The sequence below is a fragment of the Streptomyces sp. NBC_00490 genome (assembly GCF_036013645.1).
In the GTDB taxonomy this organism is placed as follows: Bacteria; Actinomycetota; Actinomycetes; order Streptomycetales; family Streptomycetaceae; genus Streptomyces; species Streptomyces canus_F.
Window position 1 is genome coordinate 2,442,828 of sequence record NZ_CP107869.1, and the last position, 115,343, is coordinate 2,558,170.

Here is a 115,343-nt window from a genome sequence, read left to right on the forward strand (position 1 = left end):
GGAGACCGTCGAGTGGGTGTTCGCCCGCGACCTTCTCGCGGAGGGCCTCCACCGGCCCACCGGAACCGGCGACGTCCGTGTCTGGCCGTCGCGCAGTCACGGTCAGGGCGTCGTGTGCATCGCCCTGAGCTCCCCTGAAGGCGAAGCATTGCTCGAGGCCCCGGCCCGGGCCCTGGAGTCGTTCCTGAAGCGAACAGACGCCGCCGTGCCCCCTGGCACGGAACACCGGCACTTCGACCTCGATCAGGAGCTCTCGCACATCCTGGCGGAGAGCTAGGACGAGAGGTCCCACCAAGCCGCCCGGCGCCGTCGACTCGGGGTGACGGCTCGGGCCAAGACAACCGCATATGGGTACGCACACCGGCGCCGTCACCGCGGATTCTCGCGGGGCGGCGCCGGTGCGTGTGCGCTTTACCACCGGTTCGCGAGGTCCGGGGCCGGTACGGGCGCTCGTGGAGCCACTACCATCGGCCAGCATCGGCGGGCGCCCGCCCGACCCCCCAGGCCAGGGAGCGAAACGTGCTGATCACCCACGACACCCGGTGCGCCCTCGATGCCGTGGTGGATCTGGTGAACACCGCACCGGAGGACACCACGACCCCGGACGCGCTGCCGGACGTCGCGGCTCTCGAGGATTTCGTACAAAAGCACGAGATCAGCGATGTCGGGGTGCTCTCGGAGTTCGATCTCTCCGCGGTGCGCAAGATCCGCGGCCGGTTCGCCTCGATCTTCTCCGCCTCGGACCCCCGGGCCGCGGCGGGACTGATCAACGACCTGGTGGCCGCGGCGGGCACCACTCCCCGGCTCACCGACCACGACGGCTACGACTGGCATGTGCACTACTTCGCGCCCGGTGCGTCCATCGCCGACCACCTCGCGGCGGACTGCGGCATGGCACTGGCCTTCTTCGTGGTCGCCGGGGAGCAGGAGCGGCTGCGGCGCTGCGAGGCCCCCGACTGCCGGCACGCCTTCGTCGACCTCTCCCGCAACCGGTCCCGGCGCTACTGCGACAGCCGTACGTGCGGGAACCGGCTGCATGTCGCCGCGTACCGGGCGCGTCGCAAGGAGGCGGCGGGCTGAGCTCCGGCCCGGGAGTGTGGACGCGGTACCCGGCGGGTGACGCCGGGCACCGCGGGTACGGCTCAGAGCAGCAGCAGATCGTGCAGCGCAGCCATGAGCAGTAGACACCCGATCACCGCAAGAAAGATCATCAGCGGTGGCTGGGAAAGGGCGAAAAGGCACCCGCGCGGCTCGTCCTGCGGCGGCGCGGCGTCGCTCTGTGTCGTGTCCAGCATCTCGCGGGCGATGATGACGCAGTCCGCACCGGTCGGGTGACCAACACGCCAGGACGGAACGGCAGTTCGCCGGATCCCGTGACGAACGGTTCAAGGCGTGGACGGCTCCGGGACGGATACGGGCCGACTGTGTCGTTTCAGTCCGCCTGCACCTGTCATATGCCGTGCTTCTTCAGGATGGCCTCGATGTCGCTGAAGTCGTCCCCGGCACCGGCGCGGGGTGCGGCGGCGGGCCGGGGCGCCGGACGGGAGGCCTGGCCCAGCGAGGGTGCCGAGGCCGCCGGGGCGATCGCCTCGCTCTGCGCGGCCCGGGTCGCCCTGCGCTCCTTGCGGGTACCGCCGCGCCTGCGCTCCACCGCGCGCGTGCTCATGAAGAGCAGCCAGGAGACACCGAGCACACCGAAGCCGGCCCAGGCCGCCGGGCTGAACGCGGTGTCCGCCACCCACTCGACGACACCGGTCATCACCAGGCCGAGAGGCACGAGCGAGTAGGCGGCGAGACGGGCGGCGGCGAGGAAGCGCTTGCGGTACGCCGTCACCGCCGCGATGCCCAGGCCGGCCGCGGCGGCGGCGGAACAGACGGTCTCGGCAATCATCCGGTCCTCCAGGCAGGGCTCGACAGGGCAGTTCGTCCCTTCCATCCTGCACCGCCCCCACCCCGCGGGGCCATGGTCCGACCCGACATCAGGGACATCTCCGGGTCGGATCCTCCGTAGGTGCCGGTCGCGGTGTGGATCCCCCGCGGCGTTCCGGGGCCGATTGGGTCGTCCGGGGTGCGGCTGGGAGACTGGGGACATGAGCGACTCCTCCCCCGTGCGTCCCGTCGTCCCCGTGCTCGACGTCTGGTGCGACCTTCAGTGCCCGGACTGCCGCAGCGCCCTGGAGGACGTCCGGGCCCTGCGTGCGCGCTACGGCGACCGGCTGGAGCTGCGGCTGCGGCACTTCCCGCTGGAGAAGCACAAGCACGCCTTCGCCGCCGCGCAGGCCGCCGAGGAGGCCGAGGAGCAGGGGAAGGGCTGGGACTACGTCGAGGCCGTGCTCGGCCGGGTCGAGGAACTGGACCGCAGGGGAGAACCCTTCCTGGTCGAGGCGGCCGGCGAACTGGGGCTGGACGCCGAGGAGTTCGACACCGCGCTGATCGACGGCCGGCACATCCTGATCGTGGACGCCGACCAGGCCGAGGGCAAGGCGATCGGCGTGACCGGCACCCCGACGTACGTCATCGACGGCGAGCGCCTCGACGGCGGCAAGAGCCAGGAGGGGCTGCGCGAGCGCGTCGAGGAGATCGCGGACCGGCTGCTCGCCGCGCCGGGTGCCTGAGCCGTCGTACGCCTACAACAGCGGCTTGTAGAAGGTGTACTGAGTCGTCTCGTAGCCGAGTGACTCGTACAGCCGCTCGGCCGGGGTGTTGCCCGCGAAGACGTTCAGACCCAGGGTCCGCTTGCCGAGGGCGTGTGCCTGGGTCTCCGCCAGCAGCATGAGGGTGCGGCCGTGTCCGCGGCCGCGGTGGGCCTCGTCCACTTCGACGTCGAAGATGAAGGGCTTGCCGTCGCGCAGGGCGAGCCAGAGGACGCCCACGCGGGTGCCCTCGTGCTCCAGGATGCTGAACCGCATGTTCTCGGTGGCGAGACCCTGCGGCAGGAGCGTGTCGTGGTCGCGCTGCGACTTGGCGCGCGCCTCGGGCTCCGGCACGCCCCGTTCCATCCAGGTGCGCACGTAGTCCTCCGACTCGTGCGCCAGCCAGGCGTCGAAGTCGGCCTCCGTCATGGGGCGGGCCAGGCTGCCGGCGGGCAGTTCCGGCGGGGTGTCGCCGAGTTGCTTCATCATGCCGCGATTGCGCAGGACGTAGTTCAGCGCCTTGACCAGCCGCAGGGCCGCCTCGGCGTCCGCCGGTACGCCGGCCTCGATCTGGCGGCAGCCCCAGCCGCGCGCGACCTCCTCGGCGGCGAGCGCGGCCACCGTGCCCCGGCCGCGCCGCCGGTCGGGCTCCTCGATCCGCAGATCGTGGATGCGAGCCGCCGAGTCGCCGAACGAGGGGGACGTGCCGAGGTGTATCGCCCCGACGGGGCGGCTGTTCACGCATACCTGGTAGCGGCGTGAACGCGTGCCGTCGGCATGATGCTGGAGCGGCTCGGTCGGCCGCAGGGTCGTGGTCATCACGGGTGTTCTACCCGCCGCGCCCCGCCGCGTCAGCCCAATTTCGAGGGGTTTTACGGATCGAGGTCGTTCCCGGCCCGCTCGTCGAAGATCCGCATGGCCTTGGCGGTGACCGGACCCGGGGTGCCCGGCAGCTCCCGGTCGTCGACCAGGTGGACGGCCTGTACGTCCCGCAGTGTGGAGGTGAGGAAGACCTCGTCGGCCCGCTCCAGGACGTCCAGCGGCAGGTCGGTCTCCTTGGCGCCGGTCCATTCGACCGTCAGCGCGCGTGTGATGCCCGCGAGACAGCCGGAGGAGACCGGCGGGGTGTGGAGCTCACCGTCGAGGACGACGAAGACGTTCGACCCGGTGCCCTCGCACAGCTGCCCGACCGTGTTGGCGAACAGTGCCTCGGAGGCGCCGTGCTCGCGGGCCCGGGCGAGGGCCACGACGTTCTCGGCGTACGAGGTGGTCTTGAGTCCGGCGAGGGCGCCGCGTTCGTTGCGGGTCCAGGGGACCGTGATCACGGAGGTGGAGTCGGGGCGGCGGGTGGTCTCGCCGAGGGCGACGACCAGGGTGGGGCCGTGCTCGCCGCGGTCGGAGCCGAGGGGGCCGTGGCCACCGGTGTAGGTGATGCGGAGCCGGCCGAGCGGCATCGGGTTGGCCTCGATGACGGCCGCGCAGCCGCGGCGCACCTCGTCGAGGTCGGGGTCGGGCAGGCCGAGGCCGCGTGCGGAGCGGGTCAGCCGGTCGAGGTGCCGGGTGAGCGCGAACGGCTCGCCGTCCACCGCCTTCACCGTCTCGAAGATGCCGTCGCCCACGGTCAGCCCGTGGTCGAAGACGGAGACACGGGCGGACTCGATGTCCTGCAGCCCGCCGTCGAGCCAGATCTTCACCTGATGGTCCCTTCGCTCACCTCGTACGTACCCGACGCTACCGCGAGCAGCCGGGCCGCCTTCAGCTCGGTCTCCCGCCACTCCCCCTCGGGGTCCGACCCCCAGGTGATGCCGGCGCCGGTGCCGAACCGCAGCACGCCTTCCGCGCGGTCGATCCAGAAGGTGCGGATGCCGACGGCCAGCTCGCCGGTGCCCCGGTCGGCGTCGACCCAGCCGATGCCTCCGCAGTACGGGCCGCGCGGTGCCGTCTCCAGGGCGTCGATGATCCGCAGGGCACTGGACTTGGGGGCGCCGGTGACGGAGCCGGGCGGGAAGGCGGCGTCGAGCAGTTCGGGCCAGCCGGCGCCCTCGCGCAGTTCGCCGCGGACCGTGGAGACGAGGTGGACGAGGCCCGGGTGCTTCTCGACCGCGCACAGGTCGGGGACGCTGACACTGCCGGTGGCGCAGACCCGCCCGATGTCGTTGCGGACCAGGTCCACGATCATGACGTTCTCGGCGTAGTCCTTCTCCAGGAGGTCCGCCTCGGTGCGCCCGGTGCCCTTGATCGGGCCGGACTCGACGATCCGGCCGTCGCGGCGCAGGAACAGCTCGGGGGAGGCGGTGGCTATCTCCACGCCGTGCTCGGGCAGCCGGATCGTTCCTGCGTACGGTGCCGGGTTGCCGCGGGCCAGCAGCGCGGTCAGCGCGTCCACGTCGGCGTCGGGCGCGGCCGGCGCGCTCAGCACCCGGCAGAGGTTGGCCTGGTAGACCTCGCCGGCCGCGATGTGCTCGCGGATCCGGCGGACGCCCGCCGTGTATCCGGCGCGGTCCAGGGAGGACGTCCAGTCGCCGGCCGCCGGTCCGTGCCACGCCCCCGGCACCGGGGCGGGCACCTGCTCCTGTCGTACGTCCTGGAAGCGGGCGCAGGTCAGACGGCCCTCGAAGTCGGCGCAGACGGCCCAGAAGCCGCTGGAGTCCAGGGCCGCGGGGTCACTGGTGACATCGAGGAGTCCGGTGGCCGTGCGGCCGCCGAAGCGGGCGAGAGGGGCGAGGTCGAGCACGCGTCGAGTCTATGGCGGGTGTCCTGCGGGTGACCTGGTCATGTCCCTTCGGAGCCTGTGACCAGGTGCGCGAGCGGGTGCAGCGCAGCACGCTGCACAAACGCGTTTTTGTGCTGGCCCCGGAATCCGCTAGAGTTCAACACGTCGCCGGGACGCGTGAGCGGATCGGAAAGACAGGCGAACGTAGCTCAGTTGGTAGAGCGCAACCTTGCCAAGGTTGAGGTCGCGAGTTCGAACCTCGTCGTTCGCTCGAAAGAGCAAGGGGATCTTCCCGACCCCCTACACTCCTGGTGGAGTGGCCGAGAGGCGAGGCAACGGCCTGCAAAGCCGTCTACACGGGTTCAAATCCCGTCTCCACCTCCAAGGACGATTAGCTCAGCGGGAGAGCGCTTCCCTGACACGGAAGAGGTCACTGGTTCAATCCCAGTATCGTCCACTGGATCTTCCAGCTCCTACGGCAAGGTCCGAACCCGCGCGATTAGCTCAGCGGGAGAGCGCTTCCCTGACACGGAAGAGGTCACTGGTTCAATCCCAGTATCGCGCACGCAGCCCCTCTCACGGGGTGGCTGACCTGGACGATTAGCTCAGCGGGAGAGCGCTTCCCTGACACGGAAGAGGTCACTGGTTCAATCCCAGTATCGTCCACGCACCGAAGCCCCCGGCCCTGCGGCCGGGGGCTTCTTCGTGTCTGCCGGCTGTCAGCTGGAGAACAGCATGTGCCCGAAGCTCTTGTGACGCTTGTGGCCGTAGTGGCCACCGTGACCGCCGTGCTGCGGGGCGCCCCAGGCGGGAGCCATGGGGGCCGCGGGCGCCGCCGGGTAGGCCTGCGGGGCGGCCGGGGGCGGCGGCGGGGCGGGCTGGGTCCACTGGGTCTCCAGACGGGTCAGCGCCTCCAGCTCGCCGTAGTCGAGAAAGATCCCGCGGCAGCCGCTGCACTGCTCGATCTGAACACCGTTGCGGTTGTACGTGTGCATGGGCGCGTGACACTTCGGACACTGCATCGTCGGCTCAACTCCTCGCCGGTTGGTCCTGCTTCGCGTTACGCCAGGACAGACACTGTCCGGCTCCGGTCGGTTGCACCCTACTTCGCGTCGGTGCGGGTCAACTCGGGTGGGGCGGAACCCATTCGTGCGCAGGCGTCGACAACGAGCTGCTCGACCTCGTCCAGGCAGCGGTTCGCCGCGGCGGCCTTCGCCAGGGCGCGGGCCGCGGTCTGCACGGTGAGGGCGCGGGCCGCGACGTCCAGGGCGGGCCAGGGGTCGCCGTCCGCGGGGACGGCCGGGCCGCCCGCCGCGCGATAGGCGTCGAGGAAGCGGTTCCACTCGTCGGGGTGGAGGAGGCCGCAGGCGTACCAGGCGGCCGGGCGGGCGAGGTCCCAGGCGGGGACGCCCCGTCCTAGGTCGTCCACGTCGATGAGGCGCCAGGGGCCGTCGGAGGCGGGGTGGCGGACGAGCTGGCCGAGGTGGAGGTCGCCGTGGCACAGGGTGTGGGTGTCCGGCATGGGGGTCTCGGCGCGGGCCCAGGCGGGGAGGGCGGACCAGGCGGCGAGGACGGGGCGTACGAGGGGTTCGGGGGCGGCGGGTGCGGCGCGGAGGCGGGCGATGGACTGGGCCGCCTTGGCGGGGCCGCGCATGAGGGGGGTGCCGGGTGGGGCGGGGGTGCGGTGGAGGTGGGCGAGGAGGGTTGCCGCCTCCTCCCAGGGGGCCTTGTCCGGGGTGTCCGGGTCCACGGGGGTGCCGTAGGGCCAGAACGTGACCAGGCGGCCGTGCAGGGGGACCGGAGTCGGGGTGAGTGGGGGGAGGAGGACGTCGGGGAGGGTGGTCGCCGTGGTGAGGCGGGAGGTCAGTTCGGTGGGGGGTGTGTTCGGGGCGTGGGCCTTGGCGACGGTGTCGGCGTGGCGGACGACTGTGGCGTCGGGGCGGTCGGCCAGTACGCGGGTTGCTCCGCAGGGGCAGGGGGTGGTGTGGGAGTGGGCCCTGGCCTTGACTCGGGCGGTGAGCTCGGAGAGCAAGGGGGTGGTGGTCACGGGGCTCCCTGCGGTGCGTTGTCTGGTCGTGAGGGTACGGGGAGAGTGGCCGTCAGGTGCTCGGTGTTGTGGCTGGGCTCGGGCTGTTCTCGCCCCCGCCGCCCCTGCCCGTCCCATCCTCCAGGGGCGCTGCCCCTTCGACCCCGGCCCCTGGGGGCTCCGCCCCCAGACCCCCATCGGCCCTGAAGGGGCCTCGTCCTCAAACGCCGGACGGGCTGAGATTGCCTGGACCGGCGTCGAGAGACGGAGCCCTCTCCGGGTGGGTGGGGGCTCGGGACGGCAGACCCTCGGCCTCCAACACCGGACTGCTGAGATTGCCTGCGCCGACCTCGAGAGGCGCAGCCCCTCCGGGTGGGAGGGGGCTCGGGACGGCAGACCCTCGGCCTCCAACTCCGGACTGCTGACATTGCCTGCACCGACCTCGAGAGGCGCAGCCCCCTCCGGGTGGGAGGGGGCTCGGGACGGCAGACCCTCGGCCTCCAACTCCGGACTGCTGACATTGCCTGCGCCGGCCTCGAGAGGCGCAGCCCCCTCCGGGTGGGTGGGGGATCGGGACGGCAGGCTCACGTCCTCGAACACCGGACGGGCTGTAAGACACGCACCGGCGGCTCGGGACGGCAGGTCATCGTCCGCAGATGCCGGACGGGCTGAAAGACGGCAGACCCCGGCCTCGGACGGCCAAAGGTGCGGGCACAGCAATGCCGGCGCAGCTCCCCAGCTGCGCCGGCATTTTTGCCGTCCGCCGCACCCCCGTCCCCACGGGGTTTCATGGGTGGATGTCCCCGCCCGGACCGCTCTTCCGGGCCTGGGGTCGCCGCTCAGCGCCCCAGCATCACTCCCACGGACGACGCTTGTGTGGCCACTGTCTCCCAGCCGTCGAAGACGAGGAGGAGCAGGGCCGCCAGGGGAAGGGCCATGAGTGTCGCCACCAAGGGGTGGCGACGGCCCTGTCGGCGGGGGTGGAGCGCGGTGCGCTCCTTGGTGCGGATCATCGTCCGCGGTGCCGTGTGGGCCATGGTCCCTCTCCTGACCTGTCTGTGTTGTCTTTGGCAGCGGCGGGTGTCTGACCTCGGGGGACGAGTGCTGCACCCGCCGCTTGACCTCAAATCTAGGCGGGCGGCGCCCGCCGCACGTCATGCCCTCGTACCGATTGGCGGGCCTCCCGGAGGATGAGCCGTGACCTGGGGAGTACTCCCCTGGGTGGAGACGAGGGCCTAGGTCTCCGGGTCTTCCCGGAGGGGGTGACCGGTCTATCCCGCTTTCTCCGAGCCGTCCTCACGCGGCACCGGCTGCTCGACCAGCGCCAGGACCCGGGTCGCCATGAAGCGGGCCGTGCGGACGACGGAGCCGTTGCGGGTGACTTCGCTCACTTCCACCACACCTCGGCGTACCGCTGTCTCCACCCGGCGGCCCGCCCTGCTCGCCACCACCTCGTATGTGCGCGTCGTGTCCCCTGCGTCCACCACTATCTCCACGCGATCACCCTTCACGGGTTCAATCCCCCTTCGACGAGAGGTGGTTGGGATCACCGGCAGAGCGAACCCACCCCGCCCTGCCGCTCCCTGACCACCCCTCAATTCTCCCACCCAGCACTGACAATCCATCGGGACGAGAGGGCGCGGCCTCTGCGCGCGGGCGGCCGTGGAAACGTAAGCTGTGGCTCGTCACACGGACCGGGCAGCGGGGATGAACATGGCGATGATGCGCCTGAGGCGCGAGGACCCGCGCGTCGTCGGCTCGTTCAGGCTTCACAGACGGCTCGGCGCGGGCGGGATGGGCGTCGTCTATCTGGGCTCCGACAAGAAGGGGCAGCGGGTCGCGCTGAAGGTGATCCGGCCCGATCTGGCGGAGGACCAGGAGTTCCGTTCGCGGTTCGCGCGTGAGGTCTCGGCGGCCCGGCGGATTCGCGGCGGGTGCACGGCACGGCTCGTGGCCGCCGATCTCGACGCGGAACGGCCGTGGTTCGCCACGCAGTACGTGCCCGGCCCCTCCCTGCACGACAAGGTCGCCGACGAGGGCTCGCTGGGCGCGGCCGAGGTCGCCGCCATCGGGGCCGCCCTGTCGGAGGGGCTCGTCGCGGTGCATGAGGCGGGGGTCGTGCACCGGGATCTCAAGCCGTCCAACATCCTGCTGTCCCCCAAGGGGCCGCGGATCATCGACTTCGGCATCGCCTGGGCGACCGGGGCCTCCACGCTCACTCATGTGGGTACGGCCGTCGGGTCGCCCGGCTTCCTCGCGCCCGAGCAGGTGCGCGGGGCCGCCGTCACCCCGGCCACGGACGTGTTCTCGCTGGGGGCGACCCTGGCGTACGCCGCCATGGGTGACTCGCCCTTCGGGCACGGCAGTTCCGAGGTGATGCTGTACCGCGTGGTGCACGAGGAGGCGCACCTGGGCGGGGTGCCCGACGCGCTGGCCCCGCTCGTGCGGGCCTGTCTCGCCAAGGATCCGGAGGAACGGCCCAGCACGCTCCAACTGTCGCTGCGGCTCAAGGAGATCGCCTCACGGGAGGCTCAGGGGCTCGCTGACGTCCGGCCGCCCGCGCCGCGGGCCGGCGAGAGCGACCGGCCCACGGGACGGCTCGCCGAGCCGAGCTATCCGGAGCAGCAGCGCGCCCAGCGCCGTCCGCAGGGGCAGCCGCCGGGTCCCACGCAGCGCACTCCCCCGCCCCGCGGCACGTCCTCGCGCGGGCCCGCCCCGTCGCGCAACGGGTCTGCGTCCCGGAGCGGTGGGCGGCCCACGCCGGCCTCGCGGAACACGACGCGCTCCGGCAACCGTCCGGCGCCCCGCAGCGGCGCCGGCCGTCCGGGTCCCAGGACCACGGGGACGGGGCGTCGGCCCGCCAATCCCCGGCTGCTGCGCCAGCGGCTGTTCGTGTTCGTCGTGGTGACGGTGCTGGCGGCGCTCGGTATCGCCGCGGCCCAGGGATGTCAGGGTCCGGCGCGGGGGCTCGACGGCGACCGTGGTGTCGTACGCCATGAGCAGCCGCACGTGACGCCGCCCGACCGGTCGACGGACTAGCGGGTCACAGGCTCGGCAGGATCCGGTCGAAGAACTCCAGGTCCCCTTCGAAGACCGGGTCCAGGGCCGGAAACTCCTGCGGGGTGATCCAGCGGGCCTCGGCCACCTCCACGGGGTCGGGAACCACCTCGCCTTCGTCGGCGCGGGCGGTCCACCAGTGGAGGCGGTAGCGGCCGTCGTCGGTCTCGGACTCCCAGACCTTCGCGAGCGGTACGACGGTGAGGCCGACCTCCTCGCGTACCTCGCGGAGCAGCGCCTCCCGTTGGGTCTCGCCCGGTTCGACGCGGCCGCTGAGGGGTTGCCAGTAGCCGGGGCGGGAGACGGTGGGGCCGCGGCGGATGACCAGCAGTCGTTCGGCTCGGAGCAGGACCGCGACGATCGCCTCGCCCTGGGGCATCGGGCTCCTAGAGCTCGGGGCGGCCGGTGGCCACCGCGTAGAAGGCGACCGCGGCCGCCGCGCCGACGTTGAGCGAGTCGACGCCGTGGGCCATGGGGATGCGGACCCATTCGTCGGCGGCGACCAGGGCCTGGGTGGAGAGGCCGTCGCCCTCAGCGCCGAGCATCAGGGCGACCCGGTCCATCTTGTGAGGGGCGGCCTCGTCGAGGGTCTTGGCCTTCTCGTCCGGGGTGAGGGCGAGGAGGGAGAAGCCGGCCTCGCGGACGGACTCCAGGCTCTTGGGCCAGGTGTCGAGACGGGCGTAGGGGACCGAGAAGACGGCGCCCATGGAGACCTTGACGCTACGGCGGTACAGCGGGTCGGCGCAGTCCGGGGAGAGCAGGACCGCGTCCATGCCGAGCGCCGCCGCCGAACGGAAGATCGCGCCGATGTTGGTGTGGTCGTTGACCGACTCCATGACCACCACGCGGCGGGCGGTCTGGAGGAGGTCGGTCGCCGTCGGGAGCGGCTTGCGCTGCATGGAGGCGAGCGCGCCGCGGTGCACGTGATAGCCCGTGACCTGCTCGGCAAGCTCCGGGCTGACCGCGTAGACCGGGGCCGGGAGCTCGTCGATGACGTCGCGCATGACGTCGACCCACTTGGCGGACAGCAGCATCGAACGCATCTCGTACCCGGCGTCCTTGGCCCTTCTGATGACCTTCTCGCCCTCGGCGATGAACAGGCCCTCGGCGGGTTCTCGTTTGCGGCGCAGTTCGACGTCGGTCAGGCCTGTGTAGTCGCGCAGGCGCGGGTCGTCGGGATCCTCGACGGTGATGAGATCGGCCACAGGGTGATACTGCCTTGCTCTGGGTGCGGTGCCAACGGCTGGGGACGAGTTGGGTTACCCGGGGTTACTCGGTTGCCGCGGGGCCGACGTTCACGACCGCGCCGATGACGATGACGGCCGGGGGCCTGACCTCCTGCGTACGCACCGTCTCGGCGACCGTCGCGAGGGTGGCGTCCACGCGGCGCTGGGCCGCCGTCGTGCCCTCCTGGACCAGGGCCACCGGAGTGTCCGCCGGCTTGCCGTGGGCGACGAGGGTCTCGGCGATCTTCCCGATCTTGTCGACGCCCATCAGGATCACCAGCGTGCCCGTGAGCCTGGCGAGCGCGGGCCAGTCGACCAGGGAGCGCTCGTCGTCAGGGGCGACATGGCCGCTGACCACCGTGAACTCGTGTGCGACACCGCGGTGGGTGACGGGGATGCCGGCCGCGCCCGGGACCGAGATCGAGCTGGAGATGCCGGGGACGACGGTGCAGGGGATGCCGGCCTCGGCGACGGCGTGCAGCTCCTCCATGCCGCGGCCGAAGACGTAGGGGTCGCCGCCCTTCAGCCGTACGACGGACTTGCCCTGCTTGGCGTGCTCGATGAGGGCGTTGTTGATGGCCTCCTGGGCCATGAAACGGCCGTACGGGATCTTCGCCGCGTCGATCACCTCGACGTGCGGCGGGAGTTCGGCGAGGAGGTCGCGCGGGCCGAGGCGGTCGGCGATGACGACGTCGGCCTCGGCCAGGAGGCGGCGGCCGCGGACCGTGATGAGGTCCGGGTCGCCGGGGCCGCCGCCGACGAGGGCGACGCCGGAGGTGCGGGTGCGGTGGTGGGGCGCCACCAGGGTTCCGTCGCGCAGGCCCTCCACCACCGCGTCGCGGATGGCGGCGGTGTGGCGGGGGTCGCGGCCCTTGGCGTTCGTGGTGAGGACGGCGACCGTGACGCCCTCGCTGTGGCCGGTGGCCGGGGTCCAGGCCGTCGCCTGGTCCGCGTCGTCCGAGCGGACGCACCAGACGCGGTGCCGCTCCGCTTCGGCGGAGGCCGCGGTGTTGGCCTCGGGGTCGCTGGTGGCGATGAGGGCGTACCAGGCGTCGGCGAGGTCGCCTTCGGTGTACGGCCGCTTCGCCCAGGTGATCTCACCCGCGTCCGCCATCGCCTCGACCGAGGGGGTCGCTCCGGGGGATACGAGGAGAATGTCCGCGCCCGCTGCGATCAGTGCCGGGAGGCGGCGCTGGGCGACCTGGCCGCCGCCGAGGACGACGACCTTGCGGCCGGTGAGGCGGAGGCCTACGGGGTAGGCGGGGTTTTCGGCCATGAGGGTGCGGCTCCTCGTACGGGCGATGCGATGGGCGCTACGGCTCTGGAGCTGCCCTGACGTGCGGATTTTAAGCTGCGGATTCAGCGTACGGCGGGGGTGGGGGGCCCGCAGGAACGCCTGCCCCGACCACCCCCGGATCCGGCCTACTTCTCGGTGACCCCCGCCGAGTCGAAGGTCGCGACCTCGTGCATCGCGCGCGCGGTGCTCTGCACCAGGGGCAGGGCCAGCAGGGCGCCCGTGCCCTCGCCCAGGCGGAGGTCGAGGTCGACCAGGGGGCGCAGGCCGAGCTTGTTCAGGGCGGCCACGTGCCCCGGCTCCGCGCTGCGGTGGCCCGCGATGCAGGCCGCGAGGACCTCGGGGGCGATGGCACGCGCGACCAGGGCGGCGGCGCCGGCGCTGACGCCGTCCAGGATCACCGGGGTGCGCAGGGACGCGCCGCCCAGCAGGAGGCCGACCATCGCCGCGTGCTCGAAGCCGCCGATCGCGGCGAGTACGCCGATGGGGTCGGCCGGGTCCGGCTGGTGGACCTCGAGGGCGCGGCGGACGACCTCGGTCTTGCGGGCGAGGGTCTCGTCGTTGATGCCGGTGCCGCGGCCGGTCACCTCGGCCGGGTCGGTGTCCGTGAAGACCGAGATCAGCGCGGCGGACGCGGTGGTGTTCGCGATGCCCATCTCGCCGGTGAGCAGCGCCTTGTTGCCGGCCGCCACCAGGTCGCGGGCGGTCTCGATGCCGACCTCGATGGCCTGCTTGGCCTCCTCGCGGGTCATCGCGGGACCGGTGGTCATGTCGGAGGTGCCCGCGCGGACCTTGCGGGGCAGCAGGCCGGGGGTGGCGGGCAGGTCGGCCGCCACACCGACGTCCACCACGCACACCTCGGCGCCGACCTGGGCGGCGAAGGCGTTGCAGACCGCGCCGCCGCCGAGGAAGTTGGCGACCATCTGGGCCGTCACCTCCTGCGGCCAGGGGGTGACGCCCTGGGCGTGGACGCCGTGGTCACCGGCGAAGATCGCGACCGCTGCGGGCTCCGGGATCGGCGGCGGGCACTGCCGGGACAGGCCCGACAGCTGCGCGGAGATGATCTCCAGCATGCCGAGCGAGCCCGGCGGCTTGGTCATGCGCTTCTGTCGCTCCCAGGCCTCGCCGAGCGCCTTGGCGTCCAGCGGGCGGATCTGGGAGACGGTCTCGGCGAGCAGGTCGTGCGGCTCCTCGCCGGGCAGCGCGCGACGGCCGTACGTCTCCTCGTGGACGACCCATGACAGCGGGCGCCGCTTGGACCAGCCGGCCTGGAGCAGCTCGGGCTCGTCCGGGAACTCGTCGACATAGCCGACGCAGAGGTAGGCGACGACCTCCAGGTGCTCGGGCAGGCCGAGCGAACGGACCATCTCGCGCTCGTCGAAGAAGCTGACCCACCCGACGCCGAGGCCCTCGGCGCGGGCGGCGAGCCAGAGGTTCTCCACGGCGAGAGCGGAGGAGTACGGGGCCATCTGCGGCTGGGTGTGCCGGCCCAGGGTGTGACGCCCGCCGCGCGTGGGGTCCGCGGTGACGACGATGTTCACCGGGGTGTCGAGGATGGCCTCGATCTTCAGTTCCTTGAACTGCTTGGCCCGGCCCTTGGGGAGGGACTTGGCGTACGCGTCGCGCTGGCGCATGGCCAGTTCGTGCATGGTGCGGCGCGTCTCGGCCGAGCGGATGACGACGAAGTCCCACGGCTGGGAGTGGCCCACGGACGGTGCGGTGTGGGCCGCTTCCAGGACGCGGAGCAGGACCTCGTGCGGGATGGGGTCGCTGCGGAAGCCGTTGCGGATGTCACGGCGCTCGCGCATGACCTTGAGGACGGCCTCGCGCTCGGCGTCGTCGTAGGCGGGCGCGGCCGGGCCGGTGGACTGACGTACTTCTTCCACGGGGGCCGTGCTCTCTTCCTGCTCCGCGCCCCGGGTGTCCAGGTCGTCGGCGTGCTGTACGAGTTCGGGGTCGCCCTCACGGGGAGCGGGGACGGCGGTGTGGTCCTCCGGCGGGAGGACGAGGGCCTGGGGCGGGGTCGGGGCGAGGTGCGGGGTCGTCGGCACCGAGCCCTCGACCGGGACGAACTGGCCCACGGGCTGCGAAGCCTCCGCGATCGGCTGGTGCTGGTCCACGAACAGGACCTGGGGGCCCGCGGGTTCGGCGACGAGCGACGGGGCGGGGGCGGCCTGGAGGTCTTCGGCGGGTGCCTCTTCCGGGGCGGTCACCGGCTGAGGTGCCTCCGGGGCCGGCACGGGGCCGGGGGCGTCGGCGAACTGCGTGACGGCGTCGACGGGGGCGGGCTGCTCGGTCTGCTCCTGCGTGACGTCCGCGGGGGTGGGGGTGTCCTCCGGCTGTGCGAACTGTTCCGCCGCCGCGGCGAGCGGCTCCGGCTGTGCGACGGCCTCCGGGTCCACGGGGCGCGGCAGGTGCTCCCCGTCGGTGGCCTCGGGGGACGGCACAGGAGCGGGGGTCTGCACGGCAGGGAGTTCGGGGGCCGGCGGGGCCACGGCTTCGGCGGGCTCGGGAGCGGGCGCCGGAACGATGGCTTCGGGGGCCGGCACGGGCTCGGGGGCCGGTACGGGCTCCGGTTCGGCGGGCTCGGCGACGACAGGGATGGGCACTGCGGTCTGGTCGGCCTCGGGGCCGGGGGCCTCCGGGACCGGCACGGCCTGCAGTTCGGCGGGCTCGGCGACCTCGGCCACGACCACGGCGGGCTCGGCGACCTGAGCGAACTCCGGACCGGGTGCTTCCGGTTCCGGTACGGCCTGGGGCTCGGCGGGTTCGGGCGCGAGCGGCGCCTCGGGGGTCTGCGCAAGGTCCGGCAGGGGCACGGAAGTCGGGGTCTGATCGGCGTCGGGCACCGCGGCGGGAGCCGGGACCTGCGCGAAGTCCGCCACCTGCACGGCGTCCGGCACGGGAGCGGCCTGCGGTGCCTCGACGGCACCCGGCACCTGTCCGGCACCGGCCGGGTCCTCGGCAACAACGCCCTGAGCAGCGTCCACGGCATCCACGGCATCCGGGACCGGCACGGCCTCCGGAGCCGGAGCGACACCGGCGTACTGTCCGGCCTCACCGGCGAACTCGGGACCATCGGTCTGCCCGGCCGCGGGAGCTTCCCCGCCCTCCGGAGCGAACACCACGGCGGGGCCCTCGGCGGCCTCCGACGTGATTCCGTCCGGCGTGTGTGCGGCGACCGGGACGCCGTTCGCCTCGGGCGCGTTCGCGGCCGCGGCCTCCGGGAACGCCACGGGACCCGGCACGTTCACATCGCCGTGAACAGTCTCGGCCCCCGGCGCGTAAGAATCTCCGGTGACATCCTCAGCACCCGGGAACCCGTCGGCGCCCGGAACCCCGGCCACGGGAAGCCCCTCGGAACCGGGGACGCCCCCGGCTTCCGGCACATGCTCGGCGACGACGGGCTCGCCGTACGCCTCCCCGGCGGCCGGCACCGCGTCGGCGCCCGCCATGTCCTGCTCGGCGTACGCGTCCTCCTGGGGCTGCGGTACGCCGGTGGCCTCGACCGCCTCCGTCGCGAGACGGGACACCGCGGCCTGGGCCGCGCCCGCCGGTTCGGTGTCCTGTTCCGGTACCGGGACAACCGTTTCGGCAGCCGGGCTCATGGTGCCCATGGGAGCGGGGGCGCCCCAAGGGGCCGCGCCCTGCGGGGACATCTCACGCAGCGGCTGCGGGGCATCGAGGTACTCGGGGCCCGCGGTGGGCGGGCCCGACTGGCGGACCGGCGCACCCGCGGGGCCGCGGTCGGCGAGGGAGCGGACCGGGCTGGCGGAGGCGTCGGGGATGGGCGGGCCGAGGTGCAGGGGCCGGCGCGGGGTGATCGGCGGGATCGGCAGCGACGGGGCCGCCGGGCCGGGCGCGCGGACCGCACTGAGGTCGTGCGCGCCGCTGTCGCGGCCGGACATCTCGTGCGGGCCCGGAGCGTGGACCGTCTCGACGACCGGCTCGGGCGCGGGTGGGGCGACCTCGTTGCCCCATGCGCCCTGGGCGCCCGGCAGCAGCAACAGGTCTTCGTCCTCGGCGGTGGTCTCGGAGAGGTAGGTGTACGCACCGTGCGCGGGAACGCCCGGCTGTTCCACCATGCCTGCGTTCTCCGGCAGTCCCTCGCCCGGGACCTGGCCGGTGTCGGTCATGCGTACCCCTCGCCCATCGGTTAGTGCTTCTACGACCAGCTCACCGGGGACGGCGCACCGACCGCCCCCGCAGTGAAGAACGAGCGTGCGTGCCCAGCGGCACGAACGGCCCGTCGAGAAAGACGACAAAGCCATTAACTGGCATTGTCGCGGCCGTTCCCCCGTCGCGACAGCTTGATCCGCGACAGCTCGCTGTGGACTGCGCCACGTTGCGCGTCCTCCGGTTGTGCCGTACCACACCCACCCCAAAACGGGCGCGTTTTCCGGACATTGACGAACGAAAGGCCGGTCCACCGAAGCGGTACAACAGTCGGCCAGCCTACCGCGCGCAGTACGACAACAGGATCACGGGACCAACAAATGGGGTCACATCGCGCGGTCCGGCAGAACCCCGCTGAGCAGGAACGCTACGCTCCGCTCCTTCTCCGTCCAGGCCCGTGTGTCGAGTTCGACGGACTGGATCAGGGCGCACTCGACGCGGTAGCCGTGTTCGGTCAGGTCCCGGCCGACGAGTTCGGCCTCGTCGCGCGTCATGGCGTGGGCGACGATGCCCTGCGGGCGGCGGTCGGCGACCGCGGAGACCACGGCCGCTCCCCCGCCGCCGACACGGACGACGTCCGGCTCGGGGAGGTTCTCCAGCACGTGCGGGGCCCTGCCCCGGATGATCTGGAGCTGGACGCCGAAGCGGCGGGCGGCGGCGTCGGTGCGGCCGCAGGCGATGAGGTCCCGGTCGACGGCGATGACGGCGGCGCCGGCCCGGGCGGCCTCGACCGCGAAGGCGCCGCCGCCGCAGCCGATGTCCCACACCAGGTCGCCGACCCGGGGTCCGAGGCGGGCGAGTTGGGCCGCGCGCAGCAGATCCGTCTCACCCTCGCCGAGCGGACCGTCGTACGCCTCGGCGGGCAGTGCCCAGCCACGGGGCCCGGCGGCCGGCTCGCGGCCCGAGATCCAGCCGCCGCCCTCCCCGGCGGTCACCGGGCCGCCGATCACGATGACGACGTTCGGGTCCCGCCAGCTGTGGTCGGCGGCCTTGTCGGAGGTGAGGATCGTGACCTGTTCCCGCTCGGTGCCGAGTTCCTCGCAGATGACGAAGGTGCGGTGGACGCCCTCCATCAGCAGGCCGAGTTCGGCGGGCCCCGCGCCGGGTGAGGTGAGGACGGCGACCTTGGTGTGGGCGCGGCATACGTTCACCGCGCGTCGCAGGGTGCGCCGGTGTGCGACGACCACCTGTGCGTCGTCCCAGGGCATGCCGGCGCGGGCGAAGGCGGCGGCGACCGAGGAGACGGCGGGGACGACCTCGACCTCCAGGCCGAACTCGGGTGCGCGCAGGGTTCGTACGACTCCGAAGAACCCGGGATCCCCGTCGGCGAACACGACCGCCGTGCCGCGATGGCCCGCGATCCGGCGGGCGGCCAGGTCGACGCTGCCGAGTCGGACGCGTTCGGCGGCGGGGGGCACCTCGGGCAGTGCCAGGTGGTGGGGGGCGCCCGCCACCAGCGTGGCGGCACCGAGGGCGGAGCGTGCCGCGGCGGTCAGCGGCGAGCCGTCCCAGCCGATCACCGTGACCCGGTCGGCCATCGTTGTCAGTCTCCAGAGGGTTTGCGCAGGTCGTCAGGGGCGGGCACCGTGAGGGTACCTGGTCGACCCGGCGAACGCGGCAGCGGTCCCGTTGCCTCCCCTGGTTCAGTTCCAGTCGCCGTACGAGGTGAAACCGTCGGAATCGGTCAGCTGCTCTCCCGAGCCCTCGATGTCCTCCGGCAGCAGGCTCCAGACGATGAAGTCGGTGCGGACATCGGTCCAGGTGTCGTCCTCGGTCCGCACTCGCGCGATGCAGGCGTTGCGCAGCACGCCCTCGCTGATGCAGCCGATCTTCTGGGCGACCTGCTGTGAGGCGGTGTTGTCGGCCGCCGTGCGCAGCTCTATGCGCTCGAACTTCTGGTCCGTGAACAGCCATTGGGCGGTGGCGAGCGCCGCCTCGGAGGCGTAGCCCTCGCCGCGGGCCCAGGGGGCGATGATGTACGACAGTTCGGTGGCGCGGATGTACCAGTTCGTCTTGGTGAGTTGGACGATGCCGACCAGGCGCTGGGTGAGGAACTCCGTGACCGCGAGGTCGAGTCCGCGGCCCGCCTCGCGTTCGGTGGGCGCGTGATCGGTGATCCAGGTGCGGGCGCCCTCCTCGGTGAAGGGCTGGGGGACGTGGGTCCAGGCGGCGACCTGCTCGTCGTTCATCATCTCGGCCAGCGCCGACACATCGTCCTCGTCGAGGGGACGCAGCACCAACCGCTCCGTGCTGATGGAGATGTTGGGGAAGGTGCTAGTCATCGCCGCTCCGTAACCTTCGGAAAACCTGCAAGTCCTGCTGAGCTCCTGCTGAACTGCCCAGCATGCAGCATGGAGGCACCGAACCGCACTGCAGGGTCCACTCGGGGTGAGCGAGTGGACCCTGTGCGTGGCGATACGCCGTATACGCGAGGTCAGCCGGAAGTGACCGGGAGGACCGAACCCTTGTACTTGTCCTCGATGAACTTCTTCACGTCGGACGAGACGAGGAGCTTCGCGAGCTTCTCGACCCGGGGGTCGTCCTCGTCGCCCTTTTTGACGGCCAGGAGGTTGGCGTAGGGGTTGTCCTTCGCCGACTCCAGGAGGATCGCGTCCTCGGTGGGGCTGAGACCCGCGTCCTGGGCGTAGTTGTTGTTGATGACCGCCGCGTCCACGTCGTCGAGCGAGCGTGGCAGCTGGGCGGGTTCCAGTTCCTTGAACGTCAGGTGCCTGGGGTTTGCCGTGATGTCCGCGGGGGATGCGTTCGCCCCCGCACCGTCCTCGAGGGTGATGAGGCCCTCGGCGGCGAGGAGCTTGAGGGCGCGGCCCTCGTTGGTGGTCTCGTTGGGCACGGCGACCGTGGCTCCGTCAGCGAGCTCGGAGATGTCCCCGATCTTCTTCGCGTACACGCCCATGGGCGGCAGGTACGCCTTGACCACCGGGACCAGGTTCGTGCCCTTGGACTTGTTGAACTCGTCCAGGAACGGCTGGTTCTGGTACAGGTTCGCGTCGAGGGTGCCCTCCTGGAGTGCGGTGTTCGGCAGGACGTAGTCCGTGAACTCCTTGATCTCCAGGTTCAGGCCGGCCTTCTCGGCGAGGTTGTCCTTGATGTACGTCAGGACCTCACCGGCCGGGACGGCGGTGGCGCCGACGACCAGGGCGTCCTCACCACCACCGCTCCCGCCGGAGTCGGAGCCCGAGCCGCAGGCGGTGAGGCCGAGGGCCAGGGCCAGGGCGGCCGCAGGTATGACGAGCTTGCGCATGTGGATCGGCTCCCCTGTGGATCAGTGCGCTCAGAACGAGGCGATGACGGAGCCCTCGTACTTGTCCTCGATGAACTTCTTGACCTCGGCGGAGGTGAGGAGTTCGGCGAGCTTCTTCACGCGCGGGTCGTCCTCGTCGCCCTCCTTGACCGCGAGGAAGTTGCCGTACGGGTTGTCCTTGGCGGACTCCAGGACGAGGGCGTCCTTCGCGGGCGAGAGGTCGGCCTCGATGGCGTAGTTGCCGTTGACGACCGCGGCGTCGACGTCGTCCAGGGAGCGCGGGGTCTGGGCCGCCTCCAGCTCCTTGAACTCGAGCTTCTTGGGGTTCTTGGCGATGTCGGCCGGGGTCGCGTCGTTGCCCACGCCGTCCTTGAGGGTGATGATCCCGTTGGCGTCGAGCAGCTTGAGGGCACGGGCCTCGTTGACATTGTCGTTCGGGACGGCGATCGTCGCACCGCTCTTGAGGGCGTCGGCGCTCTTCACCTTGTTCGAGTAGAGGCCGAGCGGCTCCAGGTGAACCGTCACGACGGGCACGATGTGGGTGCCGTTCTTCTTGTTGAAGTCGTCGAGGTACGGCTGGTTCTGGAAGTAGTTGGCGCCCACCGAACCGTCTTCGGTCGCCGTGTTCGGCGTGACGTAGTCCGTGAACTCCTTGACCTCCAGGTCGAGGCCCGCCTTCTTCGCCAGGTTGTCCTTCACGTAGTTCAGGATCTCGGCGTGCGGAACGGGGCTCGCGGCGACGACCAGCGGGCCGCTGGTGTCGGAGGAGGCGGCGGACGAGGAGTCCTCCGAGCCGCAGGCGGTGAGCCCGAAGGTGAGGGCCCCGGCGGCGAGAACGGCGGTGGTGAGCTTTACGGTGTTACGCACGAAAAGTGCCTTTCCTTTTGGGCGGAGCTGTCCCGTGAAGGGGTGCACGGGAGATCTGGAGGGTGGTCTGCGGGAGGCTCAGGCGGTGTTGGTCTCGGCCGTCGAGGCCTTCAGCAGCCGTAGCTTCGGCGCCGCACCGCCACGTCCACCGCGGCGGTGCAGCGAGCGGGCGGCGTAGTCGCCGGCGAACTGGATCAGCGAGATGACGACCGCGAGGATCGCGACCGTGATCCACATGAGTTCGGTCTCGAAGCGCTGGTAGCCGTAGCGGATGGCGATGTCGCCGAGGCCGCCGGCGCCGACGGTGCCGGCCATCGCGGAGTAGCCGATGAGGGCGACGATCGTGGTGGTGGTGCTGGCGATCAGCGAGGGCAGCGACTCCGGTACGAGGACCTTGCGGACGATCGTCCAGGTGCTGCCGCCCATCGACTGCACGGCCTCCACGAGTCCGCCGTCCACTTCGCGGACCGCCGTCTCGACCAGGCGCGCGAAGAACGGGATGGCGCCGATGGCGAGCGGGACGATCGCGGCCTCGCGGCCGATGGTCGTGCCGGTGATGGAACGGGTGAAGCCCATCAGCGCGACCATCAGGATGATGAACGGCATCGAGCGGGCGACGTTCACGACCTGCCCGATGACCTTCTGCGCGACGACGTTCTGGAGCAGTCCGCCGCGGTCGGTGAGGACGAGGAGGATGCCGAGCGGGAGGCCGCCGACGACGGCGATGACGGTGGACCAGCCGACCATGTAGAGGGTGTCCCAACACGCCTGCTCCAGCAGGGGCTGCATCTCGGACCAGGTCACTTCGCACCTTCCTTCACCAGCACGGAGACGGGCTCCTGGCCCACGACGTCGATCTGAAGGCCCTGTTCGCGCAGGAAGCCGATCGGCACGACGTTGTCCTCGTAGCGGCCGGGCAGTTCGATGCGCATCCGGCCGACCTGGAGACCGCCGACGGTGTCAATGGCGGCGCCGAGGATCGAGATGTCGATGTTGTACGTGCGCGAGAGCTGGGAGATGACCGGCTGGGTCGCGGCCTCGCCGTGGAAGGTGACGTCGATGACGGTGCGGTCGTCGCCGGTGGCCTCGCCGCCGACCGGGAAGAGCGCGGTGGCGAGTTCGGAGCCGGGGGTGGCGAGGAGTTCGCTGACGGTGCCGGATTCGACGATGCGGCCGTTCTCCATGAGGGCGGCGGAGTCGCAGATCGACTTCACCACGTCCATCTCGTGGGTGATGAGCAGGACGGTCAGGCCCAGCTGCCGGTTCAGGTCGCGCAGCAGCTGGAGGATCGAGCGGGTGGTCTCCGGGTCGAGGGCGCTGGTGGCCTCGTCGGAGAGGAGGACCTTGGGGTCGCCGGCCAGGGCTCGGGCGATGCCGACGCGCTGCTTCTGTCCGCCGGAGAGCTGGGCGGGGTAGGCCTTGGCCTTGTCGGAGAGTCCGACGAGGTCGAGGAGTTCGAGCGCCTTGCGGGAGCGGTCCTTGCCGGACGTGCCGAGGATCTCCAGCGGCAGCTCGACGTTGTCCTGGACGGTCCGGGAGGACAGCAGGTTGAAGTGCTGGAAGACCATGCCGATACGGCTGCGGGCGCGGCGCAGTTCGCGGCCGGCCCGCGGACCGCGGCCCGCGAGGGCGGTGAGGTCCTGGCCGGCGACGGTGACCGTGCCGGCGGTGGGCTTCTCCAGCAGGTTGACGCAGCGGATGAGCGAGGACTTGCCAGCGCCGGACTGGCCGATGACGCCGTAGACCTCGCCTTCGCGGACGTGGAGATCGACGCCGTCCAAGGCGGTGACCTCACGGCCGCGGGAGCGGTAGACCTTGGTCAGGCCCGAGGTGGTGATCACGTGGGTTTCCGTCACTGTCAGGGGCAGGGCGTGGGTGTGCCCTGGCGGGTGCATTCGGTCGGGAACGCGGCACGGTTCTCGTGCGGTGGCACAGGAGCCGGGGAGAACATGTGCGCGGGGCGGCGTCGGTCACGTACGGCATTCAGCGCACGGACATGCCACGGCGTCTCGCTTCGGGGCGCGAGCTCGGGGTGGTGCGGGGGCCCTCTAGAAGGCGCACATTCGACACATACAGCGAGCACCGGGCGTCATGGTCGCCTCGGTCGCAAGGGTGCGGCTGCTCGTCGTGGTCATGGAATGAGTAAAGCAGATCTACGGTGCTGACAAAACGCCGCTGTCCGCATGCCGGACAGCGGCGGACAGGGGGTCAGGGGCGGACGGAGATCTCCACTTCCCCGTCGGTGACCAGGGCCGACAAGGCCGACAGGTCGTCGACGACGAGGTCCGCGTCGAGTTCGTGGGCCTGGTGGGTTGTGGCCAATGCCACGGTGATCATCCCGGCGGCTCGACCGGCCCTCAAGCCCGCGGGGGCGTCCTCGAAGACCACGCAGCGCTCCGGGTCGACGCCGAGTGCGCGGGCGGCGAGGAGATAGGGCTCGGGGTCGGGCTTGCCGCGGGTGACGTCCTCGGCGGCGACGAGGGTCTTGGGCAGGATGCCGACGGCGTCCAGCCGGGCCTCGGCGAGGCGCCGGGTGGCGGAGGTGACGACGGCCCAGCGGTCGGCGGGCAGGGAGGCGAGGAACGCCTTCGTCCCGGGCAGCAACCGCACGCCGCCGTTCGGCACGTCCTCCACCTCCAGCTTCTCGATCCGCGCGACCGCCTCCGGCACGACCTCGACGGGCAGCAGATCGGCGGCTATCTCGGCAGCCGTACGACCGTGCAGCTCGACCCGCCCGAACTCCTCGGCCGTGATCCCGTACTCCCCGGCCCACTGCCGCCAGCAGCGGTCGACCGAGGCGAGGGAGGAGACGAGGGTGCCGTCGTTGTCGAAGAGGAGGGCTTGAGCGTGGATCGTCATGGTCCAGACCCTACGGGGCCGCGGGAGCCTGATCGGGACGGGCCGGGGTCGCCCGCATCAGGGCTTTCGGGCCGTAATAGGGTCGGCGCATGCTTGATGCCCTGACGCTTGTGACCGGCGTCGCCGCGCTGTTGCTCGCCGCGTGGTGCGGCTGGGCGGCCTATCGCGATGAGCCGACGAAGGACTGGCACTTCATCGGGATGGGTGTGGTGTCGCTGCTGGCGCTTGTGCAGCTGGTGGTCGGGATCGTGCAGCTGGCGCGGGGCGAGAAGCCGGAGCAGGGGACGACGATCTTCGTGGCGTATCTGCTGGGCGCGTTCGCCTGCGTTCCGGCCGCGGGGCTCATGTCGCTGTCGGAGCGCTCGAAGTGGGGCTCGGTGACGGCTGCCGCCGGCGCCGTGGTGCTGGCCGTTCTCGAGGTACGGCTCTATGACATCTGGGGAGGCTGAGGTGACCGTGACGGAGGGCGAGTCGGGGAAGAACCGATTGGTCAGCGGTCCTGGCACGCTGCTGGTGTGGCTGTACGGCGTGATGGTCGTCGGCGCCGTGTCGCGTTCGATCTACCAGATCGCGACCGAGTTCGACCGGGCGCCGCTCGCCTACTCCCTGTCCGCCCTTGCGGGCCTGGTCTACGGCTTCATCACCTACACGCTGGTGCGGGGCGGGGAGACCGCCCGCAGGGCGGCGCTGGTGTGCTGCGCCGCCGAGCTGGTGGGCGTGCTGACGGTGGGCACCTGGACCCTGCTGGACCCGTCGGCGTTCCCCGACGCGACCGTCTGGTCGGACTACGGCATGGGGTATGTCTTCATCCCCGTACTGCTGCCGCTGTCGGCCATCTACTGGCTCCGTAAGGCGCGGACCGTCTGAGAAGCCCCTGTCAGGCCGTCGCCACGTAGGCGCCGGCCGGCTTCTCCAGGACGATCATCGGTACGCCGTCCGCGCCCTTGGACGTGCCGACCGCCTCGTAGCCCACCTTGCGGTAGAGGCGGAGGTTGCCCTCGCTGCGGTGGCCCGTGAAGAGGCGGAACCGGGTGGCGCCGCGCTCCTCGGCCAGCGCCGATTCCGCCGCGCGGAGAAGCCGCGCGCCGATGCCGTGGCCCTGGAGGCGGGGGTGGACGCAGAGCTTGCCGATGGCGGCCGAGCCGTCCTCGGTGATGCGGCCTCGCACCGAGCCGACCACCTCCTCGCCGAGCCGGGCCACGAAGACGCAGTCCGCGGCGACCTCCTCCCGGACCGAGTCCAGGCTCTGGACGAGCGGATCGATGCGGTAGTTGCCGTACAGCGCCGCCTCGCTCTGGAAGCACAGGTACTGGAGCCTGAAGATCTGCTCCGCGTCCTGTTCGGTCGCCACCGAGATGGTCACGCTCATGCCCATGTGCGCACGCCTCCCGCTCACCTGATCGCCGTTTCGTCCCTCACTCCTATCCCCGCGCTCCGCGGGCCGCAACCTCCGGTGTGAGCAATCGGCGAAGACAACCCAGGCATCTGGAACGTTCCGGACCGAGACTGCCCTGTGAGATACCCAACTCCCCCGCGATTTCCCGATACGTGAGGTCCATCGGGGAGAGCAGCGCCTCCATCAGACGCGGGCAGCGGCCCGGCAAACGGCGTACGGCATCACGCAGCGCCCGGCCGCGGGCCGCCGCCAGAGCCTGGCGTTCCGGGGTGCGGTCCACGTCGTCCGCGGGCTCGGTCTCATACGGCCGTTCGAGCCGGGTCGTACGACGGGTACGGCGGGACTCCGAGCGGACCGCTCTGCGCAGCCAGCCCTGGGGGTCGGTCGGCGGGCCGTCGGTGTCGAGGCGTTCCAGCAGGCGGAGCCAGACCGCCTGTTCCAGGTCACCCGGTTCCGCACCGGTGGCATGTGCCTCGGCGGAGGCCTCGGCGGTGAGCAGGGGGCGCAGCGTGGCCACGAGGTCGTGCGTCATATGCCTGACGACGCGGCCGCCCGGGCGGCGGGTTGCCCGGGCGGCCGGTTGTCACCCCAACAGGGGTCGCGCGCTCAGCCATTGACGAAATCCTGGCGGGCCAGCAGCCCGGTGTCCGGGTTGTCGGTGAAGACCCCGTCGATGCCCGTGGCGAAGTACGTCCGGTAGGCCCCGAAGACATCGCCGTACGCGTCGGCGTCGGTGCCCTTGCGGTACTCGGTGGGCAGGAAGGGGTTCTCGTTGCGCATGGTGTAGGGGTGCAGGATCAGGCCCGCCTTGTGCGCGTCCGCGACGAGGGTGGTCGGCGTGGTGAGGCTGCCGTTCGCGTCCTTCGGGATGACCAGGTCGAGGGTCGGGCCGATGCCCTGGGCGTAGCCGGCGATCTCCTTGAGGCCCTTGGGCGTGATCAGGTCGGCGACCGTGCGCGGGTCACCCGTCTCGACGAAGTCCCAGGGGCGGCTGGTCGCGGAGGAGAGCAGGACGACCAGCGGGTTGCCGACCAGCTTGTTCAGCCGCTGGATGCTGGTGGGCTCGAAGGACTGGAGGATGACCGGCGCGTTCTTGCCGTCCTTGCCGTACTTGCGCAGCAGCTTCGCGACCCGCTCCTCCAGGCCCAGGCCCAGCTTGCGGAAGTACGTGGGGTGCTTGGTCTCGGGGTAGATCCAGACCTGCTTGCCCCGCTTGCGGGTCTGCTCGTCCTGCCACTTCAGGACCTCTTCGAAGGTGGGGATCTCCCAGCGGCCGTTGTAGAGGGTGTTGTGCGGACGGTTGGCCGGGATGCGCTCGATCGCGCGCAGGGTCTTCAGCTCGGCGAGCGTGAAGTCCTCGGTGAACCAGCCGGTGACGGAGACACCGTCGAGGAGCTTGGTGGTCCTGCGGCCGGCGAACTCGGGATGGTCCGCGACGTCCGTCGTGCCGCCGATCTCCGGCTCGTGGCGGCAGACGAGGTGGCCGTCCTTGGTGGGCACCAGGTCGCCGGCCTCCACGACATGGGCGCCCAGGTCGAGGGCGAGCTGGTACGAGCCGAAGGTGTGCTCCGGCCGGTAGCCGCTGGCGCCCCGGTGGCCGATGATCGTCGGCACGGGCAGGCTCTTCACCCCACCACCATGCCGTGCCTCGCCCGCTCTCGCGGTACCCGGCAGTCCGAGGACCGCTCCGCTCGCACCGAGCACCGCGGCGCCGAGAAGCGCCCGCCGGCCGGTCCCGCCCACCTGCTCGTCCGAGTTCTGCGTTCCCATGAGGGCCCTCCCTGCGTCGGCTCTTCAGTGCGGGCCGATCGTAGGTGTGTGTACATGTCGGACGGGAGACCTCCGGCAGAACACGCGGGTGACGCCGGATGTCGTACCGAAGGTTTGAGTTGACGACTCATCAGAAGGGGTACGCGATGTCCGTCACATCATGGCCAACGGGTTACGGGCGGTACTCCGGGCGCCACCGCAGGTAAACCAGCGTCAACAGTACGTAAGACCTCGGTGAACCCGGTGAACCCGATGTGCACGACCCCGGGAACCGCGAGTATCGTCCTCACCTGCACAGACATATACCGATTCACTTGACACCGGAGGATCCGTTGTCCCGCTTCGCGCTCATCAAGGCAATGCTCGGACCGATCATGCGCCTGATGTTCCGCCCCCGGGTGGAGGGCGCTGAGCACATCCCCGGAGACGGCCCGGTGATCCTCGCCGGCAACCACCTCACGTTCATCGACTCGATGATCATGCCGCTCTTCTGCGACCGCCAGGTCTTCTTCATCGGCAAGGACGAGTACGTCACCGGCAAGGGCCTCAAGGGGCGGCTGATGGCCTGGTTCTTCACGGGCTGCGGCATGATCCCGGTCGACCGGGACGGCGGGCGCGGTGGTGTCGCGGCGCTGATGACCGGGCGCCGGGTGCTGGAGGAGGGCAAGGTCTTCAGCATCTACCCGGAGGGCACCCGCTCCCCCGACGGCCGGCTCTACCGCGGTCGCACCGGGATCGCGCGGCTGGCCATGATGACCGGTGCGCCGGTTGTCCCGTTCGCCATCATCGGTACGGACAAGGTGCAGCCGGGCGGTTCGGGGATTCCGCGGCCCGGCCGCGTGACCGTGCGGTTCGGTGAGGCGATGGAGTTCTCCCGGTACGAGGGGATGGACCGGGACCGGTATGTGCTGCGGGCGGTCACGGACTCCGTGATGACGGAGGTCATGCGGCTGTCCGGGCAGGAGTACGTGGACATGTACGCCACGAAGGCGAAGGCCGCGTAGGACGTCGTCCGCGGGACCGTGGGGGCTTGTCGCGCAGTTCCCCGCGCCCCTAATTGCCCAGCCGCTGGTCGCGGAGCATGAACCAGGCCGCCACCGCCGCTGCCAGCAGGACCGCTGCTCCCAGGCCCGCCGCGAGTGACAGGCCGTCCACGAAGGCCTGTCGCGCCGAGTCCAGGAGTGCCGCCGACTGCTGCGCCGGCATCCCCGCCGCCGCCTCCACCGCGCCGCCCAGCGACTCGTGTGCCCCGTCCGGTGTGCCCGCCGGGCCCGTGAAGTCGCGGTACACGCCCGTCACGATGGAGCCCAGTACGGCGATGCCGAGGGCCGCGCCCAGTTCGTAGGCCGTCTCCGAGACCGCCGACGCCGAGCCCGCCTGTTCCTTCGGGACGCTCGACAGGATCACGTCCGCCGTCACCGTGAACGAGAAGCCCGCGCCGATGCCGACGACCAGCAGGGCCGCGCCCAGCAGCGGGTAGCCCGTCGACTGGTCGATCACCGTCAGGGAGGCCAGGGCGAGGCCGACCGCCGCCAGGCCCCCCGCGACCACCGAGCGGACCGAGAAGCGGCGGGCCGCCCGGCCGGCGAGCAGGCCCGCCGCCACCGCGCCGATCGCCGCGGGAAGTTCGGCCAGGCCCGCCTCCAACGGGCGCCTGCCCTGCACGAGTTGCAGGTACTGCGACAGGAAGAACACCAGCCCCGACAGGCCGAGGATGGTCAGCAGGTCGGCGAGGACGGCCGCGCTGAAGCCTCGGTTGCGGAACAGCCGCATGTCCAGCAGCGGGGTCGGCAGGGTCAGCTGGCGGCGGACGAACCAGATCAGCGCGCCCGCGCCCAGCAGGGCGACGGCGGCGGCCTCGCCGCCGAAGCCGTGGGTGGCGGCCTCCTTGACGGCGTAGACCAGGGCGATCATGCCGACCAGGGACAGGGTCACGCTGAGCATGTCCCACGGGCCCGGGTCCGGGTTCTTCGACTCCGGCAGCAGTTTGACGCCGACGACGACCAGGACGGCCATCACGGGCAGGTTGATCAGGAAGACCGAGCCCCACCAGAAGTGTTCGAGCAGGAAGCCGCCGGCGATCGGGCCGATCGCCGTACCGGCGGAGGCGGTCGCGCCCCAGATGCCGACGGCGAGGCTGCGTTCACGCGGGTCGTGGAAGAGGTTGCGGATCAGGGCGAGGGTCGCCGGCATCAGCGTCGCGCCCGCCACGCCCAGCAGGGCGCGGGCGAGGATCATCAACTCCGGTGTCGTGGCGTAGGCGTTGAGGACCGAGATCGCACCGAACGCCGTGGCGCCGACGAGGAGTATCTTCTTGCGGCCTATTCGGTCGCCGAGGCTGCCCATCGAGACGAGCAGACCGGCGATGACGAAGGAGTAGACGTCGCCGATCCACAGGAGCTGGGTGCCGGACGGCTTCAGGTCCTCACTGATGTAGGGGGTCGCGAGACCGAGGACGGTCGCGTCGACGGCCACCAGCAGCACGGCGAGCACGAGGACGGACAGCGCGAGCCAACGTCCCGGGCGCTTGGTCACCGCCTCGGTCGTCGACGCCGGCTGCAGGGTGCTGGTCATGATTCCTCTCTCCGTAGTGCTCCGCCGAGCAACAGCTCGACGATCATGTAATGGAAGTCGTTGGCGGCCACCCGGCCCTCCGACACCGCCCAGGCGCCGGAGGCCAGCAGGCCGTACAGCGCTTCGGTGAGCCAGGTCGGTGTGAGGTCGATGCGGAACTCGCCGCTCGCCTGGCCGCGCTTGAACAGGGCCGCGATGCGTTCGTCGATGCGGGTCCAACCCGCGTTCTGCTCTCCCTCGAACAGCTGGTTCTCGCTGTAGAGGAAGGCGAGGAGGGCGGCGACCGGTTCGATCTCGCGCACCAGTCGCCGTACGGCGTCGCCGGCGGGGCCCTCGTCCGGGCGGGCCGCGTCCAGGGCGGCCTCGCATTCGGCGATGCCGAGCGCCTCCAGGGCCCGTACGAGCGCGTCGCGCCCGGCGAACTGGCGGTGCAGGGTGGCGCGGCTGATCCCGGCGGCCTTCGCGACCTCGTCCATGGTCGCGGTGGATTTGTGGGTCAGCAGGGCCGCGGCGCTGCGCAGCACGTGGTCACGATCGACAGCCATGAGACAACCATAGCCCATGTGAGACATTTACGTCTCACCATGGGCATGGGTGTCTCATGGGTGGCCGTCGAGCCGTGTCTGTGTCAGTGCCAGGGCAACTGCCCGCGCAGCGCCCAGTACGCCTGCGGCTCCTCCGCGAGCCCCGCGAGGCGGGCCAGCTGGTCCTCGTCCAGGTCCACGACCGCGGCGTGCAGGTTGGAGGCGAGCTGGCCGGCGGTGGCGGCGCCGGAGAGGACGACGCCGGCCCAGGGCTGCCGCAGGATCAGGGCGAGGGCGACCGCGTCGCAGCCGAGGTCCGTCTCCGCGGCCACCGCCTTCAGGGCGTCCGGCGCGTACGGGTCCGCGAGCCTGCCGTTGGCCATGCCCTCCTTGACGATCACGGTCAACCCGGCGTCGTGGGCCTCGGCGAGGGCGGGGGCGGCCGAGGTCTCCAGGGCGTTGTAGGTCGACTGGACCGTGCGGAAGAGGGGCTCGCCGTCGACCGTCACGGCGAGCGCGGCGCGGATGGCGTCGGCCTGGGCGGGGCCGCTGGTGGAGAAGCCGATGCTCACGCCCGCGGCGGCCGCTTCGGCCAGCTTCGCGTGGAGTTCCTTGTCGGTCAGGGCCGGGCTGTCCGGGGTGACCGAGTGGATCTGGTAGAGGTCCAGACGGTCGCCGAGGAGCTCGGCGGTCTCGCCGCGCTGGCGGACGTACGTCTGGACGCTGTGGTCCTTGACCTCGTGCTTCTCGGCGTCGGTGGTCCAGGCGGCGGTGTAGGTGTAGCCCCATTTGCTGCCTACGACGATGTCGTCGATGTCGGGGCGCGCGTTCAGCCAGTCGGCGAGGAACTCCTCGGAGCGGCCGTAGGAGCGGGCGGCGTCGAAGTAGCGGACGCCCTGGAAGTAGGCGGCGTCCAGGAGTTCATGGGTGCGGGCGCGCAGGGCGTCGACGCTGCGGCTCTCCGGGAGGTCCTGGTCGCGGCCGAGGTTGATGTAGCCGGGGCGGCCGACCGCGGCGAGGCCGAAGCCGATGTGGCAGGTGGGGGTTGTCGCTGTGGCCAGGCGGGCGAAGGGCATCGCGGGCTCCGTTGGGTCGGCTCCAGGCTCGATGACCAACTTAACCCGCGATGACCTTCGGTGAGGCAGGGCGCCTACGAGTTCGGGGCGTGCGGCTCGATCGCGGGTACGGGTGCTTCGTGGCTTGTCGCGCAGTTCCCCCGCGCCCCGTTCGGGGCGCTTCACTCAGGCCTGCTTGGCAGTTGCCCACTCGTGCTGTGCCGCCACGTTCGCCTTCACCTCTGCCAGCTGGACCGCCACCGCGCTCGGCGCCGTGCCGCCGCGGCCGTTGCGGGAAGCCAGCGCGCCCGGCACGTTCAGCACCGTCCGCACCTCCGGCGTCAGATGGGCGCTGATCTTCGCGAACTGTTCGTCCGTCAGGTCGCCCAGTTCCTTGCCCTCGGCCTCCGCGGCCTTGACGCACTCACCGGCGACCTCGTGGGCGACGCGGAAGGGCACGCCCTGCCTGACCAGCCACTCGGCGATGTCGGTGGCGAGGGAGAAGCCCGCCGGGGCCAGCTCCTCCATGCGCTCGCGGTGGACCGTCAGAGTGGCCATCATGCCGGTGAAGGCGGGGAGCAGGACCTCGAGCTGGTCGCAGGAGTCGAAGACCGGCTCCTTGTCCTCCTGGAGGTCACGGTTGTACGCCAGCGGGAGCGCCTTGAGGGTGGCCATGAGACCCGTCAGGTTGCCGATCAGGCGGCCGCTCTTGCCGCGCGCCAGCTCCGCGATGTCCGGGTTCTTCTTCTGCGGCATGATCGACGAGCCGGTCGAGAACGCGTCGTGCAGGGTCACGAAGGAGAACTCCTTCGTGTTCCAGATGATGATCTCCTCGGCGATCCGGGAGAGGTTCACACCGATCATCGCGGTGATGAAGGCGAACTCGGCGACGAAGTCACGCGACGCCGTCCCGTCGATCGAGTTGCCGACGCTGCCGTGCTCGAAGCCCAGGTCCGCGGCGACCGCCTCCGGGTCCAGACCCAGGGAGGAGCCGGCCAGGGCGCCCGAGCCGTAGGGGGAGACGGCCGTCCGCTCGTCCCACTGACGCAGCCGCTCCGCGTCCCGGGACAGGGACTGCGCGTGCGCCAGGACATGGTGGGCGAAGAGCACCGGCTGGGCGTGCTGGAGGTGGGTGCGGCCGGGCATCGCCACGTCCGGGTGGGCCTCGGCCAAGCCGATCAGCGCGTCCTGGAGCTCGGCGATGAGACCGCCGATGATCCGGGCGTGGTCCCGCAGGTACATACGGAAGAGGGTCGCGACCTGGTCGTTGCGGGAGCGGCCCGCGCGGAGCTTGCCGCCGAGGTCGGGGCCGAGGCGCTCCAGGAGGCCCCGCTCCAGGGCCGTGTGGACGTCCTCGTCGGCGATCGTGCCCACGAAGGAACCGTCGGCGACATCCGCCGCGAGCTGGTCCAGGCCCGCGGTCATCCGCGTCAGCTCGTCGTCCGTGAGCAGTCCCGCCTTGTGGAGCACGCGCGCGTGGGCACGCGAACCGGCGATGTCGTAGGGCGCCAGCCGCCAGTCGAAGTGGACGGACGCGGACAGCTTCGCCAGGGCCTCGGCGGGGCCGTCGGCGAAACGGGCGCCCCAGAGCCGGACATCACCGCTGTTGCTGCTCACTTGCGTTGCTCCTAGAGAGGGTGTGGCGCCTGCACTGTCATGCATGAGTATGCAGTGCAATGCATGATTCGTCAATCGCGGTCGGTTCGGCAACGAATTTGCGAGCCCTTTGAACACGGGAAACCGCTTACCCGTATTTCCCGCCGAACGCAGGCGCCGCGTTTGTACAACACAGCAACGACGACACCCCTCGACCCTTGTGAGGCATCAGCATGTCCAGGGCTCTTCCGAAGTACAACAAGCGCCGTGTCGCGTTCATCGGCGGTGCCACCGCCCTCGTGCTGACCGGTGCGGTGATCGCCGGTTCCGCCCTCGCCGGAGAGAGCTCCAAGAGCAACGGCACGGCCAACGCCCAGACCCTCGCCGCCCCCGGCACCATCAGCTGCCCCGACGTCGCCTCCCAGCTCCCCGCGATCCCCGCGACCGCGCAGGCCGAGGTCGACCGCAACCTCACGCTCCTGCAGACCCAGATCGACGAGGCCAACCAGCGCCTGATCGACACCGTGGGCCAGGGCGGAGCCAACTTCGTCCAGAACGCCATCCTCGGCCCGCTGGAGGACAAGCGGATCGCCGTGGTCAACCGCATCGCCACCGCCATCGGCCGCACCGCCGACCGCCCGGCGGGCCTGGAGGCGCTCGCGCCCTGCGCGCTCAACGCGGGCGGCGTCGCCGAGGAAGAGGCGGGAGCGGGAGCGGGCGAGGAGGCCGGCGCGGGCGAGGAGGCCGAGGCCGCCCCGAGCGCCGCGGCGTCGGACGCCGCCGAGGAGGCGGGCAACGAGGCGGGCGAGGAAGCGGGCAACGCCGGCGTCGGGACCATCACCTGCCCGGACGTCGCCTCCCAGCTCCCCGCGATCCCCGCGACCGCGCAGGCCGAGGTCGACCGCAACCTCGCCCTTCTGCAGACGCAGATCGACGAGGCCAACGAACGTCTGGTCAAGACGGTCGGCCAGGGCGGACCGAACTTCGTCCAGAACGCCATCGTCGGCCCGCTGGCCAGCAAGCGCACCGCCGCCATCGAGCGCATCGCCATCTCCATCGGCCGTACCGCCGAGAAGCCGCAGGGCCTGGACTCCCTCGCCGCCTGCACGCTCACGAAGTGACGTGACAGGCGCTGTGGCCGCCCCGTCTTCAGCGCCGGCCGGGGCGGCCACGGCGATGCGTGCGCGGACGCCTGCCGGACGGATACCGCAATTCATTAGACAGGCGAAAGAGTTGCACCCATAATCGTTAGACATGGGAAAGACCTATGAACGCATAGACGGCAGGCTGCGCACCTTCATCGAGGCGCAGCCCATTTTCTTCACCGCGACCGCCCCCCTCTCCGGCGACGGCACGGTCAACCTCTCCCCCAAGGGCCTCAAGGGCTCTTTCGCGGTTCTGGACGAACTCACCTTCGCCTACCTGGACTTCGCGGGATCCAACGCCGAGACGGTCGCGCATCTTCGGGAGAACGGCCGGATCACCCTGATGTGGTGCGCGTTCGAGGGCCCGCCCAACATCGTCCGCGTGCACGGCCGCGGCGAGGCGGTCCTGCGGGACGACCCGCGTTTCAAGGAACTCCTCGGCCACTTCCCGGACATCGACCCGGGCCTGCACGGACTGCGGGCGATCATCGTCGTGACGGCCGAGACGATCCGCGACTCCTGCGGCTACGCGGTGCCCTTCATGACGTACGACGAGGACCGCGATCTGCACGCCAGGCGCTTCGCGCGCGAGGACGACGCATCGCTGAGCGCCTACTTCGCCAAGCGGCAGATCGCCACGAGCCTGGATGGCCTACCCGGGCTGCCGCTGCCGTTGCCGCCCTCTACGGTCTGAGCCATGCGCTCCCCCGCCGTCGCCACGGCCCTCGTGTCCGCGTCCTTTCTCGTACTCGGTGCCGTGCCCGGCGGCGGGCGGCCCCTGCCCGCCCGGATGGCCGACACCGGGGGCGGCACGCAGCTGATCACCGCGGTCGCCGCGCGGACCGGCTCGACCACCGGCACGCTCACCTGGTGGGATCTGCGCGACGGGCAGTGGGTGCGGGCCGGTTCGGCCAAGGCCCGGTTCGGGGCGAACGGACTCGTCGAGGGAGCCTCGCGCCGGCAGGGCACCAGCACCACACCGACGGGGCTCTACGACCTGCCGTACGCCTTCGGCATCAAAGCGGCGCCGGACGGGACGACGTACAAGTACCGTCCCGTGCGCGAGAGCTCCTGGTGGTGCCAGGACAACGACTCCCGCTCCTACAACCGTTGGAGCGAGCCCCGCGCCAAGGACTGCCGGGCCGCCGAGTCCGAGCACCTGATCTCGTACGAGAAGCAGTACGCCCACGCCATGGTCATCGGCTTCAACTACACCGAGCCCGTGCGCGGCCGGGGCGCCGGGATCTTCCTCCATGTCAACGGCAGCGGGGCGACGGCGGGGTGTGTGTCGGTGTCCGCGGACGCCATGCGGCGGATCCTCCGGTGGGCCGGCCCGGGCGACGATCCGCACATCGCGATCGGCACGACGGGCGGACCTACGGCGATCACCCGGTACTGAGGGGTTACCACGAGTCACTCGAGTCCGCCTCGAACTCGGCCGGGCTCTGAACACACGGGCGTCGCGGCACGTACCTCTGGGCCAAGGGACCACGCCAACCCCCTTGCCCCGCTCCCGGAGGAACCGTGACCACCACGCTCGCAGGCGGCCGCGCCGCCCGCCGCCAGACGATGCGCCGCATCCGCCCGCGCCGCTCCCCGGCCGTCCCGCTGGTGATCGCCCTATGGGCGGGCGCGGCCGCGGTGCTGTGGCTGTGGTGGGACAACACACCGTCCCTCGCGGACAACACCGCCAAGATCCTCGCCGCGGGCCGGATCACCGGTCTGCTCGCCGGCTATCTCATGGCGCTCGTGGTGCTCCAGATGGCCCGGGTGCCCGCTCTGGAACGGCGGGTGGGCTCGGACCGGGTCGCCCGCTGGCACGCGATGAGCGGCCGCTACACGGTCAGCCTCGTCATCGCGCACGTCTTCCTCATCACCTGGGCCTACGCGCTCCAGGCCGGCAAGACGCTCGGCGACGTCGTGCAGCAGTTCATCGACCTGACCACCACCCTGCCGGACATGGGCAAGGCGGCCATCGGCACCGGGCTGCTGCTGGTCATCGCGCTGCTGTCGATCGGCGGGGTCCGGCGCCGGCTGCCGTACGACACCTGGTACCACGTGCACCTGCTCACGTACGCCGTGGTGTACCTGACGTTCTGGCACCAGATCACCACCGGCAACGAGTTCGCCGTCGAGCCGACCGCGAAGACCTTCTGGTACGGCCTGTACGGCGCGGTCACCGCGCTGGTCGTCTGGTACCGGATCATCACGCCGCTCCGTCTCAACCTGCGCCACCGGATGTACGTCGAGGCGGTCATCGAGGAGACACCGGGCATCGTGTCGGTGCTCATCGGCGGGAAGAAGCTGCACCGGATGGGCGCGGAGGCGGGGCAGTTCTTCCGCTGGCGGTTCATGGCGCCGGGCATGCGCTTCAGCTCGCACCCGTACTCGCTGTCGGCGGCACCGCGTCCGGACATGCTGCGGATCACGGTCAAGGCGATCGGCGACCACACCGCCCGGCTGCGTGAACTGACGCCCGGCACCAAGGTGTGGGCCGAGGGCCCGTACGGCGCCCTCACCGCCCAGCGCCGCAGCCGCGGCAAGGTGCTGCTGGTCGCGGGCGGGGTCGGCATCACTCCGATGCGGGCGCTGTTCGAGACGCTGCCCGGGGCGTCCGGCGACATCACGCTGCTCTACCGGGCCAACAGCACTCAGGACCTGGCGCTCTGGGACGAACTGGCCGCCATCGCCGACGAGCGGGGCGCCCGGCTGATGTACGCGGTCAACAGTCCGGACGGCGAGCGGCCCGACATCTCGGCGGAGCGGCTGCAGCAGAAGCTCCCGGACATCGAGGAGCACGACGTCTTCATGTGCGGGCCCCCCGGCTTCGCACAGGGCGTGTACGAGGCACTGCGCGGTGCGGGTGTGCCCGCCCGCCGCATCCATCACGAGTCGTTCGAGATGTGAGCGACGGGACCTTCAAAGACTTCAGGAGCTTGGAAGCCATGAGGAAGAGTCACCCGATCCGGCGTGTCGTCCTGGCCGGCGCCGCCACCGTCTCAGGGATCGTGCTGCTGCTGTCGCTCAAACCGGGGTCGGACCCGGCCTCGGCGTCCGCGGCAGGCGGTGCGGCCCCGCAGCAGACCGCGGCGGCACAGGAGTCCGCGCAGGGCGGCGCCCAGGCGGCCACCGGCACGGCGACCGGCGACGCCACGCAGACCCAGTACGGCCCGGTCCAGGTCCGTATCACGTTCGTCAACAACAAGATCACCAAAGCCGAGGCGGTCCAGGCACCGCAGGGCGGAACCAGCACCCAGAAGACCGAACTGGCCGTGCCCAAGCTCAACGCGGCGGTCGTCGCCAAGCAGAGCGCGGACATCGACGCGGTCTCCGGGGCGACCTACACGAGCGCCGGGTACAAGAAGTCGCTCCAGTCGGCGATCGACAAGGCCAACGCGGCCGCACCCGCGCCCGCGGCACCCTCCGAGAGCGCGGGTGGCGCCCAGGCCGCCGCCCCCAAGGTCGTCACCGGCACCGTCTCCCAGACCCAGTACGGCCCCGTCCAGGTCCGTGTCACCGTCACCAACGGCAAGATCACCAAGGCCGAGGCGGTCCAGCAGCCCAAGGGCGGCCAGAGCGACCAGGTCAACGGCAACGCCATCCCGAAGCTCAACCAGGCGGCGGTCGCCGCGGGCAACGCCGACATCGACGCGGTCTCGGGCGCGACCTACACGAGCGCCGGCTACAAGCAGTCCCTGCAGTCGGCGCTGGACCAGGCCGGTGGCTGACACGGTGGCCGAACCGGCAGAAGCTCCCGCCGCGGTACGTCATACGGAGGAGGTCATGGGGACCGTCTTCTCCTTCGACGTCCGCGGCGGGGAACCGGCCGCCGTCGAGGCGGCCCTGGCGAAGGCGGTAGCGGGTCTGCACCGCGCCGACGCCGTCTTCAGCACCTACCGCGACGACAGCCAGATCTCCCGGCTGGCCCGCGGTGAGCTGACGGTCGACGACTGCGACCCCGAGGTCGCCGCGGTCCTGGCCCTGGGCGCCGAGGCGGAGGAAGCGAGCGACGGCTGGTTCAGCCTGCGCTACGAGGGCCGCCTGGACCCGACGGGCATCGTCAAGGGCTGGGCCGTCGAACGCGCGGCACGCGCCCTCGCCGAGGCCGGGGCGACCGGGGTGAGCCTCAACGGCGGCGGCGACGTACAGCTGTTGGGGACACCGGGTCCGCAGCGGCCGTGGCGGGTGGGGGTGGCGGATCCGCTGCGGCCGGGGGGCCTGGCGGCGGTGGTGTCGGCGGCGGGGACGACCGAGCTGGCCGTGGCGACTTCCGGTACGGCCGAGCGCGGCGCCCACATCGTCGACCCCCGCACCGGCCGCTCGGCGGTCACGGACCTGGTCGCGGTGACCGTGGTGACCCCCAGCGTGACCTGGGCGGACTGCTGGGCGACGGCGGCGTTCGCGATGGGGTCGCGGGAGGGCTTGCGGTGGCTGGAGTCGCTGCCGGACGTGGAGGCACTGCTGATCACGGCGGGCGACGAGGTGAGGTGCACAGGGGGCCTGGCGTCTCGACTCGGATGACTGTCTGCACCTCAGGGGCGCGGGGAACTGCGCGACAAGCCACGAAGCACCCGCACCCGGCACACCTCGGACGCCACCCCACTCAGTGGCCGTTCTGTGCCAACCGCAACAGATGCTCGGCCAGTGCCTGACCCCCCACCGGATCCCGGCTGATCAACATCAACGTGTCGTCACCCGCGATCGTCCCGAGAATGTCCTGCAGCTCGGCCTGATCGATCGCCGACGCCAGGAACTGCGCGGCACCCGGCGGCGTCCGCAGAACGACAAGGTTCGCGGACGCCTCCGCGGAGATCAGCAGCTCCTGGGAGAGCCGCCGCATCCGCTCCTCCTTGGCTGACTCCCCCAGCGGCGCACGAGGAGTACGGAACCCGCCCTCACTCGGCACCGCGTAGATCAGGTCACCGTCGTTGTTGCGGATCTTCACCGCGTTCAGCTCGTCCAGATCCCGGGAGAGCGTCGCCTGTGTGACGCTCAGCCCGTCGTCGGACAGCAGCTTCGCCAACTGGCTCTGCGAACGCACCGGTTGCCGGTTGAGGATGTCCACGATCCGGCGGTGCCGTGCGGTGCGGGTCTGCGGTACGGCAGGCCCGTGGGTCTGCTCGTGATCCTGCGCCTGGCTCATCGACGTCTCATCTCTCCGGCTCATCCATCCCCGTTGGCCACGTCCAGGATGCCGGGCAGTGCCTGGAGCAGCGCCGCCACCTCGTCGTCGCCGAGGTTCAGCGGCGGCATCAGCCGTACGACATCGGGGGCGGGCGCGTTCACCAGGAAACCGGCGTCCTGAGCCGCCTGCTGCGCCTGGGGCGCGAGCGGCTCGGTGAGCACGATACCCAGGAGGAGGCCGGAGCCCCGGACGTGGGAGATCAGCGGGTGCCCCAGGGCCTCGATTCCGTCGGACAGCGCGGCGCTCTGACGCTTGACGTTGTCGAGCAGCCCCTCGCCCGCGATGGTGTCGAGCACGGCGAGCCCGGCGGCGCAGGCGACCGGGTTGCCGCCGAAGGTCGTGCCGTGGTGGCCGGGCTGGAGCAGCTCGGCGGCCCGGCCGAAGGCCACGGTCGCGCCGAGCGGCAGGCCGCCGCCGAGCTGCTTGGCGAGGGTGACGACGTCCGGCAGGACGCCCTCGTGGGCCTGGTACTCGAACCAGTGGCCGGTCCGGCCGATGCCGGTCTGCACCTCGTCCAGGACCAGCAGCGCGCCCTTGGCCGCCGTGATCGCCCGGGCCGCCTTCAGATAGCCGGCGGGCGGCACGATCACACCGTTCTCGCCCTGGATCGGCTCGATGACGACGAGGGCGGTCTCCTCGGTGACCGCGGCGGCCAGCGCCTGCGCGTCGCCGAACGGTACGTGCGTGACGTCGCCGGGCAGCGGCAGGAAGGGTTCCTGCTTGGCGGGCTGGCCGGTGAGGGCGAGGGCGCCCATGGTCCGGCCGTGGAAGCCGCCGCTGGTGGCGACCATGTGGGTCCGCCCGGTCAGCCGGCCGAGCTTGAAGGCGGCCTCGTTGGCCTCGGCGCCGGAGTTGCAGAAGAAGACCTTGCCGTCCCGCCCGAAGTGCTGGAGGAGGCGTTCGGCGAGGGCGACGGTGGGCTCGGCCATGAAGAAGTTGGAGATGTGGCCGAGGGAGGCGATCTGCTTGCTGACGGCCTCGACGATCGCCGGGTGGGCGTGGCCGAGCGCGTTGGTGGCGATGCCGCCGACGAAGTCGTAGTACTGCCTGCCCTCGGTGTCCCAGACCTTGAGGCCCGCACCGCGGACGAGGGGCAGCCGGGGGGTGCCGTAGTTGTTCATGAGCGAGCCCTGCCACCGCTGGGTGAGCTCTGCGTTGGTCGCGGTACCGGTCATTCCCCATCCCCCTCTTCGGCATCCGCCACGACCATCGTGCCGATGCCTTCGTCGGTGAAGATCTCCAGCAGGATCGAGTGCTGGACCCGCCCGTCGATGACCCGGGCCGTGTTGACGCCGCCTCGCACGGCGTGCAGGCAGCCCTCCATCTTCGGGACCATGCCGGAGCTCAACTCCGGCAGCAGCTTCTCCAGTTGGGAAGCCGTGAGGCGGCTGATCACCTCGTCGCTGTTGGGCCAGTCCTCGTAGAGACCCTCGACGTCCGTGAGGACCATGAGGGTTTCGGCGCCCAGAGCAGCAGCGAGTGCCGCAGCCGCCGTATCAGCATTGACGTTGTAGACATGTCCGTCGTCCTGGCTACGGGCGATCGACGAGACGACCGGGATCCGGCCGTCGGCGAGCAGTGCCTCGATCGCGCCCGTGTCGATCGCGGTGATCTCGCCCACCCGTCCGATGTCGACCAACTCGCCGTCGATCTCGGGCTGGTGCTTGGTGGCGGTGATGGTGTGCGCGTCCTCGCCGGTGAGTCCCACGGCGAGCGGTCCGTGCTGGTTGAGGAGCCCGACCAGCTCGCGCTGCACGTGCCCGGCCAGCACCATGCGTACGACGTCCATGGCGTCCTCGGTGGTGACCCGCAGGCCGGCCTTGAACTCGCTGACGATGCCGGCCTGGTCGAGGGCGGCGCTGATCTGCGGGCCGCCGCCGTGCACGACGACCGGCTTGAGGCCGGCGTGGTGCAGGAAGACGACGTCCTGGGCGAAGGCGGCCTTCAGGCCCTCGTCGATCATGGCGTTGCCGCCGAACTTGATGACGACCGTCTTGCCGTTGTGCCGGACCAGCCAGGGCAGTGCCTCGATGAGGATCTGGGCCTTCGGCAGGGCGGTGTGCTTACGAGTGGTGCTCATGAGGAGTACGCGCTGTTCTCGTGGACGTAGTCGGCGGTGAGGTCGTTGGTCCAGATGGTGGCGGTCTCGGACCCGGCGGCGAGGTCGGCGACGATGTGCACCTCGCGGTAGCGCATGTCGACCTTGTCGCGGTCCTCGCCGACTCCGCCGCTCTTGCAGACCCAGACGCCGTTGATGGCGACGTTGAGCCGGTCCGGCTCGAAGGCGGCCTGCGTGGTGCCGATCGCGGAGAGCACCCGGCCCCAGTTGGGGTCCTCGCCGTGGATGGCGCACTTGAGGAGGTTGTTGCGGGCGATGGAGCGGCCCACCTCGACGGCGTCGGCCTCGGTCGCGGCGTTGATCACCTCGACCTTGATGTCCTTGCTGGCGCCCTCGGCGTCCCGGATGAGCTGCTGTCCGAGGTCGTCGCAGACGGCCCGTACGGCCTCGGCGAACTCCTCGTACCCGGGGGTGACGTCGGCGGCGCCGGAGGCCAGGAGCAGCACGGTGTCGTTGGTGGACATGCAGCCGTCGGAGTCGACGCGGTCGAAGGTCGTGCGCGTGGCGGCGCGCAGCGCCTTGTCCAGCACGTCGCTGTCGACGTCCGCGTCGGTGGTGAGGACGACGAGCATGGTGGCGAGGCCGGGGGCGAGCATGCCCGCGCCCTTGGCCATGCCGCCGACGGTCCAGCCGTCCTTGGTGACGACGGACGTCTTGTGGACGCTGTCGGTGGTCTTGATGGCGATGGCGGCCTTCTCGCCGCCGTGCTCGCTCAGGGTCTCGGCGGCCGTGGCGACACCCGGCAGCAGCTTGTCCATGGGGAGCAGCACGCCGATCAGGCCGGTGGAGGCGACGGCCACCTCGCCCGCGCCGATGCCGAGGACGTCGGCGACCTTCTCGGCGGTGGCGTGCGTGTCCTGGAAGCCCTTGGGGCCCGTACAGGCGTTGGCGCCGCCGGAGTTGAGGACGACGGCCGTCAACTGGCCGGCCTTCAGTACCTGCTCGGACCACAGGACGGGGGCGGCCTTCACACGGTTGGAGGTGAAGACGCCCGCGGCGGCGCGGCGCGGCCCGGTGTTGACCACGAGGGCCAGGTCCGGGTTGCCGTTCTCCTTGATCCCGGCGGCGATGCCCGCCGCCTGGAATCCCTTGGCTGCCGTGACGCTCACGGTGCGACTCCGATCGTGGAAAGCCCGGTGGACTCGTCGAGTCCGAGGGCGATGTTCATGCTCTGCAGGGCACCGCCCGCGGTGCCCTTGGTCAGGTTGTCGATGGCGCTGATGGCGATGATGCGGCCGGCGGCCTCGTCGTACGCGACCTGCACCTGAACGGCGTTGGAACCGTAGACGGACGCCGTCGCGGGCCACTGCCCCTCGGGCAGCAGGTGGACGAAGGGCTCGTCGGCGAAGGCCTTCTCGTAGGCGGCGCGGACGGACTCGGCGGTGACGCCGGGCTTCGCCTTGGCGGTGCATGTGGCGAGGATGCCGCGGGACATCGGCGCGAGGGTCGGGGTGAAGGAGACGGAGACCGGCTCCCCCGCCGCCCCGCTGAGGTTCTGGATCATCTCGGGCGTGTGCCGGTGGCCGCCGCCGACGCCGTACGGCGACATGGAGCCCATGACCTCGGAGCCCAGCAGACTGGCCTTGGGCGCCTTGCCCGCGCCGGAGGTCCCGGAGGCGGCGACGATCACGGCCTCGTGCTCGGCGAGTCCGGCGACGTACGCCGGGAAGAGCGCGAGCGAAACGGCGGTCGGGTAGCAACCGGGCACCGCGATGCGCTTGGACCCCTCCAGCGCGGCGCGGGCACCCGGAAGTTCGGGAAGGCCGTACGGCCAGGTGCCGGCGTGCGGGGAGCCGTAGAACTTCTCCCAGTCGGCGGCTTCCTGCAGCCGGAAGTCGGCGCCCATGTCGACGACGAGGACGTCCGGGCCGAGCTGCTCGGCGACGGCGGCGGACTGGCCGTGGGGCAGGGCGAGGAAGACGACGTCATGGCCAGCGAGGACGTCGGCCGTGGTCTCCTGGAGTACGCGGTCGGCCAGCGGCAGCAGATGCGGCTGGAGCGCGCCCAGCTTCTGCCCGGCGTTGGAGTTGCCGGTCAGGGCACCGATCTCGACCTCGGGGTGCGCCAGGAGCAGCCGCAGGACTTCGCCGCCCGCGTACCCACTCGCTCCGGCCACTGCCGCACGTACCGCCATGGAATCCTCCTCTTGGATGGCATGACTATACGTTTCGATGCACGTTTATGCAATCCATGCGCGGTCCGGAGCGATCTTCGCCTGCGACGGAGAATTTTAGTTGGCACATGGAGAACGCTGGTTGGCGAATCTTGGTCCCGTCACGCTGTGTTGCGGGCAGTACCGGCGAAACGCCCCCGTCGCCGGTCGAGTGGTGCTTCTCTGGATGAGTGGGCGAGGCAGCGAGAGCGAAGATCCCGTCGGATTCAAGTCAGCTGGACCACCTTGTCACGGCGTACGACGGGGACGCCGGACTGCGGGATCGGCTGCGGCTCGGGGACGACTGGCCGCGTCGGTGGAGTTCGACGTGGCAGGTGGGCGCCGACGAGGTCTGCTGGCCGGTCCAGGACATGGCTCACGTACCGGTGATGTCATCCCGGCCGATGCGGGGGTTCACGTGGCGGGCGAAGCAGCGGCACCGCCCCGGCCTGGAGGCGATGGCGTCAGCGGGCGGGAAGCATGGCTTCGAGTCGCTGAAGGAAGTGAGCCTGCTGGTCGCGCTGGACTTCTTGAGGGCATCGGAAGTGCTGTCGCAGCCGTTCCGGCTGGACTTCGAGCATGCGGGCGGGCATGCCTGGCACATCCCGGACTTCTTGGCCGTGATCGGCGGTGGGATGTGGTTGCTGGACGTCCGCCCGATGGAGCTGATCAAGGAAGAGGACGCGCTGAAGTTCGCGGCGGCCAGGGAAGTGGCGGTTGCCTGCGGCTGGCGGTACTCGGTGGTCGCGGGCTGGCGACCGCATGTCTGGAGCGTCCTTGACCACCTGTCCTCGCGCCGGCGGCCGGCGAGGGACCTTCTCGGCATGCGCGAGCAGCTGCTCACCGCTATCAGCGGGCAGCAGGGGCAGGCGATGACGTTCTCCGACCTGGCGGAGGCGACCAGCGTGCCTTCCGTTGGCCGGGCGAACATCGTCCGGCTGCTCTGGCACCGCGAGCTCGGCGTTGACCTGGGCAGTCCCTTGCGCCACAGCTCACTGATCTGGGCGGTGTGATGGCAGCGAGGGGGTTCTTGCAGATCGCGCCAGGTAGGCGGGTCGCGCTCAATGGCGTCGAGTGGACGGTTGACGACGTCCACGGCCAACTCGGCCGGCTCGTCCTCGTGGATGACGACGGCCGCGCGGAGACCCGCTCGTTCCGTTGGCTCATCAACCATGCTGACCTGCGGCTTCTTCCGGCAGTCGAGTCGGGGCGCCCGCCGCCGGTCGCCCGGCAGCCGAGGACCCTGGCCGACCTGACCAAGGACCAGTTAGAGCGGGCACGGCTGCGGGCTGCGCACGTACTGGAAGCCGAGACGGGGTTCCGGGAGGGCCACCCGGCTCGGGCCCTGCCGGGTGAGCCCCGGCCGGCCTACGACCCGGACCGCACGACGTTGACTCAGCGTCGTTACGCAAAGGCTGCGGAGATAGAGGCGATGCCCCGTCCGGAGGCGGTCCGGTGCGGTCTGCAGCACCTCAGCTACCGGACGCTGGTACGCCTGTCGGGACTGGCGGGCGACAGTCTTCTGCTGGCCTGTGCGGACGGGCGCTGGACACGGCGACGCGGCGGGCACCGCACCATCACGAAGGAGGTCCGGGAGGCGATCTTCGCAGTGAAGGCCGAGTGCGGCCCCCGCGCCCGCCTGAGCCAGGGTGCCAAGCACCGGTTGGTGCACCAGTACATGCGTGAGCGGTTCCCGACGTTTCCCACTGAGAAGATCCCTTCCCGGTGGACACTCGCGGCCGTCTGGAAGGAGTGGTTCGGGCCCGGCGGAGCCCGGCCGCGTTACGGGCGGACGGCGGAGGCGGCCGCGGAGGCCGGGGCCTCCGGCCGGATGGTGGTCCACCGGCCGGGCCAGGTTCTGGTGCTGGACTCGACCCCGATGCCGGTAAAGCTGCGCGAGACCGTGTTCGGCGACGCGATCACCGCGACGCTGACCCTCGCACTCGATCTCTACACGCACGGGCTGCCGGCCTTCCGGCTTACGCTCCAGTCCGACACCTCGGTCGACATCGCGATGCTGCTGCGGGACGTGATGCTGCCGCTTCCGATGCGGGACGGCTGGGGCGAGGACATGGAATGGCCCTACGCAGGGGTGCCGGCCGAGGTGATCGCCGAGTTCACCGGGCACCGGGTCGCCGCTCTGCCGTTCTTCGCCCCGGAGACGGTCACCACCGATCACGGCGGCCCCTACAAGAATCACGACCTGGTGGAAGCCGAAACGGAGATCGGCTGCCGGATCCTGCCTGCTCGCGTCCTGCGGCAGACCGACAAGTTCGCGGTCGAGCGCCAGTTCCTCACCATCCAGACCATGCTCTTCGAGCACCTGCTGGGATTCACCGGCGGTGACGTCGCGGACCGCGGGGCCGACCCGGAACGCGATGCGAGCCTCACGCTCGCGCAAGCCGAGCACATCATCGCGACCTGGATCGTCCAGATCTGGCAGAACCGTAAACTAGGCGAATACGCCCCGAGTTGGGCGCCGGGTGAAGACCACAGCCCCAACACCCTGTTCGCTGCCGCGATGGAGCAGGGCGGCTTCGACCTGGACTTCCCCGAACCGAGCTTCTACTACAAGGTCCTGCGCAAACACCACGTGAAGATCCATCCTCGTCGCGGGGTGAAGATCCTCGGGCTCTGGTATCACCACCCGGTCTTCGACGAGCCTCGCTTCCAGCAGCCCTCCGCCCGGGGCGGCAAGCACGCGGGCAAGTGGGTTGTCCGCAGTGACCGGAGGGACCGCCGGCAGGTGTTCTTCCAGGACCCTGCAGACCACGAGACCTGGCACATTCTGCGCTGGAGAGGGCTGCCGCCCGAAGGTGAGATCCCTGCGTTCTCGGACAAGACTGCCGACGCCCTGCTGACACACGTGAGGGCGAACAAGATCAGGATCCATTCCGAGAGCGAGCTCCTGGAACATCTACTCGGGATCCTCGGCTCGGTCACCCCAGTCGACCAATGGCCCAGCCAGGCCAAGAGGAAGGCCGGAAAAAAGCAGCGCGTCGCCCAAGCCCGCGAGCTCACCCGCGCACAGGCTGCGGCCGCTGACCGCCCCGCCGCACCCGCCATCGCGGGTGAGCTAGCTCCGGCTGAGATGCCCGCGGCCTGGGCCGAGCACGCCCGCACGATCGACCACGCGGTCGACGCCGACCGCCGTCGACGACGCGAAGAAGCCCTCGCCGACGTCAAGCCCGTGGCCCCGGCAACGCTGCACGAGGCCCTGAACCGGCGTCCCATGTTCAGGCTTCCGCCCCCCGACGACTCGGAAGCCGATACACCTGTCCAGGAGGACGACACGTGACCCGAGCCCTCTCTCACGATGGTCCGCTGGACGGTCTGCCTTCACGAACCAGGATCGCCGAGCTGATCCTGGGCAGCCGCCCGCCCCTCGACACCTACGTCGGCTGGCAGCACTACCGCACCCACTACGACCTACTCGTCCCCGCTCCGACAATCTCCCCGCAGCGGTGGTCGATGCTCCCTGAGGGCCGCAAGTACGACTACGACCTCTACCGGGAGCTGACGAACGCGAACCTCCCGCTGCAGGACACCCCCATGCACGACAAGGTCGGCAAGCTGATCCGGCGCCGGTTGAGCGGCAACACGAGGAAGAAGAACGACCCGACCCGCGCCGGCGTCATGATCAGCGGCTGGGGCAACTACGGCAAGACCGCGTCTGTCTGCTCAGCCGGGGCCGTCTTCGAAAAGCAGTGGCTGGAACTCCACAGCCACCTCAACCCCCAGGCTCTGCCGGGCACCCGCGATCTCCACGCACCGGTCGTCTATGTCTCGACCCCGGTGACGGCAACCCCGAAAAGCCTTTGCACGTCGATCTTAGGCTTCTTCCGGGCCCCGACCCGCAAGTCGGCCACGCTGCCGGAACTGGTACGGCAGGTCGCCGACTCCCTTTATGACCATGGCGTCAAAGCTCTGATTCTGGACGACATCAGCCGGCTGCGGATGCACAGAGCCGACGACCAGGACGTCCTCGACCTGATGCGGGCCTTTATGAGCCTGGACGTCACTCTGATCCTGACGGGCGTCAACATCTCCGGCATCGGGCTGCTGCGTGAGGCCAAGTGGAACAAGAAGACCCGGCAATGGGAGATGCCACCGCTGGAGTCGACCCGCATCCACGGTTTGGAGGTCACCCAGACGGAACACCGCTTCGAGCTCATCGAGATCGACCGGTTCCGCTACACCACCCCGAAACAGATCGCGGCCTTCGTCAATCACCTGAAGGGAATCGAGAAGCACCTGCGGCTGATGAACGCGACGCAGGGCATGCTCACCGGCGGCGGTATGCCGGAGTACTTGATGCGTCGCACCGGCGGTGTCATCGGCCTGCTGGGACGCCTGCTCGAAGACGGCGCCCAGGAAGCCATGGAGTCCGGGAAGGAAATGATCGACGAGAGCCTGCTGAACGAGATCGTGCTCCGGCGGGACGAGCCCGAGCAGCCGCCGGACGAGCCCATCATCCCGGCCGCCCCGCGGACCGCCGTCAAGAAGGCCACGCAGGCGAAACGACCCCGGAACACCGTTTTCGATGACCCTGGCCCGTCTGCCCGCGCGGGCGCCTGACGGATGGAGCCGTGATGCATCCACTGCCCCGGAGTCTCGAACCTGCCTCAGGAGAGTCCCTTGTCAGCTACCTGCTTCGGCTAGGGCATCGCCTCAGCCTCCCGCCTCTGCAACTGATCCGTGCGGCGGGCTGGACCGATCGCGTCCAAGCTACTCACATCCCAGGCAGTCTGCTGCTGAATCTCACCGGGCCGGAGGCCCAAGGATTCACCCGACTGACCCGCCAGACAGCCGAGGAAGTGTCGGCACTGACACTGAAACAGTGGCGAGACCGGTATCCCCCCATCGCCTGGTCATCCGTGCCCGGACCGAGACCGAAGAGGCCGGACCCATGGCTTTTCGTCGGCTCCCCGCGGTATTGCCCCTCCTGCCTGGCGGGCGACGGCACCCCGGCCCAGCAACTCCACGGCGGCCCCTGGCACAAGCTCTGGCACCTACCCTTTGTCTTCAGCTGCGTAGAACACCAGACCTATCTGGAAGCAAGCTGCCCGCACTGCGGGCAGCCGCGCGCCATATCAGGGCGCCTGATTGAGCGGGCCAACGATCACACCCTGCACCCAGCGCAATGCCGGTGGACGATCGACACCTCAACGCAGAAACGAAAGTCGCGCGCCTGCGGCGGCAGACTCGATCAGCGAGGTACTACGGATCCCTGCCATCGGCCACACCCAACACCAGGCATCCTCCGCTTCCAGCAGTCCCTGCTTGCCCGCCTGGAGCCGCCGACTCAGGCCACGGACGCATCCGAGTACTTCACGGATCTCCGGCTGGCCACCGCACTGATCGCCACTACTTGGCCAGTAGGGCAGCATCTTCTCGACACCACCCTCGCCGGGCATGTGACCGCGTACGTCCACTCCACTTCAGGGAATTCGAGTACCAGCAACGGTCTGCAGCACAATCGCTTGCGCGATGTACCGCCCCGTGACCCGATCGCCTGTGCCGGACTCCTACGCGCCGCACACTCCTTGCTCGAAGCAGACGATCTGTCCGAGCACCTTTCCCAACTCGTCCACACCCCCGGAGAACGGCCGACACGCACGCCCTGGGTGCGCATCTACGCCCGCCATGAAGAATCATGCTCTCGACGATTCCGAGACGCGGCAGAGCCATCGACACGCACCTACCGCAAAATCGGCGGCCCGCAAGGACTGCGAGCACCGCTGCGGGACGACTACCGACCAGAACACATCCCGGCATACCTGGAGCCGGACTGGTATGAAAGATACTTCGCACCCATTGCCGGAATCGCCCCGAAGGTCTTGCGTCGAACCGCTGCAGTCCGGCTCGTCCAGTGGGCCATAGGCGGACCCCTCGATGAGGCCGCGACCTACCTCGGCATCGCCCCGGACCGCGTGCGGTTCAGATCCAACACCGACTTCCAACGCTGGGAGCGCGCAGGACGCAACCCGGCCGAGTTCGAACGAGTCCTCCGCGACCTCAGCGCCGAACTCCGAGCACCCCACCGACCACTCATCGACTACCAGCGCCGCCGTGAGGCACTCAGGGACTGGGCTCTGCCTCCTGACGAATGGGACGCCTTGGTCAGCGAGTTACCACCCATCCCCGGCCCCATTCGGCCGGCAGTCGGCGACCGCAAACGTCAGGACGCCTCCGTATTCATCTGGGTACAGGTCACACAAGGCGAGCACCTCTTCGCCCCGCGCCCCATTGAGGCCGAACAGCCTCAAGACGTCCAACGCGAATGGGCTCTTCGCCGCAACACCACCTGGTACAACCTCGTCCGGCCAGATACCTTTCGGCACTACGCCGACCTACGGAAACTCCTCGCCGAATATGCCCAACAGCTCGCCCGGGACATCGACTCGGGTGCAGGCAGATAACCAACGGTCATCCAGTCGGGTGGCCCGAGGGGATCTCACCCTCGGGCTCCAGAGATCCGGGACGCCGGCCCGCGCGGCCAGGATGGCTGCCGCGGCGGCCAGCTGCGGCTTGGTGCGGGAGCCCGGGTCGCTGCGCTTCTTGGGGAAGTGGTGGGCAGGGCTGTAGAGCAGCGCGTGCAGCGGGTAGTACGGGCGCTCGTCCGCCCACAGCGTGGTGACCGTCACGATGCCGTTGTCGGTCTTGCCCAGCCGGCCCAGCCACTGCTGGCCGGTGAAGGCGGTCCTGGTGCCGTCCTTGCGGCTGCCGGAGTCGTCCACGACCAGCACTCCGTGGGCGGCGTCTCATCCCCTCAGCTCACATTGCCAGTCAGGGCATCGAGGAGTGCGATGGCCTCGCGGCGGCTCAGCAGCTCGTGGAAGCGCTCGTTGCGGAAGTTCCGCAGGCACGCGTAGCAGCTGCTCTCCGGGCCGCACTCGCAGGCCGCCACCCGGGCAAGCGCGGCAGAGACAACCGGTTCGAGCCGCTCGCCCATGGACACGGCATTGCCCGCGCCCCCCGGAGTGGTGTCGAAGAGCAGCAGGGACGGCATGCCGTCGGTGCCGGTGTGAACCGTGCCGTCGATGTCATCGCGACTGATCTCCAGGTGCGCCGCGGCGCCTTCGAGCAGCGCGTACAGGCCGGAACGCAGACGGGCCGCGGTGGCGGTCAAGGCTGTGAGCGGGTCCAGATGGATCTGGAGGAAGTCGGTCTGGTACCGATGAGCGAGGGAGACGACACGGAGGGGGCCCGTGCACTGGGTGTCCTTCAGCAGGTGCGGGTGGCCGCCGCGCGGAGATCCGGCCTGGGCGTTCGGACGGCCCCAGCCGCACCAGTCGCAGATCTGGTATCCGGCGCCGGCCGGTCCCTCGGAGACAACCACCATCTCTCCCCGGGTGCCCGCCGACCAGGGCGTGGTGTGGCCGGAGACGAAGGTGGTCGCGCCTTCCTGGAGGTCGGCAGTGTCGGTGGACATGTGGACGTCGCCGTACCAGGACCGTCGTGGCGGGGTCTGCCCCGGGCGGCGCTGTGGGCCACGCGCGGCGACGAAACCGTAGACCGGTTCGACGTAGCGGCGTTGCGCGGCCGCGGACTGGGTGCTGCAGGCGGCGCAGACGGGGTCCACGAGTGCGGTGGCCTCCCGATAGCGGCCGCAGGCCGCGCACACGGCGTAGTGGCGGCTGACCAGTTCGCGGTCCGGCAGCCGATAGACGCCGGCGGACGCCCACAGATGGCCGCCCGCCACGATCTCGGCCCCCGGGGCGTACTCGTGGACGGCGGCGCTCAGGTCGCGGGTGAGTTCGAGTTGCCCCGAGACGGCGCCGCCCTCCTGGGGGATGCGCAGTTCGACGGTGTCCACAGGGAAGCCGTACTTGGGCAGCACGTTGCGGTTGGCGAGAACGCCGAGCAGTTCGCGTTGGGTAAGGTTGCGGATGACCTTCTCGTACATCTCCGCCTGCCGGTACTTGCGGGCGGCGGCGGCCTGGTCGCGGCGTTCGCTGTACGAGGTGACGTCCTGGTCGAGGATCTGCTGTGCGGCCCGCAGGAGACGGTCCAGTTCAACGACCCAGTCGCCGGAGTCGAGGCCGATCTCCTTCTGCACCTTGTTGGGGAGAACCCTGCGCAGGGAGGCCATGACGCTCTCCGGGACGGGGGTCAGCCAGTCGCGCACCGTGTGGGCGGCGATCTCGCCGGTGGTGTCGTCGGGAAGGAAGAACTCTCCCGCCTTGCGCCAGATCCGGCCCCGCTCGTCCTTCATGGCACGGAGGAAGGCGGCGAGCGCGATGGAGTGGGCGTGGCGGCGGTCGATCCGGACGTTGTCGACGGGGACGATCGGGGCCCGTACCTCCCCGGCGATCATCCGCTCGGGCTCCGCGAACCGGGCGAGGTCGTGGGGCCGCCGCTGCGCGTAGGTGAGGACCAGCGCAGCCGAGTCGGCGCGGCGGCCGGCGCGGCCGGCGCGCTGGACGTAGTTGGCGGTGGAGGGCGGCATGTTGCGCAGGACGACGGCCTGGAGTTCACCGACGTCGACGCCGAGTTCGAAGGTGGTGGAGCAGGACAGGGCGTTGACCTGCCCTCGGACGAACTCCCCCTGGATCTCGGCGGCCTTCTCCCCGGTCCACTGCGCGGTGTGCTCCTGGGCGCGCAGGGGAACGGGGTCGAACGTCAGGTAGAGGCGCCGCAGGTGCTCGTCCGTCTCGGGCGACGGATTGAAGTCCTCCAGGCGTCCTGTACAGCGCAGCGTCGGGCACACACCGCGCACGGACAGCGCGGTGATACGGCGGCAGCGGTCGCAGACGTACAGCGGACCGCTGTCCGCCGTCACCGGCCGCACCCGCAGCCAGGCGTGGTCGAGTCGGCGGACGACGCCGATCCCCGGTTGGCTTTCGGACGGCAGCCAGTTGGCGAGGTGACCTGTCGTGAGGTCGGTCCACAGGCGGTTCAGGACATCGAGGGCGGTGGCCCGTCGTTCGCCCTGGTGGCCGAGGACGTCGAGTACGCGTACGAGGTAGTCGACGCGCCGGTTCGAGGCGCTCGCGGCGCTGGGCAGCCAGCTGATCACCCTGCGCTTGGCCTCAGAGCCCTGGGAGCGAACCCAGATGGGCCCCTTGCGTGGGGCGAACGCCTCGTCGCCCGCGTCGACGTCCTCAGGCATGGTGAGCGCGCCCTGGTTGCGCAGGGTGCGCAGGAGTTCCTGCAGCAGCAGCCATGCCTCGTCGTCCGTGAGGCCGAGTGAGGTGAGGGCGGCGGGCGGTTGCCAGAACGGCTCGCGGTCGATGTCGATCCGGAGCAGGCCGAGGCCTTCGAGTGACTGGCGGTCGTCGAGGCTGAGCACTTCCTGCATCACCCACAGGGCCACTTCGCGCTGCTTGGCCTGGCGGGAGTCGTTGCGGCGGAAGACTCCGGCGCGGTCGGCGGCGCGGATGGTGTGGGCGACGAGGTCGTCGATGTGCAGGGGCTCGTCGGGGTCGGGGCAGCCCTGCCGGACGGCCTGGGTGATCAGGCGCCGGTGCTGGATGCGGGTGTAGGAGTCCTCCAGGTAGGGCGCGAAGTACGCGGCGGCCTGTCGGCTGTCGCTGAAGAACAGCAGCTTGCGGCCCTGTCCGGGCAGTGCGGCGGCCGGGCCGTCGGTCGCCGGCGGCAGCGCCTGGTAGAGGGCGGTGCTGAGGACGGCGGCCGAAGCCTCGTTACCCGCCTCGAACAGGCGGATCATGCCGTGACCGCGCGCTCCGCAGGCGAGGCATGCGGCCGGGGTGCCCTCGTGGGTGTCGAGCTGGTGGACGCGGCGCAGTTCGGTGCCATTGCATCCGGGAGCGGTGCAGGATGCCGTGGCCGCGGGGTGCACGGCCGCGCAGCGGGTGCACAGTCTGCGTTCCTTGAGGCCGCCCTTGGCGCTGTCGCCGAGTGTCTCGTCGTCCTCGTCGGCACCGGTGTCCGAGCCGTCCCCGTCGAGGAGCAGCCAGGTGTGGGGGCTGTCGGGAGATTTGCGGTGTGTGAGGCGGGCTTGTGCCCCCTTGCCGGTGAAGGTGCCGTGCAGGTGTACGGCACCGCAGCGGCGGCAGGCGCCCAGCTCGAAGGAGGGGCGGGCACACCGCGCGCAGGTCTCGTGGCGGGCCAGGTCGAGGTGGAGACCTGCCGGGTCGAGGCAGGTGAAGGCGCCTTCCGTGGCGCGTGCGAAGAGGTGGTAGCGGGCGGAGAGCACGGGAGCGCCGTCGGTGTCGGTCACCTGGCTGGCGAGTTGGATGAGCGCGGTGACCGCCGCGGGTCCGACGGGGTCACCGGGGAAGACGTCGCGGGCGATCTCGTTCACGGGCCGGGGTCCGTCGGCGAGGGCCCGGCGCAGAGCTGCGGTTCCGGCCTCGGCTGCGAGGGCGGTGGCCGCGGTCGTGCCGGCGGGCAGGCCGTGCATGCGCGCTGCCGACACGATCTCCGGCTCCGGGTCGGCGGTCGTGGCCAGGCGCAGGTACTCGGTGGTCGCCAGCGGCCCCCAGTGCGGGCCGTCGGGTGTGGCGACCCGGGTCGCGGTGACCAGGTCCTGGGCGGCCGGATCGCTCGCGTCCCAGCGGAAGGGGACGTCGAAGAGGGCCTGGGCGAAGGCGGTGACGGCGGCCGGGTTCTCCTCCGCGCCGACGGTTGCACTGGTGGCGATGGCCTGGATCTCCCGCCCCTGCCCCACACGGTCCTTCAAGCGGCGCAGCAGCATGGCGAGTTCCGCGCCGCGCGCTCCGTCGTAGACATGGGCCTCGTCGACGACGACGAACCGCCAGGAACCGGCCTGCTCTCCCTCGAAGAGGTCCATGTCCTGGGGGCGGAGCAGCAGGTACTCCAGCATGGCGTAGTTGGTGAGCAGGATGTGGGGCGGTGTGGCGCGCATCTCGCGTCGGCTGAGCAGTTCGTTGGGCAGGCGCGGTTCGCCGGGGTTGAGCTGCTCGAAGGTGTCGGCGGCGCGCTGCGGATCGTCCTTGGTGTCGCCGGTGTAGCGGCCGAAGGTGATGTGGGGGGCGTCGGCCAGCAGTCGGCGCAGTCGCTTCATCTGGTCGTTGGCCAGGGCGTTCATCGGGTAGAGCAGCAGGGCGCGGATGCCAGGTCCGAGGGTGCCGCGGGCGTGTTCGGCGGCAAGGGCGTTGAGGACGGGCAGGAGGAAGCTCTCGGTCTTACCGGAGCCGGTGCCGGTGGCCACGACGAGGTTGCGTCCGGCGACGGCCTTGCGCAGCGCCTGTTCCTGATGCCGGTACAGGGGACGATCGGCGGGCAGCGCAGGGCCGGTCAGCTGCCGGAACGCTGGGTCGAGTACCCCCTCTGCGACGAGCTCGTTCAGGGTGGCGCCCGGCGCGTAGGCGGGGGTGGCCTCCAGCAGCGGCCCCTTGGTGAGCAGCGGGCTGGTGTCGATGGCATGGGCGAGGGCCTCGGCCAGGCGGGGCTCGCGCAGGGGCAGCAGGGAACGCAGGTAGCGGCGGTAGGTGTCGCTGATCATGCGGGAGGTGGCGAGCGGGTCGAGGCTGTGCACGGGGGGCTCCGATGTGACGGTCGGCTTCGGACGAGCGGTGGGGCGGTAACGCTGCGGTACGGGCTGGACGGGAATCGGTGGTCAGCCGGTGCTGTGCACGGCCTCCGCGGTGACCAGGCATTCCGCGAGGGCGATGTCGACGGCGGTGAGATCCGGTGCGTGGGAGGCGACGGGCGTCCACAGGTGGCGAAGTCCCCGTTCCAGGCCGGCGGCACGGGCGTCACCGGCGGCGGCGAGCCTCGCGATCAGCGCGCATCCCAGAGACAGGTGAGGGAACCGCATCCAGGCTTCGCCCGGCCCGTGCAACCGGCCTGGGTCCCGTCCGCGGAAGGCCTGGGCCAGGTCGGGGTGTCCGTCGTCCAGGAAGATTGATACGGCGTCGAGTGCTTCGGAGAACTCCTCACGCGTGGCGTGGTACTGGAGGTCCTTGCGGGCACGGAACGCCTGCCAGGCGGCGTCGGCACGGGTGTCGGGGTCCAGAAGGCCCCGAGGGACGACACGGGCGCTGCGCCACACGGCCTGCTGCTGGAGTTCGGGGAGCTGGTCGAGGGCACGGGTCTGGGCGTCGAACCGGCCGACAGCGCCGCTCGGATCCGCCTGCCCGGCCAGCAACGCCGCGCTGGCGTCGCCCAGAAACTGGCCGACCTCGCCGAGGAGTTCCGTCTCCTCCGGGTAGAGCTCGCCGACGTCATAAGCGGGGTGACCGGAGAGATACGGCAGCAACGGGGCCGTGAGCAGTAGCGCACACAAAGGAGCCTGCCGCCAGACGCGACGTACGGTGGCAGGGTCCGCCACCTCCCGTACCCGCAGGGCGGCGAGACCGCTGCCCGCGAGCACGGAGGCGAGTTCGCCGGAGCGCAGTGCGCTGTCGGCCGCTCCCGTGAGGGCGGTGGGCCCGGCGTCCGCGAGGGCGCTGCGGCATTCCGCCGGTGCCGTCTCTCTGGCTCCGCATGCCTGCAGGTCGGGTCCGCGGGCGGCCACGATCCACTGGTAGGGGATCGCGTCGGTGTCGCGCGGCAGCGCGCCGCGCCCAGCCAGGTACTCCGAGATCCTGGCGCCGGATCCGCGGCCGGCGGCGGAGGTCCACGGGGAGCGGCGCAGCACGAGGGTGTCGCGATCGCGCAGGTGGAGCCATCCGGGAGCTGTGGGTGTGGGGGCGCCCGCCTTCAGGTGCACGATCAGGGGGCCGAGCGACCGCCAGGCCGCTGGCAGCGGGATACGGCCGCTCTGGTCGACGGTGGCCGTCAACGGCTGTTCCCACGGGGCGAAGACGGCGTACAGGCGGGCGGTCAGTTCGCCCGGGTGGCTCAGCCCCCGCAGCAGCAGTCCGCCGCCGTCGGGTACGACGTTTTCCGCGATGGGCTGGGTGCGCACGGTCGCGACATGGACGCTCTCCCCCGCGACCAGCAGCCGTATCTCGGCTTTCGCGCAGTCGCGCACAGTGTCCGCCAGGGCCGCCAGTGAGTACCGGAGGTCTCCTCTGCGCGTGCGAGTGCGGCGTTCTGGACGCAGCGTGAGCAGGGTCGTCCCTTCGACGACCAGTGCCAGCAAGGGTGTCACCGCCACCGCCTGTTCCGGCAGGCGGACGGTCAGGGCGCTCTCGCCAGCCAGGTCAGCTGCGTCGATGTCGAGCGGCCGGATGGACCAGGTCAGGGGGTGACCGCCGAGTTCGAGGCGGACCTCGGAGTGCGGAATGCACATCTCGACGGTGAACTGACGGATCCCGTCGCCCAGCACCAGCCCCTTGGTGATCTCGTACGGGGAGAACGCGACGACGCGCTCGGAGGCGGTGACCGGTCCGCCGGCGCCGAGAGTCAGCCGAGCGGGGGCCAGGCCTCCGTGCGGGGCAAGCAGACGCCACTCAGCGGTCGGTTCGGCTGTGATGCCCTCGGCGAGGAAGGCCGCCAGTCGGCGCCTGCGCCGGGAGCCGACGCGGTGGACGAGAATCTCATACGGTCCCAGAAGCGGGCGGGGTACGTCCTTCCAGGGATCGAGGAGCTCCCCGGGAGCACCGGTCTGACGGGCGAGAGGCTCCTCGTGGCCGCGGCGGCGCACTTCGGCCTGCCAGAGTCGCGCGTCCGGCTCACCGGCGCGCCGCGGAAGCCGGAGAGCGGGCGGGCGGTGCCACACGGGTGCCCCGTCGTCGCCCTCGATCCAGGGCAGCGTCGCACCGCCCTCCCACCCGAGCGGCCGTCCGGCGGCTACGTCCAGCCAGTTTTCCGGAACCGCGGCGGCGGCCCGCACCCGCGTCACCCCGGTCAGTGACACCCTGCTCAGCGTCCAGCCGTTCCAGCCGTACGGGGTGGGCAGTTCCACGATGCCGGGGTCGGCGCCCTCGGTCTGCAGGGTGCCGGCGTGGAGAAGGCAGATCTCGGCGGCGGGCAGGGGCTCGTCCGGGGGGATGCGGTGACCGTCGACGCCGAAGGCCAGCAGGGCGTTGTCCGGGTCCACGATCGCCGAGACATGAGTGGTTCCCGTCGGGTCTGTCGCCTCGACACGGCGCACGGGGCCCGGCAATACCCAGTAGGGCGGCAGGGCCGCGAAAACCTCACCGTCGGCGGACAGTTGCCAGTCCCCCGCGTCTGGCTCGCCTGGCAGGGTCAGGAGCACGCTGCCCGCGCCGGGCCCGAGACGGACCTCGGGAGCGGAGGTAGCGCCGCGGGACGGGGTGACCGAACCGTCCGCCGCGGTCGGCACGCGCCATGTCCAGCCCAGCGAGCGGGCGGCCTCCTGCGCGGCGCGACTCCATTCGTCGGCGCTCTCCGGGGCGGCTCCGTGTGACCCCAGGTCGGGGCGCGCCGCGAGCACGCGCGCGCGGGCTTTAGCTACCAGGCGCGGGAGTTCCGGGCCGTCGGCCAGCGCCACGGTGTGGACCGCGCAGGCGGGCCAGCGTGCGAAGACCGTGTCGCGCGGGAGGTCGGAGTGGTCCGCGAGCAGCCGGTACGCCACCAGCGCTTCCAGGACGAGCGCGGTCCGTACGGCAGCGACCGGCTCAACCGCGCCGGCAGACGGCTCCCCCGCCTCGCGCCAGGCCCGCTCGCAGTCGTCCAGCAACTGCGTGGGATCGACCAGCATGCCCCGCCCCTCCCCGTCTCGGACGTACCGATCTCGCCCGGGACCGACCATCGTTGTACGTTCTACCATTCCTTCACATAAGGAGCATGGGGAATCCGCAGGTGAACGGTGCGTTCTCCCCGGGGCGTGACTGATTGTCAGTGGTGGGTGGTGCAATGCGAGAGGCTCGTCGCACCGCAGTACGGCACATGGGGGCACGCTGATGACGACGGAAACCGAGGCCGGGACGCCGGCCGTGCTGCATGAGGCGCTGGTGACTGCCGCGGGGCCACAGCGAGCCCTGACCCCGGTGGCCTTGCGGGGACTGCTGGTCGGCGTGGATACCGCGGTGGTGGCCGAGGTGCTGGGCCGGGTGATGGCGGAGGGGGTCGCACTGCCTCCGGCCGCGGTGGCCGCGTTCGGTCTGGGAGGCGGTTCGGCGGCCCCGGCCGCGCCAGAGCTTCCCACGACGGCCGAGCCGTTGCGCGACACCCAGGATGAACGCAGCGTTCCGGCGGGGCCGGAGCCGGAACCACACCGACCACCGTGCTTCACCCTTGAGCTGCAGCAGGACAGCAGGCTGGACCTTTCCGCGTTGACCGTGCAAGCGCTCGGTCCCGGCGTTCCCTCCGCGTCCCGGCCGCCCCTGCGGGCCGAGAAGCCGTACGAGACGCCCGCCGGTCCTACCACCGCACTCACCGTGCCGCCTTTGCCACGCCCCCGCCCCGAGCCCGTCGCCGAGTCCCCGGAGGAGGACGCTTCCCCACGTCAGGCCGTGGGCGACTCTTTCACGCACTACCGCAAGGAGATCAGCAGGTTCCCGCTGCTCTCCCGGCAACAGGAGACGGAACTGGCCCAGGCCATCGAGGCGGGACTGCTGGCTCGCGAGAAGTTGGACGAGGCTGGCCGGAAGATCGCTCCTAAGCTGCGGCGTGAGCTGGAACAGCTGGTCCGGCTCGGGGAACTGGCGTTCACGGACTTCGCCCAGGCGAACCTCCGGCTGGTGGTCAGCATGGCCACCTGGTACACAGGCCGCGGGCTGGACCTCATGGATCTGATCCAGGAGGGCAACCTCGGTCTGCTGCACGCGATCGAGAAGTTCGACCACCTCAAGGGGCACAAGTTCTCGACGTATGCCGTCCCGTGGATCCGACAGGCGATCACAAGGGCCCTGGCGGACAAAGGCCGCACGATTCGGATCCCCGTCCACGCGTACGGAACCCTGGCCGCGCTACGGAAGGCGGCACGGGAGTTGGGGCACGAGTCACCCACCGACGCTCTCCCCACGGTGGCCGCCCGCGCGGGTGTCACCGTTGACGAGGCGCACGTTCTACTGGCCCGGGTCCGCCGAACACTCCCCCTGGAAGACCTGACCGAGTCCGTCGGTGACGACGCCTTGCACGAGGAAGCGGACCGGAGCATTCACGGACCGCACTGGACCGAACCAGACTTCTACTACGGTGACCTGTCCCCGGAAGAAGTCCGTGATCTGTTCAGCTGCCTCTCTGAAAGAGAGCGCCAGGTGATGACCCTCCGGCTCGGACTCGACGACGGCCCCGAGCTCACCCTCGACGCAATCGGAGCGGAGCTGAACCGCACCCGGGAACGGATCCGCCAGATCGAGTCCAAGGCCATGGGCAAGCTGCGGGGGCAGTTCGACGAGAACCGCATCCGCGCCGCCCGTCCGGTCAGCGACCCGTCGCGCGCCGTACCGAGCGACGTGGACGGGCATCCCAGCGACGTGGCCGTGCCTCCCACCGAGTTCGCTTCCGACGCCCCCTGTGTGCATCGAAAGGTCTACCAGCCCGGGATCATCGTGGTCGGCCATCAGACGATCCACGTGGGCCTGCAGTGGCACGCGAAAACCGTCACCGTCCTGGTGGCGGACGAGTGGTTCCGAGTGGTGCACGACGGGCGCGAGATCACGACTGTCCGTCGCCAACGCACGGGAGTCGGCAAGATCCATGGGGCTCCGGACTGAGGCGGTGCCGGAGCCCACACTCGGCATCACGCCGCGAGGAACTCACTGGCCCGACCGCTGTACGACACATACAGCGCCTCCCGCGCCCTCGTGCAGGCGACGAACAGCAGGCATCGCTCGGCGGCCAGGTCGGTGGTGTGCTGGATGCGGTCCACCTCGGCCGGGGTGACGGCCGGCGCGAACGGGAAGGCGGAGCGGGTGACCCCGGCGACGGCGACGCACCGGTACTCCAGGCCCTTCATGCTGTGCAGCGTCGACACCCGTACCCCGACCGCGCTCTCCGGTTCCCCGTCCCGCACCCGCACCACGGGGATGCCGGCCGCGGCGAGGCGGTCGCCGAGCTTGCCCGCGAGGGTGTTGAAGCGGGCGCAGACGGCGATGTCCGAGGGCGCGACCCCGGCATCCATCCAGTCGCGCACTCGGCGCACGACCGCGTCGGCCTCCTCCTTCTCACTCCCGTGCCCCTCGCACACGGGCTGTGCGCCGTGCAGCAGGGAGCGGTATCCGGTGAGGGTGTCGGGGGCGTCGCCGGTCAGGTCGGCGACGGGTTCGCTGTCGAGCAGGCCGCGGGCCCAGCGCAGGATCTCCTCGGTGGAGCGGTAGTTGACGCGCAGTCGTCCGCTGCGTCCCGCGACGGAGATGCCGAGGGAGCGCAGCGAGACCCGGGCGTCGTAGATCCGCTGGTGCGGGTCGCCGGTGACGAACAGGTCGTCGGGGCCTTCGGCCGCCAGGACGCGCAGCAGGCGCCATTGCGCCGGGTGCAGGTCCTGCGCCTCGTCCACGACGACATGGTCGTACGCCGGTCCCGCACCCGGCTTGTCGCGCAGCAGCCGGGTGGCCTCGGCGCAGACCTGGAGCCAGGTGTGCGCCCGGTCACGGGTCAGGCCGTCCTCGAACAGGGTCACGGCCTGCCAGACGCGCCGCCGCTGGGTCTGCCCGAGCGCGCTGCCGCGTCCACGCCGTTCGCACGCCAGGTACTCCTCCTCGCTCCGCAGGTCCTGGGCGAGGACCACGTGCCGGTACTCCTGGGACAGGAACGCCTCGTTCCACGACAGTTCGAGGCGGCGGGCCACGCGCTGCCAACGGGTGCGCTCGTCCCGGTCGCCGAGCGCGGTCCCCGGGTTGCCGCGCAGTTGCCGTACGACGCGGTGGGCGACGGCGTCGACGGTGGTGACGTCGACACGGGCGAGCAGCGCCGGGTCGTGGTCGAGCAGCAGGGCGAGGCTGCTCTGCAGGGAGCGGGCCAGGGCTCCGGTGTAGGTGGTGAGGAGAACGCGCGTGTCGGGTGCCCGGTCCAGGAGGTGCTTGACCCGGTGCAGGGCGACGACCGTCTTTCCGGTGCCGGGGCCGCCGGTGATCTGGGCGGGACCGGCATAGCCGGGCCGGTAGGCGATGCGCCGCTGGGTGGGGTGGAGGAAGATCCGCCAGGCGGCGAAGGGCTTGGTCAGGATGTCGGCGAGTTCGTCGGGGCCGGTGACAAGCGCGATGCGGCTGCGGGTGCGGGTGACGGCGGCGGCCAGGTCGTCCCCGGCGGTGTCCTTCGCCGCCGTGCTCTCGGCGACGGTCGTCTTCTGGCGTACGGCGACGAGGTCCCGGTAGATGTCGTCGGGGTCGAGGCCCTCGGCGAGCAGCCACAGCGCCTCGTACTGGTCCTCCGGCATCAGCGACCCGAACGCCTCCAACTGCGCCTTGCCCGTGACGGTGCGTGCGGCGCGCAGGGTGACGTCGTCGACGCCGAGGTGTCGCAGGACGGTGTCCGACCAGGGGGCGAACAGGAGTTGGGGGGCCGCGGCGGCCTCCTGAGCGAAGAGCGGGGTGATCTGCTCCATGGCGGTCAGGTCGCGTACTTCGAGGCAGCGGGTCACGGAGTTCACCGTGTAGAGCCGTCGGCGGGCCCAGGAGTAGGCCTTGTCGTGGGGGACGACGTGGACGAAGACGAAGACGTCGCTGCCGTCGTCGGGCGCGAGCAGCACGATCCGCAGCCCGTCGTCGACGCGGATGGTCCGCATCCGCGGGTCACGCGAGCTGACCACCGACTCCAGGTGCAGCCCCTTGTCCGCGTGGAGTTGCGGGACCGTCAACTGCTGGAACTTGGCCATCGCCTTGTGAACGCGGGCGCGGGCCGGTTTGTCCAGCCGGTCGACGCCCTCCCAGAACGTGTTGGTGATCGCGATCTGCGGCATGTTCCCCACCCTTCGACAACACCGACCGACAGAGTATCTGTTGACTCAGTTCACGAAAACCTCCATGATTCGTCGCAGGAGTTGCCGCACGGTACAGGGGCATCGCGAGCGCGGGGGTTGTTGGGGAGATGACACTGCTGGAACCGGATACGGACGGCCAACTCGCCCTGGAAGACGCCTGCGTGGACCTCTTCGATCTGGCCGGTGACCCTCTGGACGCGGCCATGGCCCGGCTGAAGGCGGGCGTGAAGCCGACGGCCGAGGACATCGCCCTGCTCACCGAGGCGGCCCGCACCGCGCAGCGCGCCTTCGAGGAGGTCGGCGCGGCGAACGACGTACTGGACGACGCCTCGGACCTGGGCGAGGACCTGACGACCGCACTCGCGGAGACCCTGCGGCGCCGGGCCCGGGCCGAGGTCCCGGCACTGCTCGGCGCCCTGCGGGCCCAGGCGGCGCGTGTGGAACGCTCCGAGGCCGTCCGCACGATCGCCAACCGCATCCTCGGCAACGGCGGACCTGACGACCCGGCCGCCCTGGACTCCGTCCCCGCCCTCACCGCCGACCTGCTGCCCCGCGTGCCGTCCGTGTACGACGACGAGGAGGAACCGGGCGCGAGCCTCGCCGACCTGTGGGAGCGTCAGGAACGCCTGGAGCGGGTTCAGGACCGGGTGCGCGGGGAGCGGGTGGAGCACGTCGCGGCACACTTGGTCGCGCTCGCGGAGCGGATCGTCGACAGGGCCTTCATGGACGCCCGGTTCACCCGGGCGGCACTGGACGAGATGGACCGGGCCTACGCGCTGTGGTGTGCGTGCCTGGACGAGGGCTGAAGCGTCCCTGACTGTCAGCGGGAAGCCCTAAGGTCGTTGCCACGCGCTACGACCGGACCGATCACCGAGGGGGGACGCCGTGCAGGCGAAGGAGACGCTGTTCGCGGATCTCGTCCAGGGCAGGGCCCAGCAGTTCCAGGTGCCGCTCTATCAGCGGACGTACTCCTGGACGGAGAAGCAGCTCAGACAGTTGTGGGGCGACATCCTGGAGCAGGCCGAGCTGCTGGAGCGCGGGGAGAAGGCGAGTACGCACTTCCTGGGGTCCGTGGTGCTCGCGCCGTCGCCGCAGAACGAGGCGACGTTTCCCCGATGGCTCGTGGTCGACGGTCAGCAGCGGCTGACCACGCTCTCGCTCGCCCTGGCCGCGATCCGCGACCACATAGCGGACGTCGAGCCGGACGAGGCCGAGCGCATCGACGAGGAATACCTCATCAACAAGCGCAAGAACGGCAGCGATCGCTTCCGGCTACTGCCGACCCAGGCTGACCGGGCGCAGTTCGCGGCATACGTTCGCGGGCCGCTCTCGGAGCAGGCCGCCGGCGGAGCCGTCGCCGCCGCCTACGGCTTCTTCCGCCGCAAGCTCGTCGAGGCCGCCGATCCGGCCGCCCCGCAGGACGTGCTCCGCATCGAGGAGGCCATCACCTCCCGGCTCACGCTGGTGGCGGTGACAGCCGAGCGCGCGGACAACGTGCACCGCATCTTCGAGTCCCTCAACAACACCGGCCTCAAGCTGAGCCAGGCCGACCTGCTGCGCAACTACCTGTTCATGCGGCTGCCCACCCGCGGTGAGCGCATCTACGAGACCTACTGGCTTCCGCTGCAGGACAGTCTGAGCAACGACGAGCTGGAACAGCTCATGTGGCTTCAGTTGGTGCTCGACGGGGACGACCGGGTCCGCCGCCAGGACCTGTACGCGGCTCAGCAGCAGCGCTTCGAGCGGGGTGAGGTCAGCGAGGCGGAGATCGAGGCGTACATCAGGGAGTTGTACCGGCGCGGCGCCCTCTTCCGTCGGCTGCTCCACCCCGAGGAGGAGACGAACGAAGCGGTCCGCGCCCATCTGCACCGGCTGGACACCTGGCAGGCCCAGGTCACCTATCCCGCGCTGATGCTGCTGCTCGACCGGCGCGAGCGCGGGGAGCTTGACTCCACGGACACGGCCCGCGCGATGTCGTACGTCGAGAGCTTCCTGGTGCGCCGGATGATGTGCCGGGTGCCGACGAACAACCTGAACAGGATCTTCCAGGCAGTGCCCGGGCAGCTCCCGCTGGACGTGGCTGTCGCCGACGGGCTGCACCAGCTCCTCTCCGCCGAGAACCGCTTCTGGCCCGATGACGACGAGCTGCGTGAGAAGGTCCGGACGGCGCCCTTCTACAAGTTCGGCCGCGGGCACCAGCGCAAGATGGTGCTCCAGCGGTTGGAGGAGAGTTACGAGCATCCCGAACCGGTCGACTTCGCCACCGCGCAGCTCACCATCGAGCACGTCATGCCGCAGTCGCCGGGCGACGAGTGGCTCCGGATGTTGAGCGAGGACGTGGTCGACGGCGAGAGCGCGAAGGACCTGCACTCCCGGCTCCAGCACACGCTCGGGAACCTGACGCTCACCGCGGTCAACGCGGAGTTGTCCAATCATCCCTTCGAGCGCAAGCAGGGCCTGCTCCAGGGCAGCCACCTGGAGATGAACCGCCGCATCGCCACCACAGAGCGGTGGGGCGCGGACGAGATCCGCGCCCGTGCCGACGAACTCGCCGACCGCGCGCTCGCGCTGTGGCCGGCCCCGCTGCGCGGAGTCGGCCGAGCGGAGCGGAGCCGGGACTGGAACTTGGCCCACCAGGTGCTCGCGGCACTCCCCCACGGCACCTGGACGTCGTACGGCGATCTCGCGGCGTTCATCGGCTCCGGCGCCCAGGCCGTGGGCAACCATCTGGCCAATACGCCGGGGGTGGCCAACGCGTACCGGGTGCTCACTTCCGAGGGCAAGGTCTCCGAAGGCTTCCGCTGGACGCCTCAGGACGTGGGAGGAGACGTCCGCGCCCGGCTGAGCGCCGACGGTGTGCGCTTCACGGCCAACGGGGCAGCCGATCCGGCGCAGCGCCTCTCCGCCGACGAGCTTGCCTCGCTGGTCGGGGAAGCCGACGGCGAGGAGGACGCTACGCAGCGCGCCCCGGAGAGTCAGGGTGAGGAGACGCGCGCCGACCGGTTCTACGCTCAGCTCGTGGCGGAGAACTCCGACGAGAGGCGGTTCTTCCGGCGGCTCGCGACGCACGACTCCCCCGAGACCGTGGAAGCGGTGCGCGCGCTCTTCGCCCACTGGGAGGAACTCGGCGGCTCAATCCACTGGGTAGGAAACGACACCATGAGCAGCGCCTTCCTCGCGCTGGGTGAGACGATCGCCCCGGGCCGCTTGATCGCGCCGATGAGCCTCATGCCGGGCGCCGGGTGGGCTGGCTGGGCCCACGTCGACGTCCAGATTCTGGCCGCACACAAGCCTTTCACCGACCACGCCCTGCGTACCGAATTTCTCAGGCGCCTCAACGAACTTGAAGGTGTCGACCTCCAGGAGAGAAAGCCGGGGCCGGACCCCAGATTCCAGTTGTCCGTGCTGGAGAAGCACCGCAACCGTGAGCTGCTCGTCGAGACTCTGACGTGGTTCCGGGACCGCTGGGAGAGTCGGGGCACGGACTGAGGCAGGGACTCAGGGGGCCCAGGTTGATCGTCACGAGTCGAACAGTGCCCCCTGGCGGTCCGCCCCTCGCCAAGGGGCGCGACCAAGGACGAGACCCCTTACCTCAGCCGCGCCCGCCCGCGTAACAGGCGGGCGACGGCCGGCATCTGCCGGCCGGTGGTGAACAGGTCGTCGAAGAGGAGGATGGTGCGGTCCTCGACACGGCGCTCGATGCGGATGGCCTTGGCACGGGCGGCGGCCGCGAGGCGTTTGGCTCGTCGCGCCCGGCTCATCTCACGTCGACGAGTCCTCGGCCGCCGGGCCGACAGCCTCATCGTGCCGCAGAGCGGGCTGTTCCGGCCGTCCCCGGAAGGCGGCTCCCTTGGCTGTCCGCGATTCGACGCGTTCCACGATGCGGTCGATGACCCGTTGAGGGTCCTTCCACTTCAGCGCCAGCCGGTCGTGGTCCATCCCGTGCTCGGAGACGATGTCCCGCAGTTGTTCGAGGCCGAGCTCGCTCAAGCTCGAACGGAGTCCCGTCTCGCCGGATTCGGCGAGCACCGCGAACGGGTCGATCACTCCCGGAGCTCGTCGGCTACGCCTCGGGCGTTCTGCCGGCCGAGGTGCGGTCTGCGCATCGGGAGGCGTCAGCGCCTTGGCCAGTGCTCGGGCGAAGCGTGTCGTGCGTGCGGCTTCGGACGCCACCACGCCGAGGACACGTGCGAGCGTCGCCGCGAGCTCCGGGTCGGAGGCGCCGAGCTTGGTCAGGGCTTCTTCGGCCTCCCGCACCTGGGCGTTCAGGAGACCGCTGTCGTCGGGCCGACTGTCGCTCTGCTCAATCACGCCTTCTCCTCGACCAGTTCGATGAACTCCTGCGTCATGCCACGGAAAGCGTCGAACCCGCCCTGGTAGCCGTACTTCTGCCGCAGGGTACCGCGACCGACGAACTCCGCCGAACCGGCGATGTCGTTCTTCTCGGGGATGAAGGTCGGCAGCACGGCGGGGAGCTTCTTGTCGCCCTGAAGTCGCCTGACGGTGTTCCAGTGGACCGTCGAATTGGCCTTGTATTTCGTGATGACGATGCCGATCTCCTTGATGGTCTCCCCCAGGTCGTCCGCGAAGGCCCGCACCCGCCGCTGGATCTGGGGGATGCCGTAGGTGGACAGGACGTCGGGAATGGTCGGGATGATGTATCCCTCGGAGATGCGTAGACCGTTCAAAGTGACGATGCCGAGGTTGGGAGGGCAGTCGACGAGCACGTAGTCATAGTCATCAATGATCTTCCGGATCGCCTTGCGCAGGAGATCGGTGGGGTTGTTGGCGTGGAAACGCCCCCTGGGCATGGACGCCAGGCGGTCCTGGACGTCGATGAGGTCCAGCGAGGAAGGCAGGAGGTCCACCTTCGTCACCGCGTCCACGGAAGAGACATTGCGCTGGAGTGTTTTCTCCAGGTCGAACTCCAGAGGCTCGTCCTCGGGCCGGAGGGCATCCTTGAACAGGGTCGCCAGGGTGTATCCCTCGTCGTTGAGTTCCTCCCACCTCTCCTCCCCGATCAGGACCGTGGTCAGATTGGTCTGCGGGTCGAGATCGACCACCAGGACCCGCTTACGGAACTCCGCGGAGAGGAACTCCGCGAGTCCGGCCGTGGTCGTGGTCTTCCCGACTCCGCCCTTCAGATTGATGGTCGAGATGACATGGGCTTTGGGTGCCATGTGCTTCTTCCTCCGTTTGAGGTAGCGCTGAATCTGACTCGCCCGGAAGACCGGACCGCTCCGCAGGTCCGCGACGGGAGCGGGGAAGTGTTTGTCACGAGCGCGCCAATTCGCTACGACCGTCCGGCCGACCCCCGCCATCTCCGCCACTTCGAACAGTCCGACGAGTTGGTCTTCCGCCTCGGGCGTGCCTGCCATGACATCTCCCCGTGAACGGCCTTCACGATTACCCGTTAAGCGTGAAGGCCGTTCACAACCACCGTCAATCCCCAACTTCGTTGGTTGGGAGCACAGTTGAGCTCACGCGCCCCCCTTGCGCGCGGGTCTGCGCTGGGCGCATTCCGCCCACACCGTCTTCCCTCCGGGGTGGTGGGGCTCGCAGCCCCAGGCGTCGGCGAGCGAGGCGACGAGGAGCAGACCACGTCCGGACTCGCCGTCCGCGTCAGGCGTCGGGGCGGGGAGACGCTCGCCTCGGGCGTCCGTGACCTCGATGCGCAGGGTGCCGGCTGTGAGGGTCAGGGCGAGGCGGGCGTGGCGGCCCCGTACACGGCCGTGCAGGGCGGCGTTCGCGGTGAGTTCCGCGATGAGGAGGGAGGCCGTGGCCGTGCCCTCGTCGCCGGCCGCGACCTCCGGGCAGTCCTGCTGGTCGGCGAGCCAGCGTTCGGCGGCGTGGCGGGCGGTGTGGGCGCCGTGTCTGCTGGTGGGGAACGTGAGGCGGAAGTGGTGGGTGGTGGCGGTCGGTTCACCGGTGACGGTGACGGTTTGCTGGATCACCTCACCGAGAGTGACGGAGTGCTTCTACTGTGTGGAGGGTGCGGGGCGGTACGGAGGGTGACTGTCCCGGGGCGGAGGGCGGGATGTACGGGCGTACGGCCGTGACCTGGCCGGGCGTTCGGCGGTTCGCTCCTGGTGCGACGGAAGTGGGCGGTGGTACGGGATGGCGGCACAGGCGGGCGGTTCGGGGGTTCCCACCGGCGGTGAGGCGGACGGCACGGACGAGGTCGCCGACCTGTTCCGGGCGCTCGGGCGGCAGATCAAGGTCGCGCGGGTACGGGCCGGGATGAGCCAGAAGGAGCTGGGCTAACGGCTCGGGTACAGCGAGGAGACGATCTCCTCCGTAGAGCGGGGGCGGCGGACTCCTCAGCCTGATCTGCTGATCGCCGTCGATGAGTTGCTGGGGTGTGGGGGGCTGTTGGCGGCTGCGGCGGAGGATGTGGAGCGGGGGCTGGCGAGGAGGAGGGTGCGGCATCCGGAGTGGTTCAGGGATTATGCGCGGTTGGAGGCGGAGGCGGTTGAGCTGCATTACTACGGCGCTCTGTCGTTGCCGGGGCTGCTTCAGACCGAGGGGCACGCGCGCGCTGTCTTCATCGCCCGCAGGCCATTGCTCGACGAGGAGACCATCGAGCAACGAGTGACCGCCCGGCTGGCCCGGCAGGAGATCCTGACCCGCTGGCCACCGCCGCTCGTGACGTTCACGATCGAGGAGTCCGTGCTGCAACGGCCCATCGGAAGCCGGGACGTGCACAGGGAACAGCTGCAGCGGCTGCTGAAGGTGGCCCCACTGCGCAACGTGGAGCTTCAGGTGATGCCCACCGACCGGTCGGACCACCCGAGCCTGGGCGGCCCCTTCACGCTGCTCACGCCAAAGGGGAAGCCTCAAGTCGGCTACCTGGAGGTGCAGAACACCAGCAGGCTGGTGACCGACGTCGAAGAGGTCCGTATGCTTGCCGCGCGCTACGGCAGCATCCGCGCCCAGGCACTCACTCCACGAGAGTCCCTGGCTCTGATCGAAAAGTTGCTGGGAGATCGATGAGCACCGAACAGCCCGCACAGCTCAGTTGGTTCAAGAGCAGCTATAGCAGTGGCGAAGGCGGCGAGTGCGTCGAGGTCGCCGCCGACGGGACCGCCGTCCGCGTAAGGGACTCAAAAGAACTGGGCGGTCCGCAGCTCGCGTTCGCGCGGGGTGCGTGGGCCGGGTTCGTCGCAGACCTCGGGCGGGACGGGTTCTGACCGACCGACCCGGGGTCGTTGCACTCAGACCTCGTGACGCGATCCCTTGCCCGGCGGCGGGTCCAGCACGGTTCGGTACTCGTCGCCGGTTACCCGGGCCTCTTCCATGCGGTCGTAGATGCCGACGATGAGGTCCTTGGTGCGGTACGTCCCGTGGGCGGCCTCGTCCCGCTTCCTGACCGTGGGGAACGTGTCCATCACGTAGTCCACGTCCGCCTGGCTGAATCCGTAGGCGTGGAACAGGGCCGCGTCCAGCTCTGCGCGGAGGAGTTCACGGCGCGCGCCGTCCCATCGGAAGGGGGCTCCCTCGTCTCCGTGGTCCTTGGCGAAGGGGGTCATGTCTTTTGAGGTGTACGAGAGTTCCAGCACCCGCGGTGTCAGCCAATCTGCCAGGCGCTCTCTGCCCGAGGCGCTGAACGGCAGCTCCGCGTCCGGCGATGGCACCGGGAACTGCATGACGTACCCGTAGGTCATCGAGGTGCCGGCGACCTTCTGCCGGACCACGTAGTCGAAGGCGAACGAGGCCAGCACTCCGCTCAGCGCGGCGGCGTCCGCTTCCACGAACATCAGCGGGAACTTGTGGCCGACGCCGTAAGCAGGGAGAGGCGTCCCGATCATGGTGCGGGTGTCTGTAGAGCGGGCCACGTCCCGCCACCCCATCAGCCATCCGCTCCACCACTCCCGCTCCGCCAACCGCGTCTCAACCCCGGGCCACATGATCCGGTTGCCCTTCTTGTCCCGCTTCCCCGAGTCCACATCGAACTCCGGCACCCAGTACCGAGGTAGCGGCACGAAGTCGGGGTCGTCGTGCTGTTCCGGCGTCACGCGCGGGAGAGTGCCGACGTTGGCCTGAGCCTGGGTCTGGCCCTCGTACGTGCCGAGGCGGTGGTCGAAGTGGTGGAGCATCTTCGCCTCGTACAGCGGGAGATAGCGGCGCGTCTTCCCCTCTTCGTCGATGCGCGTGAAGACGTTGCCGGTCAACTGCCAGCCCCCGTTCTCCAGTTCCTGCTTACCCCGGAACAGGTGGGAGTCGGAGGCCATGTTGAACAGGCCCTGCCGGAAGGTCAGCCCCCACGGATTGCCGCCGCCCCTGCCGTACTCGTCCGGCTCCTTGAGCAGAACCGGGACTCGGCTGTAGACGCCGAAGGTGATCTCCGCGTCGCGCCGGGACTCGAAGACCGGGAGGTTCCCGGTGTTCGGGTTGACCAGTAGGATCTCCTCCAACGGCATGGCGAACCGGCGCGCAGGCAGATCCTCCATGTACCAGGTTCCGAACGCGAAGGATGCCTCCCGGACCTGCTCCTCCCGGCCAGTGACCGTGAGCAGACAGAAGCGCGTCGAATGGTGCACGTCACGGCTCAGCACCCACGCTTCGTTCTTGAAGTCCAAGAACGACACCAGCCGCTTCGACCGCACCAGATCGGAGAAGAACGGCGCCGTCGTGGCGTCCGTGGCGATGCCCGTCTGCAGGACCAGCCCGAACCGCCCTCGCGGCGCGATCCCGTGCGACGCCGCCTCCGCGAACAGCGGGTACGTGTTCAGCTTGCCACGCGCGGCCAGCGGGAACCGGGCCGACCAGCGCGCGAGATGGGAGAAGCCGTCGGACAGCCGCTTGTCAGCGATGTATTCGGCGTGCAGTTCCCGATCGGCCTCGTCCTCGCTCTCCGCGAGCTCGTCGATCAGGACCTGACGTGCCGCCTGGTTCGCAGCCTTGGCGATCTTCGGGGCGGCAGTGGCGAAGTACTCCTCGGTCTTGAACTCAAGGGTCTCCCACGGCGGGTTCCCCAGCACGCAGCTGAAGCCGCCCTTCCACCCGGTCCGCTCGTCCACCCCCGGCGCCTCCGCATCCGCCGGGACCCGGAACACCTCCGGGAACTCCAGATGCCAGTGGAAGAACCGGTACTCCTCACGCAGCCGCACGACCTCCTCCACCGTGCCGTTCGGCAGGCTCGCACCGCCGTCCTCGGAGTGCAGCGCCAGCAGCGACTTGGTGGTCAGCGCAGGCGGAGTCGCCGTCTTCGTCTTCTCCCAGACGAACGCCGCGCACCAGGCGTCGGCCAGCTCCAGAGCCCGGATGTAGTCCGGGGAGGTGGTCAGTTCGCGGTACGCCTTGGCCTGGTTCCGGACGTCCTCCAGTTCCTGCGAGTCCGTCCCGGTGATCGCCGAGACCGTCTCGCCGAACGCCGAGTTGGACTCAGCCAGCACCTCCTCCTCCGCGAACAGGGCGTCCTGGTTCGCCCCGTGGCGCAGCGCGATCTTCCACGCGGTCCGCTCCGCCGCGTTGCGCTTCTTCAGGTCGGTGACGTGCTTCGACTCGTCGCCCTCCAGCGGCTTGAACGCGTCGTCGGGCAGGCCCTCGGCCAGCAGCTTCGGCGTCGTGCCCAGCAGCCCGTTGCCGTGTTTGATGTGGGCGTCGAGGAAGGTGAGCGGCCGGCCCGGCCTCATCGCCTCGATCCACAGCGACACCTTGGCCAGCTCCACTGCCATCTCGTTGAGGTCGACGCCGTACACGCACCGCGCGATGACGTCGCGCAGCGCGTGCCGTACGTCCTCCGCGCTCGGCTCGGGGTCGTCGGTGCGGATCTCGGCGAGGCGGCGGGCGATGCGGCGGGCGGCGGCGACCAGGAAGTGGCCGGAGCCGCAGGCGGGGTCGCACACCGTCAGGGCGAGCAGGGCGTCCTCGCGCTCCTTCTGTGTCGTACCGGACTTGACGGCCTGGTCGATGACCGGGACGAGGGTGGAGTCGAGGAGGCAGTCGATGAGAGGGGACGGGGTGTAGTAGGAGCCGGAGGTCTTGCGGTCGTTGCCGTCCAGCTTGGCCAGGACGTACTCGTTGCCCTCGCCGAGGCGCGGCTCCAGTTCGAGCAGGGACTCGTAGACCGAGCCGAGTTCGTCGGCGCCGAGGTGGCGGTAGTCGACCTTGCGGGGGCGGCCCAGCTTGGCGTCGTACACCTCGGACAGGGCGCGTACGGCCTCGTACAGGGACTGGTTGGACAGGCTGAGGCCGTCCAGGATCGCGTCCGTGGCGGTGGGCTCGAACAGGCCGCCCAGCGCGGGGAGTCCGAGTTCGGGGCGGCCGCCGGGGGTACCGAGGCCCTCGATGACCAGCCGCAGCGCCTGCCACTGGTCGCCGTGGAGGGTGCCGGTGCGGCGGGCGACGCGGCGCAGGCGGGCCGTGGAGAAGTACTTCTCGTACGTGTCGCGGGCCTGCTCGGTGGCCTCGGGGTGCAGGAGGAGGTCGCGGTCCTCGGTGACGAAGAGGAACAGCAGGCGGTAGGCGAGGCGGAGCAGGGCGGGGTGGAGGTCGTCGCGGACGTTCTTGTCGCGGGTGGTGCGCAGGGCGTCGCGCAGGTCGGCGTTGTCGGGGTGGGCGATCAGGCCCGTGCCGATCACGGTCAGGGCCTTCTCGACGCCCTTGCGGAGTTCCTTCAGCGCGCGGGTGCCGCTGTCGATGGCCTCGGTGCGCCACTTCTCCAGCGGGCAGGTCGCGGCCGGCTCGCCCTCGGCGCGGGGCTCGAAGCGGGTGCGGTGCAGCAGGCGCCACAGGAGGACGAAGTCGTCGGAGCGGTCGCCGTCGAAGATCGCGCGCAGGTCGAACTCGATGAACGCGGCGCCGGTGAGGGAGGCGGACTCGCGCAGCAGGCGCAGCTGGCGGCCGTTGGAGAGGACACCCCAGAGGGTGGAGTCCGCCGAGCGGTTGAGGTACTCCTGCACCATCGACTGGGGGGCCTGCTTGGCCAGTTCGGTGGTGCGCGTGTCGAGGGGGACGTTCCAGCCGGTGAGGTGGACGGGGACGTGCGCCCAGTGGTGACTGACCTCGAAGTCCTTCTCGCCGTCGTGGGAGGGCAGGCCGGGCGCGGGGACGGGGGTGAGGGCGCCGAAGCCGAGCTGCTCGAAGAGGGGCAGCAGCCAGCGTTCGGTGGTGACGCCGACCGCGTGCACGCCGGGGTCGGCGTCGGCGCCGTCGCGGGCCAGGGCGTCCTGGTAGGAGGCCCACACGCCGCGCAGGTAGCCCCAGGAGCGCTCGGCGGCGTCCCGTACCGAGTCGCCCTTGGCGTACAGGCGGTAGTCGGCGGGCTTGGAGCCGGTCTGCTCCTTGCCCTCCTTGATGCGGACCAGGAGGTCGTAGGGCAGGAGGCCGCCGACGGTGGCGACGGTGTCGGTGACGGAGGTCCTGGCGGTGCTCATGCGCCCACTCCCTGGGGAAACGTCGGGGCCGGGCGGTAGTGGTACACGCCCAGGATGTCCGGGTCGCCCTGCGGGACGACCTTCAGGCCCGCGAGGCGGGCGCGGGAGGCGGTGCGGACCCGGCGGTGCGAGGCTTCCAGGGTGCGACCCAATTCGGCCGACTGGTCCCGCAGTTCGGGCATGATCGCGGGCAGCGTGGCCAGGATCTCGGCGATGTGCTCGGCGGCGAACTTGGGGTCGGTGTTCTGCGTCGCGCGGGCTTCGAGGAGGGCCACGGCCTCGTCCTCCGGCAGCCACTCGGGCGTGTCGGGCCTGCCGCGGTAGGCGACCACGCGGGCGTCCTCGGCGAGTTGCTCGCGCACCGAGCCGTCGCGGGCGGGCAGGTTCAACTGGAAGCGGTGGCGCACCAGCAGGAGCGTGGTGTTCCGCTCCACGGCCTTCGTACGGACGACTCCGCAGCGGCGGGCCGGGCGCTGCCACTCCGGGACCTTGCCGGCGTCGTCGAGGGCCGCGTCGAGGACGAAGCGGGCGACGGCGGCGACCACCGGGTCGGTGCGGGTGAGGGCGGCCTCGCCGCGCGGGGCACTGGGGGCGTCGTGGAAGACGACCGGGCGGGGGTGGCGGGGGCCGAGCGCGTGCGAGACGGTGTCGCGCAGGCCCTGCGGGAGGGCATCGGTGTGCGCGGTGAAGCCGCCCTGCTTCGTGGGGGCAGGCATACCGCGCAGGGCGCCCAGGGCGCGGCGGGTGAAGTCCCGTACCTCCTCGCCGGTACCGAGCGCGGCACGAACCTCGTCGACCTCGGCGGCGACCTCGTCCTTCTTGATGGTGAGCTGGGCGTAGCGGGAGCGGTAGCGCTTCTCCCGCTCGGCGGAGGACTGCCAGGCGATCTCCAGCTGCTCGGCCACCTCCTCCTGCGCGAACAGCCCCTCCTGCTCGTACGCCGACCGCTCGCCGCGCAGGATCAGGCCCTCGAACACGGCCTGCATGGCGCTCTCGGACTCCTGCGGCACGGGCACGGAGATGCCTGTGACGCGGCGGATGCGCTCGTGCTTGCGGAGCAGGACGTTGAGGACGATGCCGTCGACGGGGTTGTCGGCGCCGTACAGGGTGAGCGCCTTGACGACGTCGGTGCGCTGGCCGAAGCGGTCGACGCGGCCCTCGCGCTGCTCGTGGCGGGTCGGGTTCCAGGCGAGGTCGTAGTGGACGACGGCGTCGAAGGACTCCTGGAGGTTGACGCCCTCGGAGAGGCAGTCGGTGGCGACTAGGACGCGGCGCTCGGGCGCGGGGTTGCCCTCCTCATCGGTGCCGGTCAGCTCGGCGATGCGGGTGACGCGCTGGTCGGGCGAGAGTTCGCCAGTCACGGAGGCGACCGCGACCGGGTGCTCGGCGCCCTTCTTGTTGAGGATTTTCTTGAGGTGGTTGGCCACGTAGTCGGCTGTCGCGATATAGCGGCAGAAGACGATGGGCCGGTAGCCCTTGTCGAGGAGGTCGGAGACGGTGGTGATCAGCTTCTTCAGCTTGGCGTCGCGGGTGGGGCCGTAGAGCTTCTTGGCCGATTCGGCCATCGCGACCAGGCGGGCCTTCTCCTCGTCGTCGGCCTCGTCGTCGATCTCGGTGCTGGTGGCCTCGGCGCCGGTGGCCGTGGGGAGGCGGGTGCCCGGTACGGCGTCCGCGGACTCGGGGGTCTCGCTGTCGGCCGGGTCGGAGACGGTGCGCTCCCCGGTGCGGTCCGCCTCGGCCGGGGTGTCCGCCTCCTCGACGCCGGCGCGGGTGTTCAGGGACTGCACGGCGGCGGCCGGGGAGGAGGACAGGGTGCGCAGCAGGGCGAGCGTGGACCACCAGCGCTGGCGCTGCTGGAGGGCGCCGTCGGCCGCGCGTACCGTCTCGCGGGCGTACGACAGGACCTCGTCGAGGAGCTTCTTGTAGTCGCGGTGCAGGGTGTAGGCGGTCTCGGCGGTGTCCCGGGAGGACGGGAAGTGCGCGCCGTCCTGGAAGTCCTCGCGGATGTCGGCGCGGCGGCGCTGCACGAAGAACTCGGCGAGCAGCCTACGGCCCGCGTCGGTGTCGAAGGGGACGGCGGCCAGACGGTCGTCGAGCAAGCCGATCAGGCGGCGGAACGGCTCCTCCTTGCCGCTGTGCGGAGTAGCCGTCACGAGGATGAGGTGACGGTCGGTCCGGTCGGCGAGGGCGCGCAGAAGCGCGTACCGCTGCTGGGAGGAGCGGGCGGACGCGCCGACCGTGGCGTCGGAGACGCAGGAGTGCGCCTCGTCGACGATCACTAGGTCGGGGCAGTTGCGCAGGAAGTCCTCCCGGTGGCGGGGGGACTTGATGAAGTCGGTGGAGACGACGTACGCGCCGTCAGGGCGGAACACCGACTGGCCGTACGGAGTCTCGCGCTCCAGACGGCCGATCGTGGACGGCAGCACGAGGCGGGCGTCGACGCCGAACTTGCCGTACAGCTCGGCCCGCCACTGCTCGGCCAGGGCCGGCGAGCACAGCACGACCAGGCCGCGGGCGTCGCCCTGTGCCAGCAACTCGGCGGCGATCAGCCCGGCCTCCACCGTCTTGCCGATGCCGACGTCGTCGGCGATCAGCAGCCGGACGGTGTCCTGGCGCAGCGCCATCAGCAGCGGGACCAGCTGGTACGGGCGGGGGTCGACGGCGATCGAGGCGAGCGACCGGAAGGGGCCCGCGCCGGAGCGGAAGCCGATGCGCAGGGCGGTGCGCAGCAGCCCGGCCGCCTGCTGATCGCCCAGGTCGGAGGGGGTGGGCGGGGCGAAGGTGGCGGGGACCACGGTCTCCAGGCCCGGCAGTACGCCCGCGATGTCGTCGTCGGCGCCGCCGAGCGGGCGCAGGACCAGCAGGTCGGGTGTGGAGTCGGGCAGCACGACCCACTCACGGCCCCGGGCGTGGACGAGGGAGCCGACAGCATACTGCCGGATCGGCTGGGCGGCGGTGGTCATGCGGGCCTTCCGGGGTCGGGGCGGGCAAGCGTGGATCGAGGGCAAGAGTGGTCGGGCGTGCGAACCGGGGCGGTGACCGGAAGGCTTGTCGGCGGGCCATGGGGCGGGGGTGGGCCTATGCGGTCCGCCCCCGCCCCGAGGTCAGCGGCGCGCCTCGCCGAACACCGAAGGGTAGTCGGCCACGGCCTTCGACCAGTCGTCGTCGTAGCGGATGCGGACGACCTCCCAGCCGATCTCCTTCAGCCGCTCGGCGGCCTCCTCGTCGCGCAGCGTCGTCTCGGCGTGGTCGTGGTGCGGGCCGTCGACGAAGACCGCGACCGGGCCGAAGGAGGTGTCGTACACGAAGTCCGGCTTGGACAGGGCCGCGCTCAGCCTGACCTGCTGGTGGTCGGGCAGGCGGTGGCCGTGGGTCGTGAGGTAGGCGACGAACCGCTCCTCCAGGGAGGAGTCGGCGCCCTCGATGAGCGCGTCGGCGTGCTCGTCGCGGGTGCGGCCCGCGTGGCTGGAGCCGACCTCGCCGCCCGCGAAGTCCATCAGCAGCTGCTTCACCAGGGTGCGGTCGATCATCCGGTGGTGGCGCTGGTTGCCGAAGGAGAGCAGGCAGTCGTAGCAGCCCTTCTCGCACGGGTCGCCCTTGCGCTTCTCGGCTCCCCGGTCGCGCCCGACCTGGTCGAAGTGCGCGATCTCCAGGGCCCGGCGGGCGGCGCGGGCGAGCGCGTCGGGCTCCGCCTGGAGGCGGCGCAGGACGCCCGCGCCGCCCTCGGCGCTCTCGATGAACAGCAGCCGCTCGCGGGGACCGTCGTGCGGCGGCAGCTCCTCGGTGTCCAGCTCGGAGTCCTCCAGCTGGAACTCGGCCTCGATGCCCCGCTCCAGCGCGTACTGAAGGGTGATCGCGGTGTCCTTGTCGACGGGGGCCGCGAGCTTGAGGACGAGGATGTTGCGGGTGTCCTGGACGTACGGGATGACGGGGATCTTGCGCACAACCTTCTCCGCGTCGGCGAGGCCCTCGTCCTCCACCGGGGTCTCCCGGCCGGGCGCGCTCGCGCTCGGCCTGCCGGTGGAGCCGGCCAGCCACTGGCCGGTGACCGGGTCGAGCCAGAAGCCGATGTCGCCCTTGGCGACCGAGCGGCGGTAGCCCAGGTTGGTGAGCCGGACGGTGGCGCTGTCGCCGTAGACCAGTTCGGCGAGGAGGCGGCCGGCCGCGGCCTTCGCCTCGGCGCGCAGCGAACCGTCCCGGCCGCCCTCGTGCTGCTTGAAACGGTAGGAGATCTCCACCGCGTAGCCCGTGCGCTGGCGCTCCTCCTCGTCGGAGGAGATACGGTCGCGGCGGTGGGTGAAGACGGTGTGCAGGTGCAGCAGCCCGGTGCGGGGGTCGCCGTACGAGCTGTTGCAGCCCAGGCAGGTGTCCTCGCGCAGTTCCTCGGGGGACAGATAGCCGCAGCCCTGGCACACCTTGGCGCTCTCGGTGGTCAGTTCGCCGCTGGTGTCCGGGGGCAGCTGCACCCGGTCCACCTTGAACCGGCTGCCCTCGTGATAGATCAGCGCGCCCGGCCCGAACTCGCGGATCGCGATGAACCGGGACCGCTGGAGGTAGTCGCCGTCGTAGCCGCGGCTGGTGCGGCCCGTGCCGGGGATGTAGGCGGCGAGCGGCAGCCGGGGGAAGGAGTAGCCGGGCAGGAAGCCCTCGGAGGCGAAGTAGCGGTACGGGTAGAAGTCGGACAGCACCGTGCGCTCGCCTCCCTGCCTGTTCTCCAGGAGGGCGATCTGGTTCTCCGCCTGGGCGCGGCGGCGGACGGCCTGGGCCTGGGAGCGGCCGGTCGCCGTGCGGTTGCGGATGTTGTCGTGCTGGATCTCCCGCTCCTCCAGGGCCTTGCGGTAGAGGTTCCGCCAGCGTCCGCACTTCTCGTCGAAACGCCCGGGGGCCTTGGCGACGGTGTCCTCCAGCCACTGCTCGTGCCACCAGGACGTCTCGCGCAGGGCGTCGACGCAGCCCGCGAGGACGGTGCGGGCCCGGACGAGGGCGCGCTGCCGGGCAGCCGGCCCGTCGATCTGCTCCCGCACCTCGGGCAGCAGCTCCAGCGAGGGGGTCTTGCCGTCGGTGTCGAGGATCCTGGTCATGGTGCGGCCGAGTTCCAGGCGGGTCTCGGCGAGCCAGATGGCGTGCACGTGCGAGGCGAGCAGGTCCTCGTTGGCCAGGTCGAGGCGGGGCGCGGCGACGGTGCCCGCGACCATCTGGTCGGAGCGGGTGAAGTAGTACTGGTCATGGCTGTTGCCGGTCGCGCAGTACGTGGTGACCAGCGCGGGCTGGCCCGAGCGGCCCGCGCGGCCCGAGCGCTGGGCATAGTTCGCGGGGGTCGGCGGGACGTTGCGGAGGTTGACGGCGTTGAGGCTGGCGATGTCGACGCCGAGCTCCATCGTGGGCGAGCAGTACAGCAGGGGCAGCGGCAGCCCCTTGCTGAACAGCTTCTCCCGCTCCTCGCGGACGTCGGGGTGGACCTGGGCGGTGTGCTCTGCGGCGTGCAGTCCGGCGAAGGTGGACGCGACCTCCTTGTAGAGACCCTTGAAGAAGGCGTTGACGCGGGGGCCCCGGCCGGTGCGGTAGGTGCGGCGCAGCCGGTCCACCGCGCCGTGCTCGTCGTCGCGGGCGTGCCAGCGGATCACCGGGTGGTGGATCTGGTAGCCGGGGTCCTCGCCCCGGCCCTGGGTGATCCGGCTCAGGACACCGCCGTCGGCGAGGACCTCCAGCAGGTCGCGGATCACGTCCTGGACGTCGTCGAGGGAGAGGTCGTGGCCCCAGCCCGGGAAGGTCTCCGGCTTGCGGACGTGGCGGCCGAAGGCGGTGCGGCCGGTGAGGTTCAGCTCGCTGCGGGTGCGCCCGGAGCGGCCCGGCCGGCCGGAGCGGGCCACCGCGACGCCGGGCGCGGGGGGCGCGGACTCGGTCTCGGCGATGGCCCAGGCGTCGTTGAGCTTGGCGGACTCCTTGCCCAGTTCGTTGAATTTGGCCTCGGTGAAGTACGGGGTGTCCACGGCGCGCTGGCGCCGCAGCTCGTCCATGAGGACGCGGGCCAGGTCGAGCCGGGTCGCCGGAGTGGCGGTGCGCAGCGGCCCGGCGGCGCGCTGCCAGCGCTCCTCGTCCTGGGCGATCTGGTCGAGCCCCGCGTACTCCAGGCCCAGCAGACCGGTCTGCTCCAGGTTGGGCATGGTGATCCGCCAGCCACGCTCCAGGTCGAGGAAGAGCCGGTACTCCGCCACCTGGGCCAAGGCGCTCAGCGTCTCCTCGGCGAGTGCCTCCACCTCGGTGGGGTTGTTGGCGTACTCGTGACGGGCCAGCCCCATGGCGGCCACGACCTCTTCGCCCAGCCGCTTCCAGCGCAGGCCCGCCTCTCCCGCCTTCAGCATGGCGCGGTAGAGGGCGCCGCGCAGCTGCGTGACCATGACGAAGTCGTTGAAGTGCCCCGCCTGCAGGCTGGCGTCCTGACGGTTGTCGACGAACGTGAGCAACTTGCGTGCGTCGTCGTCGAGTTCGTCCGCGGGCAGGCTCTTGAGGTGGCGGACGATGGAGGCGCTGACGACGGAGGTGGCGGTGGAGCGGCCTTCCTGGTCGAGCGTCATCAGCTTGGCGAAGTCGCGCTCCCTGACCTGCTCGTAGCTGACCCCGCACTCCAGGCAGAACAAGAACGGGGCGGGCAGGTAGGTGGCGTACAGGCCGTCTGCGTCCTTGTTCACCGCCGTGCCGTCGGGCCTCACCCACACGGGCTGCGGGGCGCGCTTCTTGCGGCTCGCGGTGAGGACGGGCGTGCCCTTCTTCGGATCGAGGGTGAGCCAACTGTCGGGGAAGCGGCGCTGGTCGATCGCGTCCGTGACACGTTCGGGCCACGGGTTGGCGGCCGAGAGGTAGAGGTAGCCCTGCTCGTCGTCCGCGTCCTCACGGGTGCGGAAGGCGAGCGTGCCGTCGTCGCTCTGCTCGCGGGCCACGGTGAGGTACTCCTGGCCGCACTCGCGACAGAAGGACAGCGGCAGCAGGAGCTTCTCCGGCTCTCCGGGCACCCGCTGCTGGTAGGTACGGGTGATGTGGCGGCTGTCTGCCGGCTCCAAGGAGACGTACGCCGAGCCGCCCTTGGAGAGGAACTGGTGGAGGCGGAACGCGAACAGTGCGCGGTCGTCGGCGTCGCGGACCTGCGTACCGGCCCGGAGCGTGGACCGGATCGCCTTGGTGCAGGCGGTGTACTGCGCGTCCTCGGGTGCGTCGCGCGGGATGTCGAAGGCGTCCTCGCGCAGGACTCGCGCGGCGAGCTCCACGGTGGTGGGCTTGGCGCGCACCAGCAGACGAGTGTCGTCCTCGTCGGTGGTCTCGGTGAGGCCGAAGGCGGTCTCGACCCAGCGGGCCAGCGGGTCGGCCTTGAGTGCGTCGTACTCCAGCGGAGGGTTGTTCTCCCTTACCCGGGCGGCGAGTTCGGCCCGCGTGGGTGTCGTGTCGCCGGTCGCGCGGACCAGGGTCTCGCCCACCACCCGGTCCGGGGAGATCTCCGTGTCGAACAGCGTGGAGGCGACCTCGGCGACCTCAATGCGGCGGGCGGCGGGGGTGCCCTTGGTGGACATGGTGGCGGAGGTGCCGACGCACTGCAGGGCGGGCGACTCGCACGCCTCGCGCACACGCCGGACCAGCAGGGCGACGTCGGCGCCCTGACGGCCGCGGTAGGTGTGCAGTTCGTCCAGGACGAGGAAGCGCAGGCCCTTGGCCCGGCCGATGAGCCGCTTGCGCTCCTCGGGGCGGGTGAGCATCAGCTCCAGCATCACGTAGTTGGTGAGCAGGATGTCCGGGGGGGTGTCGAGGACCGCGTCCTTCTCGGACTGCTTCTCCTGGCCGGTGTAACGGGCGTATGTGACGGGCTCGTTGCCCTCGCCGTATCCGGCGGTGAGGAACTTTCTCAGCTCGCCCCGCTGGCTGTTGGCCAGCGCGTTCATCGGGTAGACGATGATCGCCTTGATGCTCGGGGGGTCTCCGGGCCGCTTCTCGCTCAGGATCCGGCTGACGATGGGCACGATGTAGCCGAGGCTCTTTCCGGAGCCGGTGCCGGTCGTCAGGACGTACGAGTCCTTCGAGTCGGCGGCCTCGATGGCGTCGCGCTGGTGCCGGTGGAAGCGGATGGGACGGATCGTCGCACCCCGCTTGTCCTTGCCGGTGCGGAAGATCCGCTTGCACTCGGGGTGGAGGAGGCCGAGGTCGTCGGCGAGGTGGTCGACAGTGCCGCCGCTCGCGAAGCTCGGGTTGAGCGAGAGCCAGGGGTCGGGCCACTGGTCGCCGTCGGCAAGGGACTTGGTCACCTTCTCGCCGATCCGCGGGTCGTCGATCACCACCGATCCGGACGTGTACTCCTTGTAGTCCCGGATGAGCCGGCGGTGCACCTCGAAGACGTCCACGTGATCCTCACTAGCTCCCGACGTGATCCACGCCCCACCGTAGTGGGTGAGGCGCACGGGACGAACCGCCCCGCCTTCACCCCATTAGAGCAAGAGCATGTGAACTCAGTCAACGAATAAAGCGTCGCGCGGACGGCATTCGAAGCACCACCGTGTCACACTCTCCCTGACACCAGCCCGGGCAGGGCGCGGCAGGGCACGGAGGGGACGGGCCGCAGCGCAAATGGACACCGGAACACTGATCGCCGGTCGCTACCGGATCAAGCGCCTCATCGGCCGGGGCGGCATGGGAGTCGTCTGGCTCGCCCACGACGAGAACCTGGGCCGCGACGTGGCGCTGAAGACCATGAACGTCGATTTAGGACTCACCGAGGAGCAGCGCGCCCGCGACGCCGAAAGGTTCCGCCGGGAGGCGCAGGCCGTCGCGCGACTCGACCATGCGGGCCTCGCCACCGTCTACGACCTCGGCGAGGAGAACGGCACCCGCTTTCTGGTCATGCAGTACGTGATCGGGCCCCCGCTCGACGACCGGATCATCGAGGAGGGCCCGCTCTCCATCGAGGAGACCGCGTCGATCGGCGTCCAGATCGCCTCCGTTCTGGGCTCGGTGCACGCCCGCGAGGTCGTACACCGCGACCTCAAGGGCAGCAACGTCGTGATCCGCACGGACGGCGTGGTCAAGGTCCTGGACTTCGGCGTCGCCGCCTTCCTCGACCCGGACACCACAGGCCTCACCACGACCGGTGAGCGCCCCGGCAGCCTGGAGTGCATGGCGCCGGAACAGGTGCGGGGCAAGCCGGTCGACCCCCGCACCGATCTGTACGCGCTGGGCTGTCTGCTGTACGCGATGCTGACGGGCGAGCCGGTCTTCACGCACGAGTCCGAACTGATGCTGCCCGGCATGATCCTTGAGCAGCCGCCCGTACCGCCCGGAAGGCTCCGCGCGGGCATCCCCTCCGAACTGGAGGACCTGGTGCTCCAGTTGCTGGCCAAGGACCCCGACGAACGCCCCGCCCACGCCGGCGAGGTGTGGCGGCGCCTCGCCGTGTGGCTGCCCGAGCGCCGCACCCCCGAACAGGCACTCGTCCCGTGGGCCGAGGTCGACCCGCTTCGGCCCTTCACCCACCCGATGGGACCCGAAGCGCGGCCGGTGCGGGCATGGGCGGCATCGGGGCGGAACGGCCGACCGGGGCGGACGGGGGCGGCGTCAGGGCGGCACGGCCGGCCATCGCGCTGACCCGCGCGCCTCGCCGACCGGAACGCGACGCACGCCCCCAAACCCGCCATGACGCATCTGTGAACAAAGTCAATGGTCATGTACGCTGACGGATGCAGTTCGGAGGAAGGGTGGCTTGATCACACACCCATGACCGAGGGAAAAGTCCTCCCTCCACCAGAAATGCCCTGGGAGTGCAGATGTCCACGTCGCGCGCCGTACCGGTGACCTTGGCCGAAATCGCCCGCCTTGCGGGTGTGGGACGAGCCGCGGTGAGCAACTGGCGGCGGCGGCATCCGTCCTTCCCCGAGCGGATCGCCGGCACCGACACCAACCCGCAGTTCTCCTTGACCGACATCGAGGACTGGCTGCGCGACAATAAGAAGTTGAAGAAGTCCGCCGAGAGGGAATGGCTCTGGCCCGGTTTCGAGGCGCTCGGCGGGCGGGACGAGACCGGGGCCGCGATCGCCGAGGTAGGACAGCTCCTCTCAGGGCGGGTGAGCGCCGAAGGCGAAGAGATCCGTGCCGACACACGGGAGTTGATCGAACGGGCCGTGGATCTCGGCCAGCGTGAGGGAGGCACGGAAACGTTCGCGTTTCTGCTGCGCCGCTGGCTCGACGTCCATGTGCGCCAAATCGCCACGACTCCCGAACCGCTGGCATCCCTCATGGCGCAACTCGCCCTCAGGGCGGCCAACGGCCTGGCGGGCGACAGCCCGGGCGGCTCCGGCGGCACCACGGTCATGGACCCTGCTTGCGGCCCCGGGCATCTACTCCTGGCCGCGGCCGACGCCGCGAGGGCATCCGGCGCCGAGGCACTCACGCTGCTCGGCAGTGACCGGGACGCCGTCCTCGCCTCGCTGGCGGACTCCCGCATGGCCCTCGCCGAGAACGACGGCCACAGGGAGAAGGAGTGGGCGCAGGTCTCCGTACGGGCTGCTGACTCCCTACGCGACGACCCGTTCTCCGGCACCCCCGCCAACATCGTCCTGTGCAACCCGCCCTTCAACGAACGGGACTGGGGATACGAGGAGTTGGCCACCGACGCCCGCTGGAGCCACGGCCTTCCCCCGCGCACCGAGCCCGAACTCGCCTGGGTCCAGCACTGCCTGGCCCAGCTGCGGCCCGGCGGCGCCGCGGTACTGCTGCTGCCGCCCGCCGTCGCGGCCAGGAAGGCCGGCCGCCGCATCCGCGGCTCGCTGCTGCGCACCGGGCAACTGCGGGCCGTCGTCGCGTTGCCGCCGGGCTGCGCTGCACCGCACAGCGTCTCCCTGCACCTGTGGGTGCTGCGGATGCCCGTCCACGGGGAAGGCACACCGGTGGGCGATCGGCTGCTGGTCGCCGACGCGGCCTCGCGCTTCCCCCGGGACCCGGAGGAGAAGTGGACCCCCGACTGGGCGGCGATCAGCGCTTTCGTGCGCGAGGCCGTCGAAGAGGCGGACTCCCCACAGGCCCCTGCCTACGTACGACAGGTGCCCGTCATCGAACTGCTCAACGACGAGGTCGACCTCACCCCTGGACGCCACATTGCCCCGCCCCCGGCGGACACGGCACTCCGACTGGCCGAATCCTGGCGGGAGTTCACCGGGCTCACCGCGAACGTGAACAAGTCGGCCAGGCTGCTCGCGGCGCTCGACCTCGCCACGGCCGAGGCGGAAACACCGACGGCAACCACAGTCGCCGAGCTCGCCCGGGCCGGGGCGCTCACCCTGCGCGGCGGCCAGCAGCCGCCGGAGGAATCTATCCACGCCGGCCCGCCGTCCGACGACGGCATCCCCCTCCTCACCGTCCCCGATCTTCTGGTGGACGGCGAACCCCGCAGCTGGCTCGCTCCCGGCACCGCGGCGGCCGGCGAGGCCGTCATCGCCGAACCCGGGGACATCGTGGTGGTGGGCGTCGCCCGTGCCTTCTCCGCCTGGGTCCACGAGGGGCCGCCGACCGCCCTCGGCCCCCAACTGCATGCCGTGCGAGTACAGCCCGAACAGCTCGACGCCTGGTTCCTCGCCGGTTCACTGCGGGCTCCCGCCAATGCCCGGCAGGCCGGCACCCACACCACGAACTCCTCCCGCATCGACGTCCGCCGTCTTCAGATCCGCCAGGTTCCCCTCGGAGAACAACGGCGCTACGGAGAGGCGTTCCGCGAACTCACCGCCTTCGAACGGCTGCTGCGCCGCGCGGCCGACCTCGGCACCAGCCTTGCCCGCGACCTTGGCGACGAACTGGCGGCCGGACGCCTGGCCAACCAGGCGTAGCACATCGGCTCACCCGCAACGCCTGGCGTCACGCCTCCCCGCGTCTGGGCTCGGCCAGGCGGGCCGTGAGCTGGGCGTCGACCGCGTGGCGTACGGCCTCGACACGAGCCGCGAGTTCCGGTGGCAGTCCGGCGGCGGTGCGGCCCGCCGTGTCAACCGCCGCGATGGCCGCCTCCAGTTCACCGAACGTGAGCCGGCACTCGGCCGTGCGCAGCCGGATCAGCGCGCGATCGGCCCGCTCGGCCGGGCCGTCCCCGTGAATGAGATCGTTGTCGACGGCCTGGTAGAGGCGGGCCGCAGCGCCGAAGTTGCCGGAGAGGCGGAATCCGTCCGCAGCCCCCTGCCACACGCGACGCACCAGAGGGCGCCGATCACCCCACTCCTTGCGAACCCGTTCTGTCAGACCGTGCAGCCGGTCGGTCGCGTCGCCCGGCTCACCGGACGCGATCTCCGACTCGGCCTGCGCGCAGAGCTGTTCCACCACGCGGGCGTCCAGCCACTCGTCGGCCGGTGCGGACGCGACAGGCAGCGTGAGAGCGACCGGACGCGGACGAACAGCCCGGTCCCGCGGCCGACGCAGGGGGGCGGTGGGGTCGGGGTGGGTGCGGGGCCTGGGTTCGGGATCGCCGATCCCCGGGGCGAACGGGTCGAGGACCTCCAGGACCTCGTCAACGGCCGGGCGCTGCTCGGGCTTCTTGGCGAGCATCCGCAGTAGGAGATCGTCGATCGGCTCCGGGATGCCAGCGGCGTACGTGCTCGGTGGCAGCGGCTCCTCGTTGAGGTGCTTGTCGGTCAGGCCGGACTCCGCGCCGAGCGGGAACGGGGGCCGCCCGGTGAGGAGTTCGTAGAAGATGCAGCCGAAGCAGTAGACATCCGTGCGCGTGGTGGGCTCGCGCTCCAGGAGCTGCTCCGGCGCCAGATAACCGCGGGTGCCAAGCGTCGAACCGTGTGCCGTGTAACGGGTGGCGTCGGCGTGCAGCGGCTTGGCGATGCCGAAGTCGATGAGGACGGCCCACCCCTCTTCATCGATCATGATGTTCGCGGGCTTGAGGTCCCGGTGTACGACCGGGAGCGTGTGTGCGCAGGCCAACGCCCCTGCCACCTGGATGGCGACAGCAACCGCCGTGGCCAGAGGCAGGGGGCTGTGCTCGTCGAGGAAGGTCCTCAGACTCACTCCGGTCACCAGGCGCATGGCGATGTAGGGGACGCCCCGGTGCGATCCGCTCCCGTAGAGTTCGGTGATTCCCGGATGATCGAGCGTGCCCAGGAGGTTGGCCTCGCGCCGGAACCGGGCGTTCCTGACGGTGAGTTCGACATCCCGCTCGTACGGGTCGAGGCAGTACAGGGCCTCGGAGTCGTGGCGCAGGAACTTCACCGCCACCTCCCGCCCCCCGGACACCTCTCGGGCCCGCCAGACCTGGGCCATCCCGCCCTTGCCCAGAGGGTCCTTCAACTCGTAGCGCCCGTCGACCAGATCACTCACGCCGGGCTTGTACGTATCCGCGTCCACCACTGTGCCCCTTCGCACCGCTGCGCATCAGACCCACCAGCGTAGCGTGAAAGATTCTGGACACGAGACGTCCATGGACTCAGTTCACAGACTTATGCCATGCTCTAGTGGCGCCCGGACGTCCTCGGACTCCCGTTGCTCTGGGCACCTCCTGCCCATACCGCCTGTCACGGGGGTCACCATGCAGAACCCACCCGGCGTCGTCGGCCACGACTGGTTGATCAGGGCGAGCCCCCGGATGGCCCGGCCCGACGACGCGGCCTGTCCCACCCACCGACGCACCGCGATGCGGCCTCTGCTCGTCGCCGACCCGGCCGTGCCGTTCCGGCGGCCACCCCGCGAGGAGTTCGGGTTCGGCCCGCTGTTCACCGCCCTCGACCTGCTGGAATACGACGGATGGTCCGTGGAGCGGGTACGCGAGGAACTCCGGGGCACCCGCGGTCCCTTCCGGGGATGGGGCGCCCCGGTCCACCCCGCCCACCTGGCCTGGACCGCCCACGCCCTGGAGCGCTACGTGGCCGCCCGTACCCGCGAACAGGCAGCCGCCGTCGAGGCCGGGCTGCCTGAGACCAAGCCGGTGAAGCAGCCATGGACGTGGCGCACTTCCCGCACGGACGCTCCCGACGCGCGTGGCGCCCGGCAGTACGAGCACACCCTCTGGGGCCGCATGTACACCTCCTCCGACGGAAGGGTGCGCGACCTGTGGCTGCCTTCCATGGGCCGGGCCAAGACCCACCGCCCCGACGCGGAACTCGGGGCCGTGGCACAGGTGATGGCCTTCGGCGCGCCCACGCCTCGCCGCAAGCAACGCGCCCAACCTCCGCCCACCGCGACCGAGAGCACCTGCTTGCCCCAAGTGGTCCGCGTCTTCGACGTCGGGTGCGCCGACGGGTCCGTGGAGAAGCTGCTCTCCGAAGACCCCGCCAAGGCGAGTCAGCGGTTCAGGGACGACGCTGTGCCTGCCTTCGTCACGGCTGCCACCGAACTCGGCGTGCAGCCCGGGGAGAGCTGTGTCGACTGCAAGGCCATCGCCGGCTGCACGGATCTGAAACGCACCCCGCGGCTGTGGGGCGGGCACCCTCCGGCTCTCGCACGCCCACGCCGCTCTGTCTCCGTCTGGGACCTGCGGCTGCACGCCGAGTGCCCCGCCCAGTACCACCTGGTGCGGCGACTGCACCTCAACGACCTCTCGGCCGAGGACCGGGGGGCACGGCGCGGCAGAGCCGTCGATGCCTGGCTCGACGCAGAGCACGCCGAACGCCCGGTGCGCGGCTGCCGGGACCGCGAGATCCCCGAGCCGACGGCGATACGGGCCAGGGCCGGACTCGACGACACCTCCGCACGCGAGGCTGCCGGGATGCTCGCGGAACACCGGCTCCTGTGCCCCCTCAACGGACTTGACGCCGACGAGCAGGTGCTCGTACAACATCGGGTCACGGCCTACGTGCCCGAACTCGACATCGTCGTCCTCGCCGTACCCGACCTGGTGTACACCCACCGCGGCCGGTGGATCTGGCGCGAGACCAAGACGTCGGCCCGCCCGCTGTGGGAACGCGATTCCCTGCTCCACACCTATCCCCAACTCGCCCTCGGTGTCCTGCTGTTCCACGCGGGCGCGCTGGGCGACGACCCGCGCCGCTCCTGGGTCGAACTGGAGCACCTACGTGAGGGCCACGGGGAGAGTCGGCTCGAACCCATCGACCCCGGCCGCGACGAGAACGTCGACGAAGCCCGGGCCGTCATCACCGAACTCGCCCAGCCACTCCTGGACGACACCACCTACGAACCGAGGACCGGACGCCACTGCCACGGCTGTCAGGCCCGGACCTGGTGTCGGCCCGGCACCGCTTACGTCACCGACCATCCGCGCCCGCCGAGCCCCGACACGCAGACCTCGCCACGAGGAGACGCCACGCCCCATGCCTGACCAACAGCTCGTACCGGACTGGCTGTCCAACCCCGATGTCGTCCTCCTGCGGGACGTGGCCACCGCCGTACTGCACCTGGCGGCCGTCGACCGCCTTGACTCCTTCACTCTGCCCTACCCGGCCGGCGCGCAGCGGGCCCTGGATGCTCTGGTACTCCAGTGCCTGCGCAACGGCGCCAAGCCCCCGGCCGGGGTGCCCGAGATGATGCGCTGGGCCCGCGCCCGCCCCTTGGGCAGCTGGCCCCTCGACCGGCTGCCCGCGGACCTGTTCGACACCGCGGACCGGCTGATCGACGAGGATTCCGGAGAGCCCGCGCAGCTCTGCCACGAGCTCGCCGTGCAGGGGTATGGCGACAGCACCGGACGGCAGTACGACCGCCTGGTGATCCACGAGGCCCTGCGCGCCTGCCGGGCCGTGTCGTCACCCGAGTCGTACACGGCCTTCCGTCGCCTCCTGGTAAATCGGCCTGTCCTCACCGAGGCGGACTGGACCGAGGTGAGCACCGACCTCTTCCTCGACCCCGTGCGCTTTCTCATCGAGGAGATCTACGCCCCCGTCCCCCTCGGGTTCCGCCGGGACGGCGCGTGCCTGTGCTGTCACCGCTGCCTGACCCTGCTCCATCCGGTGTCCGACACCGAGTGGTGGTGCGAGCGCGACCAGTGCCGGCACCAAGGTCCCCCACCGCGCGGTCGGCAACTCGTCGCGTCCGAGGTGGGCGAGCTGCGTCAACTGCGGAAACCTTTGCGGCAGTTCGTCACCGGCCCTGGACGCGCCGAGGTCTTTCTGGAGGGCGAGCTACGCGCCCTGGGCCTCACCGTCGAGATGTGGCCCGGCTTCGACGCGTACGACCTTCGCATCACCTTCCCCGACGGTCACGTATGGGCTGTCGACGTCAAGGACTGGGCACACCCCGCCTTCCTCGGACGCGCCGCCACCGCCGTCCGCCCCGAGCCCCCGTACGACGAAGCCTGTTGGGTGGTGCCCGCATTCCGGGTGCGTGCCCGCCGTGACTACCTGGCCATGTACGCCAGGGAGCGGGGCGCGGGGGCGGGCGGTCTGCGGCTGCTGACGGACGATCAGCTGAAACGGACCGCGCGGCTGCGGCTGTCCGGCGAACGCGGGCCGGACGCGTCCATCGCGCCCCTGCACACAGTGCCTCCGGCCAGGGAGCACGGCGGGGCACGCACAGCGTCGTCCCGGTCCGGAAACCAGACGGCGGCGACCGACGGCGCCGGGAAGAAGGGACCAGACCATGCGTGACCGTAGCAGCTGGTACCAGCCGGTCGTCGCCGCACTGAGGCCTTGGCCCGAAGAACACGCCGGGACCCGGCCCGCTCTGCTCTGCCAGGTCGAGCTCGCTCTGCGGCTGATGGAGACCGTGGCGCCCGGTCACGCTGCCGACGGGGCGTGGACGCTCCTCGGCGGCTACGGCCTCGCCTTCGCGCGGGCCTCGAAGCTCCCCACTGGCACCACCGAACAGGTCGCGCTGGCCGCGGCCCGGCACCTGCTCTGGCCGATGCGCCGCGGCCGGATGTGGCAGCAGAGCCTGGACGCCTACCTGGAACTGCCCGAACGGCTGCGCGCGTACCGCGTCCCGGCGGCGGGGGAGCCCGCCCATCGGGTCCCCCTCAAGGTGGCGGCCGACCGCTTCACCACCTACGACGACGCGCTCGCGAACCTCCCCGGCTTCGCCACGAAGGTGCTTCCCCCGGCGGAGGCGGGCGAACACCGCTTCATGGACCGCCGCCACCGGCGCACTTCCGTCACGGTCCCCGCCGATCTCGTGCGGGACCCCTTCCCCGGCCACCCCCTCACCGCCGAACGCCCGGCCACCGCAGGCCCCCTCGACGTGCCACTCGACGAACTCGCCGACGTCGCACGATGGATGGACGCGGAGGAGCAGCGGCGCGGGCTCAAGGCGGGGAACTGGGAGCAGCGTCTCGCCCAACTCGACCTCGACACCCGTACCCCGGACGGGACAGACTTCGAGGCGGCGTCCGCGCTGCCGCTCCACCGGCTCACCCACCTCGTCGGCATGGTCGGCGCCGGTAAGTCGACCTTGATGACCCTGCTCGCCGTCTGGGCGTACCACAACGGCCTGCGCATCACTCTCGTCGTCGGCGACGTGGCCGAACAGCTGACGCTGACCGAGCTGTTCCGCACGCTCGGCCTGAGCGCCGCCCTGGTGCAGGGGGGCACGACGCGGCTCCAGCACACCCAGCGGCTGCACCGCAGACTCGCCGCACGGGGAGAACACTCCCTACTGGCTCACACCGGACCCGTCTTCGCCCACCTCAGCACCGCCTGCCCGCTGGACGCCCTGCGCGCACTCGACACGTCCGAGCCCTTGCGCTACACCGACGCACCGTGCGGTGCCCTTCACCCCGCTCGGCGCCAGGAGACCGCCGAGGAGCCCGCGGCCGAGCGCGCGGTACGCGAGCTCGAACGAGCCCGAGGCGCCGTCGACAGGCAGGGCGCCACGGACGACAACGATACCGACGAGGAGGACCTGGGCACCCCGCACGCCTGCCCGCTGTGGAGCGTCTGCCCCCGACACTCCGCCGCGCGTGACCTCGTGGACGCGCTGATCTGGGTGGCCAACCCGGCCAGTCTCGTCCAGACGGCGGTTCCGCGTCAGCTCAACGCCGAGCGCCTGCGCTATCTGGAGCTGGCCTGCCTGCGCAGCGACATCGTCGTCGTCGACGAGGCCGACCGCGTACAGATGCAGCTCGACCAGATGTTCGCCCCGTCGGCCACGCTCGTCACCACCGGTGTCTCCGACTCCTGGCTCGACCAGCTGCAGACCCACGAGATCGCCGAACTCGCCCGGCAGGGACGGCTCCAGCTCTCCGACCAGGACGTGGAACGGTGGTCCGCCGCCCTGGACGTCGTTGGTTCTGCCGCGGACCGGCTGTACGCCATGCTCATCGACGACGGAGCGCTGCGGGACTGGGCGCAGATCGACTACTTCAGTGCGTGGACCCTCCAGGAGAAGCTGCTGCACGCCTGGTACCCGCTGACGCGAGGCCAGGCCGCCGGGCGACCGGACAGCACGAGCGAAGGGGACGTCGAAGACGAGAGCGCACTCTACGAGGACGAAGACGGGCTTGGGGCCGATGGCGACTCCCCTGTCCCCGACGCTCCCTGGGCGCAGCGACGCACGGATATTACCGGGTTCTTCGACACGTTCCGCGACGATCCGCTCGGCGGACGCGGCCCCTATGGAACCCCCGCCGACGAGCTCACCGCCCTCGCCCACGACGTGCTGCACACCCTCGACGAGAAACAGACACGGCGCCGTGTCCGCACGCTCCTCGACTCCCTCCTTGTCGGAGCGCCGGGCCCGGAACAGCGCCCCATGCCCGCCGCCGAGCGAGGCAAGGAGTCTGCCCCCGAGGACGTACCACTCACCGAGGAGTGGCGTGAACTCAACGCACGGCGGCTGGAGTTCACACTCGTCCTCGCCGCCCTGCACCAACGCCTGGACCGGGTGACGTTCCTGTGGCCTCAAGTGGAGGCAGCGCTACGGCTGGACTCCGCGGCCCACGAGCTGACCCGCCGCCCGCCCCTCGACTACGCGCCACTGCTGCCCGAAGCGCCCATGGGCAACGTCCTGGGCTTCCAGTACCTGGTGGACGAACGGGCCGCCGCCCGCAACAAGGACGGGCACCGCACCGGCACCCTGCGCTTCTTCCGTTGCGCGGGCGTGGGCCGGGAACTGCTCCTGGGTCTTCACCAGCTCGGCGCCGACCCAGGCCTCGGCAAGGCAGGCCCACACGTGCTGCTGATGTCGGGCACCAGTTGGGCCGGCACCTCTACCCGGGCCCACGTCCTCGCCCCCGTCCGCGCCGTACTGAAACCGCAGCGCAAGGCTCTCGATGCTATCCGGAAGACCATGTTCCGCACCGAGTTCCTCTACGACGCCGCAGGACAGCCGATCCGGCTCTCCGGCCAGGACCCCGACCAGCGCGAGGACGTCCTGCGCCTGATGATCGACCGGCTCGCCCGGTCCCGGAGCGACGGCAACTCCTCCCCTCTCCAGAGCGAACTCGCCCAGATCCCCGACCAGCGCCGCAAGCGTGCCCTGCTTCTGGTGGGCAGCTACGCGGAAGCCAAGGTGGCCGCCACCGCCCTGAACGAGATCCCGCGCTGGCGTGGCCGGGTACGCGTCCTGGCCGCCGACGACGCCGAACTGGAGGCCGCCGTCGACGGGACGGCGCCGACGGGGAGCCAGGCGCCGGGCACGGGATCAGGTGCAGGAGCGGTCCGGCGTGGGGACCTCGCGTCCTTCGCCGACGACCCGGACGCCGAACTGCTCGTGGCGCCCCTCCTCGCCGTGGAGCGAGGACACAACATCCTCACCGCCCCCCAACGGCCCGGCGAGGAGAAGGTGGCGGCGTTCGGGACGGTGTTCTTCCTTGTCCGCCCGCACCCCCGCCCCGACGACCTCTCCCTGGCGGTCTTCGCCATCAACGACTGGGCGACGCGGTTCGTACGCGGTCAACTGAAGCTGCCGGACGAAGGGACGTTCTGCGACATGGTCACCCAGGCGGGGGACCTCAACGCGGCAGGCAGCGCTTTCAGGACCACCGCACGCGGCGTGTGGCGGCACGTACTGTCACGGCCCTACATCTACTCCTCGCTCTCCGATGACGAGAAGAAGTCCTTCGTCTGGGACCAGCTCGTCACCATCTGGCAGGTCATCGGGCGCCTCGTCCGCGGTGGCGTACCCGCCCGCGTCGTGTTCGTCGACGCGGCCTTCGCACCGCAACTCGCTGCGGCACAGACCCCCTTCACCGGCCAGGGCCGGCGTCCACGCCGCCCAGGCGACCCGGGGCTGCTCGTCCGACTGCGGGACGTCCTGGCGCCGTACTTCGCCCAGAGCGACACCGACACCGTCGCGTACGGCGCGTGCACCGACCCCGCCGACGCCGCACTCGTCGAGCTGCTCTACCGCCCGCTGTACGAAGCACTGTGTGCCATGGGGACGTCACCCGGCCCGCGATCGGTCGACTGAAACACGCCAACAACCACCCTGGGCAGCACTGTCGGCGGGCAACCGCACCAGTTCACGTACGGACATCGCAGGGAGAACCGACATGTACAAGAACATCCGCCGATCCGCGTACCACCTGGCCGAGGAGGGCACCCCCTGGACCGAGGACTTCCACGCACTCCCATTCCCCGAACACTGGCATGCCGGGCTCCTCGAACTGCACAACCACGGGCGGGACGAGGAGAAGCGGCAGCCGACGCTGCCCACCCGCCGACTCGACGGCGTGCTCCAGACCCTCGCCCCCGACGTGATCGTCCGCCCCCGGCCGCGGATCCCCGTGGAACCGGGGCCGCAGGCCGCCGAGGACTTCTGGATGTATGTACCGGCCTCCGCGCCCGACCCCCTCCCGGGCCGTTCCATGCAGCAACTCCTCGACGCCTGGCTGCGTACCCTCGGTCCCAAGGACTCCGCACAGGATCCCCGGTTCCGCTCGCTGTTGCTCGCGAGCAGCACCGAGCTGAAGCAGAACCTGCCCGAGTGGCAGCCGGTCAGCGGCGTCGAACTCCTCACCACCCCGACCACCCGGGGCGGCACTGCCGCCCCGGAACCGCGCCAGTTCCAACTCGCCACCGACGCCCTGGCACGCCGCATCCTGACTCTCGCCCCCTTCCCGTTCGAGGGCGGGGAGCTGCGGTTCCGGGCGCTGCCCCGCGGACCTCGCGACCAGGGCGCGGAACTCATGTCGCAGCCCCTGTGCCGGACCGTCAAACGCAAGGAGTGGTGGTTCTCCGTCCTTCTGAACATCTCCCTGCACACCACGCCGTTCGACCCTAGGCCGCGCCTCCACCTGCACTGGGGTGTACGCCGCTGGGCGACCCACCCCCGGACCACCACCAAACGCCTCAACCTGCCCTACCGGGAGGCCACTACGGTCTACCTGCGGCCCACCATCCCCTGGCTGCCGGGCGCACCGGCCACCGAACGCTACGCACTGGCACGCCTGCGCCGCGACCGGGCCGCCGACACCTTCGTCTGGTCGGAGAACGACACCGCCGGCATCCTGCGCGGACTCAGCCTCGCCGGCAACTTCCCCGATCCCGAACAGCTCCTCACCGAACCGGTTTCCTGGATCGGCGAGGGCCACGGCGTCCGCGCCGCCGTGGTCCACAGCACCAGAATGGGCAAGCACGAGATCGGCACCGGCTTCATGCCCAACCAGCGGGCCCAGCTCACCGAATGGGCCGAGCAGGCCCTCCCTGAAACACTGGCCCGGGTACCCGACCTCACGCGCGGACGCGGCAAGGGCATCGGCGCTCCGGAGAACCGGCGGCCCAAGCCCAGGACCGACGAGGCCAAGAAGACCGAGCTGCTGCGTGAGACCCGGGCACGGCGCGTGGCACTCGCGGCACAAGCCCGGATCGCCTCCCACGGCCCGGAACAGGCCGACCCGCCCGTGGTGGAGGCCCGGCTGCTGTGGCAGTCGCCCGAGGTACGCAGCGAGGCAGTGGAACAGTTCGCCAAGGCCCTGGGCCTCGACGGCGACGGCGGCGCCAGTGCCGCCCACGTCACGGACCGGGACTTCGACGAGGCCACGCCCGGAGCACCGGTCGTCCTGGAGTGGCGGACGGCGGAGGTCACACTCCGGCTGCGCTGCCTGCCCCTCGCCGACGGACTGGGCGACCGGCTCGTGCCCGACCCGGCCGTCAAGGGCAAAGGCGCGGCGCTCGCGGCTGCCGTCGCCGGACGGCGCCGCGCCCTGCGCGCATGGCTCCGCACGGACGGCGCGGACCCCTTCCGCCCCGAACTCGCCCTCGTGGAAGTCGCACACCGCAGCACATTCCGCCCGGCGTCGACGGACCCCAAGTTCGCCATCCGCCTCGGGTGCGCCGACGCGGGCCTGTTGACTCAGTTCGTCGTCACCCCGTCCACCGACCGGCAGATCGACAATGCGGAAAGCCTCGACCACCGCACGTGCAGCTCGTGGCTCGACGGACTGCGGCAGCTCGGCGTCCGCGTCCTGCCCCAGCACACCCTCGGTGACGATCTTCCGGACTCGCTGCAATACGCGGCGGTGTGGATGGTGAAACGTCGTAAGGACGGCCCGACCCGGTTGCCCAAGCACCTGCCTGTGGCCGTCCTCGTCACCCCGCTCCCGGCCGGGGAAGGCCTTGCAGCCGTACGCGGCTGGGATGACACCGCGGGGGAATGGGTGCCCTACCCGCAGTTCCTCCTCGGTCTGGTGAAACAGGCGGAGATCGACCCCGAAGCGTTCACGGAACCCGGGACTCCAGACGATGACGCACGTCCCGATGCCCCTAGGGTCACCGGCAAGCAGTGGCGCAGCAACCTCGCCCAACAGCGCAGGGAGACCGCGGCATTCCTCCAACGCGTGCTGCACTCCCTCCGAGGGCAACCCACCGCACTGATCACCCACGCTCAGAACAGCCGACTGCACTGGCCCTGGCTCCAGGACGGCCAGACCGAACGCGATCTGATCAAGACCGGCCACGCCCCAGCAGGACGACTGGACGACGAACTGCGCCTCGTACGCGTGCGCGGATGCGGCGGTCGCGAGAGCGCCCAGTGGTGGGGGCTGGCCGACCCGGGCAAGCCCCACGGACAGCCGGCCGGCTTCTGGGCACAGGATCCCCAGCAGCAGTACAGGGCTTCATCGCGCGAGCGGATCTTCTACAGCACCACCGAACGCCCCGGAACCCATGCGATCTCCCCCGCACTCGACCGCCTCGCTACCCGGGTCAACGCAGCAGGCAACCTCACCTCGCAGGCGGGCACCAGCGCCTGGAACCCGACCCTGGTGGAGATCGCGGTACTGGGCTGCCACGAGGATGACGATCCGGCTGCCCCCGTACCGGAAAAGCCCGACGACCCCGAGGCGCTGGCCCTCGCCATGCACCAGCTCCGCCAGGCCCCGGACTACGCCGCTGCCCTGTCTCTCCCCCTCCCACTCCACCTCGCGGGGCTGGCCCAGGCATATGTCCTCCCGACACTCGCCGACGGCGACCGGACTTCGAACGAGGGGTCAGACACACCTGCTGGAAACCAGAGCATGGAGGACCCAGATCTCGCCGAGGCGGCCGGACTGCCCACGACTGACGACGGGATCGACACCTACGCGGTGCCCTGACGACGGAGGACACCGGTATCCACAGAACCTGTGTTGTGAGAGACCGACGACAGCCCCTGCATGCACCCTTCTCTACTCGTGTGCGCGGTCAGCGGAGGAAGGCGGAACACTGGGGTGACCGTGACCAGTTCGGGTCTGGCCGCGACGTCGGTCACGTCGCCATCGGTCCCCTCGCCGCCGGCGCGGTCAGGCGTTTCCCTCGCTCATCCCGTTCCAGGGTTCGAACCCGCAACCGCTTACCCGACAGCACGTCTGACGAGCCAAGTCACCCCCGCCGGCCGTTCCCGCATCTCACGGTCGGCAAGGGGTTGCCGATCATCGCCTCGGCGCTAGCGTCCAGTGCACGTCGCCTGAATCCGGGCAGATCCACCACCCTTCCAAAACGCCGTTCGCCGTCAGATGGCTGAGCACACCGTGGAACCCTTGATCGCGCAGGCCACAGTCACGGATGATCCGGTCGCACTCACTCAGTCCCTCCCCCGAGGACGGATCGCTGCGCGCCGCGAGATAGACGCCCGACAGTCGCAGCTGCGGCTCTGCTCCACCGATCCGGGCAGGGCACCCGGTGCGCAACGCCCAGTCGGCCGCGCGCCGCCGGTCGGGGCGGGCCGGTGACTGGGCGAGCAGCGTGGCGTCGCGAAGCTCCGCAGCCACCCCGGCCGCTCCGGGACCGTTCACGATGCTTGCCCACCGCGCCTGTTCCAACTCGCGGCAGGCCTTCACCGGATCGATACGAAGGCTGCGCAGCAGGCCCGCACGGAGTTCGACGTACAGGTACGCGTTCATGCGCAGGGCGCACTGCAGGGCGAGGAGCCTCGCCCCGGCGGACACGTCCGCGGGCAGGGCCGCGGCCAGGTAGCTGAGGATCTCGCTCACGCGGACACGCTCCCCCGGCCCCCGGCCGGGCCGGGGGCCGCGCGGCCGCGCGGAAGGCGGGTGGAACGGTGCGGCCAGCACGGTGTCGGGCACGACGGCGGCCTGGGCGGTTGCCGCGGCGCAGGCGCCGCAGGCGTCGGCGAGGCGCCAGACACGGCCGCCACGTTCGCAAGCCAGGAGCAGGCGGATGGGCCCCGCGCACCCGCGGTGACGGCGGTGCCAACGGCAGCCGCGTTCATGACACTGACAGGTACGCAGGTGAGGAGCCCTCAGGTCACCGCGGGCATGCCGGGCGAGGTGAGCAAGGGCCGCCGAGCGCGCGGACTGCGCGGTGACCCGCCGGCCGTCCTGGGGACAGTGCTGGCACACGAGAACGAGCCCGCCGGTCTGGCATCGCAGTTCCACCGTCCAGGTCCGCGCCGCCTGTGGACACACGGTGCGCAGCCTCATGGGCGTGTGTCCCTCCCTTCCCGGTCCGGCGCCAGCCCCACCGCGCGGTACGGCGGGACGGCCGACACCGTAGTGCAGACCCCTGCCCTCCCGCCGGTGGAGCCATCGGGAGAAATAGGGCAGAGGTCTGCACTGACAGGGCAGGGGTCTGCACCGTCGGATGGTCGGGTGACGATCTTGCCGCCCGATCCGGACCTCGACGCCCTCCGACTGGAGCTCGGGCGTCTGCGGGCTGAGCGCGGGTGGAGCTACGACGAGCTCGCCTCCCGCAGCGGCCTGGGCAGGCGCACTGTGATCGAGATCGAGCAGGGCCGCACCGTCGGCACCCTCAAGACATGGCACGCCCTCGCACACGCCCTGGACACACCGCTCGACGAGCTCTTCGCCACCCTCTGTCACGAGCACGGCCTCCCCGGCACCGACGACAGCTCCGACAGCTGATACGGGCCCGTCCAGCGCCGGCGGCGATTCACTCGATCCGGCAACGCCCTATCGAATGCGCGAGCAAGCGTTCGCACTGTTGTCGCCCCGTTCTGCTCTGCCCGGGGGATCATCAGGGTCGCGTACCGCAGGCGGGGCGTGTCGGCTGGCAGGTTCGCCCGCATGTGCCCCTCTCCTTCTCCTTCCGCGCGGCGCTGGGACGGCAGCCGCGCGAGCGCGCCCCAGCGGCGGTCCCTGCGTATCGCCCCCGACAGTGCCAGCCGGTTGCTGCGATGCGGCCAGACCACGTCCTGCCGCGAATGCGGCAATCCGGTCGAGTGCTACCTGGGGGCCGACGACCGGCTGGTGCGGCTGCGTCCGCACGAACTGCCGGTGGCCGGGGTGCCGGAGTCCTGCCGCTGGCACGTCAGCCGCGGCATCGCCCATCCCGCGGGCGACGGGAGCATCTGGTGCCGGCTGGCACACGACCTGCTGTGCCCAGCCCGCCCGGCTCCGACGGCCGCGCCGCAGCTGTCCGGCCTGCGCCGAGCTCTCGCCCTGCGCACCCGCCGTCTGCTGGACACCGGAGTCCTCGCTCCACCTGCCACACTGGCAGGCGGCCCGCCGCCGGGCGAGGCCGTCTGCCGTCCGGCCCGGCCCGTCGTGCAGCTGCTGTTCGTCCGCTACCTGGCCTCCCGCCCCGTCGATGAGATCCAGTGCGTCGCCCAGACCCGGCGCCGAACCCGCTGTACGGCCGAGGTCCTCGGCCCCGGCGGGTTGCACGGGGTGTGGACCCTGGTACCCGCGACCGTGCACCACGGTCAGCTCGCACTGCCGTCGGATGTCATGGCCGTCTACAGCCTGTCCGCACTGCCGTACCAGGAACAGCTGCGCTGGCGCACCCAACGGTGCCGGGACCATGCCACAGCGTCGACCGCCGGTGACCTCGCCGTCGCGGACTGGGAACCCTTCGACCCGCTCCGCCACCACGAGCACATCCACACCCGCCTGCCCACGCACGGGCGCCGCCCCGGCGGCCACGCACCCCGGCGGGTCTGGTCGTGACGCATCAGTACGCCGTCGAGATCGTCCTGACGCGGCCCGCCACCGTTCGGGAACTTCACCAGGCCCGCCACCGGGTGACGTTCGCCGCGAACGCAGACCGCACCCGGCTGATGACGGTGCACCGCGGCAAGAGCCCGGGCCGCGCCCTGCACCGCCTGCGCCGCCGCCTGGACGCGGTCCTGCCGATCGACGTGCTGGCCACGCACTATCCCGACCGCCAGGGCCATGTCCTGCTCAACGTCGCCCTCAGCCGCCGCGCCGACGCGCAGATCCGCGAGGAGGCGGCCGCGCTTGGCCAGCGCGCCGGGGACGTCCTGGCCGAACGAATCACGGCCTATCTCGCGCACGAGCAACGCCAGCGGCGTCACCGCCTCGAATCGCAGATACAGCGCCTGCTCACCCACCACCCCCTGGAAGAAGTTCTGGCCTGCGCCGCAGGCCGCCTTCTGCAGGTACATCTGCCACGCTGAGCCCGCCGTCGCCTTCCCGGCCGGACGCTGCCACCCGCTGCGCCCCGTTCCGGCCGTTCCCATCCCACGGAGCCCACGTTGCCCACCCCCACCCACGAACAGGTCCACGCGGCGGACACTTTCCGCGCCGGACGGCACCTCGCACTGCAGGCCGGAGCCGGAACCGGGAAGACCAGCACCCTGTGCATGCTCGCCGCCGGCACCAAACGCCGGGGACGCTACCTGGCCTTCAATAAGGACATCGCGCAGGACGCCGCAGCCCGCTTCCCGTCCACGGTGCAGTGCCGGACCGCCCACGCCACCGCCTTCGCCGCACTCGGACACCGCTATGCCGACCGACTCAACAGCCCCCGCCAGCCGGCCTGGAAGACCGGACAGTCCCTCGGCATCCTCCGCCCCGTACGGATCGCCGACCACGAGATCAGCCAGAGAACCCTGTCCCACAACGTGCTGCGCACCGTCACCCGCTTCTGCCACTCCGCCGACAGCGCACTGGCCCAACACCACGTGCCGCGCCTACGCGGCCTCGACGCCCCCGCCGCCCATCGTCAGTTCGCCGAACTCGTGCTCCCCTTCGCCGCCAAGGCATGGGCGGACCTGCAGCGCCCCGACCACGGCATCGTCCGCTTCGAACACGACCACTACCTCAAGATGTGGGCGCTGACCAGGCCGAAGATCGAGGCCGACTTCCTCCTCCTCGACGAGGCCCAGGACACCAACCCGGTGCTGGAGCAGGTGTTCACCGCACAGCGCGACCACGCCCAGCTCGTCATGGTCGGCGACTCCGCCCAAGCCATCTACGGCTGGCGGGGCGCAACCGACGTGATGACCGGCTTCGACGCCGAACAGCTGACCCTCACCCGCTCGTTCCGCTTCGGGCCACAGATCGCCAACGAGGCCAACCGGTGGCTCGCGCTCGCCGACGCTCCCATCCGGCTGACGGGCACCACCAGCGTTCCCGCAGAGGTCAGCAGCGTCGACCACCCCGACGCCGTGCTGTGCCGCACCAACATCGGCGCCATGACAGAGGTCATGCGTCTGCTCGGCGAAGGACACCGCGTAGCCCTCACCCGGGGAGGCCAGCAACTGGCCCAACTCGCCTCTGCGGCACGCGACTTGAAGGAAGGGCGCCGCACTCATCACCCCGAGCTGGTGCTGTTCGCGTCCTGGGGCGACCTGCAGGACTACGCCGCCTACGATCCGGCCGGCTGCGACCTGCAGCCCTTCGTCGACCTCATCGACACCCACGGTCCCGACACCATCCTCGCTGCCGTGTCCGACCTCACCGAGGAAGCACACGCCGACGTCACCGTCTCCACCGCCCACAAAGCCAAAGGTCGCGAATGGCCGACCGTAAGGATCGGCTACGACTTTCCCCAGCCGCAGGACACCACCCCCGGCACAAACGCGGCTTCCCAGGCCCTGGATGTAAGCAACACAGACGCCCGTCTCGCCTACGTCGCCGTCACTCGCGCACGTCACCGACTCGACCTCGGCGGCCTGGCGCGGAACGCCACCGCCCAGGAAGGCGAAAGTGGATGACGTCACAGACCTCGAGGGGCAGACGGTTCCCTGGACCGCCCACGACCAGCGCTGCCGAGTCCTCACACAACGACTGGCAATACAGCAAAACTGGGCGCGGCGCCGGAGCAGCACATGGTGCCAACTTTCCCGCCCCGATCCGCAGCGTCGTTGGGCCAACTCATGGCCGACAGGACTCTCCTGGGCTAGCCCTGAACATGGCGGCCCAAGAAGTCCACTCCCCTCGGCCCGCAGGGACCCACCTCAAGCCACCGCCCGCAGCCCGCCGCTCTTACGCGCACCCCACCTCATGGGGGCAGGTGGCACGACCACCACGGATGCCCCCGGCGCCTGTGCCGTGGGGGGCGCTACATCCATCAGACAGGCGCACTCCAGGGCCTGACGGGGAACTCTCACGAACCCACGCGCGTCCACGCTCGTATAGTGCTGGGATCACCATCGGACGGAGGCAGGGCGTGACGGCAGGGAGCAACCCGGAGGTGGCCACGCCCTTGCAAGTGCGGCAGGTCCGGCAGGCCCTCGCGGGCGAGTTCGACGGGCTGATCGAGCTGGGGAACGGCGAGTTCACCCGAAACCGCGAGATCGTGTTCTTCTCCCGCGCCTTGGCGGCGAAGGCCGTGCGGATCGTAACCGACTGCACCGCGCAGGAGGCGGCCGCCGCTGTCACTGACGGAGCCGATGACTTCGGCATCGATGCCGTGGCCACGTCACCGGCAACCGGCGAGTTGTGGCTGATTCAGGCCAAGTGGAGTGACCAGGGCACTGCCCGGTTCACGTCCGCCGACGCCTCCAAGCTCCTCCATGCCTTCCGGATGCTGGACAACTTGGACTTCGATCGCTTCAACGCCCGGTTTCAGGCCTTCGCTGACCGGATCCGCCACGTGCTCGCCCAGCCAACGCCCCAGGTCCACCTCGTCGCTGCCGTTATGGGGCCGGCAGCACCAGCGACTCGTGCCCTGCAGCTAATCCACGGGGAATCCGCCGACCTGGACACTCGCACCGATCTGAGGGTGCTGGCGAGCAGCGACCTGCACGCCGCTATCCGCCAGGACGTAGCGCCGCAGCCGCTGACCGTGACCGCTACCTTCACCGACGGCTGGTTCGGGCAAGACCTGCCCTATCCCTCCCACGTCGGTACGGTCGCCGCAGACGAGATCGCCCATTGGTATGAGCTGCACGGCGCAGAACTGTTCAACGTGAACGTACGCCGCCCGCTGGGACACACATCCGTCAACGCCACACTTGACGACAGCCTGGCCAAAAACCCTGAGCACTTCTGGTATTTCAACAACGGCATCACGGTGCTGTGCGAGTCGACCACCGCTGAGTACTTCGGCCGCCGCGCCCAGGGCGCGCCGGTGCGCCTCACGATGACCGACGCGCAGATCGTCAACGGCGCACAGACCGTGGCAGCGCTGTACCGCGCCTTCGCGGACGATCCGCAGACACTCGCGGAAGCCAAGGTGATGGTGCGGATCATTACCGTCGGACAGACCCCGCCAGGGTTCGCCACCTCGGTCACGGTGGCCACCAATACTCAAAACCATGTAGAGCAGCGCGACTTCATCGCGCTGGACCAGGCGCAGGCGTACATTCGCGACGACTTCCGAATCACCCTGGACAAGGACTACGTCATCAAGCGCGGAGAGCTTGAGCCCGCGCCCGATGCAGGCTGCACCGTGCTGGAAGCAGCCACGGCGCTGGCCTGCGCCCATCCCGACGCGCGGATGGCCGCAGGGGCTCGCGCCTCCACTGATTTCCTGTGGCAATCTGCCCCGGAGGGCGGCTATACGCAGCTGTTTGCGGAGCCCCCCAACGCCGTGCAGATCTGGCGCTCGGTGCAGCTGCTGCGTACGGTGCAGCAGACCGTCCACGACCTCTCGGCGACCTTGCCCGGCCGCGCCGCCGCGATCGCAGAGAGCGGCGTACTCCTGGTGGCCCATCTTGTGTTCCAGCGCGCAGACACTGAGGCGATCGACGACCTAGACGCAGACTGGCAGCCCGCACTGAATGCGGCTCCGGAACTCACCGCGCAGACCCTGGCCCATCTCATCTCCGAAGTCGACCGGCAGTACGGGCCGCACAGCTTCGTCTCGCGCACCTTCACACAGGCGGCCGCCTCCCGGGAACTGGCGGCAGCAGTCCTGGCCTCGTTCAACGGCCAGGGGCACTACCCCCAACTTGCCTCCTACCAGCGTTCCGCCGAGCCACGTCGCGGGCGGCGTCCCAACCCGACGCGAGTCCTGGTCGATCAGCACCGGCTGCAGGACGGCACCCAGCTCATGTATCACCCCAGGCCCCGGGAGGACGAGGCAATCGGGGAGTGGCTGAACGCCGACCCGAACCGGTTCATGGCGACATGGACTAACGACATGGCCAAGCCCCTGCTGTGGGCGGCTGACGGAGCGCGTTATTCCCCGGCCGGCCTGATCCTGCACATGTGGCGGCAGGCTGGCTGGGACGACGCCCCGCTCGCGGTGCAGGCCAGCACGCAGTGGGCCCTGCCCGGCGGCCCCACATTGAGCGAGCTTGCGCTGGAGCTGTGGCACGAGGCCCGGAGCACCGAGCCGCACTCGGGCGAAACCGGCGGAGAAGTGAGGCGGGGGGACGGCACGAACGGTGCCTGAGCCACGGATCATCGCCAAGCGCTACGCGCTGCGTGAGTCAATCGAGGAAGGCGGGATGGGCCAGGTCTGGCGCGCCAACGACCTGACCCTGGGGCGCGATGTCGCCGTCAAACTCATCCTTGACAACCTCGCTGCCCACCGTGATGGCGACGCCGTCGTGGAGCGCTTCCGCCGGGAGGTGCGCGTGACGGCGCAGTTGCATCACCCGGGCATCCCCCAGGTATACGACGCCTTCTTGGACGGCACCGCAGACCGCATGTTCATGGTCATGGAGCTCGTGCAGGGCATTTCCCTGAAGCGAGTGATCGACACTTCCGGCAGTGTGCCTCCCGTGTGGGCCGCGTGTCTGGCACTGCACATATGTGCCGCTCTGCACCACGCGCACGATGTCCACGTGATCCACCGTGACATCAAGCCAGCCAACATCATGATCGCGGTCGACGGCACCGTGAAGGTCCTGGACTTCGGCATCGCCATGGCCCTAGGCCTGGATGCACCCACCCGCCTGACGAAGCCCCAACAGATCATCGGCAGCCCGCACTACATGGCTCCAGAGCAGTTCGATGCGGGTCACATCACGCCCCAGACCGACCTCTACGCCCTGGGCGTAGTCCTGTACGAGCTCCTGACGGGTGAGCGGCCGTTCGACGGGGGCAACGTCGTGAACCTGATGTGTGCGCATGTGCTCCAGCAACCTGCACCACTACGCAGCCACCGTGCGAACGTCAACCCGCGACTCGAACGGCTCGTCCTCGGCCTGTTGGCCAAGCGCGCCGATGCGCGCCCCAACAGCGCCCGCCACGTGATGGACGAGCTCCTGGGCCACCTGCCGCACCAGCATCACGGGTACCTCTCCTTCCCTGGACTGCCGACCTTGACGGTGCCCCCGGTCCTTATGCCCGGCCCAGACACACCTCGAGTCCCGGCAGTCGCGTCGAGGGGCGTTCGCCATGTGCCCCCCGAGCCGGTCAGTACGGACGGGCACACCGACCGCCTGGGAACACCGCGGGCTCTGTTCGAGGCAGGTCGGCTGAGCGAGGCGCTGTCGGTCTACGAGGCCCTAGCTCATGAGTTCGACCTCCTAGGCGTGCAGGGTGCCGAGGATGCCCTGACCTGCCGCATCCAGGCCGCCCGTTGCCGGATCGGACTCGGCCAACATCAACGCGCGCTGGGCGATCTCCAACGCGAACTGGCCCAGTTGCGCGCCCATCACGCACCCACGGACACCGTCGTTCTTGAGGTGCGCCTGCAGGCAGGGCTGTTGCTGCGCGATGTGCACCGCTTCGCAGAGTCGGTACAGGAGTTGAGCAGCCTGTACAACGACTTGGTAGGCAAGCATGGTCCGGATTCTGCCCTGGCAAACCAGGCGCGCGAGGCTCTCATCGCGATTCGTCGGCGGCCGCCGGGCGGCCGGTCCATCTGATGAGGCCGGGGCAACCCGCGCTTAGGTGTCGTCACCGTCCTCGGGGACGTCGACGCTGATGCTCGCAAGGTTCGCCTCGCGGTGCTCAGCACCGAAGCCGTCCTCGGGGATCAGGTACTTGTCCGGTGGGAAGTCCCACGGCAGGCACCAGGTCATGGTCTTGCCGCGCATCCCGTTGTCGCGCGTGATGACGGTGATCTGGCGCGGTGCGATGGCCTGCTGCAGGTGGGCCGCGCGGGCCACGGCTTCGTCGTCGTTGTTCGGCAGGCGTCGGTGCCCAAGCTCGTCGCGTAGGACCTGGACCTCGGTGCCGTCGTGCAGTTCGAAGCGGCCGTCGCTGGACAGGCCCTTGAGGACGTCGCCCAGCAACTCGTAGACCCCACGCGCTCGTTTCCTGATCTTCTCGCTGCCCTCGGAGTAGGACTTGGTGTCGATCTCCTCCACCACCACGTGCGGGATCACCAGCGTCGCCGGGCCCTTCCCGCACACCCGAGACCACGGGATCTTGTCGAAGCGCTGACAGTGCAGCAGGGTGTTCGCGTCCAGGACCAGCACACGCTCCCGGTAGCTGCGGTAGTCCTCCACGGTCCGCCGCATCCGGTTCTGCAGTTCAATGAAGTACGTCGCCAGCTCGTCCAACTCCCAGTGCAGCAGCAGCGCGGTTCGGTAGGGCGTCAGGGGGCTGTGCATGATGTGGCTGTAGTGCTCGCCGCGCAGCCGCGCCGGTACCGCGGGGTCGGCGAAGACACCCGCCAGTTGCCGGGCGGTCGTCGCGGTCCACTGGGCGTACTGCCGCAGCGTCACCACCAGGTCGGGCCCGGCCAGCTTCGAGGGCTCCACGCCCGCCAGCGTCGGCTGGGCGAAGTGCGGGACGGAGTTGCGGACGTCGTTGAGCCCGCCCTGGACCAGATCGTCGAGGAACCTGATCGCCTTCTCGCAGGTGACCCCTGGCCGCAGCAGCATGGACAACTCCCTCGCCTCTCGGGTTGCCGCACCGTTGCGGGCGGCTCCGCCAGCCACATCGTGGCAGCCGATCCCGGCAGGCGGCCACCGAGATCCGCGGGTCTGCTGCACCCTGACGCTCGCTAAACCAGCAGAGACCAACCTCCATGGTCGATTCCAGAGGCGCGGGCTCATGACACGGTCGTTAGCGGTGCCCCGGGTTGTGAGAACCGTGCGGCATAGGTCCGCAAGTCGGGGCCCAGGTGAGGAATCAAGGAGAGCAAGTCTGGGGAACCCGCGAGCACCGGGTGGGGAAAATCAAGGTTCTGGTCCCGATTTCGTGAATGATCTTCGACTTCTGGCTTGGCCTGCCGAGCTCCTGCTCCCGATCGGAAGACGGCGGTGTTCTCAGTGGCAGAGTCGCCGCCTCCTTAGTGTCCGGCCGGGGCTCCCCGTCAAGGGCGCCTTCGGCGTCGCTCACGCGATGGGCTTCGACCCCGTGCTGTCAGTGCCGCCTTCTACAGTGCTTCCATGTCAGACAACGAACGGCCGCCGAACCGCAGGCTGGTGGAGGCCGTGTATCCCGCCGGCACCCACCTCGACTACTCCCGCGCCTCCTCCAACGGGATGCGCGGCAACGTACGCGACGACCGGGACAACTCGCTCATCGGCCAGGCCGAACTCTTCGACGCCCCCGACCGGTACGCCGACGGCTACCACGACGGCTACGACCACCGATCCCACGACGGCGAGTTCCGCCGCTACTTCATTGACGCCCTTGCCCGCGAGGTGACCCTCTTCTTGGGGGACCTCGTTTATGCCGCGGCGACCCGCGGCATCGACGCCGCCCGCCCACGCATCAACGCCTGGGTGCGCCAACGCGTGGACAAGCTGCGCAGCCGCTCAACGAGGGTCGCTGCAGCCGCCCTCCCCGAGCCCGCGCAGGAACCCGGTCCCGAGCACGCACCGCCGCGACCGGCCGCTGCGACCGCGGTCCACCACCGGGTGGACCCCGTGCTGCGCGCCGACCAGGGCGATACCTGCGCGAACGCCGCCCTGGAGCGGATCAGCGCTCGGGCGGTCGAGGTCCACGGGATGGCCGCGCACTACGCCGCTGACCTGCCCGCGGCCGACGCCGCCGACGAGGCCATGCGCCAGGCCGTGGCTGCGGCTGCGGCTGCGGCTGCGGCTGCGGCTGCGCCCGGACTAGCCGCCGCCGCTCTCCAACTCATCGCCTCTGACGAGGCGCTGGGCCTGACCCCTGAGCAGCAGATGTACATGTGGGAGCGTGCCGCCGAACTCGACCTCGCCGTGGTCGAAGACCTCACTGGCGCCCACACCATGCCGGCAGAGGTCGTCGCGCCGCAGCCCTTCGGCCGCGAGTAGGAGCGTGATGCCCCGGGCCGGCGGATCCGAAGATCATTCACGGAATTGCGGTCAGAACCAAACTCAACGAGTCTCATCAACGACCGAGGCGAGCATCGCGCTGTTCGGGTGGATGGACGGTTTTTACAACTCTCGGCACAGCCAGAAACGGCTCGGCTACCTCAGCCCACCGTTCGAATGGAAGCACCACACTGACCAGGCAACGTCCGAACGCACCAGAAAACCGAGAACCCCTGGCCATCCGATGAAAGTAACCACCGCACGTAGGGTGAACCTCAGACAGCACCCTCGGCCGCCTGCCGGTCCGCTTCGACGGCGCCCCCTCGATCCCATACATAGTGGTCCAGATCAAGAGCGGCGTCGCCCATTTCCTCGCTTGTCCCGAACAAGCTCTGCGGCGACCCACTGCTCGAATTCGCCGATAGGGACTACTGGCACGCTGGAGGCAAGCACTCGGGGAGCCATGAGATCCCTGCTGGTGACGATGGCGGATGTAACAGTCCAGCTGGTGGTATCGCGATCCCTGAGGAAGTGAGTCAACGTTGCCCCAAGGTTCTGGCGTACCCACGCTGTGCGGCGACCAAGTTTGAAGAGAGCGCTTTTGTCGCCGCGCAATAGCGCATCGGCTTCGTTGGCCATTTCGGTCGGATTACGTGACATCTCGAAATCCTTGGCTTCAATAACGATGATCACACGTCTAGCCGCGTTGATACCAAGCGCATCGATGTCGCCCAGATCGTGCCCCTCGGCCGACACGAGTCTACGTCCCGCGATTTTAGAGACACCCCTGACAGCGATGGAACAGCCTCCAGCCCTGAGTGTTTCGACGACATGCGCTTCGAAGGCCTTGTTCTCGTCCTGCCGAATCACTCCCAGCAGTTTCTTCATCGCTGATGATGTGCTGCGCAATCGTCCGGAGTAGATGAGGTTGACCCAATACGAGCCACTGCTCCAAGTGTGTCTGGCTCCCCAGACGAGTTGAGAGCCGTCCCCTGTGCCCACGCGGATAAGCGGGCGTCGAACGTACGACCATTCACGGTTGTAGCGCCACGGCCACGCATCGGAGTTGACAGAAAGGAACTTGGCCCGGGGACGCAGTGTGAGCTGATCGAGGAAGGTCTGCGCTTTCTCATGTTCCCAGTGCAGCGTCGTGGACAAGTGATCGGCAACAACCGACTCTGCAAGGGTGTAGGGCTCTGACTGGCAGCGTTCATCCCCCAGAGCGATGACCTCGCCGACGCCCTGGGCCAAGTCGGTGAGAGAGAAGCCGAACTCGGCGACCATTGCTTCTTCTACTGGTGCGGTGGGCCCTTGGGGCCCGGATCCCCGGCGGGAATGACGAGTCGGTGCCGTAAGCAGGAGTGCCTCTGCTCGGGCTGTAGCAAGGGCGTTGGAGCCTGATTCGTATTGGTCGCCGCGGGAGACACCGAGTCGGCCGGAGGCCAATAAGGCAAGTTGAGCCTCTGAGAAGTCGTGGTGAATGGCTTCCGAGAGAGTGGCACGAGAGATGAGTTCTGCAGACAACGCCATGAGGTGGTCGTACGTGTCCAGGGTGAGTGACGAGTCTCCACTGGGAGGTTGGGCAGCGACGTATTCGATGAGGAATCGACTGGCCTGAGCAGCTTCCACTTGGCGCTTGGTGGTCCTGACAAGGTTCTCGGCCGGCTGGCTTGCCTCTCCGAAGCAGGCGATGCGCGATGGGAGGATCTGGTCATTGAAGGCCTCGTCGTACAGGAGCGCTTCGTGCCGCAAAATCAGCGACTCGACGAGTCCCTCGGCCGCCAGACCGGCCACCATATCCTCGATGAGCGCGAAGTAGTGCCCCACGACCTTCTGCAGAACCTGGGTACGCTTCTCCGAGGGGATGGTCCCCACTGGCGTACCGGCGCTATCGAGGTACCGACCCAGTTCGTCAAGAACCGTGGCGGAAGCGGCAGATTGTACCAGTCGAGCCGTAGGGAGTGGACCGGGGCGCAGCGGAAGGCATGGGTTCAGTTCGACGTGCAACATCTGTTTGGGACCCTCGGGCGCCAGTTGATCGACGAGCGCGTCAAGATCCTCGTCAGCCAATCCGGCGGTTTGCGTGATGCCTCCAAGCAGGGCTCGTAGCAGGATGCGGTCGGCTCCATTTGCGTCTGCGAGAAGGCTGGCCATGCCCTCCGCGTAGAGGCGCAGATCGACGAGCCCAGGTTCGGCGCCACGGACGCCGACCCAGGGACGTTCACTTTCTGTACCAGGATTGCCGTCCAACGCAGCCCGCCACGCTGAGGGATCGTCGAAGGAAAGGCTCACGTACAGCTCGCCCGTAGACGCGGCTAGCGGCAAGAGCTCGGGGCGGGCGGTGGAAATCTGCCAGGTCCAGAAGGCTGCTGCTTCTACCGTCAGGTGATGGAAACCCTCCAGCCCGTCGGCAACCTCATGGTCGCCAGCACCCAACCACACATTTACGTCTAAGACTTCGACGAGTCTCCCCACCTCGGGTACGTCTGGAAGAGGTCGATAGATCGGCGCAGTAGACGTGCCGTATACGGAGACCACCGGCACGAAGACAGGCCTCTGCGGGCTGGGAACGTCATGACGGTCGTAGCGTTGCTGAACTTCAATGCGCAGCGCTCGAGAGTGGTCCTGTTCGACGAGAAGCATCGTAGGTCTCGCGTCGTCTGACACGTAGTAGCTGTACTCACAGCTCCGGAAGAGCCCGTAGTTGTCCAGTGCGCTCCACGACTGCACACGAGTCGTCTCGTGCAACTCCGTTTCGGCTTGCGCAAATCGCCATAGGAACAAGGGGTCTGAGCCATCCAGCTCTGCCATGACCTGAAGGTCGCTGAGAGAGGTCACGACGACCGGGCCGGTGCGACGCTGGTCCGCGAGTCCCAAGAACGAGGATCGGCCCACGCCTTCGTTGATGATGAGGCGAAGAGTGCACGCGTCCTCGGGAAGAGGCGGGCCGACAGGGTCAATGACGTTCTGCACCCGCAGACCAAGATCCCGGATGGGCCAGTGACCTGCCGGATTGGTCTCGTCGTAGTCGGACAGGTCATCCATGACCACGGCAAGGTCGAGGATCTTGTCCTCAGCAAACGTGAAGGTGCGGCGGGTGATCAGGTTGTCACCCACCTGTTGAGCCGGCCCTGTCGGGACTGCACCACACAACGTCAAAAGGCGGCTGGTGTCTCTCATCGCCTGATAGCACAGTAGGCGCGCAAGCTGGGGTCGGCATGCGTGCAACCCGGCTTGAACGATGAGTTCATGGCGCAGCGCCGTAACCAGTTCGGCTGGATTTGCGACGATCAAGCCATCTTCCATGAGGAGAAGAGGTTTGACTACGAGTCCATCGTCCGGCTCTGGTCCCGTGGTGAGCGTGTGCTCGCCCGGCCGGATACCCCATCCAGCGAGGAGATCGGCGGAACTGGCCGGCAGCAGGTCAGACAGGTCCGTGAAGCGATAGCGGACGGCTTGCCGCAGGGCGGTGAGGGTCTTCTCTCCCGGAACGAACACCTCGTCACTGTGTCGCTCCGGCGGAGCGATACCCCGGTGAAGCCCGGCCCGACGCAGCATGGCGTCGCTCAACCTCAATGCCGTGTGCGCCCACAACTGTGTCTCCTTGACGAACTGCGCCGGCAATCCAGCCTGTCCATCAGGCCCGAGGATGCTCCGCAGCATGAGATCGAGGGTGTGAGCACACCGTGATGTCAGTCCTTGCGCGACGAGACATGGCCCGCCGTGGAAGGAAACCTCGGCGGTGTACAGGTCGTCGTACAAGTCTTCTTGGGCACGGATCTGAGAGCCGCTAACCAGGGGATCCTTGAGCAGCGCTCGGAGCTTGCTGGGTGACAGCCGGGGTGCATCCGGACGGCTGGGGAGGCACGCCCCGATGGAAGCAAGGCGCTGAAGCCTCACAAGGCGCGGAATGTTCTGAGGAATCAACTGCAGAGCGGCTGCCGACGCGACAAGCACGGGGCCATCTACATCGCGCCAAGGGCGGCCGGTCAAGCGGGCAGCGGTCATGCGCGTCTCCTAGGGCTGGCGGACGATCCTTGATGCAGCCGAAGAAATCACTGCGACCAGCAACAAGCGCCTCCGTGCGTCACGGTAGCGCCCAGGACTGACAACGGACGCCTCTTCCCAACCCCGAACGTCCGGCGCCTACGGGATCGAGTTCACCAGGCGCTCGGCATCGCCGACGAGGAACCGGCTCACCCCGTCACTCACTCACAGTGAGCATCCAAGCTCATGATTCGCCAACTATGTCTCTCATGATTTGCCAACAAGGATTCTCCACGCGCTCCCGACCTGCGCGTCTCAGTCCATGATTCGCCAACTAAAGTTCTCGGTCACACGCCAGAGCCGAGGGTTCGCGTAACCGGCTGCTGACCGACGCGGCGGGGCTCGCCCAGCCGGTCCACTTCTTCCCGCTGGTCCCGGACCTGCCGGCCTCGCTGGACGAGCCGCGACGACTCGGGGCGGGGCTCGCCAGCTCGTGGCCGGGGCCGGTGGCGGGCTGATCGAGGCGGTGCCCGGCGCCGTGGACGGCGTCCCGGCGGTGATCCAGCTGGTCAGGATGCTGCTGGGCAGCCGGCCCGGGCAGGCGTTCCTCGGCTCCTGGACCGTACCGAGGGCGGCGTCCGGCACGGTCGCGAAGGTGCAGGCCGCCGAGGGTGCCGCGACCACGAACAGGGGGACGCCCACTTCCCCGACCATCCGCTCACCCTCGTGCGCGCCGCCCTGCACCGGATCACGCCCACGAGCACCTTCGACGACCGCTTCAAGGCCCTGCCGCCGTTCGACGGGCTGGGCACCCCGGAGCCGCTCCCCCACCCGCCGCCGTCCGGGCGCGGCTGGTTCCGGGGCCGCGAGGGTGCCTGAGGGGCGCGGGAGGCCCGGCGGGTGCGGGCCGGTGTCGCCCGCGCCCGCCGGGATCCGCTAGCGCTGTCCGATCCGCAGGAAGGTGATCGAGTTCGCCGGGAAGGTGTAGGTGAACTCGCGCGCCACCCCGTCGAACGTGGACTTCACCGGCGTGACCGGTGTCTCGGTCTCCGAGTTCACCGCGTCGGGGTCCGCCGTCAGCGTGGTCACGCGGGCCTTGGACGCGACCTTGGCGCCGCCCAGGTCGATCGCCGTGCGGGCCGCCGTGGACTGGGCGTTGACGACCTTGACGATCAGGTCGCCGGTCTTCTTGTCCTTGGTCACGACCTGGCGGAACGGCTCGGCCGGCTTGTCGTCGGTGAAGCTGCCCCACTCCTGTCCGTCGAGGTACAGGGTGACCTGGCGGCCCCTCACCTTGATGTCGATGTCGTAGGCGCGGCCCGTCTCGACCGACCCGGCCTTGGAGATCAGCGTCGACTTGCCGCCGTCCACGGCCTGCTCGACGGCGGACTGGGTGTTGTTCCAGCCGCCGAGGTTCCACCAGTAGTAGTTGCCGGTGTCCTTGACGCCGAAGGCGACGAGGAAGCCCTCCTTGCCGGACTTCTTGGTGGCCTTCACATGCAGGTCGTAGTCGTGCCACTTGGTGTCGCCGGCCGAGACCATGGTGTTCTCGGCGGCCACGTCGGTCTGGACGTACTGCCCGTCCTGGACGCTCCAGCTGCCGCCGCCGGTGTGGGTCCACTGCGAGGCGTCACCGGAGAAGTCGTCGCTCAGCAGGGCGTTGCCGTCGGCGTCCGTCACCTTCACGTCGTCGTACGCCGCCGTGGTCGCCCAGGTCGACAGGCCGACCGCACCCGCGATGGGGCCCGTCAGCGACGGTGTCCCGGTGGCCGCGGAGGGCACCACGCGGTCGCCGACATTGGTCATGAAGAGCTTCTGGACCTCGTAGTTGGCGGAGTTCCAGGAGGCGTGGTTGTTGAACCAGACGAGGTCCGGCTGCCACTGGACGTAGTCCTCGTTGGCGAACAGCGGGGCGTACGAGGCGAGTTTGACGACGTCCGCGTTGCGCTCCAGGCCGGTCATGAAGGCCGCTTCGGCGAGACCGTTCTTGAAGGCGTTGCCCCGGGAGGCGTACTCGCCGAGGAAGACCTTCGGACCGCCGCGGTCGTAGGAGTCGTAGCGGTCGTTGTTCTGCAGGAACCACTGCGTGCTGTTGTAGTAGTGCTCGTCGACCATGTCGACCTTGGCGTCCTTGTTCAGCTGCCAGGCCGTGTCGAAGGTCGAACCGGCGTCGTCGGGGCCGGAGTTGGAGATGACGGTGATGTCCGGGTACTTGGCCGCGATGGCGGCGCGGAACTCCTTGAAGCGGGCGAAGAACTCGACCGGGAGGTTCTCCTCGTTGCCGACCTCGATGTGGGTGAGGTGGAAGGGCTTGGGGTGGCCCATCCGGGCGCGCTTCTTGCCCCAGGTCGAGGTGACCGGGCCGTTGGCGAACTCGATGAGGTCGAGGGTGTCCTGGATGTGCCGCTTGAGCAGTGCGTCGTCGTCGACGGCCTGGTTCTGGCCGCAGCCGGTCACCAGGGCGGGGACGACGGGCAGCGGCATGGCGCCGATGTCCTCGGAGAGGCGGAAGTACTCGTAGTAGCCGAGGCCGTAACTCTGGTTGTAACCCCAGACGTTGGAGTTGGTCGCGCGCTCCTCGACCGGGCCGATGGTGTCCTTCCACTGGTAGGAGCGCTTGCGCTGCCAGTCGGAGGCCTCGCTGTAGTCCTCCATCGAGCCGGTGTTGACCAGGCAGCCGCCGGGGAAGCGCACGAAGCCCGGGTGGAGGGCGGCGATCTTCTCGGCGAGGTCCTTGCGCAGGCCGTTCGCCTGGTGCTTGTAGGTGTCGCGCGGGAAGAGGGAGACCATGTCGAGGGCGGCAGCGGCCGAGGAGGCCACGGTCAGGCGGCCGTTGCTGCTGGTGCGGGTGGCGGTGAAGGTGGCCTTGTACTTGGCCCAGCCGCCCTTCGCTGCGACCCGGCGGGCGGTGGCGAGGCTGCCGTCGGCGTCCTGGAGCGAGACCGTGAGGGCCGTGCCGCTCTCGGCGCGGGCCCACACGGAGAAGTCGTACTTCTTGCCCTCCTCGACGT

The 115,343-nt window shown here is 70.2% G+C and carries 82 protein-coding genes, 5 tRNA genes and 2 pseudogenes (2 of these 89 cut by a window edge); 41 read left to right on the plus strand and 48 right to left on the minus strand.

Features of this window, described 5'->3' with window-relative positions:
• Positions 1-277, plus strand: the 3' portion of a protein-coding gene (locus tag OG381_RS11000) for an SsgA family sporulation/cell division regulator (protein ID WP_004002642.1). It extends 137 nt beyond the left edge of the window; 277 of the gene's 414 nt are visible here — the last part of the coding sequence; its start codon lies off the left edge, out of view; its stop codon occupies positions 275-277.
• Positions 278-519: 242 nt separating this feature from the next.
• Entirely contained in the window at positions 520-1,080 is a 561-nt protein-coding gene (locus OG381_RS11005) for a CGNR zinc finger domain-containing protein (protein ID WP_307033191.1), read from the plus strand.
• Positions 1,081-1,142: 62 nt separating this feature from the next.
• Here OG381_RS11005 and OG381_RS11010 read toward each other — a convergent pair whose 3' ends face one another.
• Positions 1,143-1,295, minus strand: a complete 153-nt coding sequence (locus OG381_RS11010) for a hypothetical protein (protein WP_020138043.1) — start codon at positions 1,293-1,295, stop codon at positions 1,143-1,145.
• Between the two features lie 155 nt (positions 1,296-1,450).
• Entirely contained in the window at positions 1,451-1,891 is a 441-nt protein-coding gene (locus tag OG381_RS11015) for a hypothetical protein (RefSeq protein WP_327715934.1), read from the minus strand.
• 199 nt (positions 1,892-2,090) lie between these two features.
• On the opposite strand from OG381_RS11015, the gene OG381_RS11020 reads away from it, so the two are divergent.
• Positions 2,091-2,615, plus strand: a complete 525-nt coding sequence (locus tag OG381_RS11020) for a DsbA family protein (RefSeq protein WP_327715935.1) — start codon at positions 2,091-2,093, stop codon at positions 2,613-2,615.
• 12 nt (positions 2,616-2,627) lie between these two features.
• Here OG381_RS11020 and OG381_RS11025 read toward each other — a convergent pair whose 3' ends face one another.
• From OG381_RS11025 to OG381_RS11035, 3 genes are read right to left on the minus strand one after another with little or no spacing between them, the layout of a single operon-like run.
• Positions 2,628-3,452, minus strand: coding sequence for a GNAT family N-acetyltransferase (locus tag OG381_RS11025; protein WP_327715936.1), 825 nt, complete (start codon positions 3,450-3,452; stop codon positions 2,628-2,630).
• Between the two features lie 53 nt (positions 3,453-3,505).
• Positions 3,506-4,327, minus strand: a complete 822-nt coding sequence (locus OG381_RS11030) for an aminotransferase class IV (RefSeq protein WP_327715937.1) — start codon at positions 4,325-4,327, stop codon at positions 3,506-3,508.
• Positions 4,324-5,367: a chorismate-binding protein gene (locus tag OG381_RS11035; protein ID WP_327715938.1), complete on the minus strand. Its 1,044-nt coding sequence runs from the start codon at positions 5,365-5,367 to the stop codon at positions 4,324-4,326. Before OG381_RS11035 ends, OG381_RS11030 begins: the two co-directional genes overlap by 4 nt.
• A gap of 177 nt (positions 5,368-5,544) precedes the next feature.
• On the opposite strand from OG381_RS11035, the gene OG381_RS11040 reads away from it, so the two are divergent.
• From OG381_RS11040 to OG381_RS11060, 5 genes are all read left to right on the plus strand, one after another.
• Positions 5,545-5,617: transfer RNA gene (locus OG381_RS11040), tRNA-Gly, on the plus strand.
• 39 nt (positions 5,618-5,656) lie between these two features.
• Positions 5,657-5,730: transfer RNA gene (locus tag OG381_RS11045), tRNA-Cys, on the plus strand.
• Position 5,731: 1 nt separating this feature from the next.
• Positions 5,732-5,803 (plus strand) — tRNA-Val (locus OG381_RS11050).
• Between the two features lie 36 nt (positions 5,804-5,839).
• Positions 5,840-5,911: transfer RNA gene (locus OG381_RS11055), tRNA-Val, on the plus strand.
• 29 nt (positions 5,912-5,940) lie between these two features.
• Positions 5,941-6,012 (plus strand) — tRNA-Val (locus tag OG381_RS11060).
• A 53-nt stretch (positions 6,013-6,065) separates the two neighbouring features.
• On the opposite strand, the gene OG381_RS11065 is transcribed toward OG381_RS11060, so the two are convergent.
• From OG381_RS11065 to OG381_RS11080, 4 genes are all read right to left on the minus strand, one after another.
• Positions 6,066-6,368, minus strand: a complete 303-nt coding sequence (locus tag OG381_RS11065; RefSeq protein ID WP_327715939.1) for a TFIIB-type zinc ribbon-containing protein — start codon at positions 6,366-6,368, stop codon at positions 6,066-6,068.
• A gap of 80 nt (positions 6,369-6,448) precedes the next feature.
• Positions 6,449-7,393, minus strand: a complete 945-nt coding sequence (locus OG381_RS11070; RefSeq protein WP_327715940.1) for a phosphotransferase family protein — start codon at positions 7,391-7,393, stop codon at positions 6,449-6,451.
• Positions 7,394-8,211: 818 nt separating this feature from the next.
• On the minus strand, positions 8,212-8,409 hold the full coding sequence (locus tag OG381_RS11075) for a hypothetical protein (protein ID WP_046261531.1): 198 nt from the start codon (positions 8,407-8,409) through the stop codon (positions 8,212-8,214).
• A gap of 234 nt (positions 8,410-8,643) precedes the next feature.
• Positions 8,644-8,883: a hypothetical protein gene (locus tag OG381_RS11080; protein ID WP_266894923.1), complete on the minus strand. Its 240-nt coding sequence runs from the start codon at positions 8,881-8,883 to the stop codon at positions 8,644-8,646.
• A 196-nt stretch (positions 8,884-9,079) separates the two neighbouring features.
• Here OG381_RS11080 and OG381_RS11085 point away from each other — a divergent pair, with 196 nt between their 5' ends.
• Positions 9,080-10,411 carry a serine/threonine-protein kinase gene (locus tag OG381_RS11085; RefSeq protein WP_327722438.1) on the plus strand — a complete coding sequence of 444 codons (1,332 nt, stop codon included), beginning with the start codon at positions 9,080-9,082 and terminating at the stop codon, positions 10,409-10,411.
• A gap of 4 nt (positions 10,412-10,415) precedes the next feature.
• Here the strand turns inward: OG381_RS11085 and OG381_RS11090 are convergent, their stop codons facing one another.
• The 11 genes from OG381_RS11090 to OG381_RS11140 all read right to left on the minus strand — a co-directional run bounded on the left by OG381_RS11090 (position 10,416) and on the right by OG381_RS11140 (position 24,113).
• On the minus strand, positions 10,416-10,808 hold the full coding sequence (locus tag OG381_RS11090) for an NUDIX domain-containing protein (RefSeq protein WP_327715941.1): 393 nt from the start codon (positions 10,806-10,808) through the stop codon (positions 10,416-10,418).
• A gap of 7 nt (positions 10,809-10,815) precedes the next feature.
• Positions 10,816-11,634 carry a TrmH family RNA methyltransferase gene (locus OG381_RS11095; protein ID WP_267017961.1) on the minus strand — a complete coding sequence of 273 codons (819 nt, stop codon included), beginning with the start codon at positions 11,632-11,634 and terminating at the stop codon, positions 10,816-10,818.
• A gap of 64 nt (positions 11,635-11,698) precedes the next feature.
• Positions 11,699-12,931 (minus strand): uroporphyrinogen-III C-methyltransferase, encoded by a 1,233-nt coding sequence (cobA, locus tag OG381_RS11100; RefSeq protein ID WP_327715942.1) that lies wholly within the window; start codon positions 12,929-12,931, stop codon positions 11,699-11,701.
• A gap of 146 nt (positions 12,932-13,077) precedes the next feature.
• Positions 13,078-17,085: a nicotinate-nucleotide--dimethylbenzimidazole phosphoribosyltransferase gene (gene cobT, locus OG381_RS11105; protein WP_327715943.1), complete on the minus strand. Its 4,008-nt coding sequence runs from the start codon at positions 17,083-17,085 to the stop codon at positions 13,078-13,080.
• 366 nt (positions 17,086-17,451) lie between these two features.
• Positions 17,452-18,663, minus strand: a complete 1,212-nt coding sequence (gene cbiE / locus OG381_RS11110) for a precorrin-6y C5,15-methyltransferase (decarboxylating) subunit CbiE (RefSeq protein WP_327715944.1) — start codon at positions 18,661-18,663, stop codon at positions 17,452-17,454.
• Positions 18,664-18,768: 105 nt separating this feature from the next.
• Positions 18,769-19,407: a GNAT family N-acetyltransferase gene (locus OG381_RS11115; RefSeq protein WP_327715945.1), complete on the minus strand. Its 639-nt coding sequence runs from the start codon at positions 19,405-19,407 to the stop codon at positions 18,769-18,771.
• Between the two features lie 152 nt (positions 19,408-19,559).
• Entirely contained in the window at positions 19,560-20,387 is an 828-nt protein-coding gene (locus OG381_RS11120) for a MetQ/NlpA family ABC transporter substrate-binding protein (RefSeq protein WP_327715946.1), read from the minus strand.
• Between the two features lie 30 nt (positions 20,388-20,417).
• Entirely contained in the window at positions 20,418-21,254 is an 837-nt protein-coding gene (locus OG381_RS11125) for a MetQ/NlpA family ABC transporter substrate-binding protein (protein ID WP_327715947.1), read from the minus strand.
• A gap of 78 nt (positions 21,255-21,332) precedes the next feature.
• Entirely contained in the window at positions 21,333-22,058 is a 726-nt protein-coding gene (locus tag OG381_RS11130; RefSeq protein ID WP_327715948.1) for a methionine ABC transporter permease, read from the minus strand.
• Entirely contained in the window at positions 22,055-23,095 is a 1,041-nt protein-coding gene (locus tag OG381_RS11135) for a methionine ABC transporter ATP-binding protein (RefSeq protein ID WP_327715949.1), read from the minus strand. Before OG381_RS11135 ends, OG381_RS11130 begins: the two co-directional genes overlap by 4 nt.
• Positions 23,096-23,462: 367 nt before the next feature.
• Positions 23,463-24,113 carry an HAD family hydrolase gene (locus OG381_RS11140; protein ID WP_327715950.1) on the minus strand — a complete coding sequence of 217 codons (651 nt, stop codon included), beginning with the start codon at positions 24,111-24,113 and terminating at the stop codon, positions 23,463-23,465.
• Between the two features lie 89 nt (positions 24,114-24,202).
• Between OG381_RS11140 and OG381_RS11145 the strand changes: the two genes are divergently transcribed.
• Positions 24,203-24,562: a hypothetical protein gene (locus OG381_RS11145; RefSeq protein ID WP_266833283.1), complete on the plus strand. Its 360-nt coding sequence runs from the start codon at positions 24,203-24,205 to the stop codon at positions 24,560-24,562.
• Positions 24,543-24,980 (plus strand): hypothetical protein, encoded by a 438-nt coding sequence (locus OG381_RS11150; RefSeq protein WP_327715951.1) that lies wholly within the window; start codon positions 24,543-24,545, stop codon positions 24,978-24,980. Before OG381_RS11145 ends, OG381_RS11150 begins: the two co-directional genes overlap by 20 nt.
• 10 nt (positions 24,981-24,990) lie before the next feature.
• On the opposite strand, the gene OG381_RS11155 is transcribed toward OG381_RS11150, so the two are convergent.
• The 3 genes from OG381_RS11155 to OG381_RS11165 all read right to left on the minus strand — a co-directional run bounded on the left by OG381_RS11155 (position 24,991) and on the right by OG381_RS11165 (position 27,279).
• Positions 24,991-25,488, minus strand: a complete 498-nt coding sequence (locus tag OG381_RS11155; RefSeq protein WP_327715952.1) for a GNAT family N-acetyltransferase — start codon at positions 25,486-25,488, stop codon at positions 24,991-24,993.
• Between the two features lie 46 nt (positions 25,489-25,534).
• On the minus strand, positions 25,535-26,041 hold the full coding sequence (locus OG381_RS11160; RefSeq protein ID WP_327715953.1) for an RNA polymerase sigma factor: 507 nt from the start codon (positions 26,039-26,041) through the stop codon (positions 25,535-25,537).
• 74 nt (positions 26,042-26,115) lie between these two features.
• Positions 26,116-27,279: a glycerophosphodiester phosphodiesterase gene (locus tag OG381_RS11165; RefSeq protein WP_327715954.1), complete on the minus strand. Its 1,164-nt coding sequence runs from the start codon at positions 27,277-27,279 to the stop codon at positions 26,116-26,118.
• A 314-nt stretch (positions 27,280-27,593) separates the two neighbouring features.
• Here OG381_RS11165 and OG381_RS11170 point away from each other — a divergent pair, with 314 nt between their 5' ends.
• Positions 27,594-28,283: a lysophospholipid acyltransferase family protein gene (locus tag OG381_RS11170; RefSeq protein WP_327715955.1), complete on the plus strand. Its 690-nt coding sequence runs from the start codon at positions 27,594-27,596 to the stop codon at positions 28,281-28,283.
• Between the two features lie 49 nt (positions 28,284-28,332).
• Here OG381_RS11170 and OG381_RS11175 read toward each other — a convergent pair whose 3' ends face one another.
• From OG381_RS11175 to argH, 4 genes are all read right to left on the minus strand, one after another.
• Complete coding sequence (locus tag OG381_RS11175) at positions 28,333-29,853, minus strand: MFS transporter (protein WP_327715956.1); 1,521 nt, start codon at positions 29,851-29,853, stop codon at positions 28,333-28,335.
• A complete protein-coding gene (locus OG381_RS11180) occupies positions 29,850-30,398 on the minus strand; it encodes a TetR/AcrR family transcriptional regulator (RefSeq protein WP_327715957.1) in 549 nt (182 codons plus the stop codon). Before OG381_RS11180 ends, OG381_RS11175 begins: the two co-directional genes overlap by 4 nt.
• A gap of 83 nt (positions 30,399-30,481) precedes the next feature.
• The gene (locus OG381_RS11185; RefSeq protein WP_327715958.1) at positions 30,482-31,453 is read right to left on the minus strand and encodes an aldo/keto reductase; all 972 of its coding nucleotides are present in this window, start codon (positions 31,451-31,453) and stop codon (positions 30,482-30,484) included.
• A gap of 165 nt (positions 31,454-31,618) precedes the next feature.
• A complete protein-coding gene (gene argH, locus OG381_RS11190; RefSeq protein WP_327715959.1) occupies positions 31,619-33,049 on the minus strand; it encodes an argininosuccinate lyase in 1,431 nt (476 codons plus the stop codon).
• Between the two features lie 212 nt (positions 33,050-33,261).
• Between argH and OG381_RS11195 the strand changes: the two genes are divergently transcribed.
• From OG381_RS11195 to OG381_RS11220, 6 genes are all read left to right on the plus strand, one after another.
• Complete coding sequence (locus OG381_RS11195; RefSeq protein ID WP_327715960.1) at positions 33,262-34,149, plus strand: hypothetical protein; 888 nt, start codon at positions 33,262-33,264, stop codon at positions 34,147-34,149.
• 133 nt (positions 34,150-34,282) lie between these two features.
• The gene (locus OG381_RS11200; protein ID WP_307033138.1) at positions 34,283-34,867 is read left to right on the plus strand and encodes a pyridoxamine 5'-phosphate oxidase family protein; all 585 of its coding nucleotides are present in this window, start codon (positions 34,283-34,285) and stop codon (positions 34,865-34,867) included.
• A gap of 3 nt (positions 34,868-34,870) precedes the next feature.
• Complete coding sequence (locus OG381_RS11205; RefSeq protein ID WP_327715961.1) at positions 34,871-35,572, plus strand: L,D-transpeptidase family protein; 702 nt, start codon at positions 34,871-34,873, stop codon at positions 35,570-35,572.
• Between the two features lie 125 nt (positions 35,573-35,697).
• Positions 35,698-37,080, plus strand: a complete 1,383-nt coding sequence (locus tag OG381_RS11210) for a ferredoxin reductase family protein (RefSeq protein WP_327715962.1) — start codon at positions 35,698-35,700, stop codon at positions 37,078-37,080.
• Between the two features lie 38 nt (positions 37,081-37,118).
• Positions 37,119-37,901, plus strand: coding sequence for an FMN-binding protein (locus OG381_RS11215; RefSeq protein WP_327715963.1), 783 nt, complete (start codon positions 37,119-37,121; stop codon positions 37,899-37,901).
• A gap of 55 nt (positions 37,902-37,956) precedes the next feature.
• Positions 37,957-38,694, plus strand: coding sequence for an FAD:protein FMN transferase (locus OG381_RS11220; RefSeq protein ID WP_307033130.1), 738 nt, complete (start codon positions 37,957-37,959; stop codon positions 38,692-38,694).
• An 82-nt stretch (positions 38,695-38,776) separates the two neighbouring features.
• Here the strand turns inward: OG381_RS11220 and OG381_RS11225 are convergent, their stop codons facing one another.
• From OG381_RS11225 to argC, 5 genes are read right to left on the minus strand one after another with little or no spacing between them, the layout of a single operon-like run.
• Positions 38,777-39,316 carry an arginine repressor gene (locus OG381_RS11225; protein WP_327715964.1) on the minus strand — a complete coding sequence of 180 codons (540 nt, stop codon included), beginning with the start codon at positions 39,314-39,316 and terminating at the stop codon, positions 38,777-38,779.
• 20 nt (positions 39,317-39,336) lie between these two features.
• On the minus strand, positions 39,337-40,533 hold the full coding sequence (locus OG381_RS11230) for an acetylornithine transaminase (RefSeq protein WP_327715965.1): 1,197 nt from the start codon (positions 40,531-40,533) through the stop codon (positions 39,337-39,339).
• Positions 40,530-41,438 (minus strand): acetylglutamate kinase, encoded by a 909-nt coding sequence (gene argB, locus OG381_RS11235; RefSeq protein ID WP_327715966.1) that lies wholly within the window; start codon positions 41,436-41,438, stop codon positions 40,530-40,532. Before argB ends, OG381_RS11230 begins: the two co-directional genes overlap by 4 nt.
• Positions 41,435-42,586 carry a bifunctional glutamate N-acetyltransferase/amino-acid acetyltransferase ArgJ gene (gene argJ / locus OG381_RS11240; RefSeq protein ID WP_327715967.1) on the minus strand — a complete coding sequence of 384 codons (1,152 nt, stop codon included), beginning with the start codon at positions 42,584-42,586 and terminating at the stop codon, positions 41,435-41,437. Before argJ ends, argB begins: the two co-directional genes overlap by 4 nt.
• The gene (gene argC / locus OG381_RS11245) at positions 42,583-43,611 is read right to left on the minus strand and encodes an N-acetyl-gamma-glutamyl-phosphate reductase (RefSeq protein WP_327715968.1); all 1,029 of its coding nucleotides are present in this window, start codon (positions 43,609-43,611) and stop codon (positions 42,583-42,585) included. Before argC ends, argJ begins: the two co-directional genes overlap by 4 nt.
• 353 nt (positions 43,612-43,964) lie before the next feature.
• On the opposite strand from argC, the gene OG381_RS11250 reads away from it, so the two are divergent.
• Genes OG381_RS11250 through OG381_RS11265 form a run of 4 tightly spaced genes read left to right on the plus strand, consistent with a single transcriptional unit; the run spans position 43,965 to position 50,051 of the window.
• The gene (locus tag OG381_RS11250; protein ID WP_327715969.1) at positions 43,965-44,642 is read left to right on the plus strand and encodes a TnsA-like heteromeric transposase endonuclease subunit; all 678 of its coding nucleotides are present in this window, start codon (positions 43,965-43,967) and stop codon (positions 44,640-44,642) included.
• Positions 44,642-46,927 carry a transposase gene (locus OG381_RS11255; protein WP_443061890.1) on the plus strand — a complete coding sequence of 762 codons (2,286 nt, stop codon included), beginning with the start codon at positions 44,642-44,644 and terminating at the stop codon, positions 46,925-46,927. Before OG381_RS11250 ends, OG381_RS11255 begins: the two co-directional genes overlap by 1 nt.
• Positions 46,924-48,207 (plus strand): TniB family NTP-binding protein, encoded by a 1,284-nt coding sequence (locus tag OG381_RS11260; RefSeq protein ID WP_327715971.1) that lies wholly within the window; start codon positions 46,924-46,926, stop codon positions 48,205-48,207. The genes OG381_RS11255 and OG381_RS11260 overlap by 4 nt, the downstream gene beginning before the upstream one ends.
• Positions 48,208-48,221: 14 nt before the next feature.
• Positions 48,222-50,051, plus strand: a complete 1,830-nt coding sequence (locus tag OG381_RS11265; RefSeq protein WP_327715972.1) for a TniQ family protein — start codon at positions 48,222-48,224, stop codon at positions 50,049-50,051.
• Positions 50,052-50,111: 60 nt separating this feature from the next.
• Here the strand turns inward: OG381_RS11265 and OG381_RS11270 are convergent.
• The 3 genes and pseudogenes from OG381_RS11270 to OG381_RS11280 all read right to left on the minus strand — a co-directional run.
• Positions 50,112-50,381, minus strand: a pseudogene (locus tag OG381_RS11270) (transposase); the annotation flags it as partial.
• 20 nt (positions 50,382-50,401) lie between these two features.
• Positions 50,402-55,096: a DEAD/DEAH box helicase gene (locus tag OG381_RS11275; RefSeq protein ID WP_327715973.1), complete on the minus strand. Its 4,695-nt coding sequence runs from the start codon at positions 55,094-55,096 to the stop codon at positions 50,402-50,404.
• An 81-nt stretch (positions 55,097-55,177) separates the two neighbouring features.
• Entirely contained in the window at positions 55,178-58,171 is a 2,994-nt protein-coding gene (locus tag OG381_RS11280; RefSeq protein ID WP_327715974.1) for a hypothetical protein, read from the minus strand.
• 202 nt (positions 58,172-58,373) lie between these two features.
• Between OG381_RS11280 and OG381_RS11285 the strand changes: the two genes are divergently transcribed.
• The gene (locus OG381_RS11285; RefSeq protein ID WP_327715975.1) at positions 58,374-60,131 is read left to right on the plus strand and encodes a sigma-70 family RNA polymerase sigma factor; all 1,758 of its coding nucleotides are present in this window, start codon (positions 58,374-58,376) and stop codon (positions 60,129-60,131) included.
• Positions 60,132-60,157: 26 nt separating this feature from the next.
• Here OG381_RS11285 and OG381_RS11290 read toward each other — a convergent pair whose 3' ends face one another.
• Positions 60,158-62,314: a UvrD-helicase domain-containing protein gene (locus tag OG381_RS11290; protein ID WP_327715976.1), complete on the minus strand. Its 2,157-nt coding sequence runs from the start codon at positions 62,312-62,314 to the stop codon at positions 60,158-60,160.
• Between the two features lie 128 nt (positions 62,315-62,442).
• Between OG381_RS11290 and OG381_RS11295 the strand changes: the two genes are divergently transcribed.
• The gene (locus tag OG381_RS11295; RefSeq protein ID WP_327715977.1) at positions 62,443-63,141 is read left to right on the plus strand and encodes a hypothetical protein; all 699 of its coding nucleotides are present in this window, start codon (positions 62,443-62,445) and stop codon (positions 63,139-63,141) included.
• Between the two features lie 79 nt (positions 63,142-63,220).
• On the plus strand, positions 63,221-65,824 hold the full coding sequence (locus OG381_RS11300; RefSeq protein ID WP_327715978.1) for a GmrSD restriction endonuclease domain-containing protein: 2,604 nt from the start codon (positions 63,221-63,223) through the stop codon (positions 65,822-65,824).
• Positions 65,825-65,922: 98 nt separating this feature from the next.
• On the opposite strand, the gene OG381_RS11305 is transcribed toward OG381_RS11300, so the two are convergent.
• The 4 genes from OG381_RS11305 to OG381_RS11320 all read right to left on the minus strand — a co-directional run bounded on the left by OG381_RS11305 (position 65,923) and on the right by OG381_RS11320 (position 68,289).
• A complete protein-coding gene (locus OG381_RS11305) occupies positions 65,923-66,096 on the minus strand; it encodes a hypothetical protein (RefSeq protein ID WP_327715979.1) in 174 nt (57 codons plus the stop codon).
• A gap of 1 nt (position 66,097) precedes the next feature.
• Positions 66,098-66,646 carry a hypothetical protein gene (locus OG381_RS11310; protein WP_067250270.1) on the minus strand — a complete coding sequence of 183 codons (549 nt, stop codon included), beginning with the start codon at positions 66,644-66,646 and terminating at the stop codon, positions 66,098-66,100.
• Positions 66,643-67,515 (minus strand): ParA family protein, encoded by an 873-nt coding sequence (locus OG381_RS11315; protein WP_327715980.1) that lies wholly within the window; start codon positions 67,513-67,515, stop codon positions 66,643-66,645. The genes OG381_RS11310 and OG381_RS11315 overlap by 4 nt, the downstream gene beginning before the upstream one ends.
• Positions 67,516-67,815: 300 nt before the next feature.
• On the minus strand, positions 67,816-68,289 hold the full coding sequence (locus OG381_RS11320) for an ATP-binding protein (protein WP_327715981.1): 474 nt from the start codon (positions 68,287-68,289) through the stop codon (positions 67,816-67,818).
• A 163-nt stretch (positions 68,290-68,452) separates the two neighbouring features.
• On the opposite strand from OG381_RS11320, the pseudogene OG381_RS11325 reads away from it, so the two are divergent.
• Positions 68,453-69,328 (plus strand): annotated as a pseudogene (locus tag OG381_RS11325) (helix-turn-helix domain-containing protein).
• The gene (locus tag OG381_RS11330; protein WP_327715982.1) at positions 69,325-69,525 is read left to right on the plus strand and encodes a DUF397 domain-containing protein; all 201 of its coding nucleotides are present in this window, start codon (positions 69,325-69,327) and stop codon (positions 69,523-69,525) included. Before OG381_RS11325 ends, OG381_RS11330 begins: the two are co-directional and overlap by 4 nt.
• Positions 69,526-69,549: 24 nt before the next feature.
• On the opposite strand, the gene OG381_RS11335 is transcribed toward OG381_RS11330, so the two are convergent.
• The 3 genes from OG381_RS11335 to OG381_RS11345 form a co-directional block, all read right to left on the minus strand.
• A complete protein-coding gene (locus OG381_RS11335) occupies positions 69,550-73,713 on the minus strand; it encodes an Eco57I restriction-modification methylase domain-containing protein (protein WP_327715983.1) in 4,164 nt (1,387 codons plus the stop codon).
• The gene (locus OG381_RS11340; protein ID WP_327715984.1) at positions 73,710-76,676 is read right to left on the minus strand and encodes a helicase-related protein; all 2,967 of its coding nucleotides are present in this window, start codon (positions 76,674-76,676) and stop codon (positions 73,710-73,712) included. The genes OG381_RS11335 and OG381_RS11340 overlap by 4 nt, the downstream gene beginning before the upstream one ends.
• Positions 76,677-76,817: 141 nt before the next feature.
• Positions 76,818-82,097, minus strand: a complete 5,280-nt coding sequence (locus OG381_RS11345; RefSeq protein ID WP_327715985.1) for a DEAD/DEAH box helicase — start codon at positions 82,095-82,097, stop codon at positions 76,818-76,820.
• 223 nt (positions 82,098-82,320) lie between these two features.
• On the opposite strand from OG381_RS11345, the gene OG381_RS11350 reads away from it, so the two are divergent.
• Both OG381_RS11350 and OG381_RS11355 read left to right on the plus strand, forming a co-directional pair.
• On the plus strand, positions 82,321-83,334 hold the full coding sequence (locus OG381_RS11350; protein WP_327715986.1) for a serine/threonine-protein kinase: 1,014 nt from the start codon (positions 82,321-82,323) through the stop codon (positions 83,332-83,334).
• 179 nt (positions 83,335-83,513) lie between these two features.
• Positions 83,514-85,565, plus strand: a complete 2,052-nt coding sequence (locus OG381_RS11355) for an N-6 DNA methylase (RefSeq protein WP_327715987.1) — start codon at positions 83,514-83,516, stop codon at positions 85,563-85,565.
• Positions 85,566-85,593: 28 nt separating this feature from the next.
• On the opposite strand, the gene OG381_RS11360 is transcribed toward OG381_RS11355, so the two are convergent.
• Positions 85,594-87,048: a serine/threonine-protein kinase gene (locus OG381_RS11360; protein WP_327715988.1), complete on the minus strand. Its 1,455-nt coding sequence runs from the start codon at positions 87,046-87,048 to the stop codon at positions 85,594-85,596.
• A 208-nt stretch (positions 87,049-87,256) separates the two neighbouring features.
• Here OG381_RS11360 and OG381_RS11365 point away from each other — a divergent pair, with 208 nt between their 5' ends.
• The 4 genes from OG381_RS11365 (at position 87,257) to OG381_RS11380 (ending at position 97,144) form a co-directional block, all read left to right on the plus strand.
• A complete protein-coding gene (locus OG381_RS11365; RefSeq protein ID WP_327715989.1) occupies positions 87,257-89,002 on the plus strand; it encodes a PD-(D/E)XK nuclease family protein in 1,746 nt (581 codons plus the stop codon).
• A complete protein-coding gene (locus tag OG381_RS11370; RefSeq protein WP_327715990.1) occupies positions 88,995-90,263 on the plus strand; it encodes a restriction endonuclease-related protein in 1,269 nt (422 codons plus the stop codon). The genes OG381_RS11365 and OG381_RS11370 overlap by 8 nt, the downstream gene beginning before the upstream one ends.
• Complete coding sequence (locus tag OG381_RS11375; protein WP_327715991.1) at positions 90,256-94,020, plus strand: hypothetical protein; 3,765 nt, start codon at positions 90,256-90,258, stop codon at positions 94,018-94,020. The genes OG381_RS11370 and OG381_RS11375 overlap by 8 nt, the downstream gene beginning before the upstream one ends.
• An 82-nt stretch (positions 94,021-94,102) precedes the next feature.
• Positions 94,103-97,144, plus strand: a complete 3,042-nt coding sequence (locus OG381_RS11380) for a pPIWI_RE module domain-containing protein (RefSeq protein WP_327715992.1) — start codon at positions 94,103-94,105, stop codon at positions 97,142-97,144.
• 315 nt (positions 97,145-97,459) lie between these two features.
• Here the strand turns inward: OG381_RS11380 and OG381_RS11385 are convergent, their stop codons facing one another.
• Complete coding sequence (locus OG381_RS11385) at positions 97,460-98,020, minus strand: hypothetical protein (protein ID WP_327715993.1); 561 nt, start codon at positions 98,018-98,020, stop codon at positions 97,460-97,462.
• Between the two features lie 618 nt (positions 98,021-98,638).
• Between OG381_RS11385 and OG381_RS11390 the strand changes: the two genes are divergently transcribed.
• From OG381_RS11390 to OG381_RS11415, 6 genes are all read left to right on the plus strand, one after another.
• Positions 98,639-98,911 (plus strand): helix-turn-helix transcriptional regulator, encoded by a 273-nt coding sequence (locus OG381_RS11390; RefSeq protein ID WP_008404669.1) that lies wholly within the window; start codon positions 98,639-98,641, stop codon positions 98,909-98,911.
• A gap of 162 nt (positions 98,912-99,073) precedes the next feature.
• On the plus strand, positions 99,074-99,955 hold the full coding sequence (locus OG381_RS11395; RefSeq protein WP_327715994.1) for a DUF6083 domain-containing protein: 882 nt from the start codon (positions 99,074-99,076) through the stop codon (positions 99,953-99,955).
• Entirely contained in the window at positions 99,952-100,425 is a 474-nt protein-coding gene (locus OG381_RS11400; RefSeq protein WP_327715995.1) for a hypothetical protein, read from the plus strand. The genes OG381_RS11395 and OG381_RS11400 overlap by 4 nt, the downstream gene beginning before the upstream one ends.
• A 78-nt stretch (positions 100,426-100,503) precedes the next feature.
• The gene (locus OG381_RS11405) at positions 100,504-101,967 is read left to right on the plus strand and encodes a UvrD-helicase domain-containing protein (protein ID WP_327715996.1); all 1,464 of its coding nucleotides are present in this window, start codon (positions 100,504-100,506) and stop codon (positions 101,965-101,967) included.
• Between the two features lie 455 nt (positions 101,968-102,422).
• Positions 102,423-104,594 carry an AIPR family protein gene (locus tag OG381_RS11410; RefSeq protein WP_327715997.1) on the plus strand — a complete coding sequence of 724 codons (2,172 nt, stop codon included), beginning with the start codon at positions 102,423-102,425 and terminating at the stop codon, positions 104,592-104,594.
• Positions 104,587-106,017 (plus strand): serine/threonine-protein kinase, encoded by a 1,431-nt coding sequence (locus OG381_RS11415; RefSeq protein WP_327715998.1) that lies wholly within the window; start codon positions 104,587-104,589, stop codon positions 106,015-106,017. Before OG381_RS11410 ends, OG381_RS11415 begins: the two co-directional genes overlap by 8 nt.
• Positions 106,018-106,038: 21 nt before the next feature.
• Here the strand turns inward: OG381_RS11415 and OG381_RS11420 are convergent, their stop codons facing one another.
• Positions 106,039-106,980 carry a PIN domain-containing protein gene (locus OG381_RS11420; protein ID WP_327715999.1) on the minus strand — a complete coding sequence of 314 codons (942 nt, stop codon included), beginning with the start codon at positions 106,978-106,980 and terminating at the stop codon, positions 106,039-106,041.
• Positions 106,981-107,490: 510 nt separating this feature from the next.
• Between OG381_RS11420 and OG381_RS11425 the strand changes: the two genes are divergently transcribed.
• A complete protein-coding gene (locus tag OG381_RS11425; RefSeq protein WP_327716000.1) occupies positions 107,491-108,345 on the plus strand; it encodes a hypothetical protein in 855 nt (284 codons plus the stop codon).
• 348 nt (positions 108,346-108,693) lie between these two features.
• On the opposite strand, the gene OG381_RS11430 is transcribed toward OG381_RS11425, so the two are convergent.
• On the minus strand, positions 108,694-112,353 hold the full coding sequence (locus OG381_RS11430; RefSeq protein ID WP_327716001.1) for a hypothetical protein: 3,660 nt from the start codon (positions 112,351-112,353) through the stop codon (positions 108,694-108,696).
• A 705-nt stretch (positions 112,354-113,058) separates the two neighbouring features.
• Here OG381_RS11430 and OG381_RS11435 point away from each other — a divergent pair.
• Entirely contained in the window at positions 113,059-113,211 is a 153-nt protein-coding gene (locus OG381_RS11435; protein ID WP_327716002.1) for a hypothetical protein, read from the plus strand.
• A 57-nt stretch (positions 113,212-113,268) separates the two neighbouring features.
• Here the strand turns inward: OG381_RS11435 and OG381_RS11440 are convergent, their stop codons facing one another.
• Positions 113,269-115,343: the 3' portion of an alpha-L-arabinofuranosidase C-terminal domain-containing protein gene (locus tag OG381_RS11440; RefSeq protein WP_327716003.1), read on the minus strand. The gene runs 400 nt beyond the window's last position; 2,075 of the gene's 2,475 nt are visible here — the last part of the coding sequence; the start codon falls outside the window, past its right edge; the stop codon is at positions 113,269-113,271.

What these genes read in the sequence shown, in the direction of transcription:
- OG381_RS11375 (WP_327715991.1), top strand. Translation starts at nt 90,256, where the DNA reads ATGCGTGACCGTAGCAGCTGGTACCAGCCGGTCGTCGCCGCACTGAGG.
- OG381_RS11430 (WP_327716001.1), bottom strand. Translation starts at nt 112,353, where the DNA reads ATGACCGCTGCCCGCTTGACCGGCCGCCCTTGGCGCGATGTAGATGGC.
- OG381_RS11185 (WP_327715958.1), bottom strand. Translation starts at nt 31,453, where the DNA reads ATGCCCTTCGCCCGCCTGGCCACAGCGACAACCCCCACCTGCCACATC.
- cobT (WP_327715943.1), bottom strand. Translation starts at nt 17,085, where the DNA reads ATGACCGACACCGGCCAGGTCCCGGGCGAGGGACTGCCGGAGAACGCA.
- OG381_RS11010 (WP_020138043.1), bottom strand. Translation starts at nt 1,295, where the DNA reads ATGCTGGACACGACACAGAGCGACGCCGCGCCGCCGCAGGACGAGCCG.
- OG381_RS11155 (WP_327715952.1), bottom strand. Translation starts at nt 25,488, where the DNA reads ATGGGCATGAGCGTGACCATCTCGGTGGCGACCGAACAGGACGCGGAG.
- OG381_RS11150 (WP_327715951.1), top strand. Translation starts at nt 24,543, where the DNA reads ATGACATCTGGGGAGGCTGAGGTGACCGTGACGGAGGGCGAGTCGGGG.
- argB (WP_327715966.1), bottom strand. Translation starts at nt 41,438, where the DNA reads ATGAGCACCACTCGTAAGCACACCGCCCTGCCGAAGGCCCAGATCCTC.
- OG381_RS11195 (WP_327715960.1), top strand. Translation starts at nt 33,262, where the DNA reads ATGTCCAGGGCTCTTCCGAAGTACAACAAGCGCCGTGTCGCGTTCATC.
- OG381_RS11015 (WP_327715934.1), bottom strand. Translation starts at nt 1,891, where the DNA reads ATGATTGCCGAGACCGTCTGTTCCGCCGCCGCCGCGGCCGGCCTGGGC.
- OG381_RS11335 (WP_327715983.1), bottom strand. Translation starts at nt 73,713, where the DNA reads ATGAGCACCGCCAGGACCTCCGTCACCGACACCGTCGCCACCGTCGGC.
- OG381_RS11075 (WP_046261531.1), bottom strand. Translation starts at nt 8,409, where the DNA reads ATGGCCCACACGGCACCGCGGACGATGATCCGCACCAAGGAGCGCACC.
- cobA (WP_327715942.1), bottom strand. Translation starts at nt 12,931, where the DNA reads ATGGCCGAAAACCCCGCCTACCCCGTAGGCCTCCGCCTCACCGGCCGC.
- OG381_RS11330 (WP_327715982.1), top strand. Translation starts at nt 69,325, where the DNA reads ATGAGCACCGAACAGCCCGCACAGCTCAGTTGGTTCAAGAGCAGCTAT.
- OG381_RS11255 (WP_443061890.1), top strand. Translation starts at nt 44,642, where the DNA reads ATGGCAGCGAGGGGGTTCTTGCAGATCGCGCCAGGTAGGCGGGTCGCG.
- OG381_RS11265 (WP_327715972.1), top strand. Translation starts at nt 48,222, where the DNA reads ATGCATCCACTGCCCCGGAGTCTCGAACCTGCCTCAGGAGAGTCCCTT.
- OG381_RS11220 (WP_307033130.1), top strand. Translation starts at nt 37,957, where the DNA reads ATGGGGACCGTCTTCTCCTTCGACGTCCGCGGCGGGGAACCGGCCGCC.
- OG381_RS11285 (WP_327715975.1), top strand. Translation starts at nt 58,374, where the DNA reads ATGACGACGGAAACCGAGGCCGGGACGCCGGCCGTGCTGCATGAGGCG.
- OG381_RS11145 (WP_266833283.1), top strand. Translation starts at nt 24,203, where the DNA reads ATGCTTGATGCCCTGACGCTTGTGACCGGCGTCGCCGCGCTGTTGCTC.
- OG381_RS11020 (WP_327715935.1), top strand. Translation starts at nt 2,091, where the DNA reads ATGAGCGACTCCTCCCCCGTGCGTCCCGTCGTCCCCGTGCTCGACGTC.
- OG381_RS11370 (WP_327715990.1), top strand. Translation starts at nt 88,995, where the DNA reads ATGCCTGACCAACAGCTCGTACCGGACTGGCTGTCCAACCCCGATGTC.
- OG381_RS11090 (WP_327715941.1), bottom strand. Translation starts at nt 10,808, where the DNA reads ATGCCCCAGGGCGAGGCGATCGTCGCGGTCCTGCTCCGAGCCGAACGA.
- OG381_RS11085 (WP_327722438.1), top strand. Translation starts at nt 9,080, where the DNA reads ATGAACATGGCGATGATGCGCCTGAGGCGCGAGGACCCGCGCGTCGTC.
- OG381_RS11355 (WP_327715987.1), top strand. Translation starts at nt 83,514, where the DNA reads ATGTCCACGTCGCGCGCCGTACCGGTGACCTTGGCCGAAATCGCCCGC.
- argC (WP_327715968.1), bottom strand. Translation starts at nt 43,611, where the DNA reads ATGGCGGTACGTGCGGCAGTGGCCGGAGCGAGTGGGTACGCGGGCGGC.
- OG381_RS11425 (WP_327716000.1), top strand. Translation starts at nt 107,491, where the DNA reads ATGTCAGACAACGAACGGCCGCCGAACCGCAGGCTGGTGGAGGCCGTG.
- OG381_RS11225 (WP_327715964.1), bottom strand. Translation starts at nt 39,316, where the DNA reads ATGAGCCAGGCGCAGGATCACGAGCAGACCCACGGGCCTGCCGTACCG.
- OG381_RS11305 (WP_327715979.1), bottom strand. Translation starts at nt 66,096, where the DNA reads ATGAGCCGGGCGCGACGAGCCAAACGCCTCGCGGCCGCCGCCCGTGCC.
- OG381_RS11120 (WP_327715946.1), bottom strand. Translation starts at nt 20,387, where the DNA reads ATGCGCAAGCTCGTCATACCTGCGGCCGCCCTGGCCCTGGCCCTCGGC.
- OG381_RS11215 (WP_327715963.1), top strand. Translation starts at nt 37,119, where the DNA reads ATGAGGAAGAGTCACCCGATCCGGCGTGTCGTCCTGGCCGGCGCCGCC.
- OG381_RS11165 (WP_327715954.1), bottom strand. Translation starts at nt 27,279, where the DNA reads ATGGGAACGCAGAACTCGGACGAGCAGGTGGGCGGGACCGGCCGGCGG.
- OG381_RS11140 (WP_327715950.1), bottom strand. Translation starts at nt 24,113, where the DNA reads ATGACGATCCACGCTCAAGCCCTCCTCTTCGACAACGACGGCACCCTC.
- OG381_RS11350 (WP_327715986.1), top strand. Translation starts at nt 82,321, where the DNA reads ATGGACACCGGAACACTGATCGCCGGTCGCTACCGGATCAAGCGCCTC.
- OG381_RS11200 (WP_307033138.1), top strand. Translation starts at nt 34,283, where the DNA reads ATGGGAAAGACCTATGAACGCATAGACGGCAGGCTGCGCACCTTCATC.
- OG381_RS11180 (WP_327715957.1), bottom strand. Translation starts at nt 30,398, where the DNA reads ATGGCTGTCGATCGTGACCACGTGCTGCGCAGCGCCGCGGCCCTGCTG.
- OG381_RS11115 (WP_327715945.1), bottom strand. Translation starts at nt 19,407, where the DNA reads ATGACTAGCACCTTCCCCAACATCTCCATCAGCACGGAGCGGTTGGTG.
- OG381_RS11025 (WP_327715936.1), bottom strand. Translation starts at nt 3,452, where the DNA reads ATGACCACGACCCTGCGGCCGACCGAGCCGCTCCAGCATCATGCCGAC.
- OG381_RS11065 (WP_327715939.1), bottom strand. Translation starts at nt 6,368, where the DNA reads ATGCAGTGTCCGAAGTGTCACGCGCCCATGCACACGTACAACCGCAAC.
- OG381_RS11340 (WP_327715984.1), bottom strand. Translation starts at nt 76,676, where the DNA reads ATGACCACCGCCGCCCAGCCGATCCGGCAGTATGCTGTCGGCTCCCTC.
- OG381_RS11315 (WP_327715980.1), bottom strand. Translation starts at nt 67,515, where the DNA reads ATGGCACCCAAAGCCCATGTCATCTCGACCATCAATCTGAAGGGCGGA.
- OG381_RS11230 (WP_327715965.1), bottom strand. Translation starts at nt 40,533, where the DNA reads ATGACCGGTACCGCGACCAACGCAGAGCTCACCCAGCGGTGGCAGGGC.
- OG381_RS11160 (WP_327715953.1), bottom strand. Translation starts at nt 26,041, where the DNA reads ATGACGCACGACCTCGTGGCCACGCTGCGCCCCCTGCTCACCGCCGAG.
- cbiE (WP_327715944.1), bottom strand. Translation starts at nt 18,663, where the DNA reads ATGGCCGACCGGGTCACGGTGATCGGCTGGGACGGCTCGCCGCTGACC.
- OG381_RS11290 (WP_327715976.1), bottom strand. Translation starts at nt 62,314, where the DNA reads ATGCCGCAGATCGCGATCACCAACACGTTCTGGGAGGGCGTCGACCGG.
- OG381_RS11420 (WP_327715999.1), bottom strand. Translation starts at nt 106,980, where the DNA reads ATGCTGCTGCGGCCAGGGGTCACCTGCGAGAAGGCGATCAGGTTCCTC.
- OG381_RS11295 (WP_327715977.1), top strand. Translation starts at nt 62,443, where the DNA reads ATGACACTGCTGGAACCGGATACGGACGGCCAACTCGCCCTGGAAGAC.
- OG381_RS11380 (WP_327715992.1), top strand. Translation starts at nt 94,103, where the DNA reads ATGTACAAGAACATCCGCCGATCCGCGTACCACCTGGCCGAGGAGGGC.
- OG381_RS11395 (WP_327715994.1), top strand. Translation starts at nt 99,074, where the DNA reads ATGTGCCCCTCTCCTTCTCCTTCCGCGCGGCGCTGGGACGGCAGCCGC.
- OG381_RS11175 (WP_327715956.1), bottom strand. Translation starts at nt 29,853, where the DNA reads ATGACCAGCACCCTGCAGCCGGCGTCGACGACCGAGGCGGTGACCAAG.
- OG381_RS11280 (WP_327715974.1), bottom strand. Translation starts at nt 58,171, where the DNA reads ATGCTGGTCGATCCCACGCAGTTGCTGGACGACTGCGAGCGGGCCTGG.
- OG381_RS11365 (WP_327715989.1), top strand. Translation starts at nt 87,257, where the DNA reads ATGCAGAACCCACCCGGCGTCGTCGGCCACGACTGGTTGATCAGGGCG.
- OG381_RS11205 (WP_327715961.1), top strand. Translation starts at nt 34,871, where the DNA reads ATGCGCTCCCCCGCCGTCGCCACGGCCCTCGTGTCCGCGTCCTTTCTC.